Consider the following 112602-nt stretch of genomic DNA (forward strand, 5'->3'; position numbering starts at 1 on the left):
CTGGCCGGTTACCGACGCCTGACCATCCGCTACGAACGCCGCGCCGATGCCTTCAAAGGCTTCCTCGCCCTCGCCGCCGCACTGACCTGCTTCAAGAAGCTCAAACAAGCCAAGTGAGACACGCTCTAAGTATCCAGTAATATTCCACGCATTTGATCTGTCTTCGTATCCTTTTCCCGACCGACACCCTTCAACGTCGTGTAACTGCTGCGCACCTCGACTATGCCTTCGCGTCCAGGTCGATGCGGGACCAGCGCAGCGCGCAGACTTCACCTCGACGCATGCCCGTGGTCATCACCAGCCACACGAGCGTGCCCCATGCCTCGTCCAACTGGAAAGCCTTCTTTACCATCCGCACGGCCTGCTCCGGTGACGGTGGGTTCGGCTGTGGCGGTGGCTGACGTGGCCGCTGAGCCACCTTCGCCGGGTTGGACGCGATCCAATCCCAACGCACCGCCGCGTTGAGCACACCACTGGTGATCGCGCGAATCTGGCGGACCGTGGATGACGCCATTGGCTTGCAACCGTGTGACTGCACTGGGCCTTCTTACAGTCGTGCTCGCCTTCCGCCCGGTGTTCGACAGAAAGCTAGCCACTACCGCGAATTCGGCAACGCCGTAGCTCCCCGTACAGCGTTTCGAGCATGCGCGCGTTCAGCTTGCTGACGGACACGTCACCGAGCGCCGGGCGGATGGTGCGCTCGATGTAGCCGACATACCCATGGCGGGTGGTCGGCTCGATGTCCGCCGAGCGCAGCCACTCGTCTATGGCATAGGAGAACGACACCGACGTACTCGGCGCGCGTTGCTGATCGACCTGCGCTTGCAGCCTCGTCAGGGCCTTCTCGGCACGTCGCCGGGCGGCCGTATCGGTACCCCTAATGGTCTTCGAGAGGTAGAGCTCCTTGCCGGTCACCGGATCGACGCCCGAGTAGACCCGCACCTGCAGCGAGTTGCCCCGCTTTCTTATGTTGCTCGTCCGCGTCGATCGACGTCCCCAGTTGATCGAGCCATAGGCACAGCGTCCAGCCAGCTCAGCGGGCACGTCAACGAGCTGTCCGTAGACAACACCATGGACAGCCAGCAATGGTTGATCTTGACGCCGACCAAGAGCCCTGGTCAGATGTGTGGGCCGGGTGGGACTCGAACCCACGGCCAAGGGATTATGAGTCCCCTGCTCTAACCGACTGAGCTACCGGCCCCTCGCTGGGGTCCGCGGTGTCCGTCGTTCCCAGCGACCGAACTATAGCGCGCCCGGGGTTGGTGGATCGGGTCTGCTGCTGGTGTGGACGGTTCGTCCTTCTCGTCCCGAACACGCGCGGAACGTGGCCGCCGTGGCACGCTTCGGAGCCGTCTCTACCCTGATCGCGTGACAGAAGTCGGTGAGTTGCTCGCGGGGCGTTACCGGGTGCAGCGGCAGGTCGGCAGTGGCGCGATGGGCACCGTGTGGCAGGCCGTCGACGAGCGGTTGGGGCGGCCGGTCGCGGTGAAGGAATTGTTGCTGCAGCCGGGGTTGAACGCCGCCGCAGCGGCTCAGGCTCGCGAGCGCGCCCACCGGGAGGGGCGGATCGCCGCGCGGTTGCAGCATCCGAACGCCGTCACCGTGCACGACGTCGTGGAGCACCGGGGGCTTCCGGTGTTGGTGATGGAGTACTTCCCGGCGCGCAGTCTCGCGGACGCGGTGGTGACGGACGGTCCGCTGACGCCGCGCGCCGCCGCGATCATCGGAACTCAGGTGGCGGCCGCGTTGGCCGCCGCGCACGACGCGGGCATCGTGCACCGGGATGTCAAGCCCGCCAACGTGTTGCTCGGCGGGGACGGCACCGCGAAGCTCGCGGACTTCGGCATCGCACACGCCGGTGGGGACGTGACGGTGACGCAGGCCGGCGTCGTCGCGGGCACGCCCGCCTATCTCGCACCCGAGGTGGCGCGGGGGCGGCCTGCCAGTCCGGCGTCGGACGTGTTCTCGCTCGGCTCGTTGCTGTTCGCCGTCGTCGAGGGGACACCGCCGTTCGGGGAGGACGAGGACAACACCCTCGGCGTCCTCTACCGGGTCGCGGGCGGGGCTCCGGCGCGGCCTCGTCGCTCGGGAACGTTGACGCCGGTGCTCGATCGGCTGCTCGTGGTCGACCCTGCGGGGCGGCCGTCGGCGGCGCAGGCCCGCGACCTGTTGCGCGCGGTCGCCGAGGGGCGCGACCCCGTGTTGGCGCCGACGCCGGAGGAGTTGACGCAACCACTGCGGCCGGTGAAGGCGCCGCGCCCGCAGGCCGGCGGCACGCGCTTGGACCTGCATCCGCTACGCGACGTCCCTCCGCCGCCGCCGTCGCTCCAGCCGGAGCCCCCGGTGCTGCAACCGCCGCGACGTTCGCGCCGCACGGTCGCCCTCGCGGTCGGGGGTGGGGTCGCGGCGGTTGCCACGGCGGTGACGGTCGCGGTCGCCTCCAGCGGCGGAGGCAGCTCCACCGCCGCGCCCATTCCGATCCCGACGCCCCCGACCACGTCGAGTTCCGTGCCGGTGTCGTCGGCCGACATGCTCACCGTGGTCGAGGACCACTACGCCCAGCTCCCCCACAATCCCCGCGCCGCGTTCGCGATGTTCGGCCCCGCGCTGCGATTGCAGGGGGAGCAGAACTTCACCGAGGAGTGGTCGAAGGTCCGGTCGCTGACGACGGTGTCGGCGCCGCGTGTCATCGGCGAGGACACCGTGCACGTCGGCGTGCGGCTGACGTTGCGGTCGGGCGTGACCGTCACCGAGTACCACCAGCTCGGCATCGGCCGGGAGGACGGGTCCGTCGTGATCCTCAGCGACACCCTCCTGCACGCCGAGACCACCACGCCCCCGCCGCCGCCGGAGAAGCCCAAGGACAAGAAGAAGGACGACAAGAAGAAGGAGAAGGACAAGAAGAAGGAGAAGGACAAGAAGGACAAAAAGAAGGAGAAGAAGAAGCCGAAGAAGGACAAGGACAAGGAACACTGAGGCGGGGACGCCGCGTGCGGCGCCCCCGGGTGGGCCTCAGGTCCAGAGCGTGCCGAGCTGGCTCAGCGAGTTCCAGCCGAGATACACGGTGAGCAGCCACGCGGCGACCCCGATGACGACGAGCCAGCGCGGGTAGCGGTAGCCGCCGAGGAGGTCGCGACGCCGGGCCGCCACCCACATCAGCACGCCGAAGCCGACGGGCAGAATGAGTCCGTTCACCGCCCCGGCCAGCACCAGCAGTGTGGTAGGCGCCTGGTCGAGCAGCAGGAACGCGGTGGTGGAGATGGCGATGAAGCCGATCACCAGCCAGTTGCGGCGCCGCTTCAGCACCGGCGAGAACGACACCAGGAACGACACCGACGTGTACGAGGCGCCGATCACCGAGGTCACCGACGCGCCCCACAGGATGATGCCGAACAGGCGCAGCCCGACCTCGCCCGCGGCCGTCTGGAACGCCTCCGCCGCCGGGTTGGCGCCGGCCAGACTCGCCCCGCCCGCGACGACCCCGAGCACGGCGAGGAACAGCACCGCCCGCATCAGACCCGTCACCAGCAACGCGGTGATGGAGCTGCGACTGACCTGGGCGACCTGCTCCGGCCCGCTGACGCCCGCGTCGAGAAGTCGGTGCGCGCCCGCGTAGGTGATGTAGCCGCCGACGGTGCCGCCGATCAACGTGGTGATCACGAGGAAGTCGACCGTGTCGGGCACCATCGACTGCCGCAACGCCTCGCCGACCGGCGGGCCGGAGACGACGGCGACGTAGACGGTGAGGGCGATCATGACGAGGCCGAGGACCACGACGAGGCGATCCATCGCCACCCCGGCGCGCTTGCTGACGAAGATGGCCACGGCGACGAGCGCGGAAAGCGCACCGCCGATCTTGACGTCGAGACCGAACAGCGCGTCGAGGCCCAGCGCGGTGCCCGACACGTTGCCGATGTTGAAGACCAGCCCGCCGAACACCACGAGCGCGGCCATGAGGTAGCCGAGGCCGGGGAGCACACGGTTGCCGAGATCCTGGGCGCGCAGGCCGGAGACGCCGACGACCCGCCACACGTTCAGCTGCACGGCGATGTCGACGAGGATCGACACGAGGATGGCGAAGGCGAACGCCGCCCCCAGCTGCACGGTGAACGTCGTGGTCTGGGTGATGAAGCCGGGACCGATGGCGCTGGTCGCCATCAGGAAGACCGCCCCCAGCAGCGTGCTCTTCGAGACCGCCGACGGGGACTTCGTCGCGCCGAGCTTGTCGGTCATCGCAGGACTCCGATCCTCGTGGGTTCGGCACAAGGTACAGAGTTGTTGAACAATCCCGCAAGACTCTCAGAGAACGTTTCCCGGCCACGTCAGCCGCAACACGCCGTCGACGTCCTCGACACCCGTGCCGAACGGCGCGCTGCTGCGAGCCAGCACCGATCGCAGCCACTCGCGGTCCCGTGACCCCGCGGGTTGCAGCCGCAGCCGCCGCGCCTGCATCGGCACCATGCGCAGCTCGACCAGGGCCCCGGTGTCCGCGTCGAGCGTCGGGAAGTAGAGCAGCCGCAGGTCACCGCGGTAGCGCTCGAACCCGCTGATGCCCTCGTAGTCGTCGAGCAGGTCGCCGCACCCGTAGAGCACGAGCCGGTCCCGATACACCTCGATGGGTCGCGGATGGTGCGAGGAGTGCCCGTGCACGACGTCCGCCCCAGCGTCCACCAACCGGTGCGCGACCGCCACCTGGCGTGCGCCGACGCCGTAACCCCAGTTGGAGCCCCAGTGCAGCGACACCACGACCAGCGCCCCGTCCCGTTTGGCGTCGGCGACCTGCTCCTCCAGCTCGACCACGGCGCCCTCCAGCACGCGCACGCCCGGCTCGCGTGGCCCCGCCGCCCACTCGACGGGCACGCCGCTGGTGGTCGCCGCCGCCGCGAACACCACCACGCGTCCCTCCCGCGTCGGCACGACGGCGGGCCGGGCGGCCTCGGCGGCGTCGTGCCCCGCGCCGGCCGTGCGCAAACCCGCCCGCGCCAGCACCGCCAGCGTCTCCGTCAGCCCGCGACGACCGAAGTCGAGCACGTGGTTGTTCGCCAGCACGCACACGTCCGGCCGCGCCACCAGCAACACGGGCACGTTGTCCGGTGACATGCGGTAGTGCACCGCCTTGCCGGGCGCGAACGCCCGGGCCCGCGTCACGCTCGTCTCCAGGTTCACGATCCGCGCCGACGGGGCCTCCCGGTCGATCACCCCCAGCGCGCTGCCCCACGGCCACGAGAACGGCACCGGACGCGGCAACGGCCCGTTGCGTTGCTCCGCCGCGTGCACGTAGTAGCGCGCGTCCCGCACGACCGACTCCCGCAGCCGAGGATCGCCGGGATGCGCAAGCACCTGGTCGATCCCTCGCCCCGGCATCACGTCACCGGCGAGGAAGAGCTTCAGCGCTGCCATCGTCGCCGCCCCACCAACGGGTTCCGATCCCATCATGGGCGCGGCCGACGACGCGGGGGAAGTCGCGCGCCCGACGATGAGCCGTTCGACTCTGTGACCTCGGCCGAGACCCTTCGACACTGGCAGCGGAGTGGACGCCACCCCGGGAGGACCTCATGACGCACACCAGCGACCCGTTCACCCGCGCGCAGAACACCGCCCACGAGTGGCTCGCCGGCATCGGCGAGGCGCTCGGCACCCGCGACCGCCGCTACACCTACCGAGTGCTGCGGGCCTGGCTCCACGCGCTCCGTGATCGCCTCACCGTGGAGGGCGCGGCCCACTTCGCCGCCCAGCTCCCCGAACTGCTGCGCGGCACCTTCTACGACGGCTGGAAGCCGAGCAAGGTGCCGCTGCGCTTCGACTGCGACGACTGCATCGACCGCATCTCGGCCGAGGCGGGCATCCGACGCGGTGACGTGCGTCGGGCCGTGCGTGGCGTGTCGGAAGGCATGCGGGAACAGCTCTCACCGGGCTCGCTCGAACACACCCTGGAGCACCTGCCCCGCGATCTGCGGGACATGTTCGCGCCCGCCCCGGCCGTCCCGAACGCCCGCGCCTCCTCCGACGACGAGCTTCGCGAGCTGCGCCGCAAGGTCGAATTCCTCGTCGGCGCCGTGATGGATCTGAGTCGGGAGTTGTCCGACCGGGAGCGTTCCGGACTCGCCCGCGACCCCGAGGCACTCACGCCCGACGACATGATGCTGCCCCAGCAGGGCCTGTCCTGACCGACGGCCGGGCGGGTCCGGGTAGCTCCGGGACGACGACGGCGTGATCAATACACTGCGTTGACGCTCGTTCAACCAGGAGTCGCCCACATGCCTGTCCCGGTCATCCGGACCGTTCCCGTCGTCCACCCCACCGGCGGCCTCGCCGCGCAGGACGAGGCCCTGGAGGTCGACGGCGTTCCCGATTTCTCCGCCGAGTGGTACAAGGCGGTGCTCGACGGCGCCAATGCCGCACCCGGCTGGCTGCAGAGCTTCGCGGTGTTCTTCACCGAAGCCGGGATCGTCGTGTTGGGGCTGCTGTTGCTGCTCGCGTGGTGGCGCGCCCGCAGCGGCCCGGCGAAGGCCATGGCCGCCGTGGTGTCGGCCTCGGTCGCCACCGTCGCCGCCTATGCCACCAGCGAGATCGCGAAGCTCTTCATCCAGGAGGAACGACCGTGCCGGGCGGTGCCGGGTGCCCGCCCGCTGGCCGAGTGCCCGGAGCTGGGTGACTGGTCGTTCCCGAGCAACCACTCGACCATCGCGGGCGCCGCCGCGATGGGAGTGTTCCTGTGTCTGCGCGGACGCATCGGCATCGCCGCGTTGGGGCTGGGCGCGCTGGTGGCGTTCTCCCGCGTCGTCGTGGGCGCGCACTACCCGCACGACGTGGTGGTGGGCTTCGGACTCGGCGTCGCCGTGGTCGCCGCTGCCCTGGCGGTCGCGCCACGCTGGACCGTGCCGCTGGTCGACCGTTACCGCCCGCACCGCCTCGGTGCCCTGGTACTCGGCCCGGGCGAACCGGCGTCCGCTCCCGCCGCCGAGCCGGACCCCGAACCCGAGGACGCGAAGGTCACGGACTACGTCGACGACGCCGACGACCGGGACGACGCGGACCTGGCGGACGAGCCCGAGCCCGCGACGCCGACGGCGGCCAGGACCCGCGCCCCGCTCGACGAGCTGGACGACGACACCCGGCTGCTCGCACCGACGTCGGTGCGACTCGACGACACCCCGACCCGGCCGTTGCCGCGCACGCCGCACTGGCCCACCCACGACGATCAGCGGCGTCGACCGGGGCCACGGCCACCACGCGGGCCGCGGCCGCCCCGACGCCGCTGATCGGCGGTTCTCAGCTCGGTTCCGGTTCGGACTCCGGCTCCTGCTTGGGCTTGTCCCCCTGCTGTTGGAGCACCCGGTGTTGCTCCAACAGCAGCCTGGCCCTGCGCGGCAGCAGCTCTTCCTCGGGGATGTCCTTGCGCATGGCCTTGACCAGGCAATACATCATCACGAACGCGATGAGGAAGAACGGCAGCCCGAGCACCGTGATCACTTGTTCGAGCGCCTGCAACGCCTCCTGGCCCGTGGCGGCGATCAGCGTCGCGGCCACCACACCCGACAGCACGGCCCAGAAGACTCGCTGGCGGACCGGCGTGTTCGTGGTCCGGCCCGAGGTCAACATGTCCACCACGAGCGACGCCGAGTCGGCCGACGTGGTGAAGAAGATGACGACGATCAACACCGAGAACGCCATCAGCACTTCGCTGGCCGGGAAGTGCTCCAGGAAGGAGAACAACGCGGCGGCGGTGTCACCCTCCTGCACGACCGGACCGACCAGCGAACCCGGGTCGCTCCACTCGATGTTGATCGAGGACATCCCGAAGATGCTGAACCAGATGATCGAGAACGCGACCGGCGCGCCGAGCACACCGAGCACGAACTCGCGCACCGTGCGGCCCTTGGAGATGCGCGCCACGAAGATGCCGACGAACGGCGCCCACGTGATCGTCCACGCCCAGTAGAACACCGTCCAACTGCCCTGCCAGCCCCAGTCCCCGGCGGGCAGCGTGTCGTTCCAGAACGACAACGGCACGATCATGCTCAGGTAGTTGCCGGTGCTCTCGATGACGCCCCGCAGCAGGAACACCGTGGAGCCGGCGAACAGGATGAACAACAACAACGCGACGGCCATGCCGATGTTGATGTTGGACAGCCACTTCACGCCCTTGTCGAGACCGGTCACCACGGAGATCGTCGCAATGGTCGTCACCACCGCGATGATGAGAATCTGCACCGTGCCGCTGATCTCGATGCCGAACAGGCCGTTCAATCCGCTGTTGATCTGCAACGTGCCCAGGCCGATGGACACGGCCACGCCGAACAAGGTGCCGACCACGGCGACCACGTCGATGGTCTTGCCGATCGGTCCGTTGATGCGGTCACCGAGGATCGGGTGGAAGATCGAACTCACCCGGAACGGCAGTCCCCGCTTGTACGCGAAGTAGGCGAACGCCAACGCGGGCAGCGAGAAGATCGCCCACGTGTGGAATCCGAAGTGATACAACGCGAAGCCGACCGCCTCGTTCGCCGCGCCCGTGCTCAACGGCGCCGTCGCACCGGCGTCGACCGGCAGCTCCCGCAGGCCCTCCGCGAACTGCTCCGCGGTACCCGCGGTCTCCGCCAGCTCCCCCACCTCTTCGTGGGCCCCGCTGAACGGCGGGTTCGCGAAGTGGTTGATGGGTTCGGCGACGCCCCAGAACATCAGGATCGTGCCGATGCCCGCCGCGAACAACATCCCGAACCAGCTCAGGTTGCTGTACTCGGGGCGGGAATCCTTGCCCCCCAAGCGAACGTGGCCGTATCGGCTGCACGCGATCCAGAGCAGGAATCCCAGGAAAGACGTCACGCCCAGGATGTAGAACCAGCCGAGATTCGTCTTCACCGCGTCGGACGCGGCTCGGAAGATTCCGTCGACTTCGTCGGTGAACGCGATGGACGCCACGACGAAAATCAAGGCCAACATCGCGGAGCTAAAGAAGATGACGGGATTCGTCCTCAACCCCAGCGCCCGTTCCAACTTCTTCAGAATGATTGATCTCCCTCCATGCAGGCCCGGCAAGCTATCGATGATCACAATCCGTGTCAACCAAACGGGTGATCATCGGCCCGTGGTCCTGCGCCCACAGGTATCCCGCAACCGCTGGTCGGAAACCTGTGACGAGGGAACCCGCGACGGAGATGTCGATGTGATCACAACCGCCGGGCGGCGGGTGACTCTCACCGGGAGTCACCTGTCCGCCACCCGATCGGCGGCCCCCTCCCCGCCCTCGGTCAGCGTTGGGCTGCCGGGCGGACGATGATCTCGTCGACGTCGGCCGGTGGGCAGATTCGCGACGCTGACGGCGCGCGGGCATCGGACGGGATGACGGCGGCCGCACCTTCTGTCCCGACTGGGACCGCGTCGCAGGGAAAGCGGTTTCCCTGCCGGAAGCTCGTTGAGGGCTGCCGCCGTATTGCGCGAACTTCACCCGAAGAGGTGATCTCCAGGTCTTTTCGCGTCATGGCCTGAACAGCACTGGCTTCACCGAACGACGCCCACTCCATCAGGCGCGTCGTCGCCCGCGAAACCACTCAACGAGCGCGAGAGGAAGCTCAGTGACGCATCAAGCGCCAGTTCCGGCCCAGGCCCCTCACACCGGCCCATGGCCGCAGCCTTACGGCCATCCGCAGCCCTACGGGAACGGCTACCCGCTGTCGGCTCAGTCCCCAGGCGCGTCCGGGATGAGCATCGCGGGGATGGTTCTCGGCATCGTGAGTCTCGTCGCCCCCATCAGGCTCCTCGCCGTGATCACCGCGCTCGTCGGACTTCCACTGGCTGCGACGGGCAACGGCGTGGACAAGCGGAGAGGCGCGAAGAACGGCAAAGCCGTGGCGGGAGTCGTGTGCAACGTCCTCACCCTGGCGTTCGCGGTTCTCCTGATCCTGCTTCTCGGGTTCACCGACTACACGCTCTGACGCCGAAGACCAGCCAACCCATCGCACCAGGAGACAGAGTCCTCATGTCGACCCCCATCCCAGGTCAGTACGGCTACAACTTCGCCCACCTCGCCATTCCCTACCCCGACGCGACCCACGTCCCCGTCGCTCCGGTCGGCGCGCCACAGCCGACGCATCACCGAGTGCTGCCGTGGCTCGTCATCGGCGCGGTCGTCGCCGTGGCGGGCATTGCGCTGGCTCTCGTCCTCGCGCTCACGCCGGGCACCATCACCGTCAGCGGCACCATGACCGTCCACGGCTACGGCGGAATCGGGTACCAGGACATCCATGACGGAGCCCAGGTCGAGGTGGTGAACTCCAAGCGTGAGGTCATCGCCCTCGGCCGTCTCGAAAGCAGCGTGGGGTCCGGCGAGTTCAGCTTCACCATTCCCGACGTCCCCGCGGACGAGGACCGCTACGGCGTGACCGTCGGCAACGTCCATCGCGGCATCGTATGGGCGGACGAGGCCGACGTCATCGACGGAACTCTGTACTTCGGGCTCACCCTCGGCGATCCGGACGATTCGTCGACGTTCTGAGGCCGGCCACAACGACCCCGGTTCGTTGTCGGGGAACCGGGGTCGAGGTGCATATCCACTGTGGACTTTCCGCCGAGCGCGGTCACCGCTGTACTGTTCCTGCGCGCAATTCGAATGCAGCAGGACGGAGTGGAGCACGTGCCGATCGAGTACGAGGCGAAGGCGCTGGACGTCGACCGCGAGGCCATCACCGCGTTGCTGAACAGCCGCGCCACGCTGGTCCAGCCCCGGACGCTGCAACGGCGCTACGTGTACGACGTCGTGCCCGGCGACACGTCGACCTGGATGCGCCTGCGGCAGACCCACACCGGCGCGACGCTGTCCATCAAACGCATCGAGCACGACGGCATCGACGGCACCCGCGAATGGGAAGTGGCCGTCGGCGACTTCGACACCACCGAGACCATGCTAACTTTCGCCTTGTTGTCACTCGGCCAAAAAGGAAGCCCAGGCCGTCTGACCTGGGCTTTTCGGCTCCCCCGGCTGGACTCGAACCAGCAACCCTTCGGTTAACAGCCGAATGCTCTGCCAATTGAGCTACGGAGGACCGTTTCGCCTGACCGGATCTCTCCGGCCTGACGCGAGATACTCTAGCGCACCCCGTTTCGGCCCCGCACACCACCCCCCTCCTTCACTGCCCGGCAGGGTGGGGGCCGCTGGGCGACAATGGTGAGAACCTGATCCGCCTCTGGAGGTCCGCGATGAAGATGTTCCTGGTGGGCGCCGCCGCGGGTTACGTTCTCGGCGCTCGCGCGGGGCGCGCCCGGTACGAGCAGATCGTGCGCACCTACCGCAGACTCGCCGATCATCCGGCGGTGCAGGGCGCGGCCGGGGTGGCGCGCGCGAAGTTGGGCGAGAAGGTCGGCGAGCGGCTGCCGTTCACCCACAAGCGGCACGGTGCGGCGCACAACCCCGACGGGCACGTGTCCTCGAACGCTCGGTGAGGTCGCGGCTCAGGACGGAGTGCGCGCCACGACGAAGATCCGCCGGAACGGGAACCACGTCGTCCCGTCCTCGCGCGGCGGATACGCCTCGTCGAGCAGCGGGGCGAGGTCGCGGCGGAACGCGTCCCACTCGTCGGTGTCGAGAGCGGCGGCGATCGGGCGCAGCGTCGTCCCGGTGATCCACTCCAGCACCGCGTCGTCGCCCTCCAGCCGTTGCACGTAGGTGGTCTCCCAGGCGTCGACGTCGCAGCCGAGGTCGGCGAACAGGTCCGCGTAGTCCATCGGTTCGAGCACCGACTCGGTGCCGCGCAATCGCACGTCCCGCAGTCGCTCGGCCCAACGCGGGCTCGCCGCGACCTCACGCACGACGCGATGCGAGGGCGCCGCCATGTTGCCGGGCACCTGCATCGCCAGCCACGCCCTCGGAGGCATCGCCTCGACCCACCGGCACAGCACCGCCTCGTGCTCGGGTACCCAGTGGAGCACGGCGTTGCTCACCACCACGTCCGTGTCGGGGCTCGGCGTCCACTCCGTGACGTCCCGCAGCTCGGCGGCCACACCGTTCTCGCGCGCCGCCGCCACCATCTCCGGGGAGTTGTCGAACGCCTCCACCTTCGCCTCGGGCCAGCGCCGCGCCAGTTCCGCGGTGAGCGTGCCCGGCCCGCAGCCGGCATCGACGACGCGACGCGGCCGTTCGGCGCCGACCCTGGCGACCAGCTCCCGGAACGGGCGCGCACGCAGATCGCCGTAGTGCAGATAGAGCCCCGGGTCCCACACGACGACCTCCCGATGATCGACTCCGACCGCAGTGGCGGGAGAACCGCGGGCCAGTCCTCACTCACGAGGATGCCCACGCCACGACACCGGTGACCACCGTGACCGCGAGCGGCCCAGGCGACGGCTACTCGCGCGGGCCGCCTGCGAGCTTGGCCGCGGCTTCCTCGGCGATGCTCCGCACGACCTCGGGTTCGGTGCCCGGGTCGGGCCGCACCTGCAGCACCACACCGTCGACGCCGGGGAGCTTGCGGACCACGAACCACGCGCCGCCGCCGGGCAGCTCCTTGCGGTAGCGGGAGCGGATGGAACCCTCCACGCGCTGGCGAACGAGATAGGGAATGCGGCCCGGTTTCGGCAGCACGTGCCGCACGGGTTCCAGGTCGCGCAGCACGACGGCGTCACCGGCGCGGTCGGCGATCTCGGCCTCCGTCACGGCCAGGGCGTCGCCCCGCCACACCGCCTTGCTGATGCGGTCCCAGCCGATGCGACGGGCGCCGTCGGCATCGGGCACCCACAGGCCGAGCGCGCTGACGGCGACGTGCCCGCCGGTGCCGGTGGGTGTCGCGGCGAGCACGTGTTCGTCGGTTGCCAGCCGTTCGCGGATCTCGTCGGGCACGGTCGGTCCGAAGAGCCTGCGCCACACACTCACGCGATCAGTCCCATCCGCCCATCGCCTGTTCCCGCAACGCCTTGCGGTACTGCTCCAGCGCCACCAAGTCCCCGAACAGCGCGCGGTAATCCTCGGCGGCGTCCACCGGGGACAGCCGCTGCAATCGCGACTTCAGCTCGCCGATCTGCCTGCCGACGAGGTTCTCCTGCACGGCGGCGAGCACGCTGGACACGTAGCGCACGTCGGACTGTCCCGTCGACCGCAACGGCTCCACCGCCAGCTCCGACAGCAGGGACGTGACGGTGGGGTCCTCGGCGTGCGCGGCGGCGGCTTCGAGGAGCGCGGGGCCGGTGAGGCCGCTGCTCGTGCCGCCCGCCTTGAGGATCGCGCGGTGCACGCCCACGTACGCGGGGTGCACGAAGGCGTCCTCCGGCAGCGCGTCGTACTCCGGCCCGGCGAGCGCGGGTTCCTGTAACGCGGCCTTGAGCGACTCGCGTTGCGCGCGCAGGTCGGGGTTGCGCGGGTCGGGACGCTCCAACTGTCGCGGCCGCCGTCCTCCGGTCTGGTCACCACCTCGGGCGGGTGCGCGGCGGGCGCCGTTGGCCTTGACCGGGGCACCGGCGCTCTCCCGCACGCGCCGGACGACCATGGCCTCGTCCTGCCACCCGACCCACCAGGCCAGCTTGGTGGCGTAGCCGTCGCGCTTGGCTCGGTCCTTGATCTGCGCGACGAGCGGAACCGTGCGTTGGAGGGCGGCCACCTGGCCGTCCACGGAGTCGAGGTCGTAGTCGGCGAGCAGGCTGCGGATGGCGAACTCGAACAGCGGGATGCGACGGGCGACGAGGTCCCGCACGGCGGCGTCGCCCTTGGCCAGGCGCAGCTCGCACGGGTCCATGCCGTCGGGTGCGACGGCGATGTAGGTCTGGCCCGCGAACGTCTGGTCGCCCTCGAACGCCTTCAGCGCGGCCTTCTGCCCGGCCTCGTCGCCGTCGAAGGTGAAGATCACCTCACCGCGGAAGGTGTCGTCGTCCATCATGATCTGCCGGAGCACGCGCATGTGCTCCTCGCCGAAGGCGGTGCCCGACGACGCGACGGCCGTGGGGACTCCGGCCTCGTGCATGGCCATGACGTCGGTGTAACCCTCGACGACCACCACCTGATGGCGACGGGCGATCTCGCGCTTGGCCTGGTCGAGGCCGAAGAGCACCTGCGACTTCTTGTAGACGGGGCTCTCGCTGGTGTTGAGGTACTTGGCCTGGATCGGGTCGTCGTCGAAGAGGCGGCGCGCGCCGAAGCCGACGACGTCGCCGCCGCGGTCCTTGATCGGCCAGACGAGTCTGCGGTGGAAGCGGTCGATGGGGCCGCGTCGGCCTTCCTTCGACAGTTGCGCCTTGTAGAGCTCGGAAAGTTCGAACCCGCTGCGGATGAGGTGCTTGGTGAGCCGGTCCCAGCCGCCGGGGGCGAATCCACAGCCGAACTTGGTCCAGGCGGACTGGTCGAATCCGCGGTCGGTGAGGAACTTCCGCGCCGCCTCGGCTTCCGGAGTGGTGAGTTGCTCGGCGTAGAACGCCTGGGCGGCCTTGTGTGCCTCCACCAGCCGCAGCCGCGAACCTCGGTCGCGGCGCACCGACGTGCCGCCGCCCTCGTAGGTGAGGTGCAGCCCGATCCGGTCGGCGAGCCGCTCGACCGCCTCGACGAAGCCGAGGTGCTCGATCTGCATCACGAACTTGATGACGTCGCCGCCCTCGCCACAGCCGAAGCAATGGAAGGTGCCGTGCGTGGGGCGCACGTTGAACGACGGGGTCTTCTCCTCGTGGAAGGGACACAGTCCCTTCAGCGCGCCGCCTCCGGCCCTGCGCAGGGCCACGTATTCACCGACGACCTCGTCGATCCGATTGCGGTCACGCACCTGCGCGATGTCGCTCTCCCGGATCCGTCCCGCCACTGCCCCACTGTAGAACACCGGCCGTGACGGAATTCCTGGCCTGGCTCATACTTCGGCCATGGCGGCCGATCACCTCGACACGACACCCGACGCCGAGGCCACCCGCGCGTTCGCCGCGCTGCGGGGACCGCTGCTCGCGGTGGGTTACCGGCTCACCGGTTCGGTGGCCGACGCCGAGGACGCCGTGCAGGAGACGTGGCTGCGCTGGGCCGGACTCGCCGAGGCCGACCGCCGCGAGATCCGGGACCTGCGCGCGTGGTGCACGACGGTGCTCAGCCGCATCTGCCTCGACCGGCTGCGCTCGGCCACCGCGCGGCGGGAACGATACGTGGGCGAGTGGCTGCCGGAGCCGATCGTGACGCCGCTGGGCGCGCCGCGTCCCGACGACCCGCTCGACACCGTCGTCCGGGACGACTCCGTGCGCATGGCGGCCATGGTCGTGCTCGACACGTTGACACCACAACAGCGCGTGGCGTTCGTGTTGCACGACGCGTTCGACGTGCCCTTCGACGAGATCGCCGACATCCTGGGCTGCTCGACCGCCGCGGCGCGCCAGCACGCCTCGCGTGGCCGCCGCGCGGTCGCCGACGCGTCCCCGCCACCGCGAGAGCCGCTGGAGCACCAACAGGAGGTGCTGGGTCGGCTGGTGACGGCGCTCGCCTCCGGTGACGTGCGCGCGGTCGCCGAGCTGCTCCACCCCGACATCCGGCTGGTCGGCGACTCCGACGGTCGCGGACGCACGGCCCGGCGCGTGGTCACCGGCATCGACAAGGTGGCGCGGTTCCTGGTCGGCGTGGTCGCCAGCTACCGGCCGGGGGCGTTGGCCACCGCCCGGCCCGTGCTGGTCAACGGCGACCTCGGCTTTCACGTCCCGGCCGAACCCGGTGGCGGCCGGTACCGGGACCTTGACGAGCACGTGCAGGCCGTCGCCGTCCACGACGGCCGGATCGTCGCGATCTACGACGTCGTCAACCCCGACAAGCTCACGCGGGTTCCGCGGTGACATCGGACCGGGTTCCGGCACGCGTCACCCGAAGCCCGACGAGGTGGGAACACCGGGAATCCGTGACCTGGCCCTCGCCTCGCCCCGAGGGGTCCGTCACGGTGAGGACGGGACAGCCGACGTGACATCGGCGTCGGTGTGGGTGTCGACGAGCGTGCGCACGTCCCACACCCACACGTCACGACGGATCTCACCGGCCCTGCCCAGCAATCCTTCGACCGTCTGTCGCAACGCCACCTGATGCTCGGAACCACCGATCGGCAACACGACGACGTCGGCCCGCCAGTACCGCAGATCCTCCACCGCGTTGCGGCGGTCCTCGTCGGTCAGCTCGGGCACCCGACCGGTCTCGTGCACCTTCTGCAGCAGGTAGGTCGTGGCGCGGTACGGCGGCCCGTACCGCCCATCGCCGCCGCCGTCGGGGCCGACGAAGTAGCCGCCCGCCAACGGGAACTCCAGCCCCGACTCGATCTGCCAGTGCAGCGCGTCGGCGTCGCTCGGGTTCGGCACCGGCACCACCACGACGGAACCGTCGTCGACGTAGCGGCGCCACTCGCCACCGGTGAAGAACGCCGGGGTCTTGCCGCGTTCACCGACAGCCAGCTCGGTGGGCGCGATCGGCACGAGTGCGAAGGTGAGGACGCTGAACCACACGATCGCCGCGGCCTGCCGCCAGTCCTGCCGCACCCGCAGCCGCAACACCCGGTCCGTCGCCCGCGCCAGCAGCAACCCGACGACGGGCACACAGCCGAGCGCGAACCGCGACTCCAGCACCGAGTCGAACAACGGCACGTCGAACAGCAGCATCCACGGCCCCGGGATGGACGTGCCCTCGCCGTCCACCACGAGCAACGCCCCCATCGAGATCCACGCCATCCCGAGCATCGTGATCGCGAGCGCGCGCGAGACGACGTCGCGCCACAACGCCACCGTGAGGACGAGCATCAGGATCACCAGCGGCCAACCGAAGAACGCGTTCTCCTCGGTGGGGTTCATCGCCAACCCGACGGCGCTCTGCTCGTCGCCCGCCACGGTCTGGGTGGCGAACGCCGTGAACGCGGCGACGTCGTTGCCGCGCAGACCGTGTTCGATACCCGCGTAGCTCTGCGGTCCGAAGAACTGCCACCACAGCGGCACCGCAACGATCACCACCGACACTGCCGCGCCCACGCCGATGCCCTTGGCGAGCGGGCGCACCGTCGACAACGCCTCCTCGGGGCGCAGCACGGCATAGACGAGCCCGAACACGGCCAGGGTCGTGGCCGCGATGAGCAAGGGTTCCTCGCCGAGCAGAATCTGGTAGCTCACCAGCAGTCCGAGGACGACGCCGTTGCGGACGACGCGCTCACCTCGGGCGAGTTTGAGCAGCCACAGCACGATGAACGGCAGCACGAACAGCGCGACGAAGTTCGGATGCGCGTTGCCGTGGGAGACGATCGAGGGCGCGAACCCGGCGAACGCGGCCCCGATCGCGGCACCGGCGCGTGTGAGGACCAGGTGCCGCGACATCACCCAGTACCACGCGGCGGCCGTCCCGGCGATGCCGCCGGTGAGCGCGGCCGCCCACGTCACCGTGGGACCGAACAGCACCGTCACCGGCGTCAGCGGGATGCCGAGGCCGAACATGGCCGTGTTGGCCATGAGGTTCACGCCGTCAGGAGCGTTCTGCAGCCCGGAGTGGAGCGGGTTCTCCAGGTTCAGCACCGAGTGGGCGGTGACCGCGAAGAACCACTCCCACATGTTCTGGTCCTGCGCGCTGTTCTGCAGGTACCCCCTCGACAAGTTCATCCACAATGGACGATAGAGGAGGAATGCGGCGAAGACGAAGAACGACAGGACCGCCGCATCGGCCACCTGCGGCCACGGTATCCGTCTGCCGGCCCCGCGCGGCGTGGGCGTCTCCACGCCGGCGGGAGCCAGCGTGGACGCGCTCACGGTGTGACGACCCGCGCCAGGAAGTAGAGCGCCCCCGTGGCCTGGTGCCGCACGAGCAGCAGGAACGGCCGGTCCACGGTCACGGTCACCGGCTCGCCCGCGGGCGCCGATACGATCCCGAACATCGCGGCGGTGGCCGCCGCGCCCTCGATCCCGTCCTCGTCGAGACGCAACACTGCCTGGTGCACCATGTCCGACACGACGAGGCGGGGATCGTCGGTGAGCTCGCCGAAGTCCGCGTCGTCCTGGAACATCCGGCTCACGCCCAGCGTGCCCAGCGCCTCCTTCAGCGCGCAGCCGGTGTCCAGCTTCAACCGGGGGAGGCGCAGCCGCACCATCGCCTCGCGACGCGCGTCGAGCAAGGCTCGCACGGTGGCCGCGTCGAGATCCGGCTCCGCCTCGGCCAACGGCCGGTCGGGCAGCAGCACCGTGGCGGCGACGCCGCCGACCGCGGGAAGGTCCACGAGCTGCCAACCTGCCGTGGCTGCGTACCCGAGGCGCTTCGTCGCGCGCATCATCGGGGTCCGCACGACGCCGGACGGCGAGTGGAAGTCCTCGTCCACCGTGTCCGACGCACGGAAGGCGTCCGTCCACCCGACCTTCAGGTACAGGGCGTTGACCAGGCTCGCGACCGTGTCGTCGGTGATCGTGCCTTCGGACAGCAACTCGGGAATGAGGTCCCGCGTCGTGCGGGCGACGTCGGCGTTGATCTCGGCACGCGCGCCTTCGGGATCCTTCACGAAGGATGCCTCGCGCACAGCCGCCGAGGGCACACCGGCGAGAGCGTCGGTGAAGTCGGACTTGATCGACAACTCGTTCCACACCCACAACGTGTTGGACACGGCGAGCGACGGGGTGTCCTGACCACTGCGTGGCTCGTCGAGCGTGGCTGCCGCGCCCAGCAACTCCCCGGCCTCGTCGAGGCGGTCGGGGGAGTTCGTGAGCAACGCGGCAGGTTCCTCGGCGGTCTCGCCTCGGGCGGCACGAGCCACCAGGGCGAGCGTGCTGGCCACCGAGTACGGCGAGAAGCAGGAGTTCTTCCCGGGCACGGCCAGCGCCTTGTGCAGGGCGAGCGAGAAATCGAAGTGTGTCGTTGCGACGTCGGAGACGGGCATTCCACGACGGTACCGTGGCGCGTCAACCATGCCGCCCCAAATGCCAGGAATGCCAGGCCTTGGCCTGGGCATCGGTGAGGGAGGCGACCTGGTCCACGACCACCCGCAGGCGGGCGGCGTCGTCCGGTGCCGCCTCCCAGGCCGGGCGCAGGTTGACGTCGAGCACCTCGGGTGCCCGCGTCGGGAGCACCTCGACCAGCTCGGTGAGCAACTGCCGCTGCCCCTCCTGCAGGGCCAGGCGTCGCCGATCGCTCATCACGTATCGCAGGGCGAGCGCCTTGAGCAGGGCCACCTCGGCCGCCACCTGGTCGGGCACGGCCAGCGACGCCTCGTACCGCGACAACGGCCCCGCCCCGTGTGCCTCACGAGTGCCGCTGACGGCCGCCGACACGAACCGGCCCACGAGTTCGCTCGTCATGCGCTTGAGCGCCGCATGGGCGGCGGGCGTCCCGTCGAAGGGGCGACGCACCAGCTCGGCCACGGCAGGCAGGTCGAGCAGGTCCCGCGCCGCGGCCTCGACCGCCGAAGCGTCGAACGTGCAGAAGTGCCTCGCCGCGAGCTCGGCCACCGCCGCGCGCTCCTGCGCATCCGCCAGCACGGCGAGGGTGATGCGACCGGCCAGCACCCCGTCCTCGACGTCGTGCACCGAGTACGCCACGTCGTCGGCCCAGTCCATGATCTGCGCCTCCAGACACGTGCGCTCGCCGGGCGCGCCGTCACGGACCCAGGCGAACGCGTCGAGGTCGTCGGCGTAGACGCCGAACTTGCGTCGGCCGTCGCGGCGGGGCCACGGGTACTTCATCGCCGCGTCGAGACAGGCCCGGGTGAGGTTCAGGCCGTAGGGTTCGCCGTCCTCACCGAGCACCTTGGGCTCCAGCCGGGTGAGGATGCGCAACGTCTGCGCGTTGCCCTCGAACCCACCGCACGCGCGCGCCGCCTCGTCCAACGCCGCCTCGCCGTTGTGACCGAAGGGCGGGTGCCCGATGTCGTGTGCCAGTCCCGCCGTGTCGCACAGGTCCGGGTCGGCGCCGAGGTCCGCCGCGATGCCCCGGCTGATCTGCGCGACCTCCAGCGAATGGGTCAGCCGGGTGCGCGGCACGCCGCTCACCTCGGCTCCCTCACCCGGCCCGACGACCTGGGTCTTGCCGGCGAGCCTGCGCAGAGCCGCCGAGTGCAGGACACGGGCCCGATCACGCTCGTACGGCGAGCGACCGTCGTCCCGCGCTCCGGGCAGCACGGACGACTTGGGCCTCTCGGGGAACCGGCGCTGCGCGTCGTGCGTGGTGTAGCCCATGCCGGGGAAGCTTACGGCGAGACGTCGTCGACCGGCACCGTCGACAACGCGCCGACGAGGTCCACCACGTCACCGGTCCAGCGGGGTGCTCGGCCACGTCCTCGCCGAGCACCCCGGTCAGTCGTCGAGCAACTCCTTGACCAGCGCGGCCACCTGCTCGGTCTCGATGAGGAACGAGTCGTGCCCATACGGTGAGGCGATCTCGGCGTAACGCGCGGTCGGGATGTCCTCGGCAAGGCGTCGCACCTGCTCGGCCGGATACAACCGGTCGGAGTCCACGCCCACCGCGATGGTCCGCGCGGTCACCCGACGCAACGCCTGCCGCACCCCACCCCGCCCACGCCCGACGTCGTGTCCGTTCATCGACCGGGTGAGCAGCACGTAGCTCGCCGCGTCGAACCGGCGCGCGAGCTTGTCCGCGTGATGGTCCAGATAGGACTCCACCGCGAACCGCGGGTCGTCCTCCCCCTGCCGTCGTCGACCGAACCGTTCGTTCAGCTCCTCCGCCGTGCGGTAGGTGGCGTGGGCGATGCGCCGCGCCACCCCGAGCCCCCGATGCGGCCCCTCGCCGGGTCCACCGGCGTGGTAGTCGCCGCCCTGCCAGTTCGGGTCGGAGAGGATCGCGTGGATCTGCGGGGACGCCCAGGCGATCTGGTCCGCCGACGACGCCGCCGGGCTCGCGAGCACCATCAGCGCCCCCACGCGCTCGGGCTCCATGACCGCCCACTCCAGCGCCCGCATGCCACCCATCGAGCCGCCCAGCACGGCGGCCCACCGCTCGATGCCCAGCCAGTCGGCGAGCTCGACCTCCACCGCCACCTGGTCACGCACCGTGACCTGCGGGAACCGACTTCCCCAGTACCGGCCGTCCGGCGCGACGGACGACGGTCCCGTCGTGCCCTGACAGCCGCCGAGCACGTTCGACACCACCACGAACCACTGGTCGGTGTCCAACGCCTTGCCCGGCCCGATCAGCCCGTCCCACCAACCCGGACTCGGGTGGCCGGGCTCGACCTCCCCCGCCGCGTGACTGTCACCCGTCAACGCGTGCTCGACCAGGACCGCGTTCGACCGCGCGGCATTCAATGTCCCCCAGGTCTCGTAGGCCACCTCGACGTCGGGCACCTCCGCACCCGACTCCAGGCGCACCACTCCGGGACGGAACCACTGGCGCCGCCCCGGCGGATCTCCCGCCCGCCACGCACCGGTGACGGGCGGGAGACCGGTACTGTCCGGCACGCTCACTGAGCAGCCTTCGCCGCCTGGAATCCGGCTTCGAGGTCGGCCCTGAGGTCTTCGAGGCCCTCCAGGCCCACCGCGAGCCGCACGAGCCCCGGCGTCACGCCGCTGGCGAGCTGCTCCTCCGGAGTGAGCTGGCTGTGGGTGGTGCTGGCCGGGTGCACGATGAGGCTGCGCACGTCACCGATGTTGACGAGCTGGCTGTGCAGCTCGGTGCCGTCCACGAACGCCCGACCGGCGTCGATGCCGCCCTTGAGGTCGAACGACAGCACCGCACCCGCACCCTGCGGCAGGTACTTCTGCGCCGCCTCGTAGTAGGGGCTCGACGGCAGGCTCGCGTAGTAGACCTTCTCGACCTCGTCGCGCTGCTCCAGCCACTCGGCCAGCGCCTTGGCGTTGGAGACGTGCCGCTCCATGCGCAGCGACAGCGTCTCGATGCCCTGCAGGATGAGGAACGCGTTCAACGGGGCGATGGCCGCACCCGTGTCCCGCAGCAGTTGCACTCGCGCCTTCGCCGCGTAGGCGCCCGGACCGAGCGCCTCCCAGAACTTCAGCCCGTTGTAGCTGGGGTCGGGCTCGTTGAACCCGGGGAACCGCTCGGGGTGCTTGCCGAAGTCGAACGTGCCGCCGTCGACAAGCACGCCCGCCACCGTGGTGCCGTGCCCGCCGAGGTACTTGGTGGCCGAGTGCACGACGACGTCCGCACCGTGCTCGATCGGCCGCAGCAGGAACGGCGTCGGGATCGTGTTGTCCACGACCAGCGGCACCCCGACCTCGTGCGCCACGTCGGCCACGCCCCGGATGTTCAGGACGTTGCTGCCGGGGTTGGCGAGCGTCTCGGCGAAGAACAGCTTGGTGTTCGGCTTCGCCGCCGACCGCCACTCCTCCAGGTCGTCCTGGTCGTTGAGGAAGGTGACCTCGATGCCGAGCTTGGGCAGGGTGTGCCGGAAGAGGTTGTACGTGCCGCCGTACAGCGCGGGGCTGACCACGACGTGGTCACCCGCACCCGCGAGGTTCAGCACCGCCGCCGTGGTGGCCGCCGAGCCGGAGGCGAACGCCAGCGCCGCCACACCGCCTTCGAGAGCCGCGACCCGCTGCTCCAGCACGTCCTGGGTCGGGTTCATGATCCGGGTGTAGATGTTGCCCGGCTCGGCGAGGCTGAACAGATCGGCCCCGTGCTGCGTGTCCCGGAAGACGTAGGAGGTCGTCTGGTAGATCGGCGTCGCGCGTGCGCCGGTGGCAGGGTCGGGCTGCGCTCCCGCGTGGATCTGCTTGGTCTCGAACGACCATCCCTGAGTCACTGGACTCCTCCTTCGAGCTCGGCTGTCACCAGCGACGCTATCGAGCCCTCGGGTACCACCCAATGTCTCTCATTGCATGAGACGGCCACCTCACTCTTTCGAGTGAGGTGGCCGAAAGCCGTCCTACAGACCGAGATCCACGTGATCGGCGGGGTTCTTCGACACCCGGTAGTACAGCAACGCCGCCGTCTCCCGCAGGATGTAGCGCGCCTGGGTGCTCCGGGTCTGCACGATCGGACCCGAGTGCGTCGGCGAGGTCGACACCGTCAGCCCGGAGTCCTCCGCCATGATGCCCGCCCGCAACGAGTGCCACGGGTCGCTGACGATCACCACGTGCTTCCACCCGCGCTGCGTCACCACGTCGGCGGCGGCCCGGATCGAGCGCAACGTGTCGTTGCCCTCGCCGACCGCCAACAGCGCCTCCGACGGCACGCCCTGCGCCCGCAACCAGTTCGCGCCCGCCTCGGCCTCGGTGAACGCGTCACCGTCGGCCATGCCACCGGTGGTCACGATCGTCGCGGCGACGCCCTCCTCGTAGAGCCGCTGCGCGTGCGCCAACCGGGCCTGGAAGATCTCCGACGGCCTGCCGTTGTACTGCGCTGCCCCCAGCACGAGGATCGCGTCCGCCTCGGGACGTTCGTCCGCACGCGCGACGTGCCAGACGCGGAACGCCGTCCCGCCCACGATCAGCAGGCCCACGAGGACGATCCCGGCGACCGACCTCGTGAACCACCTCGTCAGCCTCGACACGACTCAGCAGCCGATCAGGCGCGCCGCCAGGTACGACTCCAGCTTGTCGATCGCGATGCGCTCCTGCGCCATCGAGTCGCGCTCCCGCACGGTCACCGCGTGGTCGTCCAGGGTGTCGAAGTCGACCGTCACGCAGAACGGCGTGCCGATCTCCTCCTGCCTGCGGTAACGCTTGCCGATCGACTGCGCGTCGTCGAAGTCGGTGTTCCAGTGCTTGCGCAACGACGCGGCGATGTCCCGCGCCTTCGGCGTGAGGTCGGCGTTGCGCGACAGCGGCAGCACGGCCACCTTGTACGGCGCGAGCCGCGGGTCCAGTTTGAGCACCGTGCGCTTGTCGACGCCGCCCTTGGCGTTGGGCACCTCGTCCTCGGTGTAGGCGTCCACGAGGAACGCCATCATCGGACGCCCCACACCCGCTGCCGGTTCGATCACGAACGGCCGGTAGCGCTGGCCGGACGCCTGGTCGAAGTACGACAGATCCACACCGGAGTGGTTCGAGTGCGTGGTGAGGTCGAAGTCCGTGCGGTTGGCGATGCCCTCCAGCTCACCCCACTCCTGCCCGGACGAGAAGCCGAAGCGGTACTCGATGTCGACCGTGCGCTTCGAGTAGTGTGACAACTTCTCCTTCGGGTGCTCGTAGAGCCGGAGGTTGTCCTCCTTGATACCGAGATCGACGTACCACTTCATGCGCTCGTCGATCCAGTACTGGTGCCACTTCTCGTCCTCGCCCGGCTCGACGAAGAACTCCATCTCCATCTGCTCGAACTCGCGGGTGCGGAAGATGAAGTTGCCCGGCGTGATCTCGTTGCGGAACGACTTGCCGATCTGGCCGATGCCGAACGGCGGCTTCTTGCGCGACGTCGTCTGCACGTTGAGGAAGTTGACGAAGATGCCCTGCGCGGTCTCGGGACGCAGGTAGTGCAGCCCCTCCTCCGACTCGACCGGCCCCAGGTGGGTCTTGAGCATCATGTTGAACTCACGCGGCTCGGTGTACTGGCCACGATTGCCGCAGTTCGGGCAGGGCACCTCGGACAGGTCGTCCTCGGACGTCTCGGTGCCGGTGCGCTCCGCGTAGTCCTCGGCGAGCTGGTCGGCACGGAACCTGCGGTGGCAGGACAGGCACTCCACCAGCGGGTCGTGGAACGCGCCCACGTGCCCCGACGCGATCCACACCTGACGCGGCAGGATCACCGACGAGTCGAGGCCGACCACGTCCTCGCGGTTCTGCACCATGGTCTTCCACCACTGGCGCTTGATGTTGTCCTTCAGCTCGACGCCGAGCGGTCCGTAGTCCCACGCCGACCGGGTACCGCCGTAGATCTCCCCCGACGGGAAGACGAAGCCACGGCGCTTGCACAGGTTGACGACGGTCTCAATGGTGTTGGCGGGCACTCCACGCTCCGAAGCATCCGGAATGGGTTTTCTCTGGAACTCACAGCGTATCCGGCGAGAAGGCCGAGGGCTCCGGTGGGGAGGCGGGCGCTCAGGACCCGCTGACCAGGCTCGCCGTGACGATGTAGTTGTCCGAGTACCCACCCTCGCCGCCGAGGTACTCCCCTCCGCACGTCACGAGGACCAGGCGGTGAGGACCGTCCTGCGAGAACAACTGCGGCGCGTAGGCACCGAGCTGGTCCTTGTGCAGCATCGACGCCGCGTCCACCCGGTACGTCCACGTCCGACCGTCCGCATCGCGCACGGTCACGGCATCACCGGCGGACAGGCGCAGCAGGTCGGCGAACGGACCGGACGCACCGTGCCAGTTGACGTGCCCGGCGACGAGAGCGGCCCCGCTGTCGTCACCGAAACCGGCACCCCACCACGCGGCGGCCGACACGCCGTCCGGGATCGGCAGCGTGCCGTCGCCGGTGAGGTCCGTCCGGATGAGGGTCGACGTCGCCCCGCTCGGCAACCGAACGCTGTCGGGCGGCTGCGTCTCGGGTGCCGTGGATGTGACGGGCGCGCGCTCGTCGCGGGAGTTCGCCGAGGTCCGCGGCGACGCCGGTGCGGGAACGACCGACTCCTCCCCGGTCTCGTCACCGGTGCCGGAGGTGTCCGGTGCACTGCGCAGGACCGCCAGCCCCGACGTGCACGCGACCACCGCGAGCACGCCGAGCACGGTGGCGACCCGGCGCCGCCACACCGGCGAGCCGATCACGACCGGGACGACCTCGACTGACGCGCCAGCACCACTGCGGCGGCTCCCAACACCGCACCACCGGCGAGCAGCCCGAGACCCCAGGCAGTCGCGGAATCCGTCGGCTCGGCGAGCGGGACAGGCTCGACGTCGAGCGGGGCGGAATCGACGACATCGCCGGGTGCTCCGACCCCGGCCGGAATGGTGACGGGCACCGACGGCGGCGGCGCCGCGGGCTCCGCGCGCCCACCACCACCGGGAGCGAAGTCACGCGGCACCGAGCAACTCACCCCGCCCAACACGAACGTGGTCCGCACGGTGCGCGGAAGCTGCCGCTGACCCCCCGGTGGGGACGTCGACTCCTGCGGCTCCGCCTCCCCGGGCAACGGAGGAGCGAGCCGCTCCTGGCCTACCGGGCGCACGTGGGTGTCGATCTCCACGAGCCAACCCGACACGGCCGTGACGTCACCGTCGCGCCACTGGTCCTGTCGCAACAGCTCGTCGAAGTCACGCACGGGACGGACCCGGACGTCGGAGGTGGCCTCCTCGTCCTCGCCGATCTCCGCCGGCGGCCCGAAGGGCAGCCCTTCCCGCGTCACCTCGCCGCCGTCCTTCGGCAACGGCACGGGCTGCAGCTCGCCGTGGTCGTCCACCAGCGACAGCCGCACGGCCGACGCGTCGGTCTCCGGCGACGCGGCCGACGTGCACACGGCCGCCGTGCCGGCGCGGTGCAGCCGCAACACGGTGACGTCGTTGGCCAGGTCGGTGAGCGAGAAGTCGGCGAGCGCGGTGGCCTCCGGCACCCCGCTGGGCGCCAATCCGGCGCTCACGTCGTGGTGCTCGATGTCGAGCCGGTAGTTCGGGCCCATCGCCGCCCGCTCGCCGTCGGAGTTCGGCAGGGCCGTGCGGCTCTCGCCCAGCCGAGACGTGCCCGGGGTCAGCGGGGAGCGCTGCGTCTCGCTGATCACCGACCCACCGGGCCTGCCGTAGCCGTCGTCGGCCACCGACAACGAGGCGACGTTGGCGAACGCCACCGGTCCCGTCTCCGCGTCCACCGGCACGGTCTCCGCCGCGGCCGTCGGCACGAAGACCATCGAAGCGCCCGCGCACGCCACGACCGCGGAGGCCACCGCGGCGGTCCTCACCGTCGACACGACACGACTCACGTTGCCCCCTCGCCTCGTCGCCACAGCCACGCTTGCACGGGATCACGATCCGCACACGAGCACTAGGATGGTAGAGCACCGAGCGAAGGCTGCAGGACGACCGAGGGCTGGAGAACGACATGGCGACGGTGGGCTCCGACGCGGCGCGTTCCCCGGCGCCCGACCCCGCTGACCTGGGCGAACAGCACGAGCCCGCCCGGACGACAGGCCCCGTGCCGCACAGCGTGTCACCCTCGGTGTCCACACTCACTGATGCGGGTGAACTCTTACGAGCGTTGGCCGCACCGGTCCGGATCGCCATCGTGCTGCAACTCCGGCACGGCCCCCGCTGCGTGCACGAACTCGTGGACGCACTCGACGTGACCCAACCCCTCATCAGCCAGCATCTGCGGGTGCTGAAGGCGGCCGGTGTGGTACAGGGGGAGCGACGCGGCCGCGAGGTGGTGTACCACTTGGTGGACGATCACCTCGCGCACATCGTCGTCGACGCCGTTGCCCACGTGCAGGAGGACGCACAGCCGGTATGAGTGCCACCGACATCCCCAACCGGGCCCCGCTGCCGGGCCGGAGAGCGACCAGACAGCGCGCCGCTGTCGTCGATCTGCTCGCCGAGATCGACGACTTCCGCTCCGCACAGGAACTGCACGACGAACTCCGCCGACGCGGCGAGGGGGTCGGGCTGACCACGGTCTACCGGACGTTGCAGTCGCTGTCCGAGGTCGGCGAACTCGACGTCCTGCGCAACGACTCGGGCGAGGCCATGTACCGGCGGTGCTCCGCGCACCATCACCACCACGTGGTCTGCCGTCACTGCGGCTACACCGTCGAGGTCGAGGGTCCCGCGGTGGAACGCTGGGCCGAACGCATCGCCTCCGGCAACGGCTTCTCCGACATCCGGCACACGGTGGAGATCACCGGCACGTGCGCCACCTGCACCGAGGCGAGGAAGTAACCGCCCGACACCTCACGACCGGGGCCAGTGCGGCCCCAGGTAGGGCCTCGGGTTCGCCGCCGCCCACCCGTCGAGAATCTTCGCCAACGCGTCGGCCTGTCCTCCACCCGGTGGCGACGTCCGCTTGAGCACGAAGACCAGCACCACGTCCCGCTCGCCGACGAAGTCGGCCACGTTCTCCGTCACCACCGCCCGCCCCTCACTGCGGGCGGTCGCCGCCACCGTCGCGTCGTCGGCCGCGCCCAGTCCCACGTCGAACACGTGGACGGCGTCGTGCCCGTAGTCGTCCCGCAACACACGGGCCACCGCCGGCGGGAACATCTCGTCGACGAGGAAGCGACTCACGCGATGAGATCCGCACGACGTTGAGCGGCGAGGCGGCTGCGCTCGGCGAGCTCCCGGTTCCGGTCGATGCGAGCGCGAATCTCGTCGACGTGCTCGACCGCGTAGTCGACGGCCAACCTGATCAGTCGCGGATGCAGCCCCGTTTCCTCACTCAGGACAGCGATCCGCTCTTCTTCGGGGCCCTCCAGCTCCTGCAGCCGCGAGATCACTTCCCACACGTCCGGACCGGCGGCCAACGCCGCCCGACGATCGTGCGCGGGACCGCGGAACACGATCCCCGGGTGATCCAACTGCTGCACACCTTCGAGGATCAAGCGCTCGAGCAGCGCCGTCGCGCTCGTGCCCTCGTGCTCCGCCCGAACCGCCAACACCCGTTTCGCCTCGGCGCTGATCCGAAACGACGTACTCGATGCCACGACAGAGCCCCTTCCGACGTGTAGCGCGAGTGTAGCGCAGACGCGCTACACCTGTCGGTCGACGACAGCGACGAGTGGTCGTCACACGGGGTGATCTCTCCGCAGACCGGCGAGCGGCTCAGGAGTCGGTGAGTTCCGAGCGCACCTGGGAGGCCGTGGACACGACGAGCATCAGCAACGTGCCCAGCGCGGCGTCGTCCAGACCCTGAGCAGGGAAGGCGTAGCGCAGCGTCAGATCCATGCCGCGTTCGGTGTGGACGATGCCGAGCGTGCCGAACAGCCCCTGGCCCGCGCGCTCGGCCACGGTCGCGGCCAACGTCGGCTCGTCTGGCAGGTCCCACGCCACCACGCAGGTCAGGCTCAGCACCGACAGCCCCTCGGCCAGCCGCATCGCCTGCACCACGCACGGCACGTCGGCGTGCGAGAAGGTCAACGCGCCGTCGTCGTCGACCCGCACGTCCAGATAGCGTTCGAGCGCCCGACGGGCCGAGGCCAGCAGCTCAGCGGTGTCGGCGGCCTCCGAGCCCGTCATGCGACTCCTCCCCGGTGTGCTGCCGCATCGGCCGCCTTCGCGGCGTCCACGGCCGCACCGAACCGGCGGTCGCGTTTGGCGTACTCGAGGCACGCCTCCCACAGCTTGCGGCGGTCGAAGTCCGGGAAGAGCGTGTCCTGGAAGACGAACTCGGCGTAGGCGGACTGCCACAGCAGGAAGTTCGACGTCCGCAGCTCACCCGAGGGCCGCAGGAACAGGTCCACGTCGGGCATCTCCGGCTGGTAGAGGTACTTCGCGAGCATGCGATCGTCCACCTTGTCCGGATTGATCTTGCCCTCGGCGGCGAGCTTCGCGATGCGTCGCGCGGCGTCTCCGAGTTCGGCACGACCGCCGTAGTTGACGCACATCGTCATGTTGAGGCGCGTGTTGTGCCGGGTCTTCTCCTCGGCGTCCTTCAGTTCCTTGATGACGCTGCGCCACAACCTCGGCGCGCGCCCGGCCCACCGGATTCGCACGCCGATGGAGCCGAGGTAGTCGACCTGCCGACGAATGGTGTCCCGGTTGAAGCCCATCAGGAACCGCACCTCGTCGGGGCTGCGCTTCCAGTTCTCGGTCGAGAAGGCGTAGACCGACAACCACTTCACGCCCAGTTCCACCGCACCGCTGGCCACGTCGATCATCACGGCCTCGCCGCGCTTGTGCCCCTCGATGCGCGGCAGTCCACGCTGATTGGCCCACCGGCCGTTGCCGTCCATCACCAGGGCGACATGGTTGGGGACCAACTCGGGCGGGATGACCGGCGGTCGCGCCCCCGACGGATGCGGATCAGGCTCCCGCAACTCCGTGTGCACTGTCGCGGCCTCGCGTCCCCTGCGCCGCACTCGATACCTCCGTCTCGCGGGAATTCGTGTCCGACCCTAACGTGTCCACGATCGACGCCTCACGGGTACGGCGTTCCACGAACGGCAGCGACCGCAACTGCCGCTCCAGGTGCCACTGGAGGTGCGCGGCGACGAGCCCGCTGGCGTCCCGTCGCACGCCCGGGGTGCTGTTCTCGGCGGTGTCCCAGTCACCGTGGAGCAACGCGCTGAGCAGGACCAGCACCTCCGGCGCGGGATGTGTGGAGCCCGGCACGCGGCAGTCCTGGCACAGCGACCCACCCACCTGGTAGTTGAACGCGGCGTGAGGGCCTCGTCGACCGCAACGGGCGCACTCCGTGATGGCCGGTGCCCAACCGGCGAACGCCATCGACCGCAGCAGGAACGCGTCGAGCACGAGCGAGGCGTCCCGCTTGCCGTCGGCGAGTGCCCGCAACGCCCCGACCACGAGCAGGTAGAGCTTCAGCACCGGCTCGCCCTCCTCGGCGGTGAGCCGGTCGGCCGTCTCGGCGATGGCGCTGGCGGCGGTGTAGCGCTGGTAGTCGCCCACGATGGGCAGCGCGAACGCGTCGACCGTCTCCACCTGCGTGATGACGTCCAGCGTGCGTCCGGTGTAGAGCTGCACATCGACGTGCCCGAACGGCTCCAGCCGCGCACCGAAGCGCGACGTGGTCCGCCGCACACCCTTGGCGACGCCACGGACCTTGCCGTGTCGTCGGGTGAGCAGGGTGATGATGCGATCGGCCTCGCCGAGCTTGTGGACCCGCAGCACCACTCCCGTGTCCCGGTACAGACTCACGGGTCCATCGTCTCACCGGTGCGGGCCGCACTCCTCTCGGCCCGCACCGGTGAGGTCGACAAGGAAGGGGTCAGTACCGGCTGTAGGTGATCTCCGGGGCCGACGAAACCACCACGATGATCCAGATAATGGACAGAGTCCAGGTCGCCGCACCGATCCAGGTCGCGGTCAGGCACAGCGTCCTCGTCTGCCTCGACGCTTCCTGGGCAGCGGCCATGTTGCCCATCATCCGGTGAGTGTTCACCTCGTTGGACTTCATGATGGCGAAGATGGCCACGATCCAGAAGAGGAAGATCGTGCCGATGGCCCACCCCTTGTAATCCGGGATGTGGGGCCCGTACGGGTTCGCGCCGTACGGCTGACCATACGGCGCCTGCTGCCCGTAGGGCTGCTGCGGATAACCCTGCTGCTGCGGGTACTGCTGCTGTGCGTACGGTGCCGCCGGCATACCCGCGGACGGCGGACCGTAGGACTGCGCCTGCCCCGGCTGCGCCGGCATCCCTGCGCTCTGAGGCGTCTGCTGCCCGTACGGGTTCGTCATGAAGGTCTCCCCTGTCACAAAACGTTCTGCGACGGGAGCGTACCGCGTGGTAGTCACCCGTGAGCGGGGAACCGCCCAACCTCAGAAGCCGAGCTTGCGCAGCTGCTTCGGGTCACGCTGCCAGTCCTTGGCAACCTTCACGTGCAGGTCGAGATACACCTTGCTACCGAGCAACGCCTCGATCTGCTTGCGCGCCTTCGCGCCGACCTCCTTGAGCCGGCTTCCCTTGTGGCCGAGGACGATGCCGCGCTGGCTCGTGCGCTCCACGTACAAGTGCGCGTACACCTCGATGAGGTCGTCGCGGCCCTCGCGGGGGAACATCTCCTCGATCGTGACCGCGATGGAGTGCGGCAGCTCGTCCCGCACGCCCTCCAGCGCCGCCTCCCGGATCAGCTCCGCCACCAGCGTCTGCTCGGGCTCGTCGGTGAGCTCGCCGTCCGGATAGAGTTCCGGCCCTTCCGGCAGCCGGGCGACCAGCAGGTCGGACAACGTGTCCACCTGGTACTGCTCGACCGCCGACACCGGAACGAGGTCGGCGAAGTCCATGACGTCCTGCAGCTCCAGCAGCTGCTTGGCGACCTGCTCCTTGCTGACGAGGTCGGTCTTCGTCACGATGCCGATCACCGGGGTACGACGGGCGATCTTGCTCAGCTCCGCGGCGATGAACCGGTCGCCGGGGCCGATCTTCTCGTCGGCGGGCACGCAGAACCCCACGACGTCCACTTCGGACCACGTCGCCTGCACCAGGTCGTTGAGCCGCTGTCCCAACAGCGTCCGTGGCCGGTGCAGCCCCGGCGTGTCCACGATGATCAGTTGGGCGTCGTCACGGTGGACGATGCCGCGAATGGCGTGCCGCGTGGTCTGCGGCTTGTTCGACGTGATCGCGATCTTGGTGCCGACCAGCGCGTTGGTGAGCGTGGACTTGCCCGCGTTGGGCCTGCCGACGAAGCAGGCGAACCCGGAACGATGCTCGGTCTCGGTCACTTCACCGTCTCCTGAACCGTCCCCGTCGGATCGGCGCGCAGGATCGGCGCGGTCGGGGTGAGGTCCCGCACCGCCTGCACCGAGGCGCCCTGCACCAGCGGCTCCTCGGTCACGACCGCCGCCGCCTCCAGCCCTTCGGCCCCACTCGACACCGCCGCCGCCACCGCGGCCTGCAACGCCGTCAACTTCAACGACGGCAGGTCCACCGTCGCCGCGGCGTAGGTGCGGCCGTCGGTGTCGCGCACGGCCGCTCCCTCGGCGGCCTGGGTCCTCGCCCGCGTCGAGCGCGCGAGGACGACGATCTTCTCGTCCTCCGGGTGGAGCTCAGCCATGGTTCACTCTCCAGTCGGGTTCGTCGCGCTCCTCGTGGGACACGCGTTCGTCGTTCTCGTCGGTCGTGCCGGGCGTTCCGGGCCCGATCCTGCGCCCGTCGGCCGCCCGCACGATCACGGTGGTGATCCGCATGCGGCCTCGGCGGTCCTTGCCACCCTCGGCCCGCAGCCGCAGTCCGTCGATCTCGGCCTCCGCGCCGGGCAGCGGAACCCGCCCGAGCCGCTGCGCGAGCAGACCACCGACCGTCTCGACGTCCTGCTCGGACAGGTCCACGCCGAACAGGTCACCGAGATCGTCCACACCCAGCCGCGCGGAGACACGCACCACCTGGTCGTCCACGTGCTCCACCGGCGGCCGGTCGTCGGTGTCGGACTCGTCGGTGATCTCCCCGACGATCTCCTCCAGGATGTCCTCGATCGTCAACAGCCCGGCTGTGCCGCCGTACTCGTCCACGGCGATGACGAGGTGGTGCCGGGACCGCTGCATGTACTTCAGCAGACCGTCCAGGTGCTTGGAGTCCGGCACGAAGTCGGCGGGTGTCATCAGCTCCCGCACCTCGCGCATCGTGCCGTTCTCCTCGAACGAGGCCTGCACGAGGTCCTTCATGTTCACCAGCCCGACGATGTCGTCCACCGACTCGCCGATCACCGGGATGCGGGTGAACCCGGTCCGCATGGACAGCGCCAACGCCTGCCGCACGGTCTTGTTCTGTTCGATCCACACGATCTCGGTGCGCGGCACCATCACCTCGCGTGCCACCGTGTCGCCGAGCTCGAACACCGAGTGGATCATCTCGCGCTCGTCGGTGCCCACGACCCCGCGCTCCTCGGCGAGGTCGACCAGTTCCCGCAGTTCCGCCTCGGTGGTGAACGGTCCCTCACGGAAGCCCTTGCCGGGCGTGATGGCGTTGCCGACCACGATGAGCAGGCGGCTGAGCGGGCCCAACACCGTCCCGAGCGCCCGCACCAGACCCGCCGCGGCGAGACCCACGCGATAGGGATGCTGCCTGCCGACCGTACGGGGTCCGACACCGACGATGACGTAGCTGACCAACACCATGAGCAGCGCGGCCAGCGTCACCGCGAACCACTCCGGCTCCACCCAGCGGAGCATCACCACGGTCACCAACACCGTGGCGGTCAGCTCGCAGCCCATGCGCAGCAGCAGCAACAGGTTCAGGTGTCGGGTGCGTTCCCTGACCACCTGGACGAGCTGGCGCGACCCGAATCGTCCCTCACGCTCCAGCCCCTCGGCTCGCGCCAACGAGGCGGAGCTGATGGCCGAGTCGGCCGCCGCGAAGACGCCACCGAGGAACACGAGAAGAACGGCCACGACCAGGATGACGGCCGACGACGTCACGATGGCTCCGACTCAGACCTTCCGTCGAGACCCGCCGCGCCGAGCAGCCGGTCGTCGTTGCTGCGCTGGGCGTCCTTCTTGCGCGCAGCCGCCAGCGTGTCGCGGAACTCGCCGAGGATGCGGTTCTGGAGCCCGAACATCTCCCGCTCCTCCTCCGGCTCGGCGTGGTCGTAGCCGAGGAGGTGCAGCACACCGTGGACGGTGAGCAGGTGGAGTTCGTCGAGCAGCGAGTGCCCGGCCTTGTGTGCCTGGCCCATGGCGAACTCCGGGCACAGCACGATGTCGCCGAGCAACGCCGGAGACGACTCCACGGCGTCGGGGCGGCGTCCCGGCTCCAGCTCGTCCATGGGGAAGGCCATGACGTCGGTGGGGCCGGGCAGGTCCATCCACCGCACGTGCAGGTCCTCCATCACGTCGAGCGTGACGAGGACGACCGACAGCTCCGCCAAGGGGCTGACGTCCATCCGATCCAGCGCGAACCGGGCCGCGGACACGATCGACGCCTCGTCGACGTCGACGCCGGACTCGTTGGCGATCTCGATGCTCACCGGCGGCCCCGCCCGTTGGTGTGCGCGTCACCGACGGCCGCGTCCTGCGTGGCCTGCCACTTCTCGTAGGCGTCCACGATGTCGCCCACCAGCTTGTGCCGCACCACGTCGTGACTCGTCAGCGTCGCGAAATGCAGGTCGTTCACGCCCTCGAGGATCTCACGCACCACACGCAGGCCACTGCGCTGACCACTGGGCAGGTCGACCTGCGTCACATCACCGGTGACGACGATCTTCGAGCCGAAACCGAGACGCGTGAGGAACATCTTCATCTGTTCCGGCGTGGTGTTCTGCGCCTCGTCGAGGATGATGAACGCGTCGTTCAACGTCCGGCCACGCATGTACGCCAGCGGCGCGATCTCGATGGTGCCCGCCTGCATGAGCCGGGGGATCGAGTCGGGGTCGACCATGTCGTGCAACGCGTCGTACAACGGCCGCAGGTACGGATCGATCTTCTCGTAGAGCGTGCCGGGCAGATAGCCGAGCCGTTCCCCCGCCTCCACCGCGGGACGGGTCAGGATGATGCGCGTGACCTGCTTGTTCTGCAGCGCCTGCACGGCCTTGGCCATGGCCAGGTAGGTCTTGCCCGTCCCGGCGGGACCGACGCCGAACACCACCGTGTGCTGGTCGATCGCGTCGACGTAGCGCTTCTGGTTCAGCGTCTTCGGTCGAATGGTGCGCCCGCGCCGCGAGAGGATGTCCATGCTCAGCACGTCGGCGGGCGACTCGGACGCTCCGGCCGACAGCATGGCCACCGTCCGGCGCACGGTGTCGGGTGCGAGCTGCTGACCGCGCTTGGCCAGCGTCACCAACTCCTCGAACACCCGCTCCGCGAATGCCACGTCACTCGGCGCGCCGGTCAACGTGACCTCGTTGCCCCTGACGTGCACGTCCGCTTCGAGCAGGTCCTCGGCCACTCGCAGGTTCTCGTCTCGGGAACCGAGCAGAACGAGTGCGGCGGCATCGGGGATCGGGAACTTCGACTGTGCCGAAGACTCCTGCGACGCGGCGACTTCGGCAGGTTGCAGCGGTTCGGTTCCGGCCACGTGGCCTCGGGCCTGCTTTCTGCACGTACGTGCTGGTCGACGACAGTGACGGTCACGTCGATGCTAGTCGCATCGGTCGTGCCGGGGCAGGTGAGTTTACCTGCCCCCTTTCCTCACTGGGAAGAACGACCGAACTGACCGAGCTGTTCCCCGCCGAGCACGTGCGCGTGCACGTGGAAGACCGTTTGCCCGGCGTCGGCTCCGGTGTTGAACACCAGGCGGTATCCGCTGTCGAGCCCCTCCTGCTCGGCGACCTTCGCCGCGGTGGCCACGACGTCGGCGAGCAGCGCCGGGTCGGCCGCCGCGAGTTCGGCGACCGTGCGGTAGCGCACCTTCGGCACCACCAGCACGTGCGTGGCGGCCTGCGGTGCGATGTCGCGGAACGCCAGCGTCGTGTCCGTCTCGTAGACGATGTCGGCGGGGATCTCCCTCGCGATGATGCGTTCGAACAGCGTCTCCGAGGTGTCCTGAGTGTCCTGGGTGTCCGCCCCACCCGACTCGACGGTGTCGTTGTCGCTCACGGCCCCTCCTCGCGTCGATCACGGCGTCGAAGTGCGTCCGTCACCATGGTCGCTCGATCGTCGTGGGGACGCCGCGGGGCGGTGCAGCCTGGGGGTAGCTCCACCCGCCACCGCGGCTCCTCCGCCGGACCGAGGGGGAGACGTCCGGCGGGTCCTCGACCCACGCCGGCCTCCCGTGGACCCGCGCCTTCTCGTCGCACGCTCGCGCAGGTCACCGGCCGTGTGGGCTGAGCACAGAGTAGGGCCCGATTCGGCTCTGTGAAGGGGAAACCGGCAGAAACGCGAAGGACTTCTGCCACAGGTTCTAGCGCGCGCGTCCGTTCGGCGTATGCGGACGATCACGCCCAACGGTCGGTCAGGACCCCCAGCGCCCCGAGCGTCACCGCAGCCGCTGTGGACGTGCGCAGCACGGTCGGTCCCAACCGGACGCTCCGCGCGCCCGCCTCGGCGAACGCCGCACGCTCCTCGGGCGCGACACCACCCTCGGGACCCACCACGAGCAGCACCTCACCGGTGTCCGGCAGGGCCAGCTCGGTCAGGCGATCCGGCGCGGCGCCGTCGAGCACCAACGCGAGGTCGGCGTTCGCGACGGCCTCGGTCAGCTCCTTGGTGCTCATCGGGTCGCGGACCTCGGGCACCCAGGCCCGGCGGGCCTGCTTGCTCGCCGCCGCCGCGGTCGCCCGCCACTTGGCGAGCGCCTTCGCCCCCCGAGGACCGTCGTCCCAGCGCGCCACGCTCCGGGCCGCCCGCCACGGGACGATCGCGTCCACACCCGCCTCGGTGGCGAGCTCCACGGCCAGCTCACCGCGGTCCCCCTTGGCCAGTGCCTGTGCCACCGTGACTCGCAACGCGGGCGCGGGCACGAACCGCACCCGTTCGACGGTCACCTCCACGGTCGGCCGTCGCCCCGGGTGGACGGCCGACGCCACACAGTCGGCCAGGCCGCCACGGCCGTCGGACAACGCCAGCCGCTCACCCGCGCGCAACCGGCGCACGGTGACGGCGTGATGTGCCTCGTCGCCGTCGAACTCTGCCGGACCGACCTCCGGCAACGCCGGGACGAGGAAGACCGGTGGAGTGGTGTCGGTGCCCCCAGCCATGACGGTCGCCGTCTCCCCGGCCGCCGTCAGCGGCTCTTCGAGCGCAGCTTGGAGAACAACCCACCCGGCTTGTGACCGTTGCCCGCCAGGGTGGGCACCTCCTCGCCCCGCAGCCGGGCCAGCTCGCGCAGCAGATCGGCCTGCTCGTCGTCGAGCTTCGTGGGCACCACGACGTCGATGCGAATGTGCAGGTCACCCCGGCCGTCCACACGACCGGACGACCGCAGCCTCGGCATCCCGAAGCCGGGCAGCACGATTTCGGTGTTCGGCTGGGTGCCGGGCTCGATGGTCACCTCGGTCTCGCCGTCGACCAGCGTCTCCATGGGGATCACGGCACCGAGAGCCGCCGCCGTGACGGGCACGCGCAGTCGGCAGTGCAGGTCGTTGCCCTGCCGTTCGAAGTCCTCGTGCGGCGCTTCCTCCACCTCGACGTAGAGGTCACCGGCGGGACCACCGCCCGGGCCGACCTCGCCCTGACCGGAGAGCCGGATACGCATGCCGTCGCCCACGCCCGGCGGAATCTTGGCCGTGACGTCCCGGCGGGCACGCACGCGACCGTCGCCGCCGCACTGCTGGCACGGGTCGCTGATGACCTCGCCGTACCCACGGCAGGTGGGGCACGGCCGGGCCGTCACGACCTGGCCGAGGAACGACCGCTGCACGGACTGCACCTCACCCTGACCACCACAGGTGTCACAGGTGACGACGCTGCCGCCCTCGGCGGTCCCGGCACCCCGGCACCGGTCGCACAGGATGGCCGTGTCCACGGTGATCTGCTTGTTGACGCCGGTGGCGCACTCCTCCAGCGTCAGCTTCAACCGGATGAGCGCGTCCGAACCCGGCTGCACCCTGCTCCGCGGACCCCGTCCACGCGCACCGCCGGTGGCGGCACCGAAGAAGGCGTCCATGATGTCGCCGAGACCGCCGAACCCGGCGAACGGGTCGCGCCCACCGGCGCTCGCCCCGTTGCTCAGCGGGTCGCCGCCCAGATCGACGATCTTGCGCTTCTCTGGGTCGGACAGCACCTCGTAGGCCGTCGTGACCTCGCTGAACTTGTGCTGCGCGTCCTCGGAGGGGTTGACGTCGGGGTGCAACTCGCGCGCAAGCTTGCGGTACGCGCGCTTGATCTGCTGTTCGGTCGCGTCCTTCGACACGCCGAGGATGCCGTAGTAATCCTTGGCCACCGTCTGCCGTCCTCCTAGAAAGCCTGCACAAGCCTCTCATCCGGGTCGCGCGCCCGGACGGGCGGACCTCCTACCGCCCGGACAGGATCCGGCCCACGTACGTGGCGACCGCGCGCACGGCAGCGATCGTCCCGGGGTAGTCCATCCGGGTCGGGCCGACCACGCCCATGCCCCCCAGCAGTACTTGGTCCGAGCCGTATCCGATCGACACGACCGAGGTGCTCCGCATCTGCTCGTCCTCATTTTCCTCCCCGATCCGCACGGTGACGGCACCGGGGTTGCGTGCGGCGGCGAGCAGCTTGAGGACGACGACCTGCTCCTCCAGGGCCTCCAGCACCTGACGCAGCGATCCGGGGAAGTCGGCCACGTTGCGGGTGAGGTTGGCCGTGCCCCCGAGGACGAGACGTTCCTCCGGGTGCTCGACCAGCGACTCGACGAGCACCGTGCTGACTCTGACCATGACGTCCCGCAGCTCCGACGGCGCGTGTTCCGGCAGGTCGGAGACCTTCGCCGCCGCGTCGGGCAGCCGATGGCCGGACAGCGTGTTGTTGAGCACGTCCCGCAGCCGCGCGACGTGCTCGTCGCTGATGACGTCACCCAGGTCCACGGCCCGCTGGTCGACGCGGCCGGTGTCGGTGATCAGGACGATGAGCAACCGCGCCGGGGTCAGCGCGACCACCTCGACGTGGCGGACGGTGGAGGTGGTCAACGTCGGGTACTGCACCACCGCCACCTGGCGCGTGAGCTGGGCCAGCAGCCGCACCGATCGACGCAGCACGTCGTCCAGGTCGACCGCACCCTCCAAGAACTGCACGATGGCGCGCCGTTCGGCCGCCGACAGCGGCTTGACCTCCGAGAGCCGGTCGACGAACAGGCGGTAGCCCTTGTCCGTGGGAATGCGACCGGCGCTGGTGTGCGGCTGGGTGATGTAGCCGTCCTCCTCCAACGCGGCCATGTCGTTGCGGACCGTCGCGCTGGACACGTTCAAGTTGTGCCGGTCGACGAGCGCCTTCGACCCCACCGGCTCGTGATTCGACACGTAGTCGGCAACGATGGCGCGCAGCACCTCGAAACGACGCTCCTCCGTACTGGCCACCGGCGCCTCCTTCCTCGCGTGCTCCACCCACGAGTTTACGTGCGGCTCGGCGGTCTTCGGGCCTCGTGAGGGTCGAAAGCCCCTGGACAGCCGCGGGAAACGGCGTTTCACCGACGACGCGACGGTCGTCCGGTGATCTCCATTACAGTGCTGACCAGACGCGAGGTTCGTTCAGGTGACGACGACCAACCGATCGAGGAACACAGGTCGCCCGCGCGCCGAGCCGATACCCGAGACATGTCCAGGTTTCGAGCGACATTCCTCGCCGCGTGCGCGACCGCTGCCCTCTGTACGGGCGGCCCCGCGAGCGCCGCGACTCCCGACGCTGCCTTCGTCCTGAGCCTGACCGACGCCAGTGGCGCCACCACCTCCGTCGAGCTCACGTGCGGGCCCACGCAGGGCAACCACCCGCAGGCCGACACGGCGTGCCGGTCGCTGGAGCAGGCCGACGGCGACTTCTCGCGGCTGCCGTCGAAGTTCCAGAACTGCACGATGATCTACTCGCCGGTGTGGGCCACCGCCACCGGGACCTGGCGGGGCATGCCGGTCGACTTCGACACCGAGTACTCCAACCGATGCGTCGCCGACGCCCAGTCCGGCGGCGTGTTCGCGTTCTGACGCAACGCCCTCGACGAACCCGTCCGCCCTCACGGGAAAGGCCACCGTCCTCGCACCCGGCGAGCCGGTGGCCTTTCCCGTGTCAGGGGGCACGTCAGGCCATGAAGGCCTTCTTCTCCTGCCGCCACGCCTCGTCGGTGCGGCCCTGCCGCCAGTAGCCGGAGATCGACAGCAACTCCCGGTCGAGGCCACGCTCGTTCAGCAGGTGCCCTCGCAGGTCACGCACCATGGCTGCCTCGCCGTGCACGAACGCCTGGACCCGGCCGTGACCGAGGTCGAGGCCACGGACCTCGGCGGCGAGGTCGGCGCCCTCGACGCGCCGCAGCCACCGGAGGTCGACGTTGGCCTTCGTGGCGAGCGGTAGTTGCTCGTCCGCGTCCTCGACGACCAGCCGGACCGTGGCGGTGGCCTCCGGCGACAGGGCCTCCAGCGAGGCCGCGATGGCAGGCAGCGCGGCCTCGTCACCGACGAGCAGGTGATGGTCGACGTCGTCACGAGGCGCGTAGGCACCGCCCGGACCACGCAGCAGCACCTCGTCACCGGGCCGCGCGCCTGCCGCCCACGGTCCGCCGAGCCCCTCGTCGCCGTGCACGAGGACGTCGAGCGTGAGTTCCGAGGCGTCGGGGTCGTGGTGGCGCACAGTGTAGGTGCGCATGCGGGGCCACGCCTCACGCGGCAGGGTCGCCTTCACGGCGTCGAGGTCGAAGGGGCCCGGGTACTCGACGCCGGGCACGCGGAACAGGACCTTGACGTAGCAGTCGGTGAAGCCGTTGTGCCGGAACGCGGCCAATCCCTCACCGCCGCACACGATCCTGATCATGTGGGGCGTGAGCCGCTCGGTACGCACCACCCGGGCCCGGATCAGCGGCTTGCCTTCGCCTCGTTGCGCCATCCCCGCTCCTCCGTCGTGGTTAGGTATGCCTTCCCTACCCTAGACCACAACGACGGAACCACCCGTTCGCTTCATTGCCACACCGCCAACAGTGGTCGACCGTAGGACGATGACGCGCTTCGACTACGACGTGGTGGTCATCGGCTCCGGATTCGGCGGCAGCGTGAGCGCACTCCGGCTCACCGAGAAGGGATACCGAGTGGGCGTCCTGGAGGCGGGCAGACGCTTCGCCGACCACGAGTTCGCCCGGACTTCCTGGCACCTGCGCGACTACCTGTTCGCTCCCCGACTCGGCTGCACGGGCATCCTGCGCCTCACCCCGTTCCGCGACGTCGTCGTGGCCACCGGGGCCGGCGTCGGCGGCGGCTCGCTCGGCTACGGCAACACCCTCTACGAGCCGCCCGACGCGTTCTTCGCCGACCGGCAGTGGGCGGGCATCACCGACTGGAAGGCCGAACTCGCCCCCTACTACGACCAGGCCAAACGCATGCTCGGCGTGACACCGAACCCCTGGACCTCCCCCGCCGACGAGGTGATGCGGGAGGTCGCCGAGGAGCTGGGCGTCGGCCACACCTACCGGCCCACCCCCGTCGGCGTCTTCTTCGGCGACGAGACCACCCCGCCGGGGACCCGGTTCAGCGACCCGTTCTTCGGTGGTGCGGGCCCCGACCGCCGCAGTTGCCTCCACTGCGGCGAGTGCCTCACGGGATGCCGCCACGGGGCGAAGAACACCACGGTGAAGAACTACCTCTACCTGGCCGAGAAGGCAGGCGCGGCCGTGTACCCGCTCACGACGGTGACCGAGATCCGTCCGCTGCCCGGCGGCGGCTGGGCCTGTTCGTGCGTCCACACGACCAAGCGCTGGAAGCACCGCCGCCTGACTGCCGGGCAGGTCGTCCTCGCCGCCTCGGCCCTGGGCACGCAACGCCTGCTGCACCGCATGCGCGACCGGAACGTATTGCCCCGACTGTCACCTCGGCTCGGCGTGCTCTCCCGCACCAACTCCGAGGCGGTCCTGGCCGCACGCACCACCCGCCGCGGCGCCGAGTACCACCGGGGCGTCGCCATCAGCTCGTCGATGCACCCCGACGACGTCACGCACGTCGAGGCCGTGCGCTACGGCAAGGGCAGCAACCTGCTCGGCGTGCTCGGCACCGTCCTGGTCGACCCCGTGCCCGGCACGCCCCGCTGGCGCGCGGGCCTCGCGGAGCTGGTGCGACGTCGGCGTGAGTTGCGCGCCCTGCTCGACCCCCGGCACTGGTCGGAGGAGACGATCGCGTTGCTGGTGATGCAGTCGCTCGACAACTCCGTCACCACCTACACGCGGCGCGGCCTGTTCGGGCGGAGGATGGTGACGCGGCAGGGCGAGGGCGAGCCGAACCCGACCTGGATTCCGGCGGGACACGACGTGACGCGTCGGGTCGCGGCCCGGATCGGCGGCATCGCGAGCGGCGGCTGGAACGAGTTCTTCGACCGCCCGCTCACCGGACACTTCATCGGCGGCTGCGTCATCGGCGACTCGGAGAAGACCGGCGTGGTGGACGCCTACCACCGGGTGTACGGATATCCGGGACTGCACATCGTGGACGGTTCGACGGTCTCGGCCAACCTCGGTGTCAATCCGTCTTTGACGATCACTGCACAGGCTGAGCGGGCGATGGCCTTGTGGCCCAACCGCGGCGAGCCGGACCCACGCCCGCCCCTGTCCTCCACCTACCGAGCGATCGCCCCCGTGCGGCCACGCCACCCGATCGTGCCCACCACCGCCGTCGGTGCCCTTCACCTGCCCGTTTTCCCGGCGAACCGCAGGTCGCCGTGAGAAACTGCACCGCATGACCACCGAATCCGTGCCCAAGTGGCGGCGGTTGGAGCCCGACCAGCGCCGGGAGCAGATCTTCACCTGCGCCGCCGAACTGTTCGGAGAGCGTCCGTACGCCGATGTCTCCACGTCGGACATCGCGGCCAGGGCGGGGGTGGCGCGAGGACTCATCAATCACTACTTCGGCACCAAACGGGAGCTGTATCTCGCCGTGGTACGGCGCGCGCTCAGCGTTCCCTACGGCGCGCTCGCCCAACTTCCCTCAGGGTCCACAAAGGAGCGTGCCAACGCCGCGGTGGACTGGTTCCTCGACATGGTCGAGGGGCAGGAGAAGATGTGGCTCGCCGCGATCACTCCCGAAGGAATCGGCCGGGACGTCGAGGTCGAACGCATCCTCGACGAGGCCGACCGCAACGCCGCCGACCGCGTTCTCGAAGCGATGGGTTTCGAGCGTTCCGATCCGCGGTGGGAGCAGTACAACGCCGTCGTCCGCGCCTACGCGGGCATGGTCAAGGTCGCGGGCCGCGAGTGGCTGGTCCGGGGCACGCTCGACCGCACCCAGGTGCACGCCCTGCTCAGCCACGTGCTCGAATCACTCGTCACCGAGGTCCTGCCCGAGCTGGCGACGACGACGGTCAGCGGTAGGTGAGCAGTTCCGCCGCGTCACCGTCGAAGTGACCATGCTCGTTGAACGACAACAGCGTGGTCCCGGACCGGCCGGTGACGATCTTCGTGAGACCCGCGTTGACCGTGACCCGGTTCAACGACAGGAAACCGGTGGCAGGATCTCCCAAAAGCGCGCCGCACAGCGTCGCGATCACTCCGCCGGAAGTGAAGACGACCGCCCGCGAGCCCTTCGGAAGACTCGACACGACGTCGTCGAACGCCGCCCGGACCCGGTCGAGGAACATCGGCCACGTCTCGGCGCACGGGCTCTCCGCACCGGCTTCGACCCACGACCTCAGGGACGTCTCCAGCACCTTCTGGTACGCGCGCGGGTCGGCGGTGTCCTGCCCGCTTCCCCCACCATGTCGCGCCACGATGTCGACGTGGTCGTACTCGTTCCAACGCGCGTCCGTCTCGACGGCGGGCCCGGAACCGCACTGCGCGAGCGCCACCTCCGCCGTGACGCGCTGTCGGGACAACGTGCCGGAGCGGGCGAGCGACACCGCGACGTCGCGGCGCGCGAGTTCGGCGCCGACGGCCCTGGCCTGGGCGTGCCCGAGATCGGACAGCACGTCGTAGTCGGCGGCACCGAACGACGCCTGGCCGTGGCGAATCAGGTAGACGGCTCCCATCGGCGGCCTCAGACGATCTTCCGGAAGACGCTCGTCGGCAGGACGCGCACGAGCAGGCTGAGCGGAGTCCAGGGCAACGACGGCACGTAGGCCCTGGCCGGTTCGCGTTCGATCGCCGACACCATCGCCCGCGCGCCCTTCTCGGCACTCGCGATGAGCGGCGTGCCGCCCGCCTTGCGCTGCGTCATCTCCGACTCGATGTAGCCCGGGAACAGTGTGGTCACGGCGATCGGAGTGCGGTGCAGGTCGGTCCGGATGCCGTCGGCGAGGGTGGCGATGCCCGCCTTCGACGCCGCGTACGCGGTCATGGTGCGAGGCATGCCCCGCACGGCACTGAACGACGAGACGACGACGAGGTGTCCCGCGTTCTGCTCGCGGAAGATCGACACGGCGGCCTCGCACTGTGCGAGTCCCGCCACGAGGTTGGTCTCGACCGTCTGCCGGTTGGCGGCGAAGCGGCCCGTCCCGACAGGCGCGCCCTTGCCGAGCCCCGCGTTGACGATCACGCGGTCGAGGGTGCCGAGTTCCGCACGGAATTCCTCGAAGACGGTCGCGACACGGTCGTGATCGTTGACGTCGAGTTCGCGGACGACGACGCGGATGCCGGGGTGCCGCTGAGTGAGCTCCGTGGCGAGAGCGTCGAGCCGGTCGCGACGTCGGGCGCACAACGCGAGATCACGACCCCGAGCGGCGAACTGGCGGGCCATCCCCTCACCGAGGCCCGCGCTGGCCCCTGTGATCACGATGTTCTTCCGTACGGCCATGCAGCGACCTTACCCGCACCCTACCCGCTGGTAACAAGACCGGCCCGACGCGAGGCGCGCCGGGCCGGTCTGTGCAGGAGGAAAGTGACTCTGCGTTCGTTACCTCACTCGCCCACGTACAGCAGGCGGTTCGGCGTCGAACCCGTCGGGTTCGAGATGACGTCCTCGGTGGCCGAGGAGGTCAGAGCGGACTCGACAGCCGAGGGCGAGGCGCTCGGGTTGTCGGCCAGGTACAGCGCGGCCGCACCGACCACGTGCGGGGTCGCCATCGAGGTGCCGCTGATGGTGTTCGTGGAACCGTCGTGCCAGGCCGAGGTGATGTCCACGCCCGGGGCGTAGATGTCGACCACGGAACCGTAGTTCGAGAACGAGGCCTCGGCGTCGGAGTCGTCGCTGGCCGCGACCGTGATGGCCTCGGAAACGCGCGCCGGGGACGAGTAGCTGGCGTCCGACGACTCGTTGCCCGCCGCGACACCGAAGGTCACGCCCGCGGAGATGGCGCCACGAACGGCCTCGTCGAGAGCCGCGTCGGCACCGCCGCCGAGGCTCATGTTGGCGACGGCCGGACCCGAGGCGTTCTCGGCGACCCAGTCGACACCGGCGATGACACCGGCGGTGGTGCCGCTGCCGTTGGCGTCGAGCACCCGCACACCCACAAGCTTGACGTCGGGGGCGACACCGTAGGACGAACCGCCGATCGTGCCCGCGACGTGCGTGCCGTGGCCGTTCTCGTCGGTCGCGTCGTCGTCGTTGTCGACGAAGTCGACACCCGGCAGGAGCCGGCTACCGAACTCGGAGTGCTCCGACACACCGGTGTCGATGACGTACGCCGTGACGTTGGACGCCGAGGTCGGCGGAGTGTAGCTGTCGTCCAGCGGCAGGTCGCGCTGGTCGATGCGGTCCAGACCCCACGACGACACGGCCTCCGCGCCGGGAGCGTCGGCGATCTGAACCCGCTGGTTCTGGCTGACGAACTTGACCGCGTCGTCGGCGGCGAGACGCTTCGCCGTCGTCGCGTCGGCCTTGATCGTGAAGCCGTTCAGCGCGGTGTCGAACGTGTCCTGCACCGAAGCGCCGTACTCGGTGGCGATGGTCTGGGCCTGAGCCGACACCGACGACGCCGAGACGCCGTCCTTCAACACGACGATGTAGCTGCCGTCGATCGCCTGCGCCGAGTCGGCGTGGACGATCTGACCCACCGCAGCGTGAGCCGGCACCATGCCGGCCGCGAACAGCCCCGTCACGCCGACCGCGACGGCGCCGCTCAGGGCTGCCCGGGTCACTTTCTTGGAGGTGCCCATCGGTTTCCTTCCCGTGTCACCGACAACATCGTGCGACCATGACAGCGCCGGGAGTGGAACCTGGGCAATGATTCACATTTACCAGTTCTGAGCCGTTCGACGGAGTGACCGTTAGCCCATTCGGACGAGAACTTTCGCGGCGGCTTCCTCACCAGGCGTTACAGGTACTGCTAACGTGTTCTCAGATCGTTATCCAGGGCAGGCGAGGGGACACGATGAGTAGCGCGACTGCGTTTTCCGAGGAGCTTCGGTTCGCGATCTCGACGAGCGGTCTGAGCCTCGACCGCATCCAGGTGCGTCTCCAGGAGCGCGGTGTCCCGGTGAGTGTGACCGCCCTGAGCTACTGGCAGTCGGGCAAACGGCAGCCGGAACGGCAACGGTCGTTGCGCGCCGTGTTGGCGCTGGAGGAGATCCTCGACGTGCCCCCGGGTTCGCTGCTCAGCCTGTTGCCCCCGCCGCGCCCGCGCGGCATCGCGTCCCGCCGCCACCTGAACTGACCGGCGTGTCCGCGCCTCTCGCACGCGTGTCCTCGCCCTGCGACGCCGACATGCGTGCACAGGGCGAGGACACGCCGTTGCTCAGCTCAGCGCGTTGCGCAGGACCTTCCCGGTCGAGTTGCGCGGCAAGGCATCCAGGAACTCCACGTCCCGCGGCACCTTGAACCGGGCGAGGTTCTCGCGGACGTGGTCACGCAGGCCATCGGCGTCCACCTCGGCACCCTCGCGCAGCACGACGAACGCCTTGAGTCGCTGCCCGAACTCCTCGTCGGGCACCCCGATCACCGCCGCCTCCCGCACGTCAGGGTGCTCCACGAGCACGTTCTCCACCTCGATGGGATAGACGTTCTCGCCACCCGACACGATCATCTCGTCGTCCCGGCCGTCGATGAAGAGCAGCCCGTCCGCGTCGAAGTGTCCAACGTCACCTGTGGCGATCAACCCGTCGATCGAGTCCTTGGTCCTGCCGTCCGTGTAGCCGGTGAAGGCCAGTCCACTCCCGACGAACACGCGACCGGTGACGTACGGCCTGGTGATCCGCCGATCCTGTTCGTCGTACAGGGCGACCCGACACCCCAGCGGTGCCCGGCCGACCGTGCCCGGCGCGCGCGCCCAGTCGCGCGGCGTCGCGACGGTGGCCACGGCGACCTCCGTGGACCCGTAGACGTTGTGGACCACCTCGCCGAACGCCTCCTGCGCCCGGTTGCCCAGCTCCGGCGAGAGCGCCGACCCGGCGACGAAGATCACGCGCAGGCTCGACGTGTCGTACCGGGACAGCACGTCCGGCCCGAGGTCGAGCATGCGTTGCAGCATGGTCGGCACCACCACGAGCGCGGTGCAGCGATGCTCCTGGATACCGCGCAGTGTGGCCTCAGGGTCGAATTTCCTCCGCAGCACCACCGTGCACCCGAGCGCGCACGACAACATGAACTGCGAGATGCCGGTGGCGTGGAACAGCGGAGCCCCGAAGTACGTCGCCTCGCCGACCCGCAGCGGGATGCGGTCGAGGAACTCCGCCGAGTGCAACGGCGACACCTTCGGACGGGGCGCGCCCTTCGGCGTGCCGGTGGTGCCGCTGGTGAGCAGGACGAACCCACCGGGCTTGTGGGGCGCGGGCAGCGGCTGATCGTCGCTGTCCGCGATGACGTCGTCGAGCGACGGGATCGCCTGGGTGTCGGAGTCCGTCCACGCGAGATACCGGTCGACGCCGCTGACGTCACCCAACAGGTCGGTGAACTCCTCGTCGTGGACGAGCACCCTCACGTTCTCGCGCTCGCAGACGGCGGTGAGCTGCGGCTTGGCGAACCCGGTGTTGAGCAGCAGCACGGGAACGCCGAGCTTGCCTGCGGCGAGCAGGGTCAGCACGAGACCCCGGTGGTCGCGACACAACACCGCGAGCGTCGTTCCCGGGCGCACCCCACGCCGTTTCCAGCCGCGGGCCAAGGCGTTGGAGCGCAGGTCGAGCTGGGAGAACGTCAGCACGCCACGCTCGTCCACCAGGCCGGGCGCGTGCGGGGCCCGGCGCGCGGCGATCCGCAACGACCCGGCGAGCGGACCGTAGCGGTGCGTCGCGATCAACGAGCGGATGCCTTCGTCGAGACGAGGTACCGGGACGAGCCCGGCGCGGTACAACACCGCAATGCTCCGTACCGTGCGTAGCGCCGCACTCGCGGCGTCGGCCAGCAGTGACGGCCTCATCAGCGCCTCCTCGTCCCGCGACACGCCTAACCTACCCGCAAGTAGGTTAGGCGTCGAGCCCGGTATGTCGGTACCCGGGAGCAGACTGACCGCGTGCGCATCATTGTCGCGCGGCAGTCCGACGGCACCTACCTGCTGCGACCCCCACCGTCGGTCAGGACGCCGCCGAACGGGTCGACGACCGGCCTGCCCGCCGCCGATGCCGCCGAGCTGGTCCGGACGTGGGAGACCGAACACGCTCCCCGCTGGGTGTTTCCCCGCGTCGAGCACGACTACCCACCGCTCGTGGCCCATGGTGTCCGCGTCGGCCGGTGCCTCGACCTCGCCTTGACCGAGTACCTGCTGCTCGCCCACGCGGGCCGCCATCGCGAGTCCCGCAGTCTCGCCGCCGCCCACGCCCGCGCCCTCGGCCTGCCGCCTCCCACGGAGACGGCGTCCGACCACCACGACCTCGACGACGACTTCACCCTGTTCGACGTCCACAGCTCCGGCCTGCCACCCGACGTCAGCCCGGTGGAGGCGGCGGAGGTCGTGCTGACGGACCAGGAACGACGCATGCGGCAACTCGATCACCCCGACCGGATGCGGTTGCTGGTCACCGCCGAGTCGGCGAGCGCTTTGGCCGCGGTCGAGATGTCCGCCGACGGCCTGCCGTGGCGGGCGGACGTCCACCGTGCCCTGCTCACCGACCTGCTCGGGCCGCGGGTCGCGGCGGGCCAACGGCCCCGCCGGTTGACCGAGCTGGCCGAGCGCGTCGCGGCGGCGTTCGGGGGCAGGCCGGTCAACCCCGACCACCCGGGCAGCGTCGTGCGGGCGTTCCGCCGTGAAGGCATCGAGGTGCCGTCGGCCCGGACGCACGTCCTGCGCCGCATCGACCACCCCGCCGTCGCGCCACTGCTGGAGTACAAGGAGCTGGCGCGTCTGCACTCGGCGCACGGCTGGGCCTGGCTCGACCAGTGGGTGCGCGACGACCGTTTCCGTCCCGTGTACGTCGTCGGCGGCGTCGTGTCGGGCCGGTGGGCGAGTCGCGGTGGGGGCGCCCTGCAGATTCCGAAGATGCTGCGCGGCTGCGTGCGCGCCGACCCGGGTTGGACACTCGTCGTCGCCGATGCCGCCCAGTTGGAACCACGCGTGCTCACCGCGTTGTCCGGCGACCGCGCGCTCGTCGAGGTGTCCGCGTCCGCCGACCTCTACAGCAGCCTCGCCGGTGCCCTGTTCGGTCGCGCGCCGACCGACGACGACCGCGCCCGCGCGAAGATCGCCATGCTCTCGGCGATGTACGGCGGTACGGCGGGCGAGGCGGCGGCGCTGCTGGCGTTGCTACGCCGCCGCTTCCCACGCGCCGTGTCCTACGTGGAACGCGCGGCGCGCGAAGGCGAGAGCGGGGGCGTCGTGCGGTCGCGGCTCGGCCGGACCTCACCACCACCGTCCGACGCCTGGCGCGCGCTCACCGGCGCGGGCGACGAGACCGACGCGCGCAGAGCGGCCCGCGACTGGGGCCGGTTCACGCGCAACTTCGTCGTGCAGGCGAGCGCGGCCGACTGGACGGCGGTGCTGTTGGCGACGCTGCGCCGGACGTTGCCTGCACCCGCACACCTGGTGTTCTTCCAGCACGACGAGGTTCTCGTCCACTGCCCCGCCGAGCTCGCACCCCAGGTGGTGAGGTGCCTCGACGACGCCGTCCGCCGCACGACCGCGCTCGTGTTCGGCCCGGCGTGCCCGGTGCGGTTCCCGATGCCCGCGACGGCCGTGCGGGTCTACGCCGACGCGCCGTGACGTGTGTCCACGACGTGCGGACACACGTGCGGGAAGTGCGGACACATGTGCCCAACTCGCGGACACGAGTGCGCAGACGGCGGACACGCCGTGGGATCAGGGGGCGGCGGCGTCCAGCGCCTTCAGCACCCGCTTGAACGACACTGGGTAGGCCGTGCCGAGGGTCTGGGCGAAGAAGCTCACCCGCAGCTCCTCGATCATCCACGGGATCTCGGCCAGCTCCGGGCTCGGGTCCGTGCGGGGCGGGAGCGCGTCGAGCGCCGCCTGGTACTCCTCCCGCAACCACCGGACGTCGCGCAACCGCTCCACATCCCGCGCGGGATCGGACGGCAGCTTCTCCAACCGGCGCTCGATGCCCCGCACGTACCGGACGAGATGCCCGAGCCGGTCGAAGCCGGTGTCGGTCACAAAGCCCGGGTAGACGAGCGAGGACAGGTGCGCACGAACGTCGTCGAGCGACTCGGCCAGCGCGTCGCCCTTCATGGACTGGAGGCGGGTCTCCACGTCGTGTGCCGCGCGCAGCACGTCCTCCACGACGTGCAGCACGTTGACCACGGTGGCGTTCAACGTGCTCCGCACCCGTTCCAGCAGCGGCGCGAACTCCTCGGCGTCCCACACCGGCCCGCCCGCGTCGGCCATGAGCTTGTCGACGGCGCAGTTCACGCAGTCGTCGACCAGCTCCGCCACGCCACCGTGCGGGTTACGGGTGAGCACCAGCTTCGACTGGTTCGACAGGTTGCGGTTGATGTGCTTGCCGGGCGAGGCGACGTTGAGCCGCAACAACCTGCGTGTGCCCCGCCACATCGCCGCCCGCTGCTGGCCCGGGGTGTCGAGCATGCGCACCGCCACACTGTCGCCCTCGTCGACCAACGCCGGGTACGCCTTGACCTGGTGTCCGCGGCGGCGCGCCGAGAACTCCTTCGGCAGCGTCCCGAAGTCCGGGGTGCGCAGGCCCGCCCGCTCGACGTCGTCGGCCGCAGCGGAGATCGTCTTGCGCAGCCGGTCGCCGAGCCGGTCGCGCAACGCTTCCAGGTCCTTGCCCTCGGCGAGAGCGCGACCACGCTCGTCGACCACGCGGAAGGTCATGGTGAGGTGGTCCGGCACCGCCGACCACCGCCACTCGTCGAGCGGCACCACCACACCACGCAGCCGTTCCACCTCCCGCGCCAGCACCGGCAGCAACGGGCCGTCGTCCGGCCCCACCGACGCCAACACCTGCCGCGCGGTGTCGGGCGCGGGGACGAGGTTGCGCCGCAGCGGCTTCGGCAACGACTTGATCAGCGCGGTGACGAGCTCCTCACGCAGGCCGGGCACCTGCCACTCGAACCCCTCCGGGCGCACCTGGTTCAGCACCACGAGTGGAATGTGGACGGTCACGCCGTCCGCGTCGGAGCCCGGCTCGAACTGGTAGGTGAGCGTGAAGGTCAGCGAACCCTGCCGCCAGGTGTCGGGGTAGTCGGCCTCGCTCACGTCGTCGGCGGCGTCGTTGACGAGCATGGCCTTCTCGAAGTTGAGCAAGTCCGGCTGCTCGTTGCGCACCTTCTTCCACCACGTGTCGAAGTGGCGGGCGGAGACGACCTCGGCGCCGATGCGCTGGTCGTAGAAGTCGAACAGGGTCTCGTCGTCGACGAGCAGGTCACGACGCCGAGCCCGGTTCTCCAGGTCGGCGACCTCCTCCAGCAGCGCGCGGTTCTCGCGGAAGAAGCGGTGCCGGGTCTCCCAGTCGCCCTCGACGAGCGCGTGGCGGATGAACAGCTCCCGCGACGTCTCCGGGTCGATGCGGCCGTAGTTGACCTTGCGCCCCACGACCAACGGGATGCCGTAGAGCGTGACCCGCTCGCTGGCCATGACGGCACCGCGCTTGCGCTCCCAGTGCGGCTCCGAGTAGGTGCGCTTCACCAGGTGCTGCGCCAGCGGCTCGATCCACTCCGGTTCGACACGCGCGTTGACCCGCGCCCACAGGCGCGAGGTCTCCACGAGTTCCGCCGACGCCACCCACCTCGGCTGCTTCTTGAACAGCGCCGAGCCGGGGAACACCGCGAACCGGGCGCCCCGAGCGCCCTGGTAGTCGCCCTTGGCGGGGTCCTTGAGTCCGACGTGCGACAGCAGCCCGGCGAGCAGCGCGGTGTGGATGCGCTGCGGGTCGGCGGGCAGGTCGTTGGGCCTGATGCCGAGCGGTTTGGCCAACTGCCGTAGCTGGGCGTGGATGTCCTGCCACTCACGGATGCGGAGGTAGTTCAGGTACTCGTTGCGGCAGAGCTTGCGGAACTGGTTGTTCGACAGCGCCTGCTGCTGCTCCCGCACGTAGTTCCACAGGTTCAGGTAGGCGAGGAAGTCGGAGTTCGGGTCGGCGAAGCGGGCATGCAACTGGTCGGCGTGCTGCTGCTTCTCCGCGGGCCGCTCCCGCGGGTCCTGGATGGACAGTGCGGCGGCGATCACCATGACTTCGCTGACGCAACCCTGTTCGGCGGCCTCCACGACCATCCGCCCCATCCGCGGGTCCACGGGAAGCTGCGCGAGCTGCCGTCCGACCGGAGTGAGTTGCTTGCCCGACGCGTCGATGGCCCCGAGTTCGGTCAGCAACTGCACGCCCGCCGTGATCTGCCTGCGGTCGGGCGGTTCGACGAAGGGGAACGCCCCGATGTCGCCCAACCCCAGAGAGATCATCTGCAGGATCACCGACGCGAGGTTCGTCCGCAGGATCTCCGGGTCGGTGAACTCCGGGCGGGAGAGGAAGTCGTCCTCGGAGTACAGGCGGATGCAGATACCGTCGGAGGTCCGGCCGCAGCGCCCCTTGCGCTGGTTGGCCGAGGCCTGGGAGATCGGCTCGATCGGCAGCCGCTGCACCTTGGTGCGATGGCTGTAGCGGGAGATGCGCGCGGTGCCCGGGTCGACGACGTACTTGATGCCCGGCACGGTCAGCGACGTCTCCGCCACGTTGGTGGCCAGTACGATGCGCCGCCCCCGGTGAGGCTTGAACACGCGATGCTGGTCGGCGGCCGACAACCGCGCGTACAGCGGCAGCACCTCGGTGTTCGGCAGGTTCATCGCCTCGATCGCCTCGGCGGCGTCGCGGATCTCACGCTCGCCGGAGAGGAACACGAGGATGTCGCCCGGCCCCTCCGCGCGAAGTTCGTCGACGGCCGCGCAGATCGCCTGCACCTGGTCGCGGTCGGGGTCGGAATCCGGGTCGTCCGGGTCGACCACCGGCCGGTACCGCACCTCCACCGGATACGTGCGCCCCGACACCTCCACGATCGGCGCGTCGTCGAAGTGCCGGGAGAAGCGCTCCGGGTCGATGGTGGCCGAGGTGATGATCACCTTGAGATCGGGCCTGCGCGGCAGGATGCGCTTGAGGTAACCGAGCAGGAAGTCGATGTTCAGACTCCGCTCGTGCGCCTCGTCGATGATGATCGTGTCGTACTGCCGCAACAGCCGGTCGTGCTGGATCTCGGCGAGCAGGATGCCGTCGGTCATCAGCTTGACCAACGTGTCGTCGCCCGAGGTGTCGGTGAACCGCACCTTGTAGCCGACGGCCTGCCCCAGCTCCGTCTTCAGCTCGGCCGCGATGCGCTCGGCCACCGTCCTCGCGGCGAGCCGACGAGGCTGCGTGTGCCCGATCTGCCCGCGCACGCCGAGTCCCAGTTCGAGACAGATCTTCGGCAACTGGGTGGTCTTACCCGAGCCCGTCTCCCCCGCGACGATCACCACCTGGTTGTCGCGGATCACCTCGGCGAGGTCGTCCCGGCGAGCGCTGACCGGCAGCTCCTCCGGGTACGTCACCTTCGGCAGCGACTCGCGGCGACGGCGGAGTCGTTCCTCGGCCCGCTCCACGTCGGCGGCGATGCTCGCCAACACGTCGGGCTTCGGCCGACGTGCCTTGCGGAGGCCGTCGAGCCGACGCCCCAACCGGTGCGCGTCGCGCACCATCAACTCGGGCAGCCGCGACCGCAGCTCGCGGGCGGTCGGGGGAGACATGGAAGACATACGGGGGCAAGCTTAACCGGCGGCCGGTGCCGTCCAGCCACCCGTTTTTCTCGCCGATCAACCGCCGAAATCACCCGAACGGGGTACTCTGCGTTGCCATGAGCCAGCCGTGGCAGCCTCCAGGTCACCAGCCTCCCCAGCAGCCCGCTTCCGGACAGTGGCCGTCGCAGGCCGACCCGACGCAGGGCTACCACCCACAACAGGGCGCGTACCCACAGCAACCCCAGCCGGCGCCCGGCTACCCACCACAGCCCTACCCCGTACAGCAGTACCCGGGGCAGCAGTACCCAGGACAGCCGTACCCCGGACAGCCGTATCCCGGGGCGATGCCGGGCCAGCCCTATCCCGGTGCGCCGATGCCGGGCCAGTTCCCACCCGGCATGACGGCTTCCGGACCGCTCACGTCGGCGGGGTGGGGAGCCATCCCCGCGATCCTCGGTGTGGTGGCGAGCGCCATCGGCCTGCTGGTGCTGCCCTGGGTCAGCGTCAGCGGGGTCACCTTGAGCTTCCTGGACCTCACGTCGATGCCCACCGAGAACCTGTTCACGCTGCCCGACATGTACGTGGCGTGGCTGGCGTTCGTCGTGCTCGCCCTCCAACCGCTGTACCCACTGCTGTGGACGCTCGGCGCGATCCGCACGCAGAAGGCGGCCAACCTGGTACAGGGCTGGCCCCGAACGCAGCTCACGCACGCCACGTTCACCGGGTTCCGGATCCGGTTCGGTGTCAGCGCCTTCATGTGCGTCCTGCTCCACGGCCTCGGCATCCTGACCCTGTACGAAGGCCAATTCGACGTCGCGGGAGCCGGCCCGTGGGTCGTGCTGGGCGGCGCAATCCTGACCACTGTGGGCACCGTCATCGGCCCGCGCAAGGGTCCCGGGCTGCCGCCGGCCTGACCGGTCAACGCCGCACGAGCGCCGTGGGGGACAGCTCGCGCACGCTGCGGTGTCCGGACAGTCCGAGCGTGAGATCGAGGTCGGCGAGCAGGCTGCGCACCACGTGCCGCACGCCGTCCTCCCCTCCCAGCGCCAACCCGTACACGTAGGGCCGTCCCAGCAGCACCGCCTTCGCGCCCAGCGCGAGCGCCTTCACGACGTCGGCGCCGGTGCGGATGCCGGAGTCGAACAGCACGTCGAGCCGGTCCCCCACCGCCTTCGCGATCTCAGGCAACACGTCGAGCGACGCCACCGCGCCGTCGATCTGACGGCCGCCGTGGTTCGACACCACGATGCCGTCCATCCCGGCGTCGGCGGCGCGGCGGGCGTCGTCGACGTGCTGGATGCCCTTCAACACGATCGGCCCGTCCCAGTGCTCACGCAGGAACGGCAGGGCGTCCCACCCACGGTCGGTCCCGGTGATCATGGAGATCCACCGCAGCACCGCCATGGCCTGGTTCTCCTCGGGCGGCGCGTCGAGCCGTGACCGGAACACCGGGTCGGAGAACGGCACGGCCGTGCCCTCGGCCTTGAGGAACGGCAGGTAGCCGTTGTCGAGGTCGCACGGCCGCCACCCGAGCGACCACGTGTCGAGCGTGACCACCAGGACCCGGTAGCCGTTCGCCCTGGCACGAGCGAGGATGCTGCCGCACACGTCGGGGTCGTTCGGCCAGTACAACTGGAACCAGCGGGACCCGTCCCCGGAAGCCTCTGCGGTGTCCTCGATGCTCGTGGACGACGCCGTGGACAACACGATCGGCACGCCCAACCCGGCCGCGGCGCGTGCGGTGGCCCGTTCGGCGTCGGGATGCACGATCGACTGCACGCCCACCGGCGCGAGGACGACCGGCGCGGGCACCGTCTCCCCCAGCACGGTGGTGGACAGATTCCGCTCGGTGGCGTCGGTGAGCATGCGCGGCACGATGCCCCACCGGTCGAACGCCTCCCGGTTCGCCCGGGCCGTCGCACCGGAACCCGCGCCTCCGGCGACGTAGTGGAACGGCCCCGCGTCGAGCACGCGTTCGGCGGCGGCCTCCAGGCGCGTGGCGTCGGTGGTGAACGCGGGCGGGTTCCCGCCGTACCCCTGCAGGTAGAGCTCACTCTGGTAGTGCCCGAACCGCTCGCTCATCCGCGCCTCCTCGCGCCGTGTCGCCGTCGTGCCGCGCCATCCTACGGTTGACCTTCGAGCCGGTCGAAGCCCCAGACTCGGCGTCATGGACACGATCAGTGCCTTCGCGCGGCGCGTCGGGCTCACTCCGAGCGCGCTGCGCTTCTACGACGACTGCGGCGTCCTGCCGCCCGCCCGCGTGGACCCTGACACCGGCTACCGCTACTACAGCGCCGATCAGGAACACGCGGCCGCGCTCCTGCGCACCCTCCGGCAGGCCGAGGTGCCACTCGCCGACATCACCGCCGTGCTCACAGGTGCTCCGTCCGTGGCCCGCGACGTTCTCACCGCACACGCCCGGCGGTTGCGGGCCCGCGCCGACTCCGCGCACGCGGCGGTCGAGGCCGCCCTGCGGATGGTGGAGCTGCCCACCCACGGCGAGGTGTCCGTCGGTGGTGCGGAGCTCGCGAGCGCGATCCGCCAGGTGCAGTCCGCGGCCGCGCGCTCCGGCGACATCGCGGAACTGCGCTGCGTGCTCGTGGAGTGGACCGCCGAGGTGCTGCGGCTGGTGGCCACCGACCGCTACCGCCTCGCGGTGCGCGAGCTCGTGCCGACGTCGGTGGTGGGACCGGCGAACCACGTACTCGTCCCGGTCGACGCGCTGGTGGACGCGCTGCCGTGGGCGGTGCGCCACGACGTCGTGCGGTGCGTACTCGCCTCGGACGGCGCGCGACTCGTCGCGCAGCGCTCCGACGGCGACCCGGCGGAGTTGCCGCTGCCCTCGGTCGACGGGGAGTTCCCCGACCACCGCCTGCTGCTCGACGCGCTGCCCGCGCGGGAGTGCCGGGTCGTGACCGACCGCGTCGCGCTGCTCGACGCGCTCGCCGCCGCCGACGGCACCGTCGTGGTGGAGACCGCCGCCGAGGCGGTGCACGTGGGCGAGCGCACCGTGCCCGCCGTGTGCTCGGGAACGGCACGGCTCGGCTTCGATCCCACCGTGCTCGCGCCCGCGGTCGACGCCGGTGTCGGCCCCGACGTGCTGCTGGAGATCGTCGCCCCCGACCGGCCCACGATCGTCCGTTCCGCCGACCAGGGCAGTTTCACCACACTCGTGATGCCCGTGCTCCTCGACTGACCCGAAAGGACCCACCACAGTGGACACGAACAACCCCGTCGTGCGCCTGTGCGCCGAAGGCATGCGCGCCGAGGCGGACGGGCGGGCCGACGACGCGCGAGCGCTGTTCGAGCGCGCCTGGGCGGAGGCGAGCGACGACTACGAGTCGTGCGTGGCCGCGCACTACCTCGCGCGCCACCAACCCACGATCGCCGACGAGCTGCACTGGAACCAGGTGTGTCTCGACCTCGCCGACGCCGTGACCACCTCCGTCGGCCCGCTCGCCTCCGCGGTCGCCGCGTTCTACCCGTCGCTGCACGCGTGCCTCGCACGCTGCCACCGTGAACTCGGTGACCTCGACGCCGCGGCCACGCACTACCGTCGAGCCGCCGACCACCTCGACGCGCTGCCGCCCGGCCCGTACGCCGACGAGCTCCGCTTTGCCGTGGCCGACGGTCTGCGCGCCGTCGGCGCGCCCGGGCCGGATGCCGCGCACCGGGCTACGGACGCGACTGGTTGACCACCACCGCCGGGAAGCTCAGGTCCTGGAAGAACACCTGCGCTTCCTCCCCCCGAATCTCGCTCAGCGTCGACAGGAAGGCCTGGGTCGCGGCGACCACCTCGGCGTCGCTGAGGTGGTTCTCGGCGGCCAGCGTGGTACGCCACTTCCAGTACTCGGTGGTGATCGTGCGCTCGGTGTTGCGCAGCAGGACCCACGACTGGTCCCACCGGTAGAAGGTGTGCAGGCCCGTGAGGACCGCGACGGCCACGCCCGCCGCGGAGATGGCGAACGGTTGCCCGTCGAACTCCGCGTTGGCGAGCAGGGGGAGCGCGGAGCCGATCAGGATGACCAGGATGCCGCTGAGCCGATAGAACCGGCGATGCCAGCTCGCGCGCGCGTTGTAGAACGCCCGGATTCGCAGTACGTACTCGTCCACGGCGGCGATGAGGCCCTTCTCCGCGACGTCCGGCAGGGCCGACGAAAACGGTGGCATGAACCTCATCCGGCAGCTCCTTCGATGATCGACGTGGGCGGCCCCGGAGTGTGGGCGGCGGGTCACGCGCCGCGTCACTGCGCGATTCGTGAGGCGATTGAAGCGAATTTCCGCTGGTGACGGCAACGCGTTCGCCGTGATTCGCGCCTCCCGAGCACGGTTACCGACGCGTCAGGGGGCCAAGGTCGGGCTCCGATCAGCCGGCCGTGTCTGATTTGCAACGTTGCCGACGAGATCACATCGAAGCCGGAAACACCGGGGGCCACTCCGTGGTTGGTGGTGGTCGGGACCAACGATCGAGACGCACAGGAGGTCAGGTGGCCGGAAGCACGGCGGTGAACGAGGTTCGAACGACGCACACGTCCTCGACCCCACGCACCCGGCCTCCTCGTACCGCCCGCTACGCCCTGCTGCTCGGAGGGCTGACCGCGTTCGGTCCGCTGTCCATCGACATGTACCTGCCGGCGTTGCCCGTGATGGCGGGCGAGCTGAACTCCACCGACACGCAGTTGCAACTGACGCTCGCCGTGTTCCTCGTCGGCCTCGGCGTCGGACAGCTCGTCGCGGGTCCGCTGTCCGACGCGTTCGGTCGGCGGCGGCCTCTGCTCGTCGGCGTGGTGGTGTTCGCGGTGGCGTCGGCCGTCGCCGCGCTCAGCCCGTCCGTGCCGGCGCTCGTCGCCGCCCGGGCCGTGCAGGCACTCGGTGCCGCCACCGGCATGGTCATCGCACGCGCCGCGGTGCGCGACCTCTACTCGGGCGTGGCGATGGCGCGGTTCTTCTCCACGCTGATGCTCGTGACGGGCGTGGCGCCCGTGCTCGCACCGCTGCTCGGCGGGCAACTGCTGCGCTGGACGTCGTGGCGAGGCATCTTCGTGACCCTCACCGCGTTCGGCGTCGTCCTGCTCGTCGTCGCCGCGCTCGCGCTGCCCGAGACCTTGCCGCGCGGTCAGCGCCGGTCGGCCCGGCCCGGCGACATCGTCCGCACGTACGCGGCACTGCTGCGCGACCGGATCTTCGTCGGGCACGCGCTCACCGTGGGCCTGGCCTTCGCCGCGATGTTCGCCTACATCTCCGGCTCCAGCTTCGTGTTGCAACACCACTACGGTCTCTCGCCCGCCGAGTACGGCGTCGTGTTCGGCCTCAACGGTGTGGGCCTCGTGCTCGTCGGGCAGCTCAACGGCAGGCTCGTGAGCCGCTTCGCTCCCAAGACACTGCTGCGGACGGGACTGACGGCCGCCATCGTCGGCGGGCTCGGCATCGTGGCAGCCGCCGCAGCCGACGCGTCGCTGCCGTTGTTGCTGCTGCCGCTGTTCGTCACGGTGTCGTCGGTGGGGATGGTCGGGCCGAACGCCACCACGCTGGCGCTGGCCGACCACCCGAACTCGGCCGGTTCGGCCTCGGCGTTGCTGGGCCTGGTGCAGTTCCTCGTCGGGGGTGGCACGTCGCCGATCGTCGGGCTGCTCGGAGGGTCCGCGCTGGCGATGGCCGCCGTGATGGCGACGGCCGCCGCTGCGTCGCTCACGGTGTCCATATCGCTCACGCGGGCGTCGTCGGCGCATTAAATCGGTCGAATCGATCACCCGGCTTGATTTTTCGGACTACAGTCCTTGCGGATGTGTTGAAGGGGGCTGGGTGAATTCGCGCGACGAGTGGGCTGTCCCCTGCCGCGATTTGGCCGGGAGACGCCGCGAGCTGATGGTGTTCGTCAACGCGGGGCGCGTCGTGCTCGTCGCACCGCCGGGCGAGGCCGCGGTGCTGAACTCACTGGACGTCGGCAGGCTCCGAGCCGCGCTGCGCGACGCGGTGATGCTCGCCGACGACGCCCCGGACGTGGCGCCGGACGACTGACCCCGGGCGTGTCCGCGCCCCTCGCACGCGTGTCCGCACCTCCCGCACGCGTGTTCGCCCGGCCCGCACGCGTGTCCGTACCTCCCGCACGCGCGTCCGCGATTCCCGCATGTCGACCGTCGAGCGCGGCTAGCCTCACGACATGACTGCAGACCGGTGGTCCGAGGTCGACCACTACTTCACCCGAACGCTCGCCCTCCACGACGACGTCCTCGACACCGTGCAACGGTCCGCCGCCGAGGCGGGCCTGCCCGACATCGCCGTCACGGCGAACCAGGGGAAACTGCTGCACCTGCTGGCGAAGCTCGTCGGCGCACGACGCATCCTGGAGGTCGGAACGCTGGGCGGCTACTCCACCATCTGGCTCGCCCGCGCTCTCCCGGCCGACGGACGGCTGGTGACCATCGAGGCCGACCCCACCGCCGTCGACGTCGCCCGACGCAACATCGAACGCGCGGGACTGGCGGAGAAGGTGGAGATTCGCGAGGGAAAGGCCCTCGACGTGCTGCCCACGCTGGAGCCGGATCATCCGCCCGTCGACCTGGCATTCATCGACGCCGACAAGGTCAACAACCCGCGTTACGTGCGGTGGGCGCTGGAGTTGTCCCGGCCCGGCAGCGTGATCGTCGTGGACAACGTCGTGCGGGACGGCCGGGTGATCGAGGAAGGCAGCGACGACGCGTCGGTGCGTGGCACGCGGGAGGCGATCGAGCTGCTGCGTGAGGAGCCGCGGCTGGACGCCACGGCGCTACAGACGGTCGGGGTGAAGGGCTACGACGGGCTGGCTATCGCTCTCGTCGTGAGCTGATGACGCCGACACCACACCGGCGTGCCCGCGAACTGCGATCACGCGTGCGCGACGTGCGGACACGCGTGCGCAGAGCGCGGACACGCCGGTGGAGGTCAGGCGTACAGGGGGTGCTTCTCCGCGAGGGTCGCGACGCGGGAGCGCAGCTCCTCGCGGCGGGCGTCGTCGAAGCCCGGCCGCAGCGCGGCGGCGATGATGTCGGCGACCTCGGCGAAGTCGTCGGCACCGAAGCCGCGCGTGGCCAGCGCCGGCGTGCCGATGCGCAGCCCCGACGTCACCATCGGCGGACGCGGGTCGAACGGCACGGCGTTGCGGTTCACCGTGATGCCGATGTCGTGCAGCCGGTCCTCGGCCTGCTGCCCGTCCAGCTCGGAGTTCACGAGATCCACGAGCACCAGGTGCACGTCGGTGCCACCCGTGAGCACCCGGACCCCGGCCGAGGCGCAGTCGTCGGCCGACAGCCGCTCGGCGAGGATCTTCGCGCCCGCCAGCACGCGCTCCTGCCGCTCCCGGAACTCCTCGCTCGCCGCGATCTTCAGCGCGACCGCCTTGCCCGCGATGACGTGCTCCAGCGGACCACCCTGCTGACCAGGGAACACCGCCGAGTTGATCTTCTTGGCGTACTCCTGCTTCGACAGCACGATGCCGCCACGCGGACCACCCAACGTCTTGTGCGTGGTGGTGGTGACCACGTCGGCGTAGGGCACGGGGCTCGGGTGCAGACCCGCCGCGACCAGACCGGCGAAGTGCGCCATGTCGACCATGAGCTTGGCGTCCACGGCGTCGGCGATGCGCCGGAACTCGGCGAAGTCGAGCTGCCGCGGGTAGGCCGACCAACCGGCGATGATCAGCTTCGGCTTGTGCTCGGTGGCGAGCCGCTCCACCTCGGCCATGTCGATCCGGCCGGTCTCGCGGTCGACGTGGTAGGCGACGACGTTGTAGAGCTTGCCGGAGAAGTTGATCTTCATGCCGTGGGTGAGGTGCCCACCGTGCGCGAGGTCGAGCCCGAGGATGGTGTCACCCGGGTTCAGGAGGGCGGCCATGGCGGCGGCGTTGGCCTGCGCACCCGAGTGGGGCTGCACGTTGGCGTGCTCGGCCCCGAAGAGCTCCTTCGCCCGAGCGATGGCGAGGTTCTCGATGACGTCGACGTGCTCACACCCGCCGTAGTAGCGGCGACCGGGGTAGCCCTCGGCGTACTTGTTGGTGAGCACCGAGCCCTGCGCCTCGAGGACGCCGACAGGCGCGAAGTTCTCGGACGCGATCATCTCCAGCGTCGTCTGCTGGCGATGCAGCTCGGCGGCGACCTGCGCGGCGACCTCCGGGTCGACCGTGGCGAGGTCGGCGTCGAACGAATTCATGTCAGCCCTCCTGAATCAGTGCGGCGTAGGCGTCGGCGTCGAGCAGCTCCGGCACCGACTCGGCGCGGACCTTGAACAGCCAGCCCGCGTCGTAGGGGTCGGAGTTTACGGTCTCGGGCGAGTCCACGACGGACTCGTTGATCTCGACGACCTCGCCGGTCACCGGCGCGTACAGCTCGCTGACGGACTTGGTCGACTCGATCTCGCCACACACCTCACCCGCCGTGACGGTACTACCCGTCTCCGGAAGGTCGACGAAGACCACGTCGCCCAGCGACTCGGCCGCGAACGCGGTGACGCCGACCGTCACGATCTCGTCACTTCCGGTGCGAAGCCACTCGTGCTCGCGGCTGTAACGAAGGTCCTGCGGGATGTTCGTGGGCGTCTGGGACAACGGAGTCAGCCTTTCGTGGAGGGACGCTTGTAGAAGGGCAGGGACACGACGTCGACGGTGGCCGCACGGCCGCGGACGTCGACGGACAGGGTCGTTCCGGGCTCGGCGACGTCCCGGGCGACGTACGCCATCGCGATCGGGTAGCCGAGCGTCGGCGACAACGCACCACTCGTGACCTCGCCGACCTCACGGTCACCGTCGAGGACACGGTAGCCGTGACGCGGGGCACGCCGCCCCTCGCCACGCAGACCCACCAGGACGACGTCGGGCTCGCCGACGCGCTCCAGGGCGGACCGGCCCACGAAGTCGCCGGGCTTGTCGAACTTGACGATCCGGCCGAGGTTGGCGTGGAACGGGGTCCGTTCGGGGGTCAGCTCGTTGCCGTACAGGGGCATCCCCGCTTCGAGGCGGAGCGTGTCGCGGCACGCCAGGCCCGCGGGCACCAGGCCGTGGGAGGCGCCGACCTCGGCGAGCCGCCGCCACGTGTCGACGGCCGCGGTGGGACCGTCACCGGTGTCGACGAACAGCTCGAAGCCGTCCTCGCCGGTGTAACCGGTGCGGGCCAGCAGCACCTCGTGTCCGGCGACGGTGGCGCGCATGCTCGCGTAGTAGCGCAACCCGTCGAGCTCGGCGCCGGTGGCCTCGGCCACGACGGCCGCCGAGGCCGGACCCTGCACGGCGACGAGCGCGGTGCGGGCGCTGAGGTCGGTGACGGTCGCGTCGAACTTCTCGCTCCGCTCACGCAGGGCGTCGAACACCAGCGCGGCGTTGCCCGCGTTGGCGACCACGAGGTAGCGCTCCTCGGCAAGGCGGTAGACGACGAGGTCGTCGAGCACACCGCCGTCGACGTCGCACAGCATCGTGTACCGCGCGCGACCGACCGCGACGGCCGACAGGGTGCCGACCAGCGCGTAGTCCATCGCCTGCGCGGCCTCGGGGCCGCTGACCTCGATCTCGCCCATGTGCGAGAGGTCGAACTGACCGGCCGCCTCGCGCACCGCACGGTGCTCGGCCAGGTCGCTGGAGTACCGGACGGGCATCGACCAGCCCGCGAACTCGGTGAACGACGCACCGAGTTCGGCGTGCACGTCGTGCAGTGGGGTGGTCGACGGCTGAGACGTTGCGGTCACGACACCGAACCTGCGCTTTCGTAGGAGGAGACGGGCGGACAGGAGCAGACGAGATTGCGGTCGCCGTAGGCGCCTTCGATGCGCCGGACCGGAGACCAGTACTTGCCCTTCGGCGAGGTGTGGCCCGGGTACACGGCGGTGCGCCGGTCGTAGGGCAGAGTCCAGTCCCCGGCGAGCTGCTCGGCGGTGTGCGGAGCGTTGCGCAACGGGCTGTCCTCGACCGGCCAGGTGCCGTTGGCGACCTCGTCGATCTCCCGGCGGATGGCGATCATCGCCTCGCAGAACCGGTCGAGCTCGGCGAGGTCCTCGCTCTCGGTGGGCTCCACCATGAGCGTGCCCGGCACCGGGAACGACATCGTCGGGGCGTGGAAGCCGTAGTCGATGAGCCGCTTGGCGACGTCGTCGACGGTGACGCCGGTCTGCTTGGTCAACGCACGCAGGTCGAGGATGCACTCGTGGGCCACGAGCCCGTCCTGTCCGGTGTAGAGCACCGGGTAGTGCGGCGCGAGCCGCGCGGCGACGTAGTTGGCGTTCAGCACCGCGACCTTGGTCGCCTCCGTGAGCCCGGCCGCGCCCATCATGCGCACGTAAGCCCACGAGATCGGCAGGATCGACGCCGACCCGAACGGGGCCGCCGAAATGGGTCCGACTCCGGTCTCGGGTCCGGCCTCGGCCGCGAGCGGGTGGTTGGGCAGGTACGGCGCGAGGTGCGCGCGCACCGCCACCGGGCCGACGCCGGGCCCGCCACCGCCGTGGGGGATGCAGAACGTCTTGTGCAGGTTCAGGTGGGAGACGTCGCCGCCGAACTCGCCGGGCTTGGCCAGCCCCAGCAGCGCGTTGAGGTTCGCGCCGTCGACGTAGACCTGGCCGCCCGCCTCGTGCACGATCTCGGCCAGCTCGCCGATGCCGGTCTCGTAGACGCCGTGCGTGGACGGGTAGGTGACCATGATCGCCGCGAGCGTGTCGCGGTGGGCGGCCACCTTGGCGCGCAGGTCGTCGAGATCCACGTCGCCGTCGGCGGTGCATGCCACGACGACCACGCGCATCCCGGCCAGCACGGCCGACGCCGCGTTGGTGCCGTGGGCCGACGACGGGATCAGGCACACGTCGCGCTCGGGTTGGCCGTTGGCGCGGTGGTAGGCGCGGATCGCGAGCAGCCCGGCCAGCTCGCCCTGGCTGCCCGCGTTGGGCTGGAGCGAGACGCTGTCGTAGCCGGTGACCTCGGCCAGCCACCGCGAGAGCTGCGCGACGAGTTCGCGGTAGCCCTCGGCGTCCTCGGCGGGCACGAACGGGTGGATGTTCGCGAACTCCGGCCAGGTGACGGGCTCCATCTCGGTGGTGGCGTTCAACTTCATCGTGCACGAGCCGAGCGGAATCATGCCGCGGTCGAGCGCGTAGTCGGCGTCGGAGAGCCTGCGCAGGTACCGCAGCATCGCGGTCTCCGACCGGTACGAGTGGAAGACCTCGTGGGTGAGGTACTCGTCGGTGCGGTCGAGACCGGCCGGGAACGCCGTCCGCGTCGCCGGCTCCGGCGTGGCGTCGACGCCGAACGCGCCGAGCACCGTGGCCAGCACCTCCGGTGTCGTGACCTCGTCGCAGGCCACGCGCACGTGGTCGGCGTCCACCCGGCCGAGGTTCACGCCCGCCTCCCGGGCGGCGGCCAGCACCGCGTCCGCCCGGCCGGGCACGCGGGCGAGCACGGTGTCGAAGAAGTGCTCGTGCACCACCTCGACGCCGCCGGAGCGCAGGGCGTCGGCCAACGTCACCGCGTGCCGGTGCACCCGCTCGGCGATGCTGCGCAGCCCCTCGGGGCCGTGGTAGACGGCGTACATCGACGCCATGACGGCGAGCAGCACCTGCGCGGTGCAGATGTTGCTGGTGGCCTTCTCGCGTCGGATGTGCTGCTCGCGGGTCTGCAGCGCGAGCCGGTACGCGGGAGCTCCCGCCGCGTCGATCGACACGCCGACGAGCCTGCCGGGCAGCGACCGCTCCAGACCGGAACGTACGGCGAGGTACCCGGCGTGCGGACCGCCGTACCCGAGCGGGACACCGAAGCGCTGCGTGGTCCCGGCCGCGACGTCGGCACCGAAGTCGCCGGGCGACGTCAGCAGGGTGAGCGCGAGCAGGTCGGCGGCCATGCAGTACAACGCCTTGACCGCCTTCGCCGCCTCGCCGATCTCGCGGTAGAAGTCGGGCTCGCGCACCACACCGGACGCGCCCGGGTACTGCACGACGACGCCGAAGAAGTCCTCGGGCAGCCCCTGCGACAGGTCCCGCACGTCGACCTCGACACCCACCGCCTGCGCGCGGGTGCGGACCACGGCGATCGTCTGCGGCAGGCACTCGGCGTCGACGACCACCCTGTCGGACTTCGACTTCGACGCGCGCTTCATCAACATCACGGCCTCCGCCACGGCCGTGCCCTCATCGAGCAGGGACGCGTTCGCGGTGGTCAGGCCCGTGAGGTCGGCGACGGCGGTCTGGAAGTTGAGCAGCGCCTCCAGTCGGCCCTGCGAGATCTCCGGCTGGTACGGCGTGTAGGCCGTGTACCAGGCCGGGTTCTCCAGCACGTTGCGGCGGATGACGGCCGGGGTGACGGTGTCGTAGTAGCCGAGCCCGATCATCTGGGTCATGGGCCGGTTGCGGGCGGCGAGCTCGCGCAGCTCGGCGATGGCCTGCTCCTCCGAGGCGGGTGCGGGCAACCGCAGCTCGCCCTCGGTACGGATCGAGCCCGGCACGGCGGCCGCCACGAGTGCGTCGACACTGCCGAACCCGCACTCGGCCACCATCTTGGCCTGTTCGGAGGGTCCCGGGCCGATGTGCCGGGAGGCGAAGACCGGCGTCGGGGACGACGGGGGTGACACGGACATGGGAGCTCCTTCTCGCCGTACCACAGGGCTACCCACCCTGTGCTGGGAACTCCCCCTCTGTCATGGGCACCTGAGAGTTTCACCGCGCGCGAAGCGCGGCTTACACCTTGGGTGAGGCGCGCGGAGCGCCTGCTTTCCAGAGTGGCCTCGCCGCAAGCGGTAGGTGGACCTGAGAGATTGTGGGGCGTTTGCTCCTTCGGTGCCCCGCCACGAGTACGGGGACTCTCCCGCTCGGGTTCGATCGGCCGCGATATCCAGTTGTGCGTGCGGTTGTCGAGCTGACCGTACCGAGCGCGTCGGGGTCAGTCCACAACGTGCAGTGAACGGTGACGCAGACCGCTCTGCCGCGACGCTACCCCGGAGCGTTCCACCCCGGACACCGGAGCGCGTCGGGCACGGCGCGACCGGGTGATCGCGTTGCTCGACACGGGCACCGCCCGCCGCGCACCATTCCGGTTCGCGGCTACCGGACGCCGACCACCGTCAGCGTCGCGCCGCTGTCGCGGACCCGCCGCTGTTCGGCCACCGGAAGCCCGTCGTCCGCGAGCACCAGGTCGAAGTCAGCCAACGGCGCCAACGCGTACAGGCCGTCCCGGGTGAACTTCGTGTGGTCGACGAGCAGCACCGAGCGCGACGCCGAGGCCAGCATCGCGCGCTTGACCTGCACCGTGGCTTGGGAGTGGTGGTAGCAGCGGTTGCCCGCGACCGCCGTGGTCGACATGAAGAACGTGTCGGCCCTGACCTTGGCCACGCCCTCCGCCGTGTAGAGCCCGAGGAAGGCGTCGTAGGCGGGGAAGTACTCGCCGCCGAGCGCGATGAGCGTGATGCCGGGGACGCCCGCGAGCATGGTCACGACCGGTTGGAAGTAGGTGATGACCGTCAGTGGTGCCCGCTCGGCGAGGCGCTCCGCGAGGTACAGGCACGTGGTGCTCTCGTCGAGCATCACGGTGTCCCCGGGTCGCACCTGCTCCAGGGCCGCGGCGGCGAGTGCGCTCTTCTCACGGGCCATCGCGGTGCGGCGTTGCGCGATGTCGCCGTGGAACGTCTCCGACGGTGCGGCGGTCGCCCCGCCCCGCACTCGCGCAAGCCAGCCTTCGCGCTGCAACGCATCGAGGTCACGGTGGATCGTCATCACGCTGACGCCGAACTCCTCGGCCAGCGCCGACGCCCGTACGAAGCCCTCGGCCCTGACCCGGTCCCTGATCAATGCGCGCCGTCGCGATCGGATCGTGCCGCCCATGTCGCTCCAGTGTGAAGAAATGTGAGGTTTCGCGCACCGAGTTCCCGGAGCCACGCACTCTACCAGCGAAGACGGTGTCATCCGGGGTCACGTCTTCACACGCCGGCGCCCGGAACGGCGTGGGAATGGGAGCGAGCCGTTGCCCGGGCCGCGTCGGCGGAGTGTGCTGGACGCGCGGTGGACCGTCGGACGAAGGAGGGCGGATGTCGGCGATCGCGATCGACGCCGGGACGTCGCTGATCAAGGCGGTGGTCTTCGACGACGACGGGCGTGAGGTCGCGGTGGCCCGCCGGGAGACCGAGGTCCGCCGACCTCGACCCGGCTGGGCGGAACAGGACATGCGCTCCGTCTGGACGGCCGTGGTCGACGCGATCCGAGAGGTCGTGTCTGCCGCACGCGACGGAGTGCGCTTCCTCGCCCTAACCGCACAGGGCGACGGCTGCTGGCTGGTCGACGAGCATGGCGAACCCACCGGTCCCGCCATCCTGTGGTCCGACGGACGCGGCGCGCCGTTCGTGGACGACTGGCTGCGGGACGGGGTGGCCGAGCAGGCGTTCCGCCTCAACGGCTCGGTCGGCTTCGCCGGACTGCCGCACGCGATCCTGACGTGGCTGGGCGAGCACGATCCCGACCGCGTCCACGCCTCGTCGACCGCGCTGACCTGCGGCGGGTGGCTGTTCTCCCGCTTCACCGACGTGGTGGGCGTGGACTGCTCCGACGCCTCGGTGCCGTTCCTCGACCCGCGCACCCGCGCGTACTCCCCCGAACTGCTGTCGCTGTTCGATCTCGACTGGGCCACCCCCCTGCTGCCGCGCGTTCTCGACGGCGCCGACACGACGGCCGGGCTGTCCCGCCGCGCGGCCGAGGAGCTGGGACTGCCGGAGGACACTCCGGTGGTGCTGGCGCCCTACGACGTGGCGTCGACGGCGCTGGGAGCGGGCTCCACGGAAGCCGGACTCGCGTGCACGATCCTCGGAACGACGCTGTGCACGGAGGTGTTCACCCCCTCGGTCGACACCTCGGGCACGCCGTCGGGGCTGACCCTGGTGCTCGGCTCCGGTCGCGACGTGGTGCGGGCCTTCCCGACCCTGGCCGGCACCGAGGTGCTCGCCTGGGCGTGTCGCCTGCTCGGGTTGAGCCACCCGCGCGAGGTGACCGCGCTGGCCGAGCACACCGCTCCCGGCGCGGCCGGACTCACGTTCCTGCCCTACCTCTCCCCCGCGGGCGAACGCGTGCCCTTCCTGGACACGGCCGCCCGTGGCACGTTCTGGGGGCTGTCCCTCGAACACGGCCGTGACGCGGTTGCCCGCGCCGTCCTCGAAGGGCTCACGACGGTCGTCAAGGACTGTCTCGACGCCACCACGGCGCAGGTCGACGAGCTGCGGGTCTGCGGAGGTGGGGCGAACAGCGAGCTGTGGTGTCGCCTCATCGCCGACGTCACCGGCGTGCGCGTCGTCCGCCCCGCCGACGGCGAGGTGGGAGCCAAGGGCGCGTTCCTCACCGGGCTCGTCGCCACCGGTGCCGAACCCGACCCGACCAGCGCGGCGACCCGGCACGTCCGGACGGACCGCGTCTACGACCCCGAGCCGCGCCACGTCGAGCACTACGCCGAACAGTACGAACGGTTCCGCACGCTCCGTGAGATCTCCACGCGGGGCTGGCACCTCCCGACGCGGTGACGGCCGCGCGAACCAGGCACGCGAACAGGAAGAGTCGACATGGCACCCAGCACGCACACCTCGCCCCCACGCCCCGCGCCCGTGTGGCTCGGCCTCGACGTCGGGACCCAGAGCGTGCGCTGTGTGGCCACCGACCGGACCGGCGCCGTGGTGGCGAGCGCGTCCCGCCCGCTCCGCAGCCATCGGGAGGGACGCCGACACGAACAGGACCCGCAGCAGTGGTGGTCGGCACTCACCGCCGCCTGCGCCGAGGCGATGGCGACGGTGGGGACGCGCCCCGTGCGCGGGCTGTCGTTGTGCGCGACGTCGGGCACGATCCTGCTCGCCGACACCGAGTTGCGTCCGCTCACCCCGGCGTTGATGTACGACGATGCACGCGCGGGCAACGAGGTGAGCCGCGTGCACGCGGCGGGCGCCGCGCTGTGGGAGCGGCTCGGCTACCGCCCCCAGGCCTCGTGGGCCCTGCCCAAGACCCTGTGGTTGCTGCGACACCATCCGCCGACGAACCGCACCCGCTTGCTCCACCAGGCCGACTACCTCACGGGCCGACTCGCCGGTCGGCTCACCGCGGTCGATTCGAGTCACGCGCTCAAGACCGGCTACGACCTCGACGGCGAGTGCTGGCCCGCCGACGTGGTCGACGCGCTCGACCTCCCGCCGCGCCTGCTGCCCGACGTGGTGCGCCCCGGCACCCCGATCGGCGAGGTGTGCGCCACCGCCGCCGAGGCCACGGGAATCCCGGCGGGCACACCGATCGTCGCGGGCATGACCGACGGGTGCGCGTCCGTCCTCGGGTCCGGCACGTTCTCGGTGGGGTCGTGGAACAGCGTTCTCGGCACCACGCTCGTGCTCAAGGGCGTCACGGACCGTCGGCTGCACGACCCGCTCGGCGTGGTCTACTCGCACCGCGCCCCGGACGGCAACTGGCTTCCGGGCGGAGCGTCGAGTGTCGGCGCCGGGGTGCTCAGCGACCTCTTCGGCTCCGCCGACCTCGACCGACTCACCGCGCTCGCCGTCGACCGTCCTCAGTCGACACTGGTGACGTATCCGTTGGTGTCGCGGGGAGAACGATTCCCGTTCGTCGCAGCCGAAGCCCGACGGTTCACGCTCGGCACGCCCGCCGACGACGTCGACGCCTACGCCGCCGTCCTGCGCGGGGTCGCCTTCGTCGAACGGCTCTGCTTCGACTACCTCGACCTGCTGGGGGCGCCGATCGACGGCACCCTCACCACGACCGGCGGCGGCGCACGCAACGACCACTGGACCCGACTGCGCGCGACCACGCTCGGGCGTCCGCTCACCGTGCCGAGCGACGCCGATCCCGCGGTGGGCATGGCGCTGCTGGCGCGGTCGGCCGAGTCGTCGCTCGCCGAGGCCGCGCAGGAGACCGTCCGCGACACCGTGACCGTCGATCCCGTCCCCGCCGACGGGGACGTCCTCACGGAGGGCTACCTCGCCCTGGTCGACGCCTTGCGCGAGCGAGGCTGGCTGCCCACCGAACTGGCCGACCACGCACACCACCGGAGCACGCGATGACCGAACTCGTTCTCGTCCGCCACGGCGAAACCGTCTGGCACGACGGCAACCGCTACGCCGGCCGCACCGACGTGGCCTTGACCGACCATGGCAGGCGGCAGGCCGAGGTGCTGGGCGGCTGGTCGGCCACGGCCGAACTCGACGCGGTGTGGGTGTCGCCGCTGTCCCGCGCGCGGGAGACGGCCGAACCGGTCGCCCGCGCGACCGGGCTCGACCCGCACGTCGACGAGCGCATCGTCGAACTCGACTTCGGCCGGGGCGAAGGCCTCACCGCCGAGGAGATGAACCGCGACTTCCCCGAGGCGCGCGCCGCGTTCGTCGACGACCCCGTGACGCACTACCTGCCCGGCGGGGAGGACCCGGTGCTCGCGGTGAAGCGGATGACGGGCTACGCCACCGACATCGCGCGCGAGCACCCCGACGGCCGGGTACTCGTCGTCGGGCACTCCACGGCCCACCGTCTGCTGCTGTGCCACCTGCTGGGGTTGCCGCTGCGCTCGTACCGCTCGGTGTTCCCGGTGTTCCGCAACTGCGCCATCACCACGGTGCGCTGGGACGGGACGGGGCAGGCGGCGTTGCTGGAGTTCAACACCCCGGTGCAGTACTGACCCGGGTCGCGGGCACGTGCGGTGTCCGCGACCCGGCACCGGTCACCGCGCGGCGGCGTACATCTGCTCGAAGTTCTCGCGGTAGTCGTCGTAGACCGACCGCAGGTTCGTCATGATCATCGCCTCGTCGTTGCGACGCAGGGACGTGTGGTTGAAGTTCGGGCTGCCGGTCAGCACTCGTCGGGCGTCGGCGTCACCGGCGACGTCGCCCTCGACGATCAGGTACTTCGAGTGGATCCGGCCCGGCAGCGCGGCGGAGTCGTCCAGTGTCCGCGCGGTGATGTCGTCGTGGCTCGACAGCAACGCCTCGACGTCGTCGTCCACCGGCCCGTGCACGATCCGGATCTCGCAGCCCTGCTCGGCCAACTCGACGAGCCGTTCCGCGATGCCCACGCGATAGCTGTCCCATTCGGACATTCCGATACGGACGGTGGTGTCGCTGTCACACCCGACCTCGTCGAGGAACTCCTCGATCGGATCGCCTTGCGCACGCGGGAAGAAGTGCGCCCGCACGAACCCGCCCGGCATCCCGGTGGTGACGGTGCGGTAGTAGTCGTCGTCCTGCTGTTCCCGTGCGAGGTCGGCGAAGTAGGACGCGTAGGCGTCGTAGAGGCGGCGGTTCTCCACGATGGTCGTGGCGTTGTTCCAGTACACCGACGAGTTGAGGTCGGTGAAGTTGGCCGACGACTGCACCACCACGTCGGAGCGGCCACCGGTACGCGAGAACAGGTAGAACTTGTTGTGCTGCCCCTTGGTTCCGATGCACGAGGACGTGTTGCCCTCCGGAGAGAGGTTGCCGCACACGTGTAGCCAGGAGGCCCGCGTCTCGTCGGTGCCGAGTGCGTCCCGCAGGGCGGTCGCGGCGGGAGTGTCGTCCTGCCAGCCGTCGAGGATCACCTGTACGTCGACGCCGCGCCGGTGTGCCTTGAGCAGCTCGTCGACGAAATCCTGCCCCGCGTCGCCGGAGACGACGAAGTGGGCCAGCCGGATGGTCGAGCCGGGCTCGGCCTGCTTGACCAGTGAACAGATCTGCTCGACCACGCCGGTCGGATGTCCGGCGGCGGGGTTGTTGAACGCCGTTCCGGTACGCACCGGCACGGCGGGCGCATCGGCACACGGCCGGAGTTCCGGCTCCGCCGCGGCGGGAGGCGCCGCCAGCAGGGAGACGGTGACGGCGGCGGAGGCGAGAACGGCCCTGACACGCATGGGATCTCCTTCCCCAGAAGAAGCGCCGCCGTGTTGCTCGGGACGGTCGGCGCAGGACGTGCTGCGACGAGAACGCGGCACGACACCGCCGTGCGGAAAAGTCGTCGCGCAGCGGTGCCACCGTAGAAGTGAACGTTAACGGGAGCGCTAACGCTAAGTGGCGTGCACGCTGCCGTCAAGCCTCGATTTTCCTTGTCGTCACACCGTTGACTTCTCGATCCCGGGCGGGTTAGCGTCCCCCTCGGCGCCACACATGATCGCTCACGTGAACGTTCATCCTCTCCTTCGCTCTGTCTTTTCGACTTCTCCAGGAGCTGACACCGTTGGGCCACACCACTGACACAGACCTGTCCGCTCAACTGCGGCGGGCCATGCTCGACGCCGATCCGGCGTTGTCGCGGTACAACCCGCTTTCGCGCATCCTCGTCTTCGACCAGTTCAACTCCGGCACCCACGGCTGGACCGAGCTGATCGGCAACCACGACGGCAAGGGCGACCTCGACACCGTCGACGCCCACATGAAGGACTTCCGCCCGCCGCAGCTCAGTTCCTGCACCTTCTTCGACACCGGCACCCACGGCGCGATGACCGGCACCTACGCGCTCAAGGTGTCCACGCGCCCGATCACCGGACACACCGGCGTGGCGATCCGCAGGCTCACGATGGCCAAGAAGGGGCTCGTGCAGTTCGAGACCTACTTCACCTACAAGGCCGAGGCGTCGTCGGAGGAGAACCGCGCCTTCGAGCAGGCCGGAGCCGGTGAGTGGGACGGCAACATCCACCCCTCGGAGCAGCAGTTCGGCGCCTTCACCATCGCCACCGACATCTGCGACGACCGGGGCGTGCGCTACCACAACGTGATCCGCTACCAGAACACCGACCTGGAGAACCGGTTCACCCGCCGCTGGATGTACCCGGTGGTGCCCGAACCGACGCCCCGGGAACACCTGGAGGGCAAGGCCCACCTCGGCCCGACGGACGACTTCACCGCGCCGAACCCCGAGGACTGGCGAGCCTTCGGCGAACCGCAGTCGTTCTGCTACAACGAGGTCCCCACCAAGGTCAACTGGCACTACCTGCGTTGGCAGATCGACACCGAGGCGCAGCGCAACGTCGAGCTGCAGGTCAACGACCGCGTCTACGACATGCGCGACATCCCCGTGCCCGCGTACGCGGAGCGCTACGACTCACTGGACAACCTGCTCAACTTCTACGTCAGCACCCGCACGCACACCAACGTCCGCAACTTCATGTTCCTGGACTCGGTGCTCATCTCGGTGGATTGGTAGGTCCTCATGCGACAGACGCAGACAGCAGTTCTCGAACGTTACCGGGTCCTCGACGGCGACTTCGCCACCGAACCGTTCGAAGCCGCCTGGGCCGGTGAGGCCCGGTGGTTCGTGCAGGTGCTGGAGAGCTCGACGCCGACCACTCGGTTGCGCCTCACGACCCAGATCTCGCCCGACGGTCTGCACTGGTGCGACGCGGAGGTGCCCACGCAGGTCACCGAGGGCACCACGCTGCACTCGTGGCCGGTGCGCGAGTTCGGGCAGTGGCTGCGCATCAAGGGGACGGTCGAGGGCGAGGGGGAATCGGTGAAGGTGCAGATCTACCTCACGCTCAAAGAGTGAGTCTCGGAGAATCCCATGACGACCCCCTTCGACCGGCGTAGCTTCCTCAAGCTCGGCAGCGTGAGTCTCGCCGGCGCGTTCCTCGCCTCCTGCAGTTTCGGAGGCGGCACCCGGGCCGGGGCCGAGGGCCTGTTGCGGGCGGCGTTCAGCCAACCGATCAACGACCTCGACCCGCACGGTCCCAGCAGCGTCGACGAGAGCACTCTGCTCGCGAGCAGGCTCATCTACGACACGCTGGTCCGGCGTGACGGCGAGACGCTGAAGCCGAGCGTCGCCACGTCGTGGGAGCAGACCACTCCCACGACGTGGGTGCTCACCCTGCGGGACGACGTGACGTTCCACGACGGCACCCCGCTCACCGCGAAGGACGTCAAGGCCTCGCTGGAGCGGGTCCGGGACGCCGGGACGGCACAGTCCGCGCTGTGGACGTCGGTCGTCGAGGTGGAGACCACGGACGACCACACCGTGCGAGTGGTCACCGAGGAACCCCTGGGCACGCTGCCGGTGAACCTCACGCTGCTGTTCATCCTCCCCGCGGACGCGATGGACAGCGACGGCTTCTTCCGCAAGCCCGTCGGCAGCGGCCCGTTCCGGGTCGAGTCGTTCACCCCGTCCTCCTCGCTGGAGCTGGCGGCGGTGGACTACTGGGACGGCAAGCCCACCCTGGAACGGGCGGCACTGCCGCACATCCCGGAGACGTCCAGTCAGATCACCGCGTTGCGGACCGGAGATCTGGACGTGCTCTGGCCGGTGCCGCCCGACCAGATCCGGCAGCTCGACGGCCGCGACGGCATCACGTTGGACACGGTGCCGAGCTGGGCGTACTACTTCAACTGGTTCAACTGCGGTCGCGAGCCGTTCACGGACCCCCGCGTGCGCAGGGCGCTGTGGAAGGCCGTGGACGTCGCGACCATCGTCGAGAGCCTGTTCGGGCAGGGCGCGGAGCTGATGACCGCACCCATTCCGTCCACTGTGTTCGGACACGCTCCCCAGCAGCCCTACCCGTACGACCCGGACGGGGCGAAACGGGAGCTGGCCGCGGCGGGCTACGGCGACGGGTTCCGCACCTCGCTGATGTGGTTCTCGGGCACGGGCCCGCTCGCCGACGGTCTCGCCCAGGCGATGATCTCGGACTGGGCGAAGATCGGCGTCGTCGTGGAGCCGCAGAACGTGGAGAAGGCCGAGTGGCTGCAACGCCTCAACGACAAGGACTTCGACATGGACCTGCAGATCAACACGGTCACCACGGGCGACGCCGACTTCACCCTGGGCCGGTTGTACGACTCGGCGGCCGACCGGATGGGCTACGCCAACCCGGAACTCGACACGATCCTGCGCCGCGCGCACACGGAGTCCGACCAGGTCACGCGCGGTGAGCTGTACGCCCAGGCGTGCCGCATCATCTGGGACGACGCCGTCGGTATCTTCCCAGCTGCGTTGGTCAGCACCTACGCGCGACGCAGTGGGGTCAAGGGGTTCGAACCCGTTCCGAGCAATCAGCCGGACCTGCGTGGCGTGAAGCTCGAGAACTGAGGGGAAGAATCATGGTCGAGTCGCGGCGAGTGACGCTGAAGGACATCGCCAAGTCGCTCGGGGTGTCGGTCAACACCGTCTCCCGGGCACTGGCCGACAAGGACAGCGTCGGCGAGGACACCCGGGCGAGGATCAAGGCCGAGGCCGCGCGCCTCGGGTACGTCCCGAACTCGATGGCCCGGTCCCTCGTCCTCGGCTCGGCCATGACCCTCGGCCTGGTCATCACCAACCCGTCGAACCCGTTCTACGCCCAACTGATCAGCACCATCGAGCAGCGGGGCCGCACCCACGGCTACTCGCTGATGCTGCTGGTCACGGAGGAAAGCCCGGAGGTCGACCGCCGCGCCGCGGACACGTTGCTGCGGTGGGGCGTGGACGGGGCGCTGGTCGTGCCCGTCCAGGGCGAGGGCGAGCACTGGGCCCGGCTGTCCGAGTCGGGTGTCCCGATGGTCTGCCTCAACCGTGACTTCCCCTCGCTCGACCTCGACTTCGTGGGCGTGGACTACCACCACGCCGCGCTCCAGGCCACCCGCCATCTCATCGAGGGTGGCGCGCGGTCGCTCTGTCTGCTGGAGGAAGACCTCCCCATCTCGCCGGTCGCGGAGCGCAGCGCGGGCTTTCGTCAGGCACTGGCCGAGGCGGGCATCGAGTCGTCCGGAGACCCCGTGATCTCGGTCCCGACCCGGCGCAGGGAGTCGCTCGCCCTCCCGTGGGAACCCGCCGACGCCTACCGGCTGGCACAGGACATCGTCGACCGGGGCGACCTCCCCGACGCCGTCATGGTCGGCAACGACTACTTCGCGCTCGGGGTGTACCGCGCACTGACCGAGGCCGGTCTGCGGGTGGGCGACGACGTGCTGGTCGGCGGGTTCGGCGACCACCCGTTCTCCGCCTACCTCAGTCCGGGGCTGACCACCGTGCGGCTGCCCGCCGCGGAGATCGGCACCGCCGCCGTCGATCTGCTGCTCCAGCGGATCAAGGGTGACGGCGACACCGCCGCGGAGAAGCGGCGCGAACGGTGCGACCTCGTCGTGCGGGCATCCAGCCGAGCCAGTAAGGGCACAATGACGTGATCATTTACATCGCACGCCGGCTGGGACAGTCGGTGTTCCTCCTCTTCGGCGCGATCACCATCGTCTTCGTGGTGCTGCGCGTCGTCTCCGGTGATCCCGCATCACTGATGCTGGGGGCCCAGGCCACCCCGGCGGAACTCGACGCGGCTCGCGACCGACTCGGCCTGAACGATCCGTTGTGGGACCAGTACGTGCGCCACCTCGGCGAGGTACTGACCCTCGACTTCGGGGAGTCGTGGCGGCTCGGCGGCGACGCGCTGTCGAACGTGCTCGACCGGCTCCCCTCCACGCTCACCCTGGCGGGCTGGGCTCTGGTGTTGACCGTGGCCATCGGGTTCCCGCTCGGCGTCTACGCCGCCCGCCACACCGGACGACTCGCCGACCGGCTGGTCTCGTACCTGTCGCTGGCGGGCCAGGCGCTGCCGTCGTTCTGGGTCGGCATCATGCTGGTGCTCGTCTTCGCCAGGATGCTCGACCTCCTGCCGGGTACCGCCGACGGCACACCGGTGGGCGCGATCCTGCCCGCGTTCACGCTCGCGCTGCCGTTCGTCGGCTGGCTCGCCCGACTCGTCCGCAACGGCACGTTGGAGGAGCTGGGCAAGGAGTACGTCCGCACCGCGCGGTCGAAGGGCCTGCCCGAGCGGGTGGTGTTCAACGTCCACGTCCTGCGCAACACCCTGACCCCCGTGGTGACCGTCCTCGGCCTGGTCATGGGCAACTTCATCGCCGACGCGGTCATCATCGAGCAGGTCTTCGCCTGGCAGGGCATCGGCTCGTTGCTGATCGACTCGATCGTCCACCGCGACTACGCGGTGGCGGAGGCGGCGATCCTGCTGATCGCCGTGTTCTACATCGGACTCAACTTGCTGGTCGACGTCCTGTACTTCCAGCTCGACCCCAGAATCACCTTGGAGACCGTATGAGGTCCACGGCTGCCAGGATCGCGGGCGGAGTGCTGGTGTTGTTCGCGCTGCTCGCGGTGTTCGGCCCCCTGCTCGTCCCCTACGACGGCGTGGCGACCCACGTCACCGATCGCCTGCTTCCCCCGGGAAGCACCCTGTCCGACGGCGGGTTCGCTCTCCTCGGCACCGACCAGGACGGCCGCGACGTGTTCGCGCAGTTCGTCGCGGGCTCCCGCGTCTCGCTGCTCGTGGCGCTCACCGTGGTCGTCGTCGGCGGGCTGATCGGCCTGGTGCTCGGTCTGGTGGCGGGCTACTACGGAGGCTGGCTCGACACCGTCATCTCGCGCCTCGGTGACATGCAACTCGCCTTCCCGAGCATCCTGCTCGCCATCCTCGTGGCGGGAGTGCTCGGCCCGAGCCTGCTCAACGTCATCATCGCGCTCGCGGTGACCCGGTGGGTGATCTTCGCGCGGGTGGTGCGCGGGTCGGCACTGGCCGCGCGCAATCGCGAGTTCGTCGACTCGGCCAGGGTGATGGGCGCGAGCGACGTACGGATCATGGCCCGCTACGTCTTCCCGTCCTGTGTCCAGCCGCTCGTGGTGGCCGCCACGATGCAGGTGGGCCTGACGATGGTCGCCGAGGCGGCGCTGTCGTTCCTCGGGCTCGGCGTTCCCCTCGACCAGGCGTCGTGGGGTTCGACCATCGCCAACGGGCGGGACTACCTCGACTCGGCCTGGTGGATCGCCACGGTGCCCGGAGTGGCGTTGACCCTGGTGGTGATCTGCGTCGGTGTGCTCGGCGACGCGTTCCACGACAGCACCGACCCGACGAGCCCGAAGAACCGACACACGACCACGGCGGTGATCCGATGAGCACGCTACTGGAGGTGTCCGACCTCGCCGTCTCGTTCGGCGACGTCGCGGCGGTACGGGGAGTGTCGTTCGCGGTCGAGGCCGGGGAGGCCCTCGCGATCGTGGGCGAGTCGGGCAGCGGGAAGAGTCTCAGCTCGCTCGCGGTGCTCGGGCTGCTGCCCCCACAGGCTCGTGTGACCGCGGGCCGCATCTCCTTCGACGGCCGCGACCTGCTGTCGTGCACCGACGAGGAGCTACGGCAACTGCGCGGCGAGGAGATGGCCATCATCTTCCAGGACCCGCTGAGCGCGCTGAACCCGTCGTTGACCGTCGGCTACCAGATCGCCGAGGTGTTCCGCCGGCGTCGCGGCCTCGACCGGCGCGAGGCACGGCAGCGGGCCGTCGAGGCGATGGCCGAGGTCGGCATCCCGGACGCCGCGGCCCGTGCGAGCAACTACCCGCACGAGTTCTCCGGCGGGATGCGGCAACGCGTCATGATCGCGATGGCCATGGCGTTGCGGCCCCGGCTGCTCATCGCCGACGAGCCGACCACCGCGCTGGACGTCACCGTGCAAGCCCAGATCCTGCGGTTGCTGCGGCGACGCCAGGAGGACGGGCTCGCCCTCGTCGTCATCAGTCACGACCTCGGGGTGGTCGCTCGCACGGCCCGATCGGTCGTCGTGATGTACGCGGGCCGAGCCGTGGAGGCGGGCACGGTCGCCGACGTGTTCAGCGCACCCGCCCACCCCTACACGCGAGGGCTCATGGCGGCCAGCCCTTCGGCCCGTGACGCGCAGCGCACGGTCCGCCCCATCGACGGCTACCCGCCGGACATCACCTCGCCGCCCAGCGGCTGCGCCTTCCACCCACGGTGTCCGTTCGCGCAGGACCGTTGTCGCACCGAGGAACCCGAACTGCGCACCGTGTCGCCCGGCCGCACGAGCGCTTGTCACTTCGCGGAGGAGGTGGTCACCCATGACGAGCCACTCGCAACCCGTGCTTGAGCTGGTCGATCTCGTCGCGGGCTACCGGCAACGACAGGGGGCCTGGGGTCGGCGTCGGGAAGTGCGCGCCGTCGCCGGGGTCGACCTGACCGTGCATCCCGGGGAGACCGTGTGTCTGGTCGGCGAGTCGGGCTGCGGCAAGTCGACCGTGGCCCGCAGCGTGGTCGGGCTGCTGGAGCCGTTCGCCGGAGAGGTGCGCGTGGACGGACGCGACGTCCGGACGCTGTCGGCCGCCGAGCGGAAGCGCCTGCGCCGGGACGTCCAACTCGTCTTCCAGGACCCGTACGCCTCGCTCAACCCCACCATGACGGTGTACGAGTTGCTCAGCGAGGCGTGGCGCATCCACCCGGGCCTCGTCGCGCGCGAGGACTGGGACGCCGAGGTGGCGGCGCTGCTGGAACGCGTCGGGCTGAACCCCGGCCACGCGCGGCGCTACCCACACCAGTTCTCCGGCGGTCAGCGGCAACGCATCTCCATCGCGCGGGCGTTGTCGGTGAAACCGCGGCTGATCGTGTGCGACGAGGCGGTGTCGGCGCTCGACGTGTCGATCCAGGCGCAGATCCTGAACCTGCTCGCCGACCTGCAACGCGAACTCGGGGTCGCCTACCTGTTCATCACCCACGACCTCGGCGTGGTCCGGCACTTCGCCGACCGGGTCGCGGTGATGCACCTGGGCACGATCGTGGAGACCGGCGAGGTGGCCGACCTCTACGAACGTCCCGCACACCCCTACACCCAGGCGCTGTTGTCGGCGGCACCGAGCCTGGAGGACTGGCGAGCCACGGCGACCGACGAGATCGTGTTGAGCGGGGACGTCCCCTCCCCGCTGCGTCCGCCCGGCGGGTGCCGGTTCCATCCGCGGTGCTGGAAAGCGCAGGATCGGTGCCGGGTCGACGAGCCGGAACTCGTCGACCGCGACACCGATCATCCGGTCGCCTGTCACTTCCCGGCGGAGGTGTCCGACGTCTCCGCAGCGGGATGAGGAGGTGGGCGGGAGTCAGAGCTTCGCGTCCACCATCGTCGCGTAGGCGACGACGTTGTCGCGGTAGCTCGCCTGCGACCGGTCGAAATCGCCACCGCAGGTGATGAGCCGCAGCTCGGCGCCCTCGGTATCGCCGTACACCCGCTCGGTGGGGAAGCTGTCCTTCGGGTACTGCTCGACGTCGACGACCCGGAACAACACACTCGTGCCGTCGGCGCGGTCGATGATCACGTCGGCCCCGACTTCGAGATTGCGGAGGTCGAAGAACACGCCCTTCTGGTTCTGCCAGTCGACGTGAGCGGCGAGCACCGAGGGACCGCGCTCGCCGGGGGTGGGTGACTCGACGTACCACCCGACGGCCTCCGCCCCCTCGGGCACCTCCATGGTGTTGTCGGGCGTGAGACCCAGCCCCACGAACGTGTCCGTGGACACCCTGAGGCTCGGGATGCGCAGCCCCGACGGCGGCGCCGGGGGCAGGAAGTTCTCGACGTCGGCGGCCTCGACCTGCTCCACCACCGCTTCGGCATGCCCGGGAATCTCGTTCGCCCCGGTGCAACCGGCGAGCAGGAACAGCAGCGCCAACGCCGCCGCTCCCGCCAGCCGGAGAACCGACGGGCGGGAACGGCGAGACGTCACGTCACGCATCGCGGACCAGGTCAGAGCAGAGCCGCCAGCGAGCCGTCACCGGTCTCGACACCACCGTGCGGCTTCTTGTGCACCTGCTTCTTGTGGTGCTTCTTGTCCTTGTCGTGGCCCTTGTCGTGGTCCTTGTCCTTGTCGTGCCCCTTGCCGTGGTCCTTGTCCCAGTCCTTGTCGTGGTCCTTGCCCTTGTCCCAGTCCTTGTCGTGGTCCTTGTCCCAGTCGTCGTCGTGGTCCTTGTCCTTGCCCTTGTCCCAGTCCTTGTCCTTGTCCTTGTCCTTGTCCCAGTCGTCGTCGTGACCCTTGCCGTGGTCCCAGTCCTTGTCGTGGTCCTTGTCCCACTCCTTGTCGTGCTCACCCTCGCTGCTGGTGAGCTCGTACTCGGCGCACTCGTCCGACCACGACACCGACGTCGTGCAGTCCTCGTCGGTGGAGGCGTTGGTGGTACCGGTGACGGCCAGTGCGGCGCCGATCGCGATGGCGGTGACGACTGCGCCCTTGCGGATTGCCATGGTCAAGGTTCTCCTTGGAGTACTGGATGTCGATCTCGAAAACGGTGCGCTGCACGAGTACGCTCCGCGCCCGTGTGGCTACAGGTTGCGCAGTCGGCGTGATCGGCAATCCTTGCCGCGCGGCGAAACCACCACGTGAGTGACGTGGTGTGCACCGGAGGGACCCATCACTGTCCACTTTCTACCGACAGCGTGGTCGCCCGGCCGTGGCACGATTGCGGCCCCGAGCCGGGGGTACTGCTGTCGGAATGGCGACGGACATGCGGACCGTGCGCACCCTGGCGCAGTTGGCGGAGCTGGTCGACTCCGGCGACGCCCCCTACCTGCGCTACTCACCCGGCCCCGAGTCGGACGCGCGGCACTCCAGCAACGACCACGAGAGCGGGCTGACCATGCCCGGGGTGTCCGCCAACCCGCTCGAAGCCCCAGGCTGGTGGACGTTGCCGCTGGAGGACTGGCTCGCTCGACGGGTGTGCCAGTACCTCCGCGAACTCGACGAAGGAGCACGCCCCTGGGTGTTGTCGGGACGTCAGGTGGACTTCGGCCCCGACAACGAGCCCTTGCTCGTGGACATCCAGCCGGTCGCGTGGCTCGCGCCGGAACTCGTCGACGAGGCCCGCGAGCGCTACCAGTCGCGGCTCAACGCGGGCGCGGCGACTCACCGCGACCGGTGACGCGGCCCGGTCGCACCAACCCGGACTCGTAGGCCAGGTGCACGAGCTGCGCGCGGTCACGCGCGCCGAGCTTGGCAAGCAGTCTGCTCACGTACGTACGCGCCGTCGCCGGGCTCAGATGCAGCGCCGCGCCGATCTCCGCGTTCGACAAGCCCGCGGCAACCTGTTCGAGCACCTCTCGCTCCCGCTCGGTGAGCGCGTCGAGCAAGCGCGGTCGCACCGTGCCGCTGTCGGCCGCCACCGCCGCGAGCACGCGTCGAGTGACCGACGGCGACAGCAACGCCTCCCCGTCGGTCACCGTGCGCACCGCCGCCCGCAGGTCCTCGGGTGCGGTGTTCTTCAGCAGGAAACCCGCCGCCCCCGCGCGGATCGCGTCGAAGATGTGCTCGTCGGTGTCGAACGTGGTCAGCACGACCACCCGCACCGAACGCAGCGCCGGATCGGCCGTGATGCGCCGCGTCGCCTCGATCCCGTCCATGCCCGGCATGCGGATGTCCATCAGCACGACGTCGGGTCGCAGCGCGTGGACGGCGTGCACCGCGCTCGACCCGTCCGAGGCTTCTCCCACCACGGCGATGTCGTCCGCCCGGTCGAGCAGCGAGCACAACCCGGCCCGCACGAGCTGCTGGTCGTCGGCGACCACCACGTTGATCATCACATCTCCAGGGGAAGAACGGCGTCGATGCGGAACCCGCGACCGGGAGCGGAATCGACGGACAGCGTCCCGCCCAGCAGCGACACCCGCTCGCGCATCCCGCGCAGTCCTCGGCCGCCCGCGTCCTCGACCGACCCCGACCAGCCGCGGCCGTCGTCGGCGACGCTGATCTCCAGTCGGTCGTCGGCGTAACTCAGCCGAACCGTCACGCGCGTGGCCTGCGCATGCCGCAGGCTGTTGGCCAGCGCCTCCTGCACGATGCGGTACGCGGTCGCGTCCACCGCCGACGGCAGAGGTCCAGGGGTTCCGTCGACGTCGAGGTCGACGGGCAGGCCGCTGTCCGTCGTCGCGCGCACCAGCGCGTCGAGGTGACGCACACTGCCCACCGGCGACCGCGACGGGTCGTCGGTGTCCGGCGCGGTGAGCAGCCCGACCGTCGCCCGCAGCTCCCGCACCGCGCCATCGGCGGCCTCGCGGATCACCCCGAGTGCCGCCCGCACCGCCTCGGGATCGTCGTCCACGGCCTCCGCCGCCACGTTCGCCTGGATCGAGATGACGGTGACGGTGTGCCCGAGCACGTCGTGCACCTCGCGCGCGAGGTGCATTCGTTCCGCCTCACGTCGCTGTCGCTCGCGCCGCTCGTGTTCGGCGGCCAACAGCGCCCGCGACCGGACGCCGTCGCCCAACGCGATCGCGGCGGCCATCAAGCCCACGGTGGACGCGAACTCGAAACCGAACAGGTAGGCCGGGTCGTCCCCCTCGGCGAGCCGGAATCCCGTCGTCACCACCAACAACCCGGCGGCCACCCCCACCGCGACGCGGGTCCGGCCCGCCTCGGCGGCCGAGTACAGCGCCGCCGCCACCGGGATCGCGAGCCCGATCGGCGGATAGTCCGCGAGGTAGTAGGCGATGATGCCCGCGACGGTGGCCGCCAGCGTCAGCACCGGGTAGTACCGGCGGACGAACATGAGCGCGCCGAGCCCCAGTGCGAAGAGAAAGGCGACGGCGTCCGGACTCCGGGTCCCGCCGAGGTCGGCGGCGATGGCCACGCCCACCACCACGGACACCGCGACGGCGAGCACCGCGTCGACGACCCGGTCGTCCAGCTTGCCGTAGCTGCTCACGTCGTCGAGAGTAGCGGTCGCCGGGGAACCCGCACGGTCGTCCACAGGCGACTTCGCACCGCGTTCGTCGTCGCCTTCCGACGACATCGCGACCGACCGAACCGCGCGTTCTGACGGACGACGAGTCCGCCGTGCTCTCCTACGTTTCCGGCATGCGCACACTCGGAGTTGCCGTCCTCGGGGTCTTCGTGGGCCTGGCCGTGGGTTTCGCCGTCTTCGGCGAGCTCGTCGGACGTCTCGTCGCCTCCGACGACGGCGTCGCGGCCCCCTGGACGTACGTCATCGGCTTCGGCCCTCAGGTGTCGGCCCTGCTCGGCGGCGTGCTCGCGGTGTGTCTCGACGCCAGACGCCGCTGATCCCCGGGCGTGTCCTCGCCCCACGCACGCGTGCCCGCGTCCTACACACGCATGTCGGCGCCCTGCGTACGCATGTCGGCGTCGCACGACGACGGGTCACTCCCCCAGCTCGGCGAGCAGCTCCCGTACTGCCGCCCGCCCCGCGCGGCTCGCCCCGACCGTACTCGCCGATGGGCCGTAGCCCACCAGATGCAACCGCGGCACCCCGACCACGCGGGTGCCGTCCATCCGAATCCCGCCGCCAGGTTCCCTCAGGTGCAACGGCGCCAGGTGGTCGAGCGCGGCACGAAATCCGGTCGCCCACAGGATGACGTCCGCCCGCTGCTCCCGGCCGTCCGCCCACACCACACCGTGAGGCGTGATCCGCTCGAACATCGGCTGCCGCACCAGCACACCGGCGTCCCGGGCCGCCCGTACCTCGGGGGTCAGCGTCAGCCCGGTCACGCCCACCACGCTCTCCGGCGGCTTGCCCTCCCGGACCCGGCGGTCGACCTCCGCGACCACCTGACGCCCGTACTCGGGGGTGAACTCGCCCTCGTGGAAGACCGGCGGGCGCCGGGTCACCCACGTGGTGCCGTCGGCGACCTCGGCGATCTCGACGAGGAGCTGCACGGCCGACGTTCCCCCACCGACCACCACGACGTGGGCGCCCGCGAACGACTCGGGTCCGGTGTAGTCGGCGGTGTGCAGTTGCCGACCGAGGAACGTCTCCCGTCCCGGGTAGTACGGCCAGAACGGCTTGTCCCAGGTGCCGGTCGCATTGATCACGCCGCGCGCGAGCCACGTCTCGCCCGTGCCGTCCACCAGGAACCGGCCGTCGGAGACGCGGCGCACCGCCCGCACGCTCACCGGTCGCCGTACGGGGAGGTCGAAGACCTGCTCGTAGCGTTCGAAGTAGGCGGCCATCACCTCGGCGGCGGGCCGGCTCGCATCGTCGTGACCGGGTAGGTCGACCAGCCGCAACCCGGGGAGGTCGCGGACGCCGTGGACCCGCCCCATCCGCAGGGTCGGCCAGCGGTACTGCCACGCCCCTCCGGCGCGTTTGCCGTGGTCGAGGACCACGAAGTCGAGGTCGTCCCGTCGGCGCGCGCGGTCGAGGAAGTGGGCGGCCGACAGTCCGGCCTGTCCGGCACCGATGACGACGACGTCGGTCTCGTGGTCAGCCCGCATGTCCAGTGCAACGCCGGGAAGTGCGGCTGGCTTCCCCGAAAGGTCGAACATCCGTCCGCGGCCTGCGGACACGTGTGCGTGACGTGCGGACACGCGTGCGCAGGCCGCGGACACGATGTCGGCGGTCAGCGGCGGCGGAGCAGCCTCCGAACCGCCAGGAACGCGAAGAGGGCCGCCAGGCCCGCGAGCACGGGTGCGAGGCGCTTGGCCACCGACGCGCCCGCGTAGTCGAACAGGTCGATCGGCTCGGCTTCCTTCGGAGTCGACGCCGTGGGCTTCACGCTCTCCAGCTTGGGCCGCTGCGACGACTCGGTGCCGGACGCCGGGCCACCGGTGGTCGCACCCGCCGTGGCGGTGGAGGACCCGCTGTCCGCCGAGCCCGCCGCGGTTCCGGTCGTCGCGCCCGCCGTCGCCGTCTCCGACGCGCTCGCGGCGGCCGTGGAGTCGGTGGTCTTCTCGTCGCCACCCGCGGCGCCGAGCATGTCGGCCAGGTTCCCGGCGAAGTCGTCGAGGATCTTGCCGCCGACCTCGGAGATCATGCCGCGACCGAACTGCGCGGGCTTGCCGGTGACGTTGAGGTCGGTGGCCACCGCGCCCTTCGTCGTGCCGCCCTCGGCGGTCAGCGTGACGGTCACCGTCGCCGCCGCCGTCCCCGCACCGCGAGCGTCCTTGCCGGACGCCTTGATGACGATCTTGCGCTCCTCGGCGTTCTTCTCCAGGAACTCGCCCTTGCCCTTGTAGAGCAGGGAGACCGGCCCGAGCTTGACCTTCACCGTGCCCTTGAACGTGTCCCCCTCCACGGCGGTCAGGGTGGCTCCGGGCATGCAGGGTGCGACGCGTTCGGCATCCAGCACCGCCTTCCACACCTCGTCGATGGGTGCCGGAACGGTGAATTCGTGGTCGAGCCGCACGGGCCGACCTCCTTCCTCACGATCTTGACTGTGCCTGGGCCTTGTCCCCCACCGTCATCAAGGCCGTCCCCGAGGCCACTGTAACTCGGTGATCACTACCGAACGTGGTCTCGGGGACGCGGCCGCCGTCACAGTCCGTCAGACCGTGACTGCGGTGGTGAGTGCCCGCCCGGTGAGTACCCGCGCGAGGTGTTGTCGATACTCCGCGTCGGCGTTGCTGTCGGTCGTGGGACTCGTCCCCTCGGCGGCACGCTCGGCGGCGGCCCGGATGGCCTCCTCCGTGGCGGGTTGCCCCACCAGTGCCTCCTCGACGGCCCGGGCGCGCACGGGCACCGAGGCCATGTTGGTGAGTCCGATGCGGGCCTCGGCGATGGTGCCGCCCTCGGTCCGCACGGTGGCGGCGACGGCCACGATCGACCACGCCTGCGCCACGCGGTTGAACTTCTCGTAGTGCGCCCGCCAAGCGGTGTGCTTGGGCACCCGGACCTCGACGAGGATCTCGTCGGGGGCGAGCGCGGTGGTGAAGAAGTCCGAGAAGAACTCCGCCGCGGGCACGGTGCGCGTGCCGTCCATGCCCCGGACCACCATTTCGGCGTCCAACGCCAGGGTGGGCGCCAGCAGATCGCCCGCCGGGTCGGCGTGGGCAAGCGACCCGCCGAAGGTGCCGCGGTGGCGCACCTGCGGATCGGCCACCGTCGCGGTCGCCTTGGCGAGCAGTTCCGCATGGTCGGCGATCAACGGGTCGCGCATCACCTCGTGGTGGGTGGTCGTCGCCCCGATCACGATGGCGTCGCCGTCGTCGCGGACGCCGCGCAGCTCGCTGATCCGACCGAGGTCGATGAGCGTGGTCGGGGCGGCCATGCGCAGCCGCAGCACGGGCAGCAGGCTTTGCCCACCCGCGATGAGCTTCGCGTCCTCACCCGCCTCGGACAGCGCCCGAATGGCCTCGTCCACCGTGGACGGCGCCACGTAGTCGAAGGGAGCCGGAATCACTGTGCACCTCCGTTGTCGGGGTCCATCGATCCGAGGCCGCCTCCGGCCTCCGTGCCCAGGCCACCGGCGGCCCGCTCGCCGGTGTGGATGGCTCGCCACACCCGCATCGGAGTGCACGGCATCTCGATGTCGTCCACTCCGTAGTGCCGCACGGCGTCCACGACGGCGTTCACCACGGCGGGCGTGGAAGCGATCGTGCCCGCCTCGCCGACGCCCTTCACCCCGAGCGGGTTGGTGGTGGACGGTGTCTCGGTGCGGTCGGTGACGAACGACGGCAGGTCGGCCGCGGACGGCAGCAGGTAGTCGGCGAACGTCCCCGACATCAGCGTGCCGCCCTCGTCGAACGCCGCGTCCTCGAACAACGCCTGCGCGATGCCCTGGGCCAGGCCACCGTGGATCTGACCCTCGACGATCAACGGGTTGACCACCGCGCCGACGTCATCCACGCACACGTACTTGCGGATCTTGACCTGCCCGGTCTCGGTGTCGACCTCCACGGCGCACAGGTGCGTGCCGTGGGGGAACGAGAAGTTCTCCGGGTCGAAGGTGGCCTCGGAGTCCAGCGACGGCTCCACACCGTCCGGCAGGTCGTGAGCCGCGAACACCGCGAGTGCGATGTCCTGGATGCTGGTGGAGCGGCCGGTGCCCTTGACGTTGAAGGTGCCCGACGAGAACTCCACGTCGTCCTCGGAGCACTCCATCATGTGCGCGGCGACTCGTCGCGCCTTGTCCAGCACCTTCTCGGCGGCCTTCACCACCGCGATGCCCCCGACGACCAGCGACCGCGAGCCGTAGGTGTCCATGCCCTTGTGCGACGACTGGGTGTCGCCGTGCAGGATCTCGACGTCCTCGAAGGGAACACCGAGCTTGTCGGCCACGATCTGGCTCCAGGCCGTCTCGTGTCCCTGGCCGTGGGCGGACGTGCCCGTGATCACCTCGACCTTGCCGGTGGGCAGCATGCGGATCGAGGCGTGCTCCCAGCCACCCGCGGCGTAGTCGAGCGAGCCCAGCACCCGGGACGGAGCGAGGCCGCACATCTCCGTGAACGTGGAGACGCCGATGCCGAGCTGCACGGAGTCACCGCGTTCCCGCCGCTCCCGCTGCTCCCGGCGCAGCCCCTCGTAGTCGAAGAGCTCCAGCGCCTTCTCGGTGGCGGCCTCGTAGTTGCCCGAGTCGTAGGTCAGCCCCGCCACCGTCGTGTACGGGAACTCGTCGTGGGTGATCCAGTTCTTCTCCCGCAGCTCGATCGGGTCCATGCCCAGCTCGGCGGCGAGCTCGTCCATCATGCGTTCGATCCCGAACGTCGCCTCCGGCCGTCCGGCGCCGCGGTAGGCGTCGGTGACCGTGGTGTTGGTGAACACGTTCGTGCACGTGAAGCGGTACGCCGGAATCTTGTAGATCGCGTTGAACATGAACGCGCCGAGGATCGGCACGCCGGGACCGACCAGGCTCAGGTAGGCGCCCATGTCGGCGAGCAGTTCCACCTTCAGCCCGGTCAACCGGCCGTCCCGGGTGGCGCCGAGCGTGATGTCCTGGATCTGGTCGCGACCGTGGTGGGCGGCCACCATCGACTCCGACCGCGACTCGGTCCACTTGACCGGCCGACCGAGCTTGCGCGCCACGAGCAGCGCGATGAACTCCTCCGGGATCACGGCGAGCTTGCCACCGAAGCCCCCACCCACATCGGGGGCGATGACGCGGAGCTGATGCTCGGGGATGCCGAGGGTCAGCGCGGCCATCGTCTTGGTGATGTGGGGGATCTGCGTGGCCGACCACATGGTGAGTTGCGCGGCCGTCGGGTCCACCACCACCGACCGCGGTTCCATGAACGCCGGGATGAGCCGCTGCTGGCGGAAACGCTTGCGCAGCACCACCTCGGAGTCGGTGATGGCCCGTTCCACGTCGTCGCCCGACCCGGCCTCGGCGGAGTCGAACGTCCACACCGCACTGCGGTTGGTGCCCAGCTCCTCGTGGACGAGCGGCGCCCCCTCGGCGATGGCGTTCTCCAGGCCCAGGACGACGGGCAGCTCCTCGTAGTCGACGTCGATCTCGGCGAGCGCGTCCTGTGCTTCGGCGGCGCTGCGAGCCACCACCACGGCGACGCCCTCGCCCGCGTAGTTCACGACGCCCTGCGCGAGCACCGGCCGGCGCGGCCACTTCATGTCAGGGGTGATCGGCCACGCGCACGGCATACCGATCGCGCCCTCGGGGTCGAGGTCGTCGGCGGTGTACACGGCGATGACGCCCGGCATCTCCTTGGCCGCCGAGGTGTCGATGTTCGTGATGCGGGCGTGCGCCACGGTGCTGCGCAACACCGCGAAGTGCACGAGCCCGGGCAGGGTGATGTTGTCGGTCCAACGGGTCCGGCCGGTGATCAGCCGCGCGTCCTCCTTGCGGCGGCGGGCCTTGCCGATCTCCGGTTCCATCGTGGCGGTCATGGTTACTCCGCACCTCCGCCCATGGTCGCGGCGGTCCCGGTGGCCTCACCGACGCGCTCGGCCTCCGGCCCCGCTCCGGGACGCATGCGCTCGGCCGCGTCCCGCACCGCGCGCACGATGTTCTGGTATCCGGTACAGCGACAGAGGTTGCCTTCGAGCCCCTCACGCACCGCCTGCTCGTCGGGCTCGGGGTTCTCGGAGAGCAGGTCGAGGGACTGCATGATCATCCCGGGCGTGCAGAACCCGCACTGCAGTGCGTGGTTGTCCTGGAACGCCTGCTGGACCGGGTGCAGCTCGCCGTCGCGCGCGAGCCCCTCGATGGTCGTGACCTCGCCGCCGTCGGCCTGGACGGCGAGGACCGAGCAGGACTTCACGCTCTGCCCGTTCAGATGCACGGTGCACGCACCGCAGTTGCTGGTGTCGCACCCCACCACGGTGCCGACCTTGCCGAGCTGGTTGCGCAGGTAATGGACCAGTAACGTGCGCGGCTCGACCTCGTCGGTGTAGCGGGTTCCGTCGACGGTGACGGTGATGCGCATGGGGCCTCCTGTGCTGGCTCGACCCGCCGGAGCGGGCCGCGGGTGGAACGGCCTCAGCCGATCATCGCGTGATCGGCCTCACACGCAACCCTGCTACGTCGCTGCGGCGACGACAACCCCTGGCGCCGCGGCGACGAGCGGTGGTCCCTCGTTCGGGAGGTCACCTGCCGACGCAAGCGCGCGACGCCCGGCTCCGCTCACCCTGTCGGGTGAGGCACCGCCGGTGACGAGCGGAGCCCCGTGACGACCGGCCGCGATGTCGGCGATCCGCTTTCCCCGGGCCACTCGGCGGCCTAGCGTCGGGAGGGACGACGACTCAGGAGTGACCATGTCCGACGACACTCTCCGGCGAGAACTCGACACCCCGATCGCGCAGGAGCTGCTGCGGACCACACCGCTGGCGCGCCTCGCCTACAACGGACCCGACGGGTTCCCCCGCGTGGTCCCGGTCGGTTTCCACTGGGACGGCACCCGCGTCGTGATCTGCACGGTGCCCACCGCGGCGAAGGTCGCCGCGCTGCGCGCCGACCCCCGCGTCGCCCTGACCATCGACACCGAGACGCCCCGCGCGCTGCTGTTGCGGGGCACGGCCCGGATCGAGATCGTCGACGGCGTCCCGGACGAGTACCTGTGGGCCAACCGCAAGACGGGGGAGCCCGCGCAGTGGCAAGCGTTCGAGCGAGAGGTCAGGGCCCTCTACGAACGCATGGCGAAGATCGAGGTCACCCCGGTCTGGGCCCGGGCGCTGGACTTCGAGACGACCCTGCCGAAGGCGGTGGAGGACCTCGTCCGGCGCAAGCACGAGCACTCGACCACCGCCGGCTGAATTGTCAGCGGTGATGCTCGGCGTGGATGCGGCCGTCGACGTCGGACAACCGCCGTCCGCCACCGCCCCACTTCAACGCGATGATCTCCGCGGCGATCGACACGGCGGTCTCCTCCGGGGTCCGCGCACCGAGGTCGAGGCCGATCGGCGAGGCCAGCCGCTTCAGCTCGGCGTCGGTCATGCCCGCCTCCCGCAGGCGACGGAGCCGGTCCTCGTGCGTGCGCCGCGATCCCATCGCCCCGACGTAGGCGACGTCGAGCCGCAACGCCACCTGCAGCACCGGCACGTCGAACTTCGGGTCGTGGGTGAGCACCGTGATCACGGTCCGCGGGTCGATGCGGCCCGCCTCGACCTCGGCCGTCAGGTAGCGGTGCGGCCAGTCGACCACCACCTGGTCGGCATCGGGGAACCGGCTCTTCGTCGCGAACACCGGCCGGGCGTCGCACACGGTGACCTCGTAGCCGAGGTAGGACCCCATGCGCGCCATCGCGGCGGCGAAGTCGATCGCGCCGAACACGAGCATCCTCGGCGGCGGCTCGAACGCGTTGACGAACACCGCCATGCCCTCGCCACGCCGCTGCCCCTCCGGGCCGTAGTGCAGCGTCCCCGACCGGCCGGTGGCGAGCAGTCCCCGCGCGTCGTCCACGACAGCGTCGTCGATGCGCTCCGAGCCGAACCCACCCTCGACACGGTCCTGCCAGACCAGCATCCGCCTGCCCAACAACGCCGGGTCGGTGTGCTCCACGATCGTCGCGACCGCGACCGGGACGCCGTCGCGCACCGAGGCCACGAGGTCGGGCAGCTCCGGCATCGACTCGCGGTCGACCCGCTCGACGAAGATGTCGATGATGCCCCCGCACGTGAGTCCCACGGCGAACGCGTCGTCGTCGCTCACGCCGTAGCGCTGCAGCACGGGCGTCCCGGTCTCGACGACCTGTTGCGCCAGCTCGTACACCGCGCCCTCGACACAGCCGCCTGACACGCTGCCGACCACGTCGCCCTCGGGTCCCACCAGCATGGCGGCCCCCGGCGCGCGTGGCGCCGACGAGAAGGTGGCGACCACGGTCCCGACTCCCACGGTCTCCCCCGCCTCCCACCGGCGGTGGAGCTCGTCCAGCACGTCATGCATGTGCGATCTCCCTCAGCAGTCGTTCCAACGTGGCCAGGCTGTGTCCCGCGAGCAGCCGGTCGATGTGCGGCAGCACGGCGGCGATGCCCGACTGCACGGGTTCGTAGCCCTCGTGTCCGGCGTGCGGGTTGACCCACAGCACCCGGTGGGCGAGCCGACGCAGCCGCGCCGCCGACTCGCCGAGCAGCCGGGTGTCGCCGCGTTCCCAACCGTCGGAGAAGACCACGACCGTGGCTCGCCGGGCCATGCCGCGCTGTCCCCACCGGTCGAGGAACACGCGCAGCGTCTCGCCGAGACGCGTGCCTCCGGCGAAGTCGGCCACCGCGCCCGCCGCGTCGAGCATGGCCCGTTCCGGGTCGCGTTGCCGCAACTGCCGTGACACGCGGGTCAGCCGCGTGCCCAACGTGAAGACCTCCACGTCGGACGGCGCCGCCCGCACCACGACGTGCGCGAAGCGCAGCAGCGAGTCGGCGTAGGGCTTCATCGAACCCGACACGTCGATCAGCAGCACCGTCCGGCGAGGGCGGGTGCGCCGCCGGGAACGGACGAGCCGGAGCGGTTCGCCACCGTCGGCGAGCATCGCGCGCAAGGTGCGTCGCGCGTCCAGCCTGCCCCGGCGGGCGGTGTGGTGACGCAACGACGGGCGACGCGCGGGCTCGGGACGCAGCGTGTCCAGCAGCTCCCGCAGGTGACGGCGCTCCTCCTTGGTGAGCTCGGCGAGGTCGCGGTGCCGCAGCACCTCGGCGTCGCTCGCGGCGACGCTGAGCTTCTCGCCGGTGCCGTCGCTCTCCCCGGTGTCCGACGGCCCCTGCAGCAGCGCCGCGATCCGCGGTTGCGTCGACACCGGCACGGTGTTGCGCCGCCGCACGGGCGGCTCGTCGCGGAACCACGCCGCGAACGCCTCGTCGTAGCGCGGCAGGTCGTCGGGATCGGAACACAGCGCGAGTCGGCCCGCCCAGTAGAGCTGGCGGGGCTCGGCGACGTCGACGTGGGCCACGGCGTCCAGGTAGGCCTGCACGCGGTGCGCATCGCAGCGCACCCCCGCCTCCCGCAGCGCGGCGGCGAACCCGACCAGCCCCGAGAGTGGGTCGGCGTCGAGCGGAGCCCGCGTGTCCATGCCACCATTGTGCGCTCGGTCGGGTGGCACCGGACCGTCCTGCGCGCTCACCCCTCAGCCCAGCAGCGAGTCGAGGGCCGCGCGAACGCGGTCGAGGTCCTCGCTGTACTTCAGCACCGCGCCGAGCGTGACGGCGGCCGACTCGACGTCCAGTTCCGTCCTTCCCAACGCGGTCAACGCCTGCGCCCAGTCGATCGCCTCCGCCACCCCGGGCGGCTTGAGCAGTTCCAGCGTCCGCAACCGACCCACCGCCTCGGCGATCTGGCGGGACAGCGCCTCCCCGATCCCCGGCACCCGACGACGCAGGATGGCGACCTCCCGCTCCAGGCCGGGGTGTTCGACCCAGTGGTAGAGGCAGCGGCGCTTGAGCGCGTCGTGCACCTCGCGCGTGCGATTGGACGTGAGCACGACCAGCGGCGGGACCTCGGCCCGCACCTCGCCGTACTCGGGGATCGTGACGGCGTTCTCGTCGAGCAACTGCAACAGGAACGCCTCGAACTCGTCGTCGGCGCGGTCGATCTCGTCGACGAGCAGCACGCACGGGGACGACGTCAGCGCACGCAGCAGCGGCCGGGCCAACAGGAACCGTTCGGTGTAGAGGGACTGCTCGGCGGTGTCGACGTCGAGTCGCCCGCCCTCCGCGGCCTCCAGTGCGCGCAGGTGCAGCAACTGCCGGGGGAAGTCCCACTCGTACAACGCCTGCCCGGCGTCGATCCCCTCGTGGCACTGCAACCGGATCAGCGGCAGCTCCAACCCCTCCGCCAACGCGACCGCCAACGAGGTCTTCCCCGTACCCGGCTCGCCCTCGCAGAACAACGGCCGCCTCATCCGCAACGCCAGGAACGCGGCCGTGGCCACGCCCGGGTCGGCGAGATAACCCACGCGTTCCAGGATCTTCGCGAGGTCGTCGGGGCTGTCGGGCGACGTGCCGCCCGCGTCGGGTGCTCCGCTGCTGTCGGCTGTCACACGGCCGAGCCTACTGAACCGGCGGGCACGCGGCGGGACACCTCACGTGCCGTCAGGGTCGCCGGTCCCCGGGGAGATCGGCCGGGGAGTCGACGTCGGTGCCCGCGGACAGGTCTCCACATTCGACCAACCGGAGGTCGGCGCGACCCCGCAACCACTCGCGCGCGCCCTGGTCGCCGCGGGTGACGTCGGCGATGTCCGACCACCAACGGCGACCGAGCACGACCGGGTGTCCGGGATGGCCGTCGTAGGAGGCACGCGCCACGGCGTCGGGAGCCGCCGACTCCCGCAACCGGGCGACGACGTCGGAACCGACACCGGGCAGGTCGACCAGGTGCACCAGCACCGCGTCCGGGACCGGCGTGAGGTGGGAGAGAGTGCGCAGTCCCTCCCGCAGGGACGCGCTCATGCCTTCCTGCCAGTCCGGGACGTACACCGTCGTCACGCGCCCGGGCAGCAACGTCCGCACGTCGTCGGCCCGCGCTCCCAGCACCACCACGATCGGGTCGCACCCGCCCTCGGCCAGCACGCGCACCGCGCGGGTCACCAACGCCTCACCCTCGACCTCGACCAACGCCTTCGGCCTGCCGAAACGGCGACCGGCACCGGCGGCGAGCAGCAGTCCCGCGGTCCTCATGACACGCGCGCCCCGACGGCGACGGACAGATCCGCCTCGATCCGTTCGGCAGTGCGGCGCAACCGGGGTAGCAGCTCGGTCAGCACCGTCTCGGAGGTCGTGCGACTGGCGTGTGTCGAAAGGTTCACCGCTGCCACCACCTTGCCGTCCCTGTCGTGGAGCGGCACGGCCACCGACCGCAGCCCCTCCTCCAACTCCTGATCGACCAGAGCCCAGCCCTGCTCACGCACGCGGTCCAGCTCCGCACGCAGGTCCGACGCCGACGTGATCGTGCGCTCGGTGCGTCGTTCGAACGTCGCCTCGTCGAGGTAGGCGGCCAACTCGTCCTCGCCCAGTCCCGCGAGCAGCACGTGTCCCATCGACGTCGCGTGAGCGGGGAACCGGGTGCCCACGTCGATGCTCACGGTCATGATGCGCGAGACCGCCACCCGCGCGACGTACACGATGTCGGTGCCGTCGAGGACGGACACCGACGACGACTCGTGGACCTCCGCGGACAGCCGCTCCAGATGCGGTTGCACCACGTCCGACAGCGGCAGGCTCGACAGGTACGCGTACCCCAGTTCGAGGACGCGTGCGGTGAGGCGGAAGTAGCGCCCCTCCGCGCGGACGTACCCGAGGTCGGCGAGGGTCAGCAGGAACCGGCGCGCGGCGGCACGGGTCAGCCCCGTCGCCTTCGCGACGTCGCTGAGCGTCAGTTGGGGTGTGCCCGCCCCGAAGGCCTTGATCACGGCGAGTCCCCGTTCCAGGGACTGCACGTGATACGCGGCTCGTGTGCTGCCCGACTCCATGATGTGTCCAACCTATCGCGGAACCGTGTCGTGCCCACCCCGTCTCGGGACGGCTGCCGGTGGGTCCGACCGGCGAATCCGATTCGATACACGCCGCGTGCGGACCATTCACCTCTCCCTTCGTCCCGTCCGGTAGGCCTCCAGTGCCCGGTCGACGAACACGGTTGCCTGCCCCACCTCGTCAACTGACGTGGGGTGCCGTTCGATGCGCCCGGCAGCGAGATTGGCGCGCATCCGTGCCTCGTCCACGCGGAGGCGTCGCAGGCTCTCGCCCAGCCAGTGCACCGCCGAACCGCAGACGCGCCAGAGCTGGATCGAGGGCCACCACTCCGCGTGCCACGCTCCGGCCGCCCGCTGACTCTCCTGCTCCGCCGCCGCCAACAACTCGGCCACGAGACCGGGCGCCTGCTTCGCACACGCGCGTGCCGACACGGCGGCGACGGGATTGCGCTTGTGCGGCATGGCCGTGGAGACACCGGTGCCCGGCGGCCCCTCCTCCCGCAGCTCCCCGACGTCGGTCTGGGTGAGGACGACGATCGAGGCGGCCACCCCGGACACCGCGGCGGCCACCCCGCCCAGGGCCGTCGCGAGGTCCACCACCGGGGTGCGGTCGGTGTGCCAGGGCAGGACGGGCTCGACCAGTCCGAGCCGGGCGGCCAGCGCGGCCAGCACGTCCGGCCCGTACTCCCCGAGCGAGGCGAGCGTTCCCACGGCACCACCGAGTTGGACGGGCAACCGCAGCGCCCGGACCCGATGCGCGGCGGCGTCCAGTGCGGTCAACCATCCGGCGGCGGTGAGGCCGAACGTCGTCGGCAGCGCGTGCTGCGCCAGGGTGCGCCCCACCTGCACCGTCCCCGCGTGCCGTCGGGCCAGCTCCGCGAGCCGGTCGGTGCAACGACGAAGCTCCGACAGCAGCGGCTCCCGCGCCCGCGCGGCCACCAGCATGGCGGCGGAGTCGACGACGTCCTGGCTGGTCGCCCCGTGGTGCACGAACCGCCCGGCCTCACCGCCGACGCGCGCGGCGAGGGCCCGCACCAGCGGAGCGGCCGGGTTGCCGACGTCGGCGGCCTCCGCTCCCAGGGCCCGGACGTCGAACGCTCCGTGGTCGCGGCACGCCTCGGCGATGCTGCGGGCGTACTCCCACGGCAGCAGGCCAGCGTCGGCTTGAGCCGCCGCCAACGCCGCCTCGACGTCGAGCATCGCCCGCAGCCATGCCGTGTCGTCCACCTGCGCGGACACTGGGCCGGCGGCGACCAACGAGTCGAACAACGACGAGGACGAGGACGAGGACACGCTGTCGGACATCGCCCCCGACTGTCCCGCCTCGATGCCGACGTCGCACGTCGACACCCTCGACGCGGCCTCACGCGTTCGGGGTCACGCCTCCAGGACCACCGCGAGTCCCTGGCCGACGCCGATGCAGATGGCGGCCAGACCCCATCCGCCGCCTCGCTTGCGCAGCGAGTGGGCCAGCGTGCCGAGAATCCGGCCTCCCGACGCGCCGAGCGGGTGTCCGATCGCGATCGCTCCACCGTGGACGTTCACGATGGCGGGATCGAGGTCCGGCCAGTCGGCGAGGCACGCGAGCGACTGCGCGGCGAACGCTTCGTTCAGCTCCACCGCCGCGAGGTCGCCCCAGCCGATCCCGGCCCGCTTCAAGGCGATCTCGGCGGCCTTCACCGGTCCGACGCCGAACACGTCCGGGTCCACGCCCGCCGCGCCCCGCCCGGCGATCCGGGCGAGCGGCCGGGCCCCGATCCGGTCGGCACCCGCCGAGTCGGCGAGCAGGACCGCCGAGGCACCGTCCGACAGCGGCGACGCGTTGCCCGCCGTCACCGTGCCGTCCGCGCGGAACGCGGGCTTGAGCTTGGCGAGCTTCTCGGCGGAGGTGTCCGGGCGGACGCCCTCGTCCCGATCCAGGCCCGTGCCGTCCACCGGGACGACGTGGTCGGCGTAGAAACCCTCGTCCCACGCCGCCGCAGCGGCCTGATGACTGCGCAACGCGAATTCGTCCTGCTCGTCACGGCCGATGCCGTAGCGCTGGGCGAGCAGCTCGGTGCTCTCCCCGAGGGAGACGGTCCACTGCTCGGGCATCCGCGGGTTCACCATGCGCCAGCCCAGAGCCGTGGAGTGCAACGTCGCGTTGCCGCCCGGGAACGCCTTCTCCGGCTTCGGCAGCACCCACGGCGCGCGGCTCATCGACTCCACACCGCCCGCGACCACGACCGACGCGTCGCCGACCGCGATGAGCCTGCTCGCCTGCATCGCCGCGTCGAGCCCGGAGCCGCACAAGCGGTTCACCGTGCTGCCGGGCACGCTCGTGGGCCACCCCGCCAGCAGCGTCGCCATGCGGGCGACGTTGCGGTTGTCCTCGCCCGCGCCGTTGGCGTCGCCGAGCACGACCTCGTCGACCGCAGCCGGGTCGAGGTCGTGACGCTCGCCGAGCGTGCGCAGCACGTGCGCGGCCAGGTCGTCGGGTCGCACGCCCGACAGGGCACCGCCGTACCGGCCGAACGGCGTCCGCACGGCGTCGAGGACGAACACGTCCGTCATGGTCTGCCTCCTTGGAGAGGTGAGTGTCCGGTTCAGGCCGCCGTCAGCTCCCGCAGCACGGCGAGCTCGCGTTCGGTCGGCGGTTCCGTCGTCACGAGGTCGGGCGCGACCCGCAGGTCCCATCCTGTCGCCTCCCGCGCCTGCTCGACGGTCACACCGGGATGCACCTGGGTCAACGTCAGTTCGCGGGTCTGCGGGTCCGGGCGCAGCACGCCCAGGTCAGTGATCACAAGGGTCGGTCCGGCTCCCCGCAGCCCGAGCCGCTCCCGATCGCCGGGAGCCCGGCCGTGGCCGACCGACGTGACGAAGTCGACCTGCTCCACGAACGTGCGCCGGTTCTGCCGCACCACCACGAACACCTCGCCGCACGACCCGGCGATCTCGGGAGCCCCGCCCGCGCCGGGCAGCCGGACCTTCGGGTTCGCGTAGTCGTCGCCGATCACCGTGGTGTTGATGTTGCCGAACCGGTCGAGCTGGGCCGCGCCGAGGAAGCCCACGTCGATGCGGCCGGGCTGGAGCCAGTAGTTGAACACCTCGGGCACGCTGATCACCGCGTCGGCCGTCTCGGCGAGGATGCCGTCGCCGATCGACGCGGGCAGGCGATCCGGTTTCGACCCGAGCGTGCCCGACTCGTAGATCAGCACCAGGTTGGGAGCATGCGTGCGCCGGGCGACGTTGGCGGCGGTGGAGGGCAGTCCGATGCCCACGAAGCACCGCCGGTCGCCGGTGAGCGCCCTGGCCGCGGCGATCGACATCATCTCGTCGGAGGTGTAGTCCTGGTGCGCGGTCACGCTCGTCCCTCCGTTCCGGCGTCCACAGCGACCTCCGCTTCGTCGGTCTCCGACAGCTCGGCGACCCAGCGACCGAACGCCTCCCGATCACGGCTGATCGCGTCCCACCGACGGTAGTAGTCGTTGTCGCGCTCGTAGTAGCCCTGGGCGTAGGACGGGTGGGCGCCGCGCGGCACCTCGGCGACGTAGGTCACCGCCCACGTGGGGAGCACGACCTGGTCGGGCACCGGTTCGAGTTCGTCGACGATCTCCTCGACCGTGACGAGGCTGCGCCGGGCCGCGAGCACGGCCTCCTTCTGCACGCCCACGAGCCCCCACAACTGGACGTTGCCGCGACGGTCCGCCCGCTGGGCGTGGATGATCGCGACGTCCGGGTTGAGGGCCGGGACGGCGGCCAACTTCTCCCCCGTGAACGGGCACGTGATCTCGGCGATCGTGCCCGTGTGCCGCGCCAGGTCCGTGCCCGCGTATCCCCGCAGCACGGCGAACGGCAACCCGGACGCACCGGCGACGTAACGGTTGGCCATGCCCGCGTGACTGTGTTCCTCGATCTCCAACGGCACCGGCCACCCGTGCTGCACGGCCTCCCGGAACCGGTGCAACGAGCCGACCCCGGGGTTGCCGCCCCACGAGAAGATCAGCTTGCGGGCGCACCCGGCACCGATGAGCTGGTCGTACACGATGTCCGGCGTCATCCGCACGAGCGTGAGGTCACGGCGTCGCTGCCGGATGATCTCGTGACCGGCGGCGTGCGGGATGAGGTGGGTGAACCCCTCCAACGCCACCGTGTCGCCGTCCCGCACGAGTGCGGCCACGGCATCGGAGAGGGACACGAGTTCCGCCACGCCTTCACCGCCTTTGGTCTCGACGAGTGTGCGCAATGCGCACAAGTGTTCTCTCTGTGAACGTTAGCAGCGTCGTCAAGGGGCACCGGGGCGGTTAGGGTGCACCCGGAGCCCCACTTCCAGCGAAGGGACGCGTGCGACGTGACACCCCGAATCGTGGTGACGAGGAAGCTCGCCGACCCGGCGATGGCATTGCTGCGCGACGCCGGGGACGTCTGGCTGCCGGACCCCGACCGCACGCTGACGACGGCCGAGCTGCACGCCGCGGTCGCGGGCGCCCACGCCGTGGTGAGCACGCTGCAGGACCGCGTGGACGCCGCGCTCGTCGACGCGGCGGGCCCCCAGCTCAAGGTCGTCTCCACGGTCGCCGTCGGCTACGACAACATCGACGTCCCCGCGCTGCGCGAGCGCGGCGTCGTCGTGACCCACACGCCCGGCGTCCTCACCGACGCCACCGCCGACCTGGCCTTCGGGCTGCTCCTGTCGGTCACCCGGCGACTCGGCGAGGGCGAACGGCTCATTCGCGCGCGACGTCCGTGGCAGTTCGACCTCGGGTTCCTGCTCGGCACCGGATTGCAGGGCAAGACGCTGGGCGTCGTGGGCCTGGGCGCGATCGGCACGGCCATGGCCCGCCGAGCTCGCGCCTTCGGGATGGACATCGTCTACACCGGACGGCCGGGCACTCGCCGTTCCGACGCCGAACGCGAACTCGACGCGCGCCTCGTGACCCTGGACGAGCTGCTGCGCATCTCCGACGTGGTGTCGCTGCACTGCCCCCTCACTCCGCAGACCCGGCACCTCATCGACGCCGACGCGCTCGCGGCGATGAAGCCCACCGCGTTTCTGATCAACACCACGCGCGGGCCGGTGGTGGACGAGGCGGCCCTCGTCGACGCGCTCGCGCGCGGCGTCATCGCGGGCGCCGGGCTCGACGTGTTCGAGAACGAGCCCGAGGTCCATCCCGGATTGCTGGAGCTCGACAACGCCGCCCTCGCCCCTCACCTCGGCTCGGCCACCACGGAGACCCGCACCGCCATGGCCATGCTCGCCGCACGCAACGCCGTCGCCGTGCTGCGCGGAGACGAACCGCCGACACCGGTGAGGAGCTGACGATGCGGGTGGTCGTCGCCCCCGACAAGTTCAAGGGCAGCCTCACTGCCGTGGCGGCGGCCGAGGCCATGGCGGCGGGTGTCACGGACGCCTGCCCCGACGCCGTCGTCGACCGCCGTCCGGTGGCCGACGGTGGGGAGGGCACGCTCGACGTGCTGCTCGCCGCAGGTGGCCGCCGGGTCGACGTCGAGGTGTCCGGACCGCTGACGGAACCGGTGTCCGCAAACTACGTCGTGCTCGACGGCTGGGCCTACGTCGAGTCGGCGCGCGCGTGCGGCATCGAGTACGTGACCCCCACGCCGCGCACGGCGCTGCTCGCCCACACCGTCGGCGTCGGCGAACTCGTGCGCCACGCCGTCGAGCACGGTGTCCGCCGCGTGGTGCTGACCGTGGGCGGCACGGCGAGCACCGACGGCGGAGCCGGTCTGCTGCGGGCGCTCGGCGCCGCAGTCCTCGACGCCGACGGCAACCCCGTCGCCCTGGGCGGCGGGGCGCTGGAGAACGTCGCGACCGTCGACCTCACGGCCGTGCGGCGCCGACTCGCCGGAGTCGAACTCCGGGTGGCCACCGACGTCACCAATCCGCTGCTCGGCCCCGAGGGTGCGGCGGCGGTGTTCGGCCCACAGAAGGGCGCCACCCCGGACGAGATCGAGCGGTTGGAACGCGGGCTGCGAGTGTGGGCCGACGCGCTGGTCCGCGCCGGTGCCGACGAGGTGGTGGAGCGCCCCGGCGCGGGCGCGGGCGGCGGTGTCGCCGGAGCCGTCGTCGCGCTGGGCGCCACCGCGGAGTCGGGCTTCGACCTGGTCGCCACGCTGACGGGTCTCGACGACGCCGTAAGGGAGGCGGACCTCGTCATCACCGGCGAGGGTTCCCTGGACGCACAGAGCCTGGCGGGGAAGGCCCCGGCCGGAGTCGCCGACCGCGCACGGCGCGCCGGCGTCCCCGTGGTGATGGTCGCGGGCCGCATCGCCCTGAGCCCCGAACAACTCACCGCCGCCGGTGTCACGGCGTGGCGCGCGCTCGTGGACTCCGCGGCATCACCCCAGGACGCGATGCGGCGCGCACCGGAGCTGGTGCGCGCCGCGACGGCTGAGCTCGTCGAAGGCTGCCGCTAGGGTTCGAGCACGATCTTGATGGCCCCGTCCCGCTTCTTCTGGAACATCTCGTAGGCGCCGGGAGCCTCCGACAACGGCAGTCGATGCGTGGCCAGGTCCTCGACGCCGAGCGGATCGGCGTCGTCGATGACATAGGGCATGATGTCGTCGACGTAGGCCCGCACGTTCGCCTGGCCCATCCGAAGCTGCACCTGCTTGTCGAACAACGTCATCATCGGCAGCGGGTCGAGCATGCCACCGTACACACCGGACAGTGAGACGGTGCCGCCGCGCCGGACGGCGTCGATGGCCGTGTACAGGGCACCCAGCCGGTCCACCGCCGCCTTCTCGATCACCTTGGCCGCCACCGCGCTCGGGAGCAACGTCGCCAACTGCTGGGCCATGCCCGTCACCGGCGTGCCGTGCGCCTCCATGCCGACGGCGTCGATGACCGAGTCGGCTCCCCGGCCGTCGGTGCGGTCCCGCACCGCGTCGCCCACGTGCTTGTACTGCCGCAGGTCGATGGTGTCGACGCCGTACCGGCGCGCCAGCTCCAACCGCTCGTCCACGAGATCGACGCCGAGCACCTTGCCCGCGCCACGTTGCCGCGCGATCCGCGCGCACATCTGTCCGATCGGTCCGAGCCCCACCACCAGCACCGACCCACCGTCCGGGACGTCGGCGTACTCCACGGCCTGCCAGGAGGTCGGCAGGACGTCGGAGAGATAGAGGAAGCGATCGTCGGGGGGACCGTCCGGCACCTTGATCGGGCCGAAGTTCGCGAACGGCACCCGCAACAGCTCGGCCTGCCCTCCGGGCACCTGGCCGTAGAGCTTCGTGTACCCGAGCAGTGCCGCACCCTTGCCGTATTCGGTGACCTGCGTGGTCTCGCACTGGGAGAACAGCTTGAGATCGCAGTAGTAGCAATGTCCACAAGAGACGTTGAACGGCACCACGACGCGGTCTCCCGGCTTGAGGTTGGTGACCTCGCTGCCGACCTCCTCGACCACGCCCATGGGTTCGTGGCCGAGGATGTCCCCCGGTTCGAGAAATGCTCCGAGCACCTCGTAGAGGTGCAGGTCAGAGCCACAGATTCCCGTCGAGGTCACCCTGATCACGGCGTCGGTGGGCCGTTCGATCGTGGGATCGGGAACCTCGTCGACCGAAATGGAACGTTTTCCCTGCCAGGTCACGGCCTTCATCGGCTTGTCTCCCTCGCCCGCCGGGGCCTGGCGGGTCATCGGTGGTCGCCTCGGATGTCGGACGCGACGTACCACCGATGACCGACAGCCAAACGGATCAGCCGTTCTGCGGCATCACCGCGAAGTTCAATTGACCCTCCTCGTCCTGCTGGATGTCGAGCACCTTGTCGTCGAGGAACGTCGCCGCCTGAGGTTCGAGGAAGACCCGAGCGCCGCTTTCCGTGCCGAGCACCTGGTCGCCCGCTTCGGGCTCCGGGGTGATGGACAACGCGAGCTGCGCACCCGCCTCCGTCTCCTCCTGCACCGCGAACCGCAGACCCGCGGAGTCCTGACCGTCCTGCGCGGTCAGAGCGCTGATCGCCTCGGCGGCAGCGTCGGTCATGGCGAGCATGTCGGTGTTCCCTTCGTTCGCGTACAGCTGCCACTCCCACCGTAGGGGCATCGGGGGCCGCGCGCCGCTCACGCGCTGGCCCCGCGCTTCACGCGGCTCTCGGCAGGTGCGACGACGCCGGTCGGAGCGCCGGGCCGACGGCGGTGAGATCAGCCACGACGACGGGCGCGGACACGCGACGTCCATCGGTGGACAGCGGGACGCGGATCGATCAGGGGGTCGTCGCGGACCAACTGGAGTCGTCGTCCAACATGCTCGTCCACAACAGCGCGTGCCACAGCGCATCCAGCCGCGCGAGCGGCTCGCGATCGGCGTCCACGAAAGCGAGTAGGAATCGCGCCGACTCGGTGTCGCCGTTCAGTTCGGCAAGCACCGCACGCAACACGGCGCGCAGGGCCGGGTCCAGTTCGTCGATCGCCACCTCGTCGTCGAGAGTGTCGACGAGTTCAGCGGTGAAGACGGCCGGATCGTCCGACACGCGCTCGGCGTCGTCGGCGGGGTCGGTGGCGGCTCGACGGCGCAAGGTGTCCGCGAGACAGCGGACGAGCTGAGCGAGGACGGGCGTGAACAAGTCGCTGCGCGGTCCTCGCGGATCGACGATCTGCGACACCAGCGCCGCCAACTGGTCGACGTCCTCGCTGCGGACGATGGCCACCATCCGCTCGGTGAGGTCGCGCACGTCTCCCGTCGGGTTCACCGTCCGCTCTCCGAGTCCTCGGGTGCGCGGGCGTCGACCACGGGACCGTCCGCCTGATCGGCATTCTGCGCGGGCCCCACTCCCCGCGTCGCATCGTCGGCGAAGAAATCCTCGTCGGGCGGCGCCGGTTCGGTGCCTTCGGTCACGTCGTCGACAGATTCGTCCAACTCGGCGTCCGGCGTGGCGGCGACGGTTTCGGGCGTGTCGGCACCGATGTCGGCTGAGACGTCCGGCACTTCCTGACGCACCCGTTCCTCCAACGGCTCGCCCTGCCGCTGCTCGAACGGAGTCATGCCGTAACGGTCGGCTTCGCTCCAGTGCTCCGGCGGGTCCATTCCCTCTTCGAGCGGGTCGAGCCGGATTCGATCCTCGTCGAGGTCTTCCGCGCTGTTCAGAGCGGCCGGATCGGACTCGACGCTGTCGGGCATCCCGCTGTCCTGCGGGGGAGTCACCGGTTCGCTACCGTCACTCATCGGCATCCTCCCTGTGACCTGAGTGGCTTCCCGTCGTCGCGAGCTACCCCGGTACCCACGGACCGCGACTTTCAAACGGCGTTTGAAATCCCTGTGAGCAGAACACGGAAAAGGTTGCGCGGCACGCGGCGCGGTTCCTACGGTAGGAAGGGCTGCGGAAATCGAACCTTCGACAGCCCGTGAATCAGGTAGGAATTTTCGGGTCTCACGCACATCCTCGCGTCATTCCCTTCTCTCCCTGCCTGTGCGCCCTGTCCGAACGCTACGGAGGGACAACAGTGCGTAGCACCGACCCCCACACCCTGACCTCTCAGTCGACGCCAGCCGAACAGCCCCGATCGCTGGACAGCCACGGCATGCGCGTCGACGCCGAACGACGGTCGGGCAACGTCGTGCTCGCACACGTCTCCGGTGAGGTCGACCTGCTGTCGGCGCCCCAGTTGCGCCAGTGGGTCGAGCAGAACGTCACCGACTCGGACGGCCTCGTCCTCGATCTCGACGGCATCGGCTTCCTCGGCTCGGCGGGACTGTCCGTCCTGGCCGAACTGTCGGAGCGCGCCGCGAACGACGCGATCACGTGGGCGATCGTCGCCACCAAGCGCGTCGTGCTGCGTCCGTTGGAAGCGACCGGTCTCGTGTCGCAGATGCCCGTGTACGAGAACGTCGACGACGCCGTGAAGGCCGTCGCCGGAGCCGAGTGAGCTCGCGTCGTCGCCGGGCCTGGCGGCGACGACGCCCACTCCCGTTCTCGTGACCGAACGCCCCGACGAGACCGACCCGGACTACCGGTTCACCCTCGCCAACGAACGCACGTTCCTGGCATGGATTCGCACCTCGCTGGGACTCGTCGCGGGCGGGGTGGCGGTGCATCAACTGGTGCCCGGGCTCGCCAACGAGACCGCGCGCACTCTGCTCGCGACGCTCTGCATTGCCCTGGCGATACTGCTCGCCGCGGCGTCGTACCCACGGTGGTGGCGGGTCCAACGCGCCATGAGGCGCGGTGAACCATTGCCTCGCAGTCCGCTGCTGCCCGTCGTCTCGGTGGTCGTGCTGGTGATCACCCTCGTCGCGGCCATCCTGGTGGTGGCCGGATGAGCGACGACCCGGCACGCGGACTTCCGTCCGAACGCACCGGCCTCGCCTGGCAGCGCAGCGCTCTCGGCGCGGGCGTCGTGTCGCTGCTGCTGCTCTACCACACCGCGCGCACGGGCTGGGGGCTGCTCACCGGAGCCGTTGTGTGCACGGCGCTCGCCGCCGTCCTGCTCACCGTGGTCGGCACCGTCCGCGACCGGGAGCTTCGCCGCCCCACTCCCCGGCAGGCACCCGCGTCGGCGCTGCTCGCGGTCGCCGCCCTCGTCGGCCTCACCGGCGTGTTCGCCCTGTTCTCCCTTCCCTGGTGACCCTGCCGCGCGCCTTGGTCCGGGCCCCGGCGACGACCTAGCATGGCGAACACGGCCGGGCTCGACTCGCTGCGGCCGGACATCCGAGACGCCACCGCGCCGCACCGACGGCGCGTCCCGTGTGGAGTCGCCAGTGCCGTCGCTTTCGTTCCCGCCGCCCGTGTCCCCGGGCCTCGCACCGACGGTGCCACTGCCCCGCAGCGCACCGGCCGTGCCCGTGTCGACGAGCGCTGTCACCGCCCGCCTCAGCACGTCCCAGGTCGATCCCGTGGTGCACGACGCCGCCCAAGGTGACGCGGCGGCCATCCAGGCGTTGACCAGCATGATCGCCCCGGCCGTGACCCGGTACTGCCGCTCGCGGCTGGGTTCTCGCGACTTCGGGCCCGTCTGCGCCGAGGACGTGGCCCAGGACATCTGCGTCGCCGTGCTCCAGGCGTTGCCGCACTATCGCGATCGGGGCGGCTCGTTTCTGTTCGTGGTCCGGGCGATCGCGTCGAACAAGGTGGCCGACGTGTTCCGCCGCGCCGCGCGCGAACGAAGCCACCCCACGCCCGAGCCACCCGAGACCCCCGCGGACGACCGGGACGATCCGGAGCGACGGCTGGTGAACGCCGACCTGGGACACCGGTTGAGTCGGTTGCTGCGACACCTGCCGAGTCGACAACGCGACGTCCTCGTGCTGCGACTCGTCGTCGGGCTGTCCGCGGCCGAGACGGCCCGTACATTGGGGCTGTCACCGGGGAACGTGCGTACCTGTCAGCACCGCGCGTTGGCGACACTGCGCGCGCTGGCTCCACCCGGCTCGTTGCAGCCGCCGTGACCGTCAGCCCCGCGCCGCCTCGCGGAGCGCGGGCAGCAGCTCCCGTTCCGCGGCGGTGAGGAAGTCCTCCTGGTGCTCCCCGCCGATCTGCACCAACGCGAGGTCGGTGAAGCCCGCCTCGACGAACGGTCGAGCCGACTCGACCACCCGGTCCACGTCGGCACCGCAGGGGATAGCGGCCGCCACGTCGTCCGGCGTCACGAACTGCGTGGCCGCGGCGAAGGCCTGCGTTCCCGGGAGCTCGGCGTTGACCTTCCACCCGCCGGCGAACCAGCGGAACTGGTCGTGCGCCCTGGCGACGGCGGCGTCGCGATCGGTGTCCCAGCACACGGGGAGTTGGCCGATCTTGCGGGAGGGCTCGGCGTTGCTCGCCGCCCGCACCTCGTCCCACAGCGAACACAGCCACGGCTCCGGCTGCACGGCCACCAGTGCGTCCGCCAACGGCGCGAAACGGCGGATCGACGCCTCCCCCGAGACGGCGACACCGACAGGAGGGCGGACGTCCGGTAGGTCCCATAGCTTCGCGGAGTCGACCCGGTAGTGCTCACCCGCGAAGTTCGTGTACCCGCCGTCGAAGAGGTCGTCGATGATCCGCAGCGCCTCACCGAGCATGGCGTGGCGCACGTTCACCGGGGGCCAGCCGGCCCCCACCACGTGTTCGTTGAGGTTCTCCCCCGCGCCGAGCCCCAGCAGGAAACGGCCGTCGGACAACAGTTGGATCGTCGCCGCCTTCTGCGCCACCACCGCCGGGTGGTACCGCATGATCGGGCACGTCACGTAACTCATCAGCTCCACGCGCTCGGTCGCGTGCGCCACCGCGCCGAGCACGCTCCAGGCGTAGGGGGCGTGCCCCTGGGAGTCCAGCCACGGCGAGTAGTGGTCGCTCATCACCTCGAAGTCGAAACCCGCCTGCTCGGCACGGACCGCGTGCCCGACGAGAGCACGCGGTCCGGACTGCTCGGTGAGCAACGTGTACCCCAGCCGCACCGGATCCCCTTCCGACGACGGACGACGAACGACGGCGCCCGACGTCAGGCCGTCGGCTGCAGCTTCTTGCGTCGGGCGATCGCCTCGCGGCGCTCCGTCTCGTCGAGCCCGCCCCAGACGCCGAACGGCTCCTGCACCGTCAGCGCGTGATGCCGGCACTGCACGATCACCGGGCAGGTACGGCAGATCTCCTTGGCGCGCGCGACCCGGTCGGCACGCGCGAAACCGCGTTCTCCGTCAGGATGGAAGAACACGGAGCTGTCGAGATTCCGGCAATTGCCGTGTCGCTGCCACTCCCAGACCTCGGCGACGGGAGTGGGCAGGCGAGACGTGTCGGCCATCGGTGGTGTCACCTCCGTGCTCGTTCGAACCGCGTCAGTGGGGGCCGTTTACCCCGGTTGCGAGAAGCTCACACCTCAGGTACCCGGACGGAATTCCTCGTCCTCGTCGTGCGGGACCGGAGTGGCCTGGTCCGCGGCGTCGGCAGGATCGGCCTCCAGCGGCACGTGCGGCTCGACCGGGTGATCGGTCGGGTCGATGACGGGAAGCTGCTGCTCGGAGACGTCCGCCTCGGGAGCCAGGTCGTGGTTCTCGGTCATGATCGAGCAAGTACCCCGGCGTGACGCCTTTCAATCGGCGATGCGCCGAAGGGCGCCTCCGACCGGCTTGACTCTCGTCACGCTCAGCAGCGTTGGCCCCTACGACGTGTTACGCATAGGACAACCGGACACGTTGGAGGGACGCCATGGGCGAGCGGCAGTACGACCTCGTCCTCTTCGGAGGCACGGGGTTCACCGGCGGGCTCACCGCGGAGTACCTCGCCCGCAACGCTCCCGACGGCACCCGCTGGGCCCTCGCCGGACGCAACCGTGCCAAGCTCGCAGCCCTGCGCGACCGGCTGACCCGCCTCGACCCGAACTGCGCCGAGCTGCCCCTGCTCGACGCCGACATCACCGACCCGGAGTCGTTGCGCCGCCTCGCGGAGAGCACCCGAGTCGTGATCACCACGGTGGGCCCCTACCTGGAGTACGGCGAACCGCTCGTGGCAGCGTGCGCCCGCAGCGGCACCGACTACGTCGACCTCACCGGCGAGCCGGAGTTCGTCGACCGCATGTACCTCGCCCATCACGAGACGGCGCGGGCCACCGGGGCCCGCCTCGTGCACGCCTGCGGCTTCGACTCGATCCCCTACGACCTCGGGGTGTACTTCACCGTGCAGCACCTGCCGAGGTCCGTGCCGCTGACGGTGGAGGGTCAGGTCAGGGCGCACGCGGAGTTCTCCGGCGGCACCTACGCCTCCGCGCTCACCGCGTTCGCCCGATCGACGCAGATGGCGCAGACCGCGCGACACCGCCGGGAGGCCGAGCCGCGTCCCCGTGACCGGCGCATCCGGGTGTCGAGCGGGCTGTTGTACCGCGACCGGGAGGTCGGTCGGTGGATGGTGCCGCTGCCCACGATCGACCCGCAGATCGTCGGCCGCTCCGCCGCCGCGCTCGACCGCTACGGTCCCGCCTTCACCTACCGTCACTACGCGTCCGTGAAGCGGGGACCGACGATCGTCGCGGCCGGGCTCGGACTGGCCGTGCTCGGCGCGCTCGCGCAGTTCCCGGCGGCCCGCACGGCGTTGAGCAGGCTGCGCAAGCCGGGGCAAGGGCCGAGCGAACACCGTCGCCTGCAGTCCTGGTTCTCCGTGCGTTTCGTCGGCGAGGGCGGCGGCGAGCGGGTCGTCACCGAGTTCGCCGGGGGCGACCCCGGTTACGACGAGACCGCGAAGATGCTGGCCGAGTCGGCCCTGTGCCTGGCCTTCGACGAGCTGCCCGCCACGTCCGGTCAGGTCACCACGGCGGTGGCCATGGGTGACGCGCTGCTGAACCGTCTCGCGCGGGCGGGACTCACCATCCGCGTCGTACAGCGCGGGTGACGTCGCCGCTCACGCCGTCACGAGTCGACGCACGACGGCGTCGGCGAGCAGACGTCCCCGGTCGGTGAGCACGGCCCGCCCCGCTGCCAGCGCACCGTCGTCGAGCAGCCCGTCGGCCACCGCGCGGCGCGCCTCCCGCACTCCTCCGGCATCCAGCGCGTCCAAGGGCAACCCCTCGGCCAGGCGCAGTTCGAGCATCACGCGCTCCAGGTGGATCTCCTCGTCGCCGAGCCGCTCGTACCCGGCCACCGGAAGCGTTCCGCCGGCCAGCACCGAGGAGTACCGCGCGGGGTGCTTGAGGTTCCACCAGCGCACGCCGCCGACGTGGCTGTGCGCCCCGGGACCCGCTCCCCACCAGTCACCGCCGAGCCAGTAGCCCAGGTTGTGGCGGCAGCGCGCCTGCGGTGACGATGCCCAGTTCGACACCTCGTACCAGTGCAGCCCCGCCGACGAGAGCATCGAGTCGATCAGTTCGTAGTCCTCGGCGAGGACGTCGTCGTCCGGAGCGGGCAGCTCGCCACGGCGCACCCGGCGCGCGAGCGCCGTGCCCTCCTCGACGATCAGCGCGTACGCCGACACGTGGTCGACCCCCGCATCGAGCACCGCCTCCACCGAGGCCCGCAGGTCCGAGGTGCGCTCGCCGGGCGTGCCGTAGATGAGGTCGAGGTTCACGTGCTCGAACCCGGCCTGGCGCGCCTCGACGGCGGCACGCACGGGGCGTCCAGGGGTGTGCACCCGGTCGAGCACCGTGAGGACGTGCTTGGCCGTCGACTGCATGCCCAGCGAGACCCGCGTGTACCCGGCCTCGCGCAACCCGGCGAAGAACTCCGGCGAGGTGGACTCGGGGTTCGACTCCGTGGTCACCTCGGCCTCGGGAGCGAGACCGAACGCCGACCGCACGGCGTCCAGCACCTGACCCAGTCCGTCCGCGCCGAGCAACGACGGGGTGCCGCCGCCCACGAACACCGTGTCGGCGGCGGGCGGCGTGCCGAGCAGTCGCGCGGCCAGGTCGAGCTCGCGGCGCAGACCGTCGAGCCAGGACGCGGGCGAGGCGGCGCTGCCGAGTTCGCCCGCCGTGTACGTGTTGAAGTCGCAGTACCCACAGCGCGTCGCGCAGAACGGGACGTGCACGTAGACGCCGAACGGACGGCTGCCCATCCCCCGCACCGCGGCAGGGGGAAGGTCGAACGAAACGGTCGACTCACCCACCCGACCAGTGTCGCACCCGGCACGTCGATCGAGGTCGGCGGCGTCGCGAGGCGGCTTCCGCCCCGTGCCCGTCCGGCTCCCGCACGGCCACGTCCCACGATGCGAACCGTCGTGGACGCCTCCCCGGCGCCGTGCGACGGTGACCCGGTGCCGTCGGCAGGGGTGGTCACCGCAGGTGGCGCCACGTCGACCACCCACGGGGCGACCCGACCGACGGTGCGCACCCGGCATGGACCGCCCACCACGACGCGCCCGGAGGACCCCCGACCATGGCCCCACCCGCCGGCAGAGCCACCCGTCCCCGCCGTCCTCGCGGTGAAGGCCAGTGGGCTCTCGGCTACCGCGAACCGCTCAACCCCAACGAACGGTCCAAGAAGGACGATCCGCCGCTGAACGTCCGGCAGCGCATCGAGACCGTGTACGCGCACGGCGGTTTCGACTCCATCGATCCGGCGGATCTCCGAGGCCGCTTCCGCTGGTACGGCCTCTACACACAGCGCAGGCCCGGCGTCGACGGGGGCCGCACCGCGACGCTGGAGCCCGAGGAGCTGGAGGACCGCTACTTCATGCTGCGCGTCCGCAGCGACGGCGGCGCGCTCACCACCGACCAACTCGCCCTGCTCGGCGAGGTGTCCCAGACCTACGCCCGCGACACGGCCGACATCACCGACCGACAGAACATCCAGTACCACTGGATCCGGATCGAGGACGTGCCCACGATCTGGTCGAAGCTGGAAGCGGCGGGGCTGACCACCACCGAGGCGTGCGGGGACAGTCCTCGCGTGATCCTCGGTTCGCCCGTGGCGGGCATCGCCGCCGACGAGGTGATCGACGGCACGCCCGCGATCGACGAGATCCGCCGCCGCTACATCGG

The 112602-nt window shown here is 70.4% G+C and carries 115 protein-coding genes, 2 tRNA genes, 1 pseudogene and 1 riboswitch (1 of these 119 only partly in view); of the genes and pseudogenes, 43 read left to right on the forward strand and 75 right to left on the reverse strand.

What is annotated here, in order from left to right; all coding sequences use genetic code 11:
- A pseudogene (locus tag JAV51_RS08535) lies at positions 1–117 on the forward strand (IS5/IS1182 family transposase); the annotation flags it as partial.
- A 103-nt stretch (positions 118–220) separates the two neighbouring features.
- Here the strand turns inward: JAV51_RS08535 and JAV51_RS20215 are convergent.
- From JAV51_RS20215 to JAV51_RS08545, 3 genes are all read right to left on the reverse strand, one after another.
- Positions 221–514: a hypothetical protein gene (locus JAV51_RS20215; protein WP_231641707.1), complete on the reverse strand. Its 294-nt coding sequence runs from the start codon at positions 512–514 to the stop codon at positions 221–223.
- Positions 515–588: 74 nt separating this feature from the next.
- Positions 589–1044, reverse strand: coding sequence for a hypothetical protein (locus tag JAV51_RS20220; RefSeq protein WP_231641709.1), 456 nt, complete (start codon positions 1042–1044; stop codon positions 589–591).
- Positions 1045–1127: 83 nt separating this feature from the next.
- Positions 1128–1201, reverse strand: a tRNA-Ile gene (locus JAV51_RS08545).
- A 167-nt stretch (positions 1202–1368) separates the two neighbouring features.
- Here JAV51_RS08545 and JAV51_RS08550 point away from each other — a divergent pair.
- Positions 1369–2976 (forward strand): serine/threonine-protein kinase, encoded by a 1608-nt coding sequence (locus JAV51_RS08550; protein WP_197320141.1) that lies wholly within the window; start codon positions 1369–1371, stop codon positions 2974–2976.
- Between the two features lie 36 nt (positions 2977–3012).
- Here the strand turns inward: JAV51_RS08550 and JAV51_RS08555 are convergent, their stop codons facing one another.
- Both JAV51_RS08555 and JAV51_RS08560 read right to left on the reverse strand, forming a co-directional pair.
- On the reverse strand, positions 3013–4233 hold the full coding sequence (locus JAV51_RS08555; protein ID WP_197320142.1) for an NRAMP family divalent metal transporter: 1221 nt from the start codon (positions 4231–4233) through the stop codon (positions 3013–3015).
- Positions 4234–4299: 66 nt separating this feature from the next.
- On the reverse strand, positions 4300–5400 hold the full coding sequence (locus JAV51_RS08560) for a CapA family protein (RefSeq protein ID WP_197320143.1): 1101 nt from the start codon (positions 5398–5400) through the stop codon (positions 4300–4302).
- Positions 5401–5555: 155 nt separating this feature from the next.
- Here JAV51_RS08560 and JAV51_RS08565 point away from each other — a divergent pair, with 155 nt between their 5' ends.
- Positions 5556–6167 carry a DUF2267 domain-containing protein gene (locus tag JAV51_RS08565; protein WP_197320144.1) on the forward strand — a complete coding sequence of 204 codons (612 nt, stop codon included), beginning with the start codon at positions 5556–5558 and terminating at the stop codon, positions 6165–6167.
- A gap of 90 nt (positions 6168–6257) precedes the next feature.
- Entirely contained in the window at positions 6258–7262 is a 1005-nt protein-coding gene (locus JAV51_RS08570) for a phosphatase PAP2 family protein (protein WP_197320145.1), read from the forward strand.
- Positions 7263–7272: 10 nt separating this feature from the next.
- Here JAV51_RS08570 and JAV51_RS08575 read toward each other — a convergent pair whose 3' ends face one another.
- Positions 7273–9009: a BCCT family transporter gene (locus JAV51_RS08575; protein ID WP_197320471.1), complete on the reverse strand. Its 1737-nt coding sequence runs from the start codon at positions 9007–9009 to the stop codon at positions 7273–7275.
- 707 nt (positions 9010–9716) lie between these two features.
- Between JAV51_RS08575 and JAV51_RS08580 the strand changes: the two genes are divergently transcribed.
- A complete protein-coding gene (locus tag JAV51_RS08580) occupies positions 9717–9935 on the forward strand; it encodes a hypothetical protein (RefSeq protein ID WP_197320146.1) in 219 nt (72 codons plus the stop codon).
- A 44-nt stretch (positions 9936–9979) separates the two neighbouring features.
- Positions 9980–10495 (forward strand): hypothetical protein, encoded by a 516-nt coding sequence (locus tag JAV51_RS08585; RefSeq protein WP_197320147.1) that lies wholly within the window; start codon positions 9980–9982, stop codon positions 10493–10495.
- A gap of 245 nt (positions 10496–10740) precedes the next feature.
- On the opposite strand, the gene JAV51_RS08590 is transcribed toward JAV51_RS08585, so the two are convergent.
- Together JAV51_RS08590 and JAV51_RS08595 are read right to left on the reverse strand one after the other, a co-directional pair.
- Positions 10741–10893, reverse strand: a complete 153-nt coding sequence (locus tag JAV51_RS08590; protein WP_197320148.1) for a hypothetical protein — start codon at positions 10891–10893, stop codon at positions 10741–10743.
- 76 nt (positions 10894–10969) lie between these two features.
- Positions 10970–11042: transfer RNA gene (locus tag JAV51_RS08595), tRNA-Asn, on the reverse strand.
- Between the two features lie 154 nt (positions 11043–11196).
- On the opposite strand from JAV51_RS08595, the gene JAV51_RS08600 reads away from it, so the two are divergent.
- A complete protein-coding gene (locus JAV51_RS08600; RefSeq protein WP_197320149.1) occupies positions 11197–11439 on the forward strand; it encodes a hypothetical protein in 243 nt (80 codons plus the stop codon).
- Positions 11440–11448: 9 nt separating this feature from the next.
- Here JAV51_RS08600 and JAV51_RS08605 read toward each other — a convergent pair whose 3' ends face one another.
- The 3 genes from JAV51_RS08605 to dnaG all read right to left on the reverse strand — a co-directional run bounded on the left by JAV51_RS08605 (position 11449) and on the right by dnaG (position 14771).
- On the reverse strand, positions 11449–12216 hold the full coding sequence (locus JAV51_RS08605) for a trans-aconitate 2-methyltransferase (RefSeq protein ID WP_197320150.1): 768 nt from the start codon (positions 12214–12216) through the stop codon (positions 11449–11451).
- 124 nt (positions 12217–12340) lie between these two features.
- Positions 12341–12865, reverse strand: a complete 525-nt coding sequence (locus tag JAV51_RS08610; protein ID WP_197320151.1) for a hypothetical protein — start codon at positions 12863–12865, stop codon at positions 12341–12343.
- 4 nt (positions 12866–12869) lie between these two features.
- Positions 12870–14771 carry a DNA primase gene (dnaG, locus tag JAV51_RS08615; RefSeq protein WP_307845777.1) on the reverse strand — a complete coding sequence of 634 codons (1902 nt, stop codon included), beginning with the start codon at positions 14769–14771 and terminating at the stop codon, positions 12870–12872.
- Positions 14772–14829: 58 nt separating this feature from the next.
- Here dnaG and JAV51_RS08620 point away from each other — a divergent pair, with 58 nt between their 5' ends.
- Positions 14830–15774, forward strand: a complete 945-nt coding sequence (locus JAV51_RS08620) for a sigma-70 family RNA polymerase sigma factor (protein ID WP_197320153.1) — start codon at positions 14830–14832, stop codon at positions 15772–15774.
- Between the two features lie 96 nt (positions 15775–15870).
- On the opposite strand, the gene JAV51_RS08625 is transcribed toward JAV51_RS08620, so the two are convergent.
- The 9 genes from JAV51_RS08625 to JAV51_RS08665 all read right to left on the reverse strand — a co-directional run bounded on the left by JAV51_RS08625 (position 15871) and on the right by JAV51_RS08665 (position 26708).
- Entirely contained in the window at positions 15871–17709 is a 1839-nt protein-coding gene (locus JAV51_RS08625) for a glycosyl transferase (protein WP_197320154.1), read from the reverse strand.
- Positions 17706–18824, reverse strand: coding sequence for a serpin family protein (locus JAV51_RS08630; protein ID WP_197320155.1), 1119 nt, complete (start codon positions 18822–18824; stop codon positions 17706–17708). Before JAV51_RS08630 ends, JAV51_RS08625 begins: the two co-directional genes overlap by 4 nt.
- Positions 18825–18846: 22 nt before the next feature.
- Positions 18847–20118: a deoxyguanosinetriphosphate triphosphohydrolase gene (locus JAV51_RS08635; protein ID WP_197320156.1), complete on the reverse strand. Its 1272-nt coding sequence runs from the start codon at positions 20116–20118 to the stop codon at positions 18847–18849.
- A gap of 117 nt (positions 20119–20235) precedes the next feature.
- Positions 20236–21363, reverse strand: a complete 1128-nt coding sequence (locus JAV51_RS08640) for a homoserine O-acetyltransferase (protein WP_197320157.1) — start codon at positions 21361–21363, stop codon at positions 20236–20238.
- Positions 21360–22658, reverse strand: coding sequence for a bifunctional o-acetylhomoserine/o-acetylserine sulfhydrylase (locus tag JAV51_RS08645; protein ID WP_197320158.1), 1299 nt, complete (start codon positions 22656–22658; stop codon positions 21360–21362). Before JAV51_RS08645 ends, JAV51_RS08640 begins: the two co-directional genes overlap by 4 nt.
- 123 nt (positions 22659–22781) lie before the next feature.
- On the reverse strand, positions 22782–23399 hold the full coding sequence (locus tag JAV51_RS08650; protein ID WP_197320472.1) for a YdcF family protein: 618 nt from the start codon (positions 23397–23399) through the stop codon (positions 22782–22784).
- A gap of 12 nt (positions 23400–23411) precedes the next feature.
- On the reverse strand, positions 23412–24800 hold the full coding sequence (locus JAV51_RS08655) for a glycine--tRNA ligase (RefSeq protein WP_197320159.1): 1389 nt from the start codon (positions 24798–24800) through the stop codon (positions 23412–23414).
- Positions 24801–24891: 91 nt separating this feature from the next.
- Entirely contained in the window at positions 24892–25563 is a 672-nt protein-coding gene (locus JAV51_RS08660; protein ID WP_197320160.1) for a class F sortase, read from the reverse strand.
- Positions 25560–26708, reverse strand: coding sequence for a hypothetical protein (locus JAV51_RS08665; RefSeq protein ID WP_197320161.1), 1149 nt, complete (start codon positions 26706–26708; stop codon positions 25560–25562). The genes JAV51_RS08660 and JAV51_RS08665 overlap by 4 nt, the downstream gene beginning before the upstream one ends.
- Positions 26709–26827: 119 nt before the next feature.
- Here JAV51_RS08665 and JAV51_RS08670 point away from each other — a divergent pair, with 119 nt between their 5' ends.
- Both JAV51_RS08670 and JAV51_RS08675 read left to right on the forward strand, forming a co-directional pair.
- Positions 26828–27235, forward strand: coding sequence for a helix-turn-helix transcriptional regulator (locus tag JAV51_RS08670; RefSeq protein WP_197320162.1), 408 nt, complete (start codon positions 26828–26830; stop codon positions 27233–27235).
- Positions 27232–27660 (forward strand): Fur family transcriptional regulator, encoded by a 429-nt coding sequence (locus tag JAV51_RS08675; RefSeq protein WP_197320163.1) that lies wholly within the window; start codon positions 27232–27234, stop codon positions 27658–27660. The genes JAV51_RS08670 and JAV51_RS08675 overlap by 4 nt, the downstream gene beginning before the upstream one ends.
- Before the next feature lie 12 nt (positions 27661–27672).
- Here the strand turns inward: JAV51_RS08675 and JAV51_RS08680 are convergent, their stop codons facing one another.
- From JAV51_RS08680 to hrcA, 15 genes are all read right to left on the reverse strand, one after another.
- A complete protein-coding gene (locus JAV51_RS08680) occupies positions 27673–28005 on the reverse strand; it encodes a DUF5615 family PIN-like protein (RefSeq protein ID WP_197320164.1) in 333 nt (110 codons plus the stop codon).
- Positions 28002–28421: a hypothetical protein gene (locus tag JAV51_RS08685; RefSeq protein ID WP_197320165.1), complete on the reverse strand. Its 420-nt coding sequence runs from the start codon at positions 28419–28421 to the stop codon at positions 28002–28004. Before JAV51_RS08685 ends, JAV51_RS08680 begins: the two co-directional genes overlap by 4 nt.
- Before the next feature lie 118 nt (positions 28422–28539).
- Positions 28540–28953, reverse strand: a complete 414-nt coding sequence (locus tag JAV51_RS08690) for a YbjN domain-containing protein (protein WP_197320166.1) — start codon at positions 28951–28953, stop codon at positions 28540–28542.
- Positions 28950–29795, reverse strand: coding sequence for an isoprenyl transferase (locus JAV51_RS08695; protein ID WP_197320167.1), 846 nt, complete (start codon positions 29793–29795; stop codon positions 28950–28952). Before JAV51_RS08695 ends, JAV51_RS08690 begins: the two co-directional genes overlap by 4 nt.
- Positions 29740–30591, reverse strand: a complete 852-nt coding sequence (gene recO, locus JAV51_RS08700) for a DNA repair protein RecO (RefSeq protein WP_197320168.1) — start codon at positions 30589–30591, stop codon at positions 29740–29742. Before recO ends, JAV51_RS08695 begins: the two co-directional genes overlap by 56 nt.
- A gap of 70 nt (positions 30592–30661) precedes the next feature.
- Positions 30662–31132: a CD225/dispanin family protein gene (locus tag JAV51_RS08705; RefSeq protein ID WP_197320169.1), complete on the reverse strand. Its 471-nt coding sequence runs from the start codon at positions 31130–31132 to the stop codon at positions 30662–30664.
- Between the two features lie 81 nt (positions 31133–31213).
- Positions 31214–32116 (reverse strand): GTPase Era, encoded by a 903-nt coding sequence (era, locus tag JAV51_RS08710; protein ID WP_197320170.1) that lies wholly within the window; start codon positions 32114–32116, stop codon positions 31214–31216.
- Positions 32113–32448: a cytidine deaminase gene (locus JAV51_RS08715; RefSeq protein ID WP_197320171.1), complete on the reverse strand. Its 336-nt coding sequence runs from the start codon at positions 32446–32448 to the stop codon at positions 32113–32115. Before JAV51_RS08715 ends, era begins: the two co-directional genes overlap by 4 nt.
- Positions 32441–33808, reverse strand: coding sequence for a hemolysin family protein (locus JAV51_RS08720; protein WP_197320172.1), 1368 nt, complete (start codon positions 33806–33808; stop codon positions 32441–32443). The genes JAV51_RS08715 and JAV51_RS08720 overlap by 8 nt, the downstream gene beginning before the upstream one ends.
- Positions 33805–34356, reverse strand: a complete 552-nt coding sequence (gene ybeY / locus JAV51_RS08725; protein WP_197320173.1) for an rRNA maturation RNase YbeY — start codon at positions 34354–34356, stop codon at positions 33805–33807. Before ybeY ends, JAV51_RS08720 begins: the two co-directional genes overlap by 4 nt.
- On the reverse strand, positions 34353–35402 hold the full coding sequence (locus JAV51_RS08730; protein ID WP_197320174.1) for a PhoH family protein: 1050 nt from the start codon (positions 35400–35402) through the stop codon (positions 34353–34355). The genes ybeY and JAV51_RS08730 overlap by 4 nt, the downstream gene beginning before the upstream one ends.
- Positions 35403–35515: 113 nt before the next feature.
- A complete protein-coding gene (locus JAV51_RS08735; RefSeq protein WP_197320175.1) occupies positions 35516–35923 on the reverse strand; it encodes a histidine triad nucleotide-binding protein in 408 nt (135 codons plus the stop codon).
- Positions 35924–36261: 338 nt separating this feature from the next.
- Positions 36262–37023 (reverse strand): 16S rRNA (uracil(1498)-N(3))-methyltransferase, encoded by a 762-nt coding sequence (locus tag JAV51_RS08740; protein ID WP_197320176.1) that lies wholly within the window; start codon positions 37021–37023, stop codon positions 36262–36264.
- Positions 37024–37049: 26 nt separating this feature from the next.
- Complete coding sequence (dnaJ, locus tag JAV51_RS08745) at positions 37050–38207, reverse strand: molecular chaperone DnaJ (RefSeq protein WP_197320177.1); 1158 nt, start codon at positions 38205–38207, stop codon at positions 37050–37052.
- 70 nt (positions 38208–38277) lie between these two features.
- Positions 38278–39303, reverse strand: a complete 1026-nt coding sequence (gene hrcA / locus JAV51_RS08750) for a heat-inducible transcriptional repressor HrcA (protein WP_197320178.1) — start codon at positions 39301–39303, stop codon at positions 38278–38280.
- Positions 39304–39540: 237 nt separating this feature from the next.
- Between hrcA and JAV51_RS08755 the strand changes: the two genes are divergently transcribed.
- The gene (locus JAV51_RS08755) at positions 39541–39921 is read left to right on the forward strand and encodes an SSI family serine proteinase inhibitor (RefSeq protein ID WP_197320179.1); all 381 of its coding nucleotides are present in this window, start codon (positions 39541–39543) and stop codon (positions 39919–39921) included.
- A gap of 94 nt (positions 39922–40015) precedes the next feature.
- Here the strand turns inward: JAV51_RS08755 and JAV51_RS08760 are convergent, their stop codons facing one another.
- Positions 40016–40813, reverse strand: a complete 798-nt coding sequence (locus JAV51_RS08760) for a siderophore-interacting protein (protein WP_197320180.1) — start codon at positions 40811–40813, stop codon at positions 40016–40018.
- 109 nt (positions 40814–40922) lie between these two features.
- Between JAV51_RS08760 and JAV51_RS08765 the strand changes: the two genes are divergently transcribed.
- Both JAV51_RS08765 and JAV51_RS08770 read left to right on the forward strand, forming a co-directional pair.
- On the forward strand, positions 40923–42632 hold the full coding sequence (locus tag JAV51_RS08765) for a GMC family oxidoreductase N-terminal domain-containing protein (protein ID WP_197320181.1): 1710 nt from the start codon (positions 40923–40925) through the stop codon (positions 42630–42632).
- 13 nt (positions 42633–42645) lie between these two features.
- On the forward strand, positions 42646–43281 hold the full coding sequence (locus JAV51_RS08770; RefSeq protein WP_197320182.1) for a TetR/AcrR family transcriptional regulator: 636 nt from the start codon (positions 42646–42648) through the stop codon (positions 43279–43281).
- On the opposite strand, the gene JAV51_RS08775 is transcribed toward JAV51_RS08770, so the two are convergent.
- The 3 genes from JAV51_RS08775 to JAV51_RS08785 form a co-directional block, all read right to left on the reverse strand.
- Positions 43268–43930: a histidine phosphatase family protein gene (locus JAV51_RS08775; RefSeq protein ID WP_197320183.1), complete on the reverse strand. Its 663-nt coding sequence runs from the start codon at positions 43928–43930 to the stop codon at positions 43268–43270. The two genes, JAV51_RS08770 and JAV51_RS08775, sit on opposite strands and share 14 nt — an antisense overlap.
- 8 nt (positions 43931–43938) lie before the next feature.
- Entirely contained in the window at positions 43939–44694 is a 756-nt protein-coding gene (locus JAV51_RS08780) for an SDR family oxidoreductase (RefSeq protein WP_197320184.1), read from the reverse strand.
- 104 nt (positions 44695–44798) lie between these two features.
- Positions 44799–45995 (reverse strand): S8 family peptidase, encoded by a 1197-nt coding sequence (locus tag JAV51_RS08785; protein WP_197320185.1) that lies wholly within the window; start codon positions 45993–45995, stop codon positions 44799–44801.
- Positions 45996–46210: 215 nt separating this feature from the next.
- Between JAV51_RS08785 and JAV51_RS08790 the strand changes: the two genes are divergently transcribed.
- Entirely contained in the window at positions 46211–46492 is a 282-nt protein-coding gene (locus JAV51_RS08790) for a hypothetical protein (RefSeq protein WP_197320186.1), read from the forward strand.
- Positions 46493–46573: 81 nt separating this feature from the next.
- On the opposite strand, the gene JAV51_RS08795 is transcribed toward JAV51_RS08790, so the two are convergent.
- Entirely contained in the window at positions 46574–48190 is a 1617-nt protein-coding gene (locus tag JAV51_RS08795) for an acyl-CoA synthetase (protein WP_197320187.1), read from the reverse strand.
- A 93-nt stretch (positions 48191–48283) separates the two neighbouring features.
- On the opposite strand from JAV51_RS08795, the gene JAV51_RS08800 reads away from it, so the two are divergent.
- Positions 48284–49966, forward strand: a complete 1683-nt coding sequence (locus JAV51_RS08800) for a bifunctional 3'-5' exonuclease/DNA polymerase (protein ID WP_197320188.1) — start codon at positions 48284–48286, stop codon at positions 49964–49966.
- A 96-nt stretch (positions 49967–50062) separates the two neighbouring features.
- On the opposite strand, the gene hrpA is transcribed toward JAV51_RS08800, so the two are convergent.
- On the reverse strand, positions 50063–53953 hold the full coding sequence (gene hrpA / locus JAV51_RS08805; protein ID WP_197320189.1) for an ATP-dependent RNA helicase HrpA: 3891 nt from the start codon (positions 53951–53953) through the stop codon (positions 50063–50065).
- A 98-nt stretch (positions 53954–54051) separates the two neighbouring features.
- Between hrpA and JAV51_RS08810 the strand changes: the two genes are divergently transcribed.
- A complete protein-coding gene (locus tag JAV51_RS08810; protein WP_231641713.1) occupies positions 54052–54849 on the forward strand; it encodes a hypothetical protein in 798 nt (265 codons plus the stop codon).
- A 4-nt stretch (positions 54850–54853) separates the two neighbouring features.
- On the opposite strand, the gene JAV51_RS08815 is transcribed toward JAV51_RS08810, so the two are convergent.
- Positions 54854–56017, reverse strand: coding sequence for a lactate 2-monooxygenase (locus JAV51_RS08815; protein WP_197320190.1), 1164 nt, complete (start codon positions 56015–56017; stop codon positions 54854–54856).
- An 85-nt stretch (positions 56018–56102) separates the two neighbouring features.
- Between JAV51_RS08815 and JAV51_RS08820 the strand changes: the two genes are divergently transcribed.
- Both JAV51_RS08820 and JAV51_RS08825 read left to right on the forward strand, forming a co-directional pair.
- Complete coding sequence (locus tag JAV51_RS08820) at positions 56103–57131, forward strand: MerR family transcriptional regulator (protein WP_197320191.1); 1029 nt, start codon at positions 56103–56105, stop codon at positions 57129–57131.
- A gap of 19 nt (positions 57132–57150) precedes the next feature.
- Complete coding sequence (locus tag JAV51_RS08825; RefSeq protein WP_307845785.1) at positions 57151–57630, forward strand: hypothetical protein; 480 nt, start codon at positions 57151–57153, stop codon at positions 57628–57630.
- Here the strand turns inward: JAV51_RS08825 and JAV51_RS08830 are convergent.
- Complete coding sequence (locus JAV51_RS08830) at positions 57611–58114, reverse strand: DUF4231 domain-containing protein (protein WP_231641714.1); 504 nt, start codon at positions 58112–58114, stop codon at positions 57611–57613. The two genes, JAV51_RS08825 and JAV51_RS08830, sit on opposite strands and share 20 nt — an antisense overlap.
- A 308-nt stretch (positions 58115–58422) precedes the next feature.
- Here JAV51_RS08830 and JAV51_RS08835 point away from each other — a divergent pair, with 308 nt between their 5' ends.
- From JAV51_RS08835 to JAV51_RS08845, 3 genes are all read left to right on the forward strand, one after another.
- Complete coding sequence (locus tag JAV51_RS08835) at positions 58423–59667, forward strand: multidrug effflux MFS transporter (RefSeq protein WP_197320192.1); 1245 nt, start codon at positions 58423–58425, stop codon at positions 59665–59667.
- 70 nt (positions 59668–59737) lie between these two features.
- Entirely contained in the window at positions 59738–59953 is a 216-nt protein-coding gene (locus JAV51_RS08840; protein ID WP_197320193.1) for a hypothetical protein, read from the forward strand.
- A gap of 142 nt (positions 59954–60095) precedes the next feature.
- Positions 60096–60761: an O-methyltransferase gene (locus JAV51_RS08845; RefSeq protein WP_197320194.1), complete on the forward strand. Its 666-nt coding sequence runs from the start codon at positions 60096–60098 to the stop codon at positions 60759–60761.
- A 95-nt stretch (positions 60762–60856) separates the two neighbouring features.
- On the opposite strand, the gene glyA is transcribed toward JAV51_RS08845, so the two are convergent.
- The 5 genes from glyA to JAV51_RS08870 form a co-directional block, all read right to left on the reverse strand.
- The gene (gene glyA, locus JAV51_RS08850) at positions 60857–62119 is read right to left on the reverse strand and encodes a serine hydroxymethyltransferase (RefSeq protein WP_197320195.1); all 1263 of its coding nucleotides are present in this window, start codon (positions 62117–62119) and stop codon (positions 60857–60859) included.
- Position 62120: 1 nt separating this feature from the next.
- A complete protein-coding gene (gcvH, locus tag JAV51_RS08855; RefSeq protein WP_197320196.1) occupies positions 62121–62513 on the reverse strand; it encodes a glycine cleavage system protein GcvH in 393 nt (130 codons plus the stop codon).
- A gap of 5 nt (positions 62514–62518) precedes the next feature.
- Entirely contained in the window at positions 62519–63643 is a 1125-nt protein-coding gene (gene gcvT, locus JAV51_RS08860; RefSeq protein WP_197320197.1) for a glycine cleavage system aminomethyltransferase GcvT, read from the reverse strand.
- The gene (gene gcvP / locus JAV51_RS08865) at positions 63640–66513 is read right to left on the reverse strand and encodes an aminomethyl-transferring glycine dehydrogenase (RefSeq protein ID WP_197320198.1); all 2874 of its coding nucleotides are present in this window, start codon (positions 66511–66513) and stop codon (positions 63640–63642) included. Before gcvP ends, gcvT begins: the two co-directional genes overlap by 4 nt.
- A 147-nt stretch (positions 66514–66660) precedes the next feature.
- Positions 66661–66753, reverse strand: a riboswitch (glycine riboswitch).
- Positions 66754–66976: 223 nt separating this feature from the next.
- A complete protein-coding gene (locus JAV51_RS08870) occupies positions 66977–67753 on the reverse strand; it encodes a DeoR/GlpR family DNA-binding transcription regulator (protein ID WP_197320199.1) in 777 nt (258 codons plus the stop codon).
- Positions 67754–67956: 203 nt separating this feature from the next.
- Here JAV51_RS08870 and JAV51_RS08875 point away from each other — a divergent pair, with 203 nt between their 5' ends.
- From JAV51_RS08875 to JAV51_RS08885, 3 genes are read left to right on the forward strand one after another with little or no spacing between them, the layout of a single operon-like run.
- Positions 67957–69432 carry an FGGY-family carbohydrate kinase gene (locus JAV51_RS08875; RefSeq protein ID WP_197320200.1) on the forward strand — a complete coding sequence of 492 codons (1476 nt, stop codon included), beginning with the start codon at positions 67957–67959 and terminating at the stop codon, positions 69430–69432.
- Positions 69433–69471: 39 nt separating this feature from the next.
- Positions 69472–70968 carry an FGGY-family carbohydrate kinase gene (locus JAV51_RS08880; protein ID WP_197320201.1) on the forward strand — a complete coding sequence of 499 codons (1497 nt, stop codon included), beginning with the start codon at positions 69472–69474 and terminating at the stop codon, positions 70966–70968.
- Positions 70965–71576 (forward strand): histidine phosphatase family protein, encoded by a 612-nt coding sequence (locus JAV51_RS08885; protein ID WP_005444735.1) that lies wholly within the window; start codon positions 70965–70967, stop codon positions 71574–71576. The genes JAV51_RS08880 and JAV51_RS08885 overlap by 4 nt, the downstream gene beginning before the upstream one ends.
- Before the next feature lie 42 nt (positions 71577–71618).
- On the opposite strand, the gene JAV51_RS08890 is transcribed toward JAV51_RS08885, so the two are convergent.
- Entirely contained in the window at positions 71619–72782 is a 1164-nt protein-coding gene (locus JAV51_RS08890; protein WP_197320202.1) for a phosphatidylserine/phosphatidylglycerophosphate/cardiolipin synthase family protein, read from the reverse strand.
- Positions 72783–73105: 323 nt separating this feature from the next.
- Between JAV51_RS08890 and JAV51_RS08895 the strand changes: the two genes are divergently transcribed.
- Genes JAV51_RS08895 through JAV51_RS08930 form a run of 8 tightly spaced genes read left to right on the forward strand, consistent with a single transcriptional unit; the run spans position 73106 to position 80758 of the window.
- Positions 73106–74071: a DUF6772 family protein gene (locus JAV51_RS08895; protein WP_197320203.1), complete on the forward strand. Its 966-nt coding sequence runs from the start codon at positions 73106–73108 to the stop codon at positions 74069–74071.
- A 6-nt stretch (positions 74072–74077) separates the two neighbouring features.
- Entirely contained in the window at positions 74078–74413 is a 336-nt protein-coding gene (locus tag JAV51_RS08900; RefSeq protein WP_197320204.1) for a hypothetical protein, read from the forward strand.
- 15 nt (positions 74414–74428) lie between these two features.
- Entirely contained in the window at positions 74429–75946 is a 1518-nt protein-coding gene (locus JAV51_RS08905) for an ABC transporter substrate-binding protein (RefSeq protein ID WP_197320205.1), read from the forward strand.
- 11 nt (positions 75947–75957) lie between these two features.
- On the forward strand, positions 75958–77019 hold the full coding sequence (locus JAV51_RS08910; RefSeq protein WP_197320206.1) for a LacI family DNA-binding transcriptional regulator: 1062 nt from the start codon (positions 75958–75960) through the stop codon (positions 77017–77019).
- Positions 77016–77942 (forward strand): ABC transporter permease, encoded by a 927-nt coding sequence (locus JAV51_RS08915; protein ID WP_197320207.1) that lies wholly within the window; start codon positions 77016–77018, stop codon positions 77940–77942. Before JAV51_RS08910 ends, JAV51_RS08915 begins: the two co-directional genes overlap by 4 nt.
- Complete coding sequence (locus JAV51_RS08920; RefSeq protein WP_197320208.1) at positions 77939–78793, forward strand: ABC transporter permease; 855 nt, start codon at positions 77939–77941, stop codon at positions 78791–78793. The genes JAV51_RS08915 and JAV51_RS08920 overlap by 4 nt, the downstream gene beginning before the upstream one ends.
- Positions 78790–79776 carry an ABC transporter ATP-binding protein gene (locus JAV51_RS08925; RefSeq protein WP_197320209.1) on the forward strand — a complete coding sequence of 329 codons (987 nt, stop codon included), beginning with the start codon at positions 78790–78792 and terminating at the stop codon, positions 79774–79776. The genes JAV51_RS08920 and JAV51_RS08925 overlap by 4 nt, the downstream gene beginning before the upstream one ends.
- Positions 79748–80758, forward strand: coding sequence for an ABC transporter ATP-binding protein (locus JAV51_RS08930; protein WP_197320210.1), 1011 nt, complete (start codon positions 79748–79750; stop codon positions 80756–80758). Before JAV51_RS08925 ends, JAV51_RS08930 begins: the two co-directional genes overlap by 29 nt.
- A 15-nt stretch (positions 80759–80773) precedes the next feature.
- Here the strand turns inward: JAV51_RS08930 and JAV51_RS08935 are convergent, their stop codons facing one another.
- Positions 80774–81403, reverse strand: a complete 630-nt coding sequence (locus JAV51_RS08935) for a class F sortase (RefSeq protein ID WP_197320211.1) — start codon at positions 81401–81403, stop codon at positions 80774–80776.
- 11 nt (positions 81404–81414) lie between these two features.
- The gene (locus JAV51_RS08940; protein ID WP_197320212.1) at positions 81415–81909 is read right to left on the reverse strand and encodes a hypothetical protein; all 495 of its coding nucleotides are present in this window, start codon (positions 81907–81909) and stop codon (positions 81415–81417) included.
- A 248-nt stretch (positions 81910–82157) separates the two neighbouring features.
- Here JAV51_RS08940 and JAV51_RS08945 point away from each other — a divergent pair, with 248 nt between their 5' ends.
- Positions 82158–82583, forward strand: coding sequence for a DUF6098 family protein (locus tag JAV51_RS08945; protein WP_231641716.1), 426 nt, complete (start codon positions 82158–82160; stop codon positions 82581–82583).
- Here JAV51_RS08945 and JAV51_RS08950 read toward each other — a convergent pair.
- Entirely contained in the window at positions 82549–83238 is a 690-nt protein-coding gene (locus JAV51_RS08950) for a response regulator transcription factor (RefSeq protein WP_197320213.1), read from the reverse strand. The two genes, JAV51_RS08945 and JAV51_RS08950, sit on opposite strands and share 35 nt — an antisense overlap.
- Positions 83238–84362, reverse strand: coding sequence for a sensor histidine kinase (locus JAV51_RS08955; RefSeq protein ID WP_197320214.1), 1125 nt, complete (start codon positions 84360–84362; stop codon positions 83238–83240). Before JAV51_RS08955 ends, JAV51_RS08950 begins: the two co-directional genes overlap by 1 nt.
- 152 nt (positions 84363–84514) lie before the next feature.
- On the opposite strand from JAV51_RS08955, the gene JAV51_RS08960 reads away from it, so the two are divergent.
- The gene (locus JAV51_RS08960) at positions 84515–84718 is read left to right on the forward strand and encodes a DUF5957 family protein (RefSeq protein ID WP_197320215.1); all 204 of its coding nucleotides are present in this window, start codon (positions 84515–84517) and stop codon (positions 84716–84718) included.
- A gap of 96 nt (positions 84719–84814) precedes the next feature.
- Here the strand turns inward: JAV51_RS08960 and JAV51_RS08965 are convergent, their stop codons facing one another.
- From JAV51_RS08965 to JAV51_RS08985, 5 genes are all read right to left on the reverse strand, one after another.
- On the reverse strand, positions 84815–85888 hold the full coding sequence (locus JAV51_RS08965; RefSeq protein WP_197320216.1) for an NAD(P)-binding domain-containing protein: 1074 nt from the start codon (positions 85886–85888) through the stop codon (positions 84815–84817).
- A 125-nt stretch (positions 85889–86013) separates the two neighbouring features.
- A complete protein-coding gene (locus JAV51_RS08970; protein ID WP_197320217.1) occupies positions 86014–86799 on the reverse strand; it encodes an SRPBCC family protein in 786 nt (261 codons plus the stop codon).
- Between the two features lie 138 nt (positions 86800–86937).
- Positions 86938–87792 carry a xanthine dehydrogenase family protein subunit M gene (locus JAV51_RS08975; RefSeq protein WP_197320218.1) on the reverse strand — a complete coding sequence of 285 codons (855 nt, stop codon included), beginning with the start codon at positions 87790–87792 and terminating at the stop codon, positions 86938–86940.
- The gene (locus JAV51_RS08980; protein ID WP_197320219.1) at positions 87789–90230 is read right to left on the reverse strand and encodes a xanthine dehydrogenase family protein molybdopterin-binding subunit; all 2442 of its coding nucleotides are present in this window, start codon (positions 90228–90230) and stop codon (positions 87789–87791) included. Before JAV51_RS08980 ends, JAV51_RS08975 begins: the two co-directional genes overlap by 4 nt.
- 2 nt (positions 90231–90232) lie before the next feature.
- Positions 90233–90769, reverse strand: a complete 537-nt coding sequence (locus JAV51_RS08985) for a (2Fe-2S)-binding protein (protein WP_197320220.1) — start codon at positions 90767–90769, stop codon at positions 90233–90235.
- Positions 90770–91097: 328 nt separating this feature from the next.
- On the opposite strand from JAV51_RS08985, the gene JAV51_RS08990 reads away from it, so the two are divergent.
- Entirely contained in the window at positions 91098–91595 is a 498-nt protein-coding gene (locus tag JAV51_RS08990; RefSeq protein WP_197320221.1) for a pyridoxamine 5'-phosphate oxidase family protein, read from the forward strand.
- A gap of 4 nt (positions 91596–91599) precedes the next feature.
- Here the strand turns inward: JAV51_RS08990 and JAV51_RS08995 are convergent, their stop codons facing one another.
- The 9 genes from JAV51_RS08995 to JAV51_RS09035 form a co-directional block, all read right to left on the reverse strand.
- Entirely contained in the window at positions 91600–92724 is a 1125-nt protein-coding gene (locus JAV51_RS08995) for an XdhC/CoxI family protein (RefSeq protein WP_197320222.1), read from the reverse strand.
- Positions 92717–93841: a VWA domain-containing protein gene (locus JAV51_RS09000; protein ID WP_197320223.1), complete on the reverse strand. Its 1125-nt coding sequence runs from the start codon at positions 93839–93841 to the stop codon at positions 92717–92719. The genes JAV51_RS08995 and JAV51_RS09000 overlap by 8 nt, the downstream gene beginning before the upstream one ends.
- 54 nt (positions 93842–93895) lie before the next feature.
- Positions 93896–94807, reverse strand: coding sequence for a MoxR family ATPase (locus JAV51_RS09005; protein ID WP_197320224.1), 912 nt, complete (start codon positions 94805–94807; stop codon positions 93896–93898).
- A 52-nt stretch (positions 94808–94859) separates the two neighbouring features.
- Positions 94860–95444, reverse strand: a complete 585-nt coding sequence (locus tag JAV51_RS09010) for an NTP transferase domain-containing protein (RefSeq protein WP_197320225.1) — start codon at positions 95442–95444, stop codon at positions 94860–94862.
- Positions 95441–96235, reverse strand: a complete 795-nt coding sequence (locus JAV51_RS09015; RefSeq protein WP_197320226.1) for an IclR family transcriptional regulator C-terminal domain-containing protein — start codon at positions 96233–96235, stop codon at positions 95441–95443. The genes JAV51_RS09010 and JAV51_RS09015 overlap by 4 nt, the downstream gene beginning before the upstream one ends.
- A 108-nt stretch (positions 96236–96343) precedes the next feature.
- Entirely contained in the window at positions 96344–97540 is a 1197-nt protein-coding gene (locus tag JAV51_RS09020) for a lyase family protein (RefSeq protein ID WP_197320227.1), read from the reverse strand.
- 72 nt (positions 97541–97612) lie between these two features.
- A complete protein-coding gene (locus JAV51_RS09025; protein WP_197320228.1) occupies positions 97613–98788 on the reverse strand; it encodes a thiolase family protein in 1176 nt (391 codons plus the stop codon).
- A 32-nt stretch (positions 98789–98820) separates the two neighbouring features.
- Positions 98821–99546, reverse strand: a complete 726-nt coding sequence (locus tag JAV51_RS09030) for a CoA-transferase subunit beta (RefSeq protein WP_197320476.1) — start codon at positions 99544–99546, stop codon at positions 98821–98823.
- Between the two features lie 29 nt (positions 99547–99575).
- On the reverse strand, positions 99576–100424 hold the full coding sequence (locus tag JAV51_RS09035; protein WP_197320477.1) for a CoA transferase subunit A: 849 nt from the start codon (positions 100422–100424) through the stop codon (positions 99576–99578).
- Between the two features lie 141 nt (positions 100425–100565).
- On the opposite strand from JAV51_RS09035, the gene JAV51_RS09040 reads away from it, so the two are divergent.
- Together JAV51_RS09040 and JAV51_RS09045 are read left to right on the forward strand one after the other, a co-directional pair.
- Complete coding sequence (locus JAV51_RS09040; protein ID WP_197320229.1) at positions 100566–101534, forward strand: D-glycerate dehydrogenase; 969 nt, start codon at positions 100566–100568, stop codon at positions 101532–101534.
- Positions 101535–101536: 2 nt separating this feature from the next.
- On the forward strand, positions 101537–102649 hold the full coding sequence (locus tag JAV51_RS09045) for a glycerate kinase (protein ID WP_197320230.1): 1113 nt from the start codon (positions 101537–101539) through the stop codon (positions 102647–102649).
- Here JAV51_RS09045 and JAV51_RS09050 read toward each other — a convergent pair.
- The 4 genes from JAV51_RS09050 to JAV51_RS09065 all read right to left on the reverse strand — a co-directional run bounded on the left by JAV51_RS09050 (position 102646) and on the right by JAV51_RS09065 (position 105391).
- Positions 102646–103830 carry a zinc-dependent alcohol dehydrogenase gene (locus tag JAV51_RS09050; RefSeq protein ID WP_197320478.1) on the reverse strand — a complete coding sequence of 395 codons (1185 nt, stop codon included), beginning with the start codon at positions 103828–103830 and terminating at the stop codon, positions 102646–102648. The genes JAV51_RS09045 and JAV51_RS09050 overlap by 4 nt on opposite strands.
- Positions 103831–103927: 97 nt before the next feature.
- Complete coding sequence (locus JAV51_RS09055) at positions 103928–104221, reverse strand: iron-sulfur cluster assembly accessory protein (protein ID WP_197320231.1); 294 nt, start codon at positions 104219–104221, stop codon at positions 103928–103930.
- 211 nt (positions 104222–104432) lie between these two features.
- Positions 104433–104918: a hypothetical protein gene (locus JAV51_RS09060; RefSeq protein WP_197320232.1), complete on the reverse strand. Its 486-nt coding sequence runs from the start codon at positions 104916–104918 to the stop codon at positions 104433–104435.
- Complete coding sequence (locus JAV51_RS09065) at positions 104915–105391, reverse strand: hypothetical protein (protein WP_197320233.1); 477 nt, start codon at positions 105389–105391, stop codon at positions 104915–104917. The genes JAV51_RS09060 and JAV51_RS09065 overlap by 4 nt, the downstream gene beginning before the upstream one ends.
- 278 nt (positions 105392–105669) lie before the next feature.
- On the opposite strand from JAV51_RS09065, the gene JAV51_RS09070 reads away from it, so the two are divergent.
- The 4 genes from JAV51_RS09070 (at position 105670) to JAV51_RS09085 (ending at position 107611) form a co-directional block, all read left to right on the forward strand.
- A complete protein-coding gene (locus JAV51_RS09070) occupies positions 105670–106092 on the forward strand; it encodes an STAS domain-containing protein (RefSeq protein ID WP_197320234.1) in 423 nt (140 codons plus the stop codon).
- 49 nt (positions 106093–106141) lie between these two features.
- Positions 106142–106486: a DUF202 domain-containing protein gene (locus JAV51_RS09075; protein WP_197320235.1), complete on the forward strand. Its 345-nt coding sequence runs from the start codon at positions 106142–106144 to the stop codon at positions 106484–106486.
- The gene (locus JAV51_RS09080; protein WP_197320236.1) at positions 106483–106791 is read left to right on the forward strand and encodes a DUF202 domain-containing protein; all 309 of its coding nucleotides are present in this window, start codon (positions 106483–106485) and stop codon (positions 106789–106791) included. The genes JAV51_RS09075 and JAV51_RS09080 overlap by 4 nt, the downstream gene beginning before the upstream one ends.
- A 211-nt stretch (positions 106792–107002) precedes the next feature.
- On the forward strand, positions 107003–107611 hold the full coding sequence (locus JAV51_RS09085) for a sigma-70 family RNA polymerase sigma factor (RefSeq protein ID WP_374059011.1): 609 nt from the start codon (positions 107003–107005) through the stop codon (positions 107609–107611).
- 3 nt (positions 107612–107614) lie between these two features.
- Here the strand turns inward: JAV51_RS09085 and JAV51_RS09090 are convergent, their stop codons facing one another.
- The 3 genes from JAV51_RS09090 to JAV51_RS09100 all read right to left on the reverse strand — a co-directional run bounded on the left by JAV51_RS09090 (position 107615) and on the right by JAV51_RS09100 (position 109197).
- Complete coding sequence (locus JAV51_RS09090; RefSeq protein WP_197320237.1) at positions 107615–108598, reverse strand: TIGR03557 family F420-dependent LLM class oxidoreductase; 984 nt, start codon at positions 108596–108598, stop codon at positions 107615–107617.
- A gap of 44 nt (positions 108599–108642) precedes the next feature.
- Positions 108643–108939 carry a WhiB family transcriptional regulator gene (locus JAV51_RS09095; protein ID WP_005444655.1) on the reverse strand — a complete coding sequence of 99 codons (297 nt, stop codon included), beginning with the start codon at positions 108937–108939 and terminating at the stop codon, positions 108643–108645.
- Positions 108940–109014: 75 nt separating this feature from the next.
- Positions 109015–109197 carry a hypothetical protein gene (locus JAV51_RS09100; protein ID WP_197320238.1) on the reverse strand — a complete coding sequence of 61 codons (183 nt, stop codon included), beginning with the start codon at positions 109195–109197 and terminating at the stop codon, positions 109015–109017.
- Between the two features lie 146 nt (positions 109198–109343).
- Between JAV51_RS09100 and JAV51_RS09105 the strand changes: the two genes are divergently transcribed.
- Positions 109344–110519: a trans-acting enoyl reductase family protein gene (locus tag JAV51_RS09105; RefSeq protein WP_197320239.1), complete on the forward strand. Its 1176-nt coding sequence runs from the start codon at positions 109344–109346 to the stop codon at positions 110517–110519.
- A 9-nt stretch (positions 110520–110528) separates the two neighbouring features.
- Here JAV51_RS09105 and hemW read toward each other — a convergent pair whose 3' ends face one another.
- Positions 110529–111677 (reverse strand): radical SAM family heme chaperone HemW, encoded by a 1149-nt coding sequence (gene hemW, locus JAV51_RS09110; protein WP_231641769.1) that lies wholly within the window; start codon positions 111675–111677, stop codon positions 110529–110531.
- 320 nt (positions 111678–111997) lie between these two features.
- On the opposite strand from hemW, the gene JAV51_RS09115 reads away from it, so the two are divergent.
- On the forward strand, positions 111998–112602 hold the beginning of the coding sequence (locus tag JAV51_RS09115; RefSeq protein WP_197320241.1) for a nitrite/sulfite reductase. The gene runs 1078 nt beyond the window's last position; 605 of the gene's 1683 nt are visible here — the first part of the coding sequence; its start codon is at positions 111998–112000; its stop codon lies off the right edge, out of view.

It is taken from the genome of Saccharomonospora sp. NB11, from assembly GCF_015910535.1.
GTDB lineage: Bacteria > Actinomycetota > Actinomycetes > Mycobacteriales > Pseudonocardiaceae > Saccharomonospora.

Excerpts from the sequence above, each read along its gene's own strand:
- JAV51_RS20215 (WP_231641707.1), bottom strand. The coding sequence starts at position 514 with ATGGCGTCATCCACGGTCCGCCAGATTCGCGCGATCACCAGTGGTGTG.
- JAV51_RS08555 (WP_197320142.1), bottom strand. The coding sequence starts at position 4,233 with ATGACCGACAAGCTCGGCGCGACGAAGTCCCCGTCGGCGGTCTCGAAG.
- JAV51_RS08560 (WP_197320143.1), bottom strand. The coding sequence starts at position 5,400 with ATGGCAGCGCTGAAGCTCTTCCTCGCCGGTGACGTGATGCCGGGGCGA.
- JAV51_RS08565 (WP_197320144.1), top strand. The coding sequence starts at position 5,556 with ATGACGCACACCAGCGACCCGTTCACCCGCGCGCAGAACACCGCCCAC.
- JAV51_RS08570 (WP_197320145.1), top strand. The coding sequence starts at position 6,258 with ATGCCTGTCCCGGTCATCCGGACCGTTCCCGTCGTCCACCCCACCGGC.
- JAV51_RS08580 (WP_197320146.1), top strand. The coding sequence starts at position 9,717 with ATGGTTCTCGGCATCGTGAGTCTCGTCGCCCCCATCAGGCTCCTCGCC.
- JAV51_RS08585 (WP_197320147.1), top strand. The coding sequence starts at position 9,980 with ATGTCGACCCCCATCCCAGGTCAGTACGGCTACAACTTCGCCCACCTC.
- JAV51_RS08600 (WP_197320149.1), top strand. The coding sequence starts at position 11,197 with ATGAAGATGTTCCTGGTGGGCGCCGCCGCGGGTTACGTTCTCGGCGCT.
- JAV51_RS08620 (WP_197320153.1), top strand. The coding sequence starts at position 14,830 with ATGGCGGCCGATCACCTCGACACGACACCCGACGCCGAGGCCACCCGC.
- JAV51_RS08630 (WP_197320155.1), bottom strand. The coding sequence starts at position 18,824 with ATGCCCGTCTCCGACGTCGCAACGACACACTTCGATTTCTCGCTCGCC.
- JAV51_RS08635 (WP_197320156.1), bottom strand. The coding sequence starts at position 20,118 with ATGGGCTACACCACGCACGACGCGCAGCGCCGGTTCCCCGAGAGGCCC.
- JAV51_RS08670 (WP_197320162.1), top strand. The coding sequence starts at position 26,828 with ATGGCGACGGTGGGCTCCGACGCGGCGCGTTCCCCGGCGCCCGACCCC.
- JAV51_RS08675 (WP_197320163.1), top strand. The coding sequence starts at position 27,232 with ATGAGTGCCACCGACATCCCCAACCGGGCCCCGCTGCCGGGCCGGAGA.
- JAV51_RS08690 (WP_197320166.1), bottom strand. The coding sequence starts at position 28,953 with ATGACGGGCTCGGAGGCCGCCGACACCGCTGAGCTGCTGGCCTCGGCC.
- JAV51_RS08705 (WP_197320169.1), bottom strand. The coding sequence starts at position 31,132 with ATGACGAACCCGTACGGGCAGCAGACGCCTCAGAGCGCAGGGATGCCG.
- JAV51_RS08715 (WP_197320171.1), bottom strand. The coding sequence starts at position 32,448 with ATGGCTGAGCTCCACCCGGAGGACGAGAAGATCGTCGTCCTCGCGCGC.
- JAV51_RS08740 (WP_197320176.1), bottom strand. The coding sequence starts at position 37,023 with ATGGCTGGGGGCACCGACACCACTCCACCGGTCTTCCTCGTCCCGGCG.
- JAV51_RS08755 (WP_197320179.1), top strand. The coding sequence starts at position 39,541 with ATGTCCAGGTTTCGAGCGACATTCCTCGCCGCGTGCGCGACCGCTGCC.
- JAV51_RS08760 (WP_197320180.1), bottom strand. The coding sequence starts at position 40,813 with ATGGCGCAACGAGGCGAAGGCAAGCCGCTGATCCGGGCCCGGGTGGTG.
- JAV51_RS08765 (WP_197320181.1), top strand. The coding sequence starts at position 40,923 with ATGACGCGCTTCGACTACGACGTGGTGGTCATCGGCTCCGGATTCGGC.
- JAV51_RS08770 (WP_197320182.1), top strand. The coding sequence starts at position 42,646 with ATGACCACCGAATCCGTGCCCAAGTGGCGGCGGTTGGAGCCCGACCAG.
- JAV51_RS08775 (WP_197320183.1), bottom strand. The coding sequence starts at position 43,930 with ATGGGAGCCGTCTACCTGATTCGCCACGGCCAGGCGTCGTTCGGTGCC.
- JAV51_RS08780 (WP_197320184.1), bottom strand. The coding sequence starts at position 44,694 with ATGGCCGTACGGAAGAACATCGTGATCACAGGGGCCAGCGCGGGCCTC.
- JAV51_RS08785 (WP_197320185.1), bottom strand. The coding sequence starts at position 45,995 with ATGGGCACCTCCAAGAAAGTGACCCGGGCAGCCCTGAGCGGCGCCGTC.
- JAV51_RS08790 (WP_197320186.1), top strand. The coding sequence starts at position 46,211 with ATGAGTAGCGCGACTGCGTTTTCCGAGGAGCTTCGGTTCGCGATCTCG.
- JAV51_RS08795 (WP_197320187.1), bottom strand. The coding sequence starts at position 48,190 with ATGAGGCCGTCACTGCTGGCCGACGCCGCGAGTGCGGCGCTACGCACG.
- hrpA (WP_197320189.1), bottom strand. The coding sequence starts at position 53,953 with ATGTCTTCCATGTCTCCCCCGACCGCCCGCGAGCTGCGGTCGCGGCTG.
- JAV51_RS08810 (WP_231641713.1), top strand. The coding sequence starts at position 54,052 with ATGAGCCAGCCGTGGCAGCCTCCAGGTCACCAGCCTCCCCAGCAGCCC.
- JAV51_RS08815 (WP_197320190.1), bottom strand. The coding sequence starts at position 56,017 with ATGAGCGAGCGGTTCGGGCACTACCAGAGTGAGCTCTACCTGCAGGGG.
- JAV51_RS08820 (WP_197320191.1), top strand. The coding sequence starts at position 56,103 with ATGGACACGATCAGTGCCTTCGCGCGGCGCGTCGGGCTCACTCCGAGC.
- JAV51_RS08830 (WP_231641714.1), bottom strand. The coding sequence starts at position 58,114 with ATGAGGTTCATGCCACCGTTTTCGTCGGCCCTGCCGGACGTCGCGGAG.
- JAV51_RS08845 (WP_197320194.1), top strand. The coding sequence starts at position 60,096 with ATGACTGCAGACCGGTGGTCCGAGGTCGACCACTACTTCACCCGAACG.
- glyA (WP_197320195.1), bottom strand. The coding sequence starts at position 62,119 with ATGAATTCGTTCGACGCCGACCTCGCCACGGTCGACCCGGAGGTCGCC.
- gcvP (WP_197320198.1), bottom strand. The coding sequence starts at position 66,513 with ATGTCCGTGTCACCCCCGTCGTCCCCGACGCCGGTCTTCGCCTCCCGG.
- JAV51_RS08870 (WP_197320199.1), bottom strand. The coding sequence starts at position 67,753 with ATGGGCGGCACGATCCGATCGCGACGGCGCGCATTGATCAGGGACCGG.
- JAV51_RS08875 (WP_197320200.1), top strand. The coding sequence starts at position 67,957 with ATGTCGGCGATCGCGATCGACGCCGGGACGTCGCTGATCAAGGCGGTG.
- JAV51_RS08880 (WP_197320201.1), top strand. The coding sequence starts at position 69,472 with ATGGCACCCAGCACGCACACCTCGCCCCCACGCCCCGCGCCCGTGTGG.
- JAV51_RS08885 (WP_005444735.1), top strand. The coding sequence starts at position 70,965 with ATGACCGAACTCGTTCTCGTCCGCCACGGCGAAACCGTCTGGCACGAC.
- JAV51_RS08890 (WP_197320202.1), bottom strand. The coding sequence starts at position 72,782 with ATGCGTGTCAGGGCCGTTCTCGCCTCCGCCGCCGTCACCGTCTCCCTG.
- JAV51_RS08900 (WP_197320204.1), top strand. The coding sequence starts at position 74,078 with ATGCGACAGACGCAGACAGCAGTTCTCGAACGTTACCGGGTCCTCGAC.
- JAV51_RS08905 (WP_197320205.1), top strand. The coding sequence starts at position 74,429 with ATGACGACCCCCTTCGACCGGCGTAGCTTCCTCAAGCTCGGCAGCGTG.
- JAV51_RS08910 (WP_197320206.1), top strand. The coding sequence starts at position 75,958 with ATGGTCGAGTCGCGGCGAGTGACGCTGAAGGACATCGCCAAGTCGCTC.
- JAV51_RS08920 (WP_197320208.1), top strand. The coding sequence starts at position 77,939 with ATGAGGTCCACGGCTGCCAGGATCGCGGGCGGAGTGCTGGTGTTGTTC.
- JAV51_RS08925 (WP_197320209.1), top strand. The coding sequence starts at position 78,790 with ATGAGCACGCTACTGGAGGTGTCCGACCTCGCCGTCTCGTTCGGCGAC.
- JAV51_RS08930 (WP_197320210.1), top strand. The coding sequence starts at position 79,748 with ATGACGAGCCACTCGCAACCCGTGCTTGAGCTGGTCGATCTCGTCGCG.
- JAV51_RS08935 (WP_197320211.1), bottom strand. The coding sequence starts at position 81,403 with ATGCGTGACGTGACGTCTCGCCGTTCCCGCCCGTCGGTTCTCCGGCTG.
- JAV51_RS08940 (WP_197320212.1), bottom strand. The coding sequence starts at position 81,909 with ATGGCAATCCGCAAGGGCGCAGTCGTCACCGCCATCGCGATCGGCGCC.
- JAV51_RS08945 (WP_231641716.1), top strand. The coding sequence starts at position 82,158 with ATGGCGACGGACATGCGGACCGTGCGCACCCTGGCGCAGTTGGCGGAG.
- JAV51_RS08950 (WP_197320213.1), bottom strand. The coding sequence starts at position 83,238 with ATGATCAACGTGGTGGTCGCCGACGACCAGCAGCTCGTGCGGGCCGGG.
- JAV51_RS08960 (WP_197320215.1), top strand. The coding sequence starts at position 84,515 with ATGCGCACACTCGGAGTTGCCGTCCTCGGGGTCTTCGTGGGCCTGGCC.
- JAV51_RS08965 (WP_197320216.1), bottom strand. The coding sequence starts at position 85,888 with ATGCGGGCTGACCACGAGACCGACGTCGTCGTCATCGGTGCCGGACAG.
- JAV51_RS08980 (WP_197320219.1), bottom strand. The coding sequence starts at position 90,230 with ATGACCGCCACGATGGAACCGGAGATCGGCAAGGCCCGCCGCCGCAAG.
- JAV51_RS08985 (WP_197320220.1), bottom strand. The coding sequence starts at position 90,769 with ATGCGCATCACCGTCACCGTCGACGGAACCCGCTACACCGACGAGGTC.
- JAV51_RS08990 (WP_197320221.1), top strand. The coding sequence starts at position 91,098 with ATGTCCGACGACACTCTCCGGCGAGAACTCGACACCCCGATCGCGCAG.
- JAV51_RS08995 (WP_197320222.1), bottom strand. The coding sequence starts at position 92,724 with ATGCATGACGTGCTGGACGAGCTCCACCGCCGGTGGGAGGCGGGGGAG.
- JAV51_RS09000 (WP_197320223.1), bottom strand. The coding sequence starts at position 93,841 with ATGGACACGCGGGCTCCGCTCGACGCCGACCCACTCTCGGGGCTGGTC.
- JAV51_RS09010 (WP_197320225.1), bottom strand. The coding sequence starts at position 95,444 with ATGAGGACCGCGGGACTGCTGCTCGCCGCCGGTGCCGGTCGCCGTTTC.
- JAV51_RS09015 (WP_197320226.1), bottom strand. The coding sequence starts at position 96,235 with ATGGAGTCGGGCAGCACACGAGCCGCGTATCACGTGCAGTCCCTGGAA.
- JAV51_RS09020 (WP_197320227.1), bottom strand. The coding sequence starts at position 97,540 with ATGTCCGACAGCGTGTCCTCGTCCTCGTCCTCGTCGTTGTTCGACTCG.
- JAV51_RS09025 (WP_197320228.1), bottom strand. The coding sequence starts at position 98,788 with ATGACGGACGTGTTCGTCCTCGACGCCGTGCGGACGCCGTTCGGCCGG.
- JAV51_RS09030 (WP_197320476.1), bottom strand. The coding sequence starts at position 99,546 with ATGATGTCGATCGCCGCGGCCAGGGCGCTCACCGGCGACCGGCGGTGC.
- JAV51_RS09045 (WP_197320230.1), top strand. The coding sequence starts at position 101,537 with ATGCGGGTGGTCGTCGCCCCCGACAAGTTCAAGGGCAGCCTCACTGCC.
- JAV51_RS09050 (WP_197320478.1), bottom strand. The coding sequence starts at position 103,830 with ATGAAGGCCGTGACCTGGCAGGGAAAACGTTCCATTTCGGTCGACGAG.
- JAV51_RS09055 (WP_197320231.1), bottom strand. The coding sequence starts at position 104,221 with ATGCTCGCCATGACCGACGCTGCCGCCGAGGCGATCAGCGCTCTGACC.
- JAV51_RS09065 (WP_197320233.1), bottom strand. The coding sequence starts at position 105,391 with ATGAGTGACGGTAGCGAACCGGTGACTCCCCCGCAGGACAGCGGGATG.
- JAV51_RS09080 (WP_197320236.1), top strand. The coding sequence starts at position 106,483 with ATGAGCGACGACCCGGCACGCGGACTTCCGTCCGAACGCACCGGCCTC.
- JAV51_RS09095 (WP_005444655.1), bottom strand. The coding sequence starts at position 108,939 with ATGGCCGACACGTCTCGCCTGCCCACTCCCGTCGCCGAGGTCTGGGAG.
- JAV51_RS09100 (WP_197320238.1), bottom strand. The coding sequence starts at position 109,197 with ATGACCGAGAACCACGACCTGGCTCCCGAGGCGGACGTCTCCGAGCAG.
- JAV51_RS09105 (WP_197320239.1), top strand. The coding sequence starts at position 109,344 with ATGGGCGAGCGGCAGTACGACCTCGTCCTCTTCGGAGGCACGGGGTTC.
- hemW (WP_231641769.1), bottom strand. The coding sequence starts at position 111,677 with ATGGGCAGCCGTCCGTTCGGCGTCTACGTGCACGTCCCGTTCTGCGCG.